90 protein-coding genes and 3 tRNA genes are annotated in these 88,250 nt (G+C 66.9%); 69 read left to right on the forward strand and 24 right to left on the reverse strand.

All coding sequences use genetic code 11. From position 1 onward, the window contains the following. The 5 genes from ABDV78_RS09690 to ABDV78_RS09710 all read left to right on the forward strand — a co-directional run. The coding region (locus tag ABDV78_RS09690) for an integrase core domain-containing protein (protein ID WP_343527195.1) at positions 1-257 on the forward strand (257 nt) is incomplete at its 5' end. Positions 258-331: 74 nt separating this feature from the next. Continuing rightward, the gene (gene argE, locus ABDV78_RS09695) at positions 332-1,501 is read left to right on the forward strand and encodes an acetylornithine deacetylase (protein ID WP_343527196.1); all 1,170 of its coding nucleotides are present in this window, start codon (positions 332-334) and stop codon (positions 1,499-1,501) included. 299 nt (positions 1,502-1,800) lie between these two features. Continuing rightward, the gene (locus ABDV78_RS09700) at positions 1,801-3,117 is read left to right on the forward strand and encodes a GGDEF domain-containing phosphodiesterase (RefSeq protein ID WP_343527198.1); all 1,317 of its coding nucleotides are present in this window, start codon (positions 1,801-1,803) and stop codon (positions 3,115-3,117) included. Continuing rightward, complete coding sequence (locus tag ABDV78_RS09705) at positions 3,104-5,533, forward strand: ATP-binding protein (RefSeq protein WP_343527199.1); 2,430 nt, start codon at positions 3,104-3,106, stop codon at positions 5,531-5,533. The genes ABDV78_RS09700 and ABDV78_RS09705 overlap by 14 nt, the downstream gene beginning before the upstream one ends. 81 nt (positions 5,534-5,614) lie before the next feature. Further along, positions 5,615-6,004 (forward strand): response regulator, encoded by a 390-nt coding sequence (locus ABDV78_RS09710; protein ID WP_343527200.1) that lies wholly within the window; start codon positions 5,615-5,617, stop codon positions 6,002-6,004. Here ABDV78_RS09710 and ABDV78_RS09715 read toward each other — a convergent pair whose 3' ends face one another. After that, positions 6,005-6,844, reverse strand: a complete 840-nt coding sequence (locus ABDV78_RS09715; RefSeq protein ID WP_343527201.1) for a class I SAM-dependent methyltransferase — start codon at positions 6,842-6,844, stop codon at positions 6,005-6,007. It lies immediately after the preceding gene. Positions 6,845-6,901: 57 nt separating this feature from the next. On the opposite strand from ABDV78_RS09715, the gene ABDV78_RS09720 reads away from it, so the two are divergent. The 11 genes from ABDV78_RS09720 to ABDV78_RS09770 all read left to right on the forward strand — a co-directional run bounded on the left by ABDV78_RS09720 (position 6,902) and on the right by ABDV78_RS09770 (position 16,330). Beyond that, complete coding sequence (locus tag ABDV78_RS09720) at positions 6,902-7,657, forward strand: ComF family protein (RefSeq protein WP_343527202.1); 756 nt, start codon at positions 6,902-6,904, stop codon at positions 7,655-7,657. A gap of 31 nt (positions 7,658-7,688) precedes the next feature. Further along, positions 7,689-7,946 (forward strand): glutaredoxin 3, encoded by a 258-nt coding sequence (gene grxC, locus ABDV78_RS09725; protein ID WP_343527203.1) that lies wholly within the window; start codon positions 7,689-7,691, stop codon positions 7,944-7,946. Next, positions 7,943-8,767: a carbon-nitrogen hydrolase family protein gene (locus ABDV78_RS09730; RefSeq protein ID WP_343527204.1), complete on the forward strand. Its 825-nt coding sequence runs from the start codon at positions 7,943-7,945 to the stop codon at positions 8,765-8,767. Before grxC ends, ABDV78_RS09730 begins: the two co-directional genes overlap by 4 nt. Further along, complete coding sequence (locus ABDV78_RS09735) at positions 8,764-9,195, forward strand: DUF1178 family protein (RefSeq protein ID WP_343527205.1); 432 nt, start codon at positions 8,764-8,766, stop codon at positions 9,193-9,195. Before ABDV78_RS09730 ends, ABDV78_RS09735 begins: the two co-directional genes overlap by 4 nt. Positions 9,196-9,261: 66 nt before the next feature. Then, positions 9,262-9,338, forward strand: a tRNA-Arg gene (locus tag ABDV78_RS09740). 452 nt (positions 9,339-9,790) lie between these two features. Continuing rightward, positions 9,791-10,390 carry a hypothetical protein gene (locus tag ABDV78_RS09745; protein ID WP_343527206.1) on the forward strand — a complete coding sequence of 200 codons (600 nt, stop codon included), beginning with the start codon at positions 9,791-9,793 and terminating at the stop codon, positions 10,388-10,390. 168 nt (positions 10,391-10,558) lie between these two features. Then, positions 10,559-10,825 (forward strand): hypothetical protein, encoded by a 267-nt coding sequence (locus ABDV78_RS09750; protein ID WP_343527207.1) that lies wholly within the window; start codon positions 10,559-10,561, stop codon positions 10,823-10,825. Between the two features lie 91 nt (positions 10,826-10,916). Beyond that, complete coding sequence (locus ABDV78_RS09755; protein WP_343527208.1) at positions 10,917-11,600, forward strand: hypothetical protein; 684 nt, start codon at positions 10,917-10,919, stop codon at positions 11,598-11,600. Positions 11,601-11,729: 129 nt separating this feature from the next. Then, complete coding sequence (locus ABDV78_RS09760) at positions 11,730-11,936, forward strand: winged helix-turn-helix transcriptional regulator (RefSeq protein WP_343527209.1); 207 nt, start codon at positions 11,730-11,732, stop codon at positions 11,934-11,936. Positions 11,937-12,055: 119 nt separating this feature from the next. Further along, positions 12,056-14,245: a TonB-dependent siderophore receptor gene (locus ABDV78_RS09765; protein WP_343527210.1), complete on the forward strand. Its 2,190-nt coding sequence runs from the start codon at positions 12,056-12,058 to the stop codon at positions 14,243-14,245. 189 nt (positions 14,246-14,434) lie between these two features. After that, a complete protein-coding gene (locus tag ABDV78_RS09770) occupies positions 14,435-16,330 on the forward strand; it encodes a prolyl oligopeptidase family serine peptidase (protein ID WP_343527211.1) in 1,896 nt (631 codons plus the stop codon). A 146-nt stretch (positions 16,331-16,476) separates the two neighbouring features. Here ABDV78_RS09770 and ABDV78_RS09775 read toward each other — a convergent pair whose 3' ends face one another. Beyond that, positions 16,477-16,740, reverse strand: a complete 264-nt coding sequence (locus ABDV78_RS09775) for a hypothetical protein (RefSeq protein ID WP_343527212.1) — start codon at positions 16,738-16,740, stop codon at positions 16,477-16,479. 114 nt (positions 16,741-16,854) lie between these two features. On the opposite strand from ABDV78_RS09775, the gene ABDV78_RS09780 reads away from it, so the two are divergent. The 5 genes from ABDV78_RS09780 to ABDV78_RS09800 all read left to right on the forward strand — a co-directional run bounded on the left by ABDV78_RS09780 (position 16,855) and on the right by ABDV78_RS09800 (position 21,445). Beyond that, positions 16,855-17,094 carry a hypothetical protein gene (locus ABDV78_RS09780; RefSeq protein WP_343527214.1) on the forward strand — a complete coding sequence of 80 codons (240 nt, stop codon included), beginning with the start codon at positions 16,855-16,857 and terminating at the stop codon, positions 17,092-17,094. A gap of 97 nt (positions 17,095-17,191) precedes the next feature. Continuing rightward, the gene (locus ABDV78_RS09785) at positions 17,192-18,028 is read left to right on the forward strand and encodes a CDP-alcohol phosphatidyltransferase family protein (protein WP_343527215.1); all 837 of its coding nucleotides are present in this window, start codon (positions 17,192-17,194) and stop codon (positions 18,026-18,028) included. Between the two features lie 25 nt (positions 18,029-18,053). Beyond that, entirely contained in the window at positions 18,054-19,145 is a 1,092-nt protein-coding gene (locus ABDV78_RS09790) for an inositol-3-phosphate synthase (protein WP_343527216.1), read from the forward strand. A gap of 1 nt (position 19,146) precedes the next feature. Further along, complete coding sequence (locus ABDV78_RS09795; RefSeq protein WP_343527217.1) at positions 19,147-19,863, forward strand: NTP transferase domain-containing protein; 717 nt, start codon at positions 19,147-19,149, stop codon at positions 19,861-19,863. Positions 19,864-19,954: 91 nt separating this feature from the next. Then, positions 19,955-21,445 (forward strand): HWE histidine kinase domain-containing protein, encoded by a 1,491-nt coding sequence (locus ABDV78_RS09800; protein ID WP_343527218.1) that lies wholly within the window; start codon positions 19,955-19,957, stop codon positions 21,443-21,445. Positions 21,446-21,448: 3 nt separating this feature from the next. On the opposite strand, the gene ABDV78_RS09805 is transcribed toward ABDV78_RS09800, so the two are convergent. After that, complete coding sequence (locus ABDV78_RS09805; RefSeq protein WP_343527219.1) at positions 21,449-23,005, reverse strand: family 43 glycosylhydrolase; 1,557 nt, start codon at positions 23,003-23,005, stop codon at positions 21,449-21,451. A 309-nt stretch (positions 23,006-23,314) separates the two neighbouring features. On the opposite strand from ABDV78_RS09805, the gene ABDV78_RS09810 reads away from it, so the two are divergent. The 24 genes from ABDV78_RS09810 to ABDV78_RS09925 all read left to right on the forward strand — a co-directional run bounded on the left by ABDV78_RS09810 (position 23,315) and on the right by ABDV78_RS09925 (position 47,144). Continuing rightward, positions 23,315-24,946: a hypothetical protein gene (locus ABDV78_RS09810; protein WP_343527220.1), complete on the forward strand. Its 1,632-nt coding sequence runs from the start codon at positions 23,315-23,317 to the stop codon at positions 24,944-24,946. Positions 24,947-25,056: 110 nt separating this feature from the next. Beyond that, positions 25,057-27,867, forward strand: coding sequence for a TonB-dependent receptor (locus ABDV78_RS09815; RefSeq protein WP_343527221.1), 2,811 nt, complete (start codon positions 25,057-25,059; stop codon positions 27,865-27,867). A gap of 150 nt (positions 27,868-28,017) precedes the next feature. Beyond that, a complete protein-coding gene (locus ABDV78_RS09820) occupies positions 28,018-28,860 on the forward strand; it encodes a type II secretion system protein N (RefSeq protein ID WP_343527222.1) in 843 nt (280 codons plus the stop codon). Beyond that, a complete protein-coding gene (gene gspD / locus ABDV78_RS09825; RefSeq protein WP_343527223.1) occupies positions 28,857-31,073 on the forward strand; it encodes a type II secretion system secretin GspD in 2,217 nt (738 codons plus the stop codon). The genes ABDV78_RS09820 and gspD overlap by 4 nt, the downstream gene beginning before the upstream one ends. A 43-nt stretch (positions 31,074-31,116) precedes the next feature. Further along, entirely contained in the window at positions 31,117-32,634 is a 1,518-nt protein-coding gene (gene gspE / locus ABDV78_RS09830) for a type II secretion system ATPase GspE (protein ID WP_343527281.1), read from the forward strand. 381 nt (positions 32,635-33,015) lie between these two features. Continuing rightward, positions 33,016-34,239 carry a type II secretion system inner membrane protein GspF gene (gene gspF, locus ABDV78_RS09835; RefSeq protein ID WP_343527224.1) on the forward strand — a complete coding sequence of 408 codons (1,224 nt, stop codon included), beginning with the start codon at positions 33,016-33,018 and terminating at the stop codon, positions 34,237-34,239. A 17-nt stretch (positions 34,240-34,256) separates the two neighbouring features. Further along, complete coding sequence (gene gspG / locus ABDV78_RS09840; RefSeq protein ID WP_343527225.1) at positions 34,257-34,712, forward strand: type II secretion system major pseudopilin GspG; 456 nt, start codon at positions 34,257-34,259, stop codon at positions 34,710-34,712. After that, the gene (locus tag ABDV78_RS09845) at positions 34,709-35,251 is read left to right on the forward strand and encodes a GspH/FimT family pseudopilin (protein ID WP_343527226.1); all 543 of its coding nucleotides are present in this window, start codon (positions 34,709-34,711) and stop codon (positions 35,249-35,251) included. Before gspG ends, ABDV78_RS09845 begins: the two co-directional genes overlap by 4 nt. Beyond that, on the forward strand, positions 35,244-35,678 hold the full coding sequence (gene gspI, locus ABDV78_RS09850; RefSeq protein ID WP_343527227.1) for a type II secretion system minor pseudopilin GspI: 435 nt from the start codon (positions 35,244-35,246) through the stop codon (positions 35,676-35,678). Before ABDV78_RS09845 ends, gspI begins: the two co-directional genes overlap by 8 nt. Next, positions 35,675-36,355: a type II secretion system minor pseudopilin GspJ gene (gene gspJ, locus ABDV78_RS09855; RefSeq protein ID WP_343527228.1), complete on the forward strand. Its 681-nt coding sequence runs from the start codon at positions 35,675-35,677 to the stop codon at positions 36,353-36,355. The genes gspI and gspJ overlap by 4 nt, the downstream gene beginning before the upstream one ends. Positions 36,356-36,359: 4 nt before the next feature. Next, entirely contained in the window at positions 36,360-37,337 is a 978-nt protein-coding gene (gspK, locus tag ABDV78_RS09860) for a type II secretion system minor pseudopilin GspK (RefSeq protein ID WP_343527229.1), read from the forward strand. Continuing rightward, a complete protein-coding gene (gene gspL / locus ABDV78_RS09865; RefSeq protein ID WP_343527231.1) occupies positions 37,337-38,419 on the forward strand; it encodes a type II secretion system protein GspL in 1,083 nt (360 codons plus the stop codon). Before gspK ends, gspL begins: the two co-directional genes overlap by 1 nt. Beyond that, positions 38,416-38,886, forward strand: coding sequence for a type II secretion system protein GspM (gene gspM, locus ABDV78_RS09870; protein WP_343527232.1), 471 nt, complete (start codon positions 38,416-38,418; stop codon positions 38,884-38,886). The genes gspL and gspM overlap by 4 nt, the downstream gene beginning before the upstream one ends. Next, a complete protein-coding gene (locus ABDV78_RS09875; protein ID WP_343527282.1) occupies positions 38,886-39,608 on the forward strand; it encodes a type II secretion system protein N in 723 nt (240 codons plus the stop codon). The genes gspM and ABDV78_RS09875 overlap by 1 nt, the downstream gene beginning before the upstream one ends. Positions 39,609-39,656: 48 nt before the next feature. After that, positions 39,657-39,733: transfer RNA gene (locus ABDV78_RS09880), tRNA-His, on the forward strand. 133 nt (positions 39,734-39,866) lie between these two features. Continuing rightward, positions 39,867-40,913 carry a Glu/Leu/Phe/Val dehydrogenase dimerization domain-containing protein gene (locus ABDV78_RS09885; protein WP_343527233.1) on the forward strand — a complete coding sequence of 349 codons (1,047 nt, stop codon included), beginning with the start codon at positions 39,867-39,869 and terminating at the stop codon, positions 40,911-40,913. A 225-nt stretch (positions 40,914-41,138) separates the two neighbouring features. Next, the gene (locus ABDV78_RS09890; protein ID WP_343527234.1) at positions 41,139-41,594 is read left to right on the forward strand and encodes an SUF system Fe-S cluster assembly regulator; all 456 of its coding nucleotides are present in this window, start codon (positions 41,139-41,141) and stop codon (positions 41,592-41,594) included. Beyond that, on the forward strand, positions 41,594-43,057 hold the full coding sequence (sufB, locus tag ABDV78_RS09895) for a Fe-S cluster assembly protein SufB (RefSeq protein WP_343527235.1): 1,464 nt from the start codon (positions 41,594-41,596) through the stop codon (positions 43,055-43,057). The genes ABDV78_RS09890 and sufB overlap by 1 nt, the downstream gene beginning before the upstream one ends. 64 nt (positions 43,058-43,121) lie before the next feature. Further along, positions 43,122-43,301 carry a hypothetical protein gene (locus tag ABDV78_RS09900; protein ID WP_343527236.1) on the forward strand — a complete coding sequence of 60 codons (180 nt, stop codon included), beginning with the start codon at positions 43,122-43,124 and terminating at the stop codon, positions 43,299-43,301. Continuing rightward, on the forward strand, positions 43,288-44,040 hold the full coding sequence (gene sufC, locus ABDV78_RS09905; protein WP_343527237.1) for a Fe-S cluster assembly ATPase SufC: 753 nt from the start codon (positions 43,288-43,290) through the stop codon (positions 44,038-44,040). The genes ABDV78_RS09900 and sufC overlap by 14 nt, the downstream gene beginning before the upstream one ends. Further along, a complete protein-coding gene (locus ABDV78_RS09910; RefSeq protein WP_343527238.1) occupies positions 44,037-45,116 on the forward strand; it encodes a SufD family Fe-S cluster assembly protein in 1,080 nt (359 codons plus the stop codon). Before sufC ends, ABDV78_RS09910 begins: the two co-directional genes overlap by 4 nt. Continuing rightward, the gene (locus ABDV78_RS09915) at positions 45,113-46,318 is read left to right on the forward strand and encodes a cysteine desulfurase (RefSeq protein ID WP_343527240.1); all 1,206 of its coding nucleotides are present in this window, start codon (positions 45,113-45,115) and stop codon (positions 46,316-46,318) included. Before ABDV78_RS09910 ends, ABDV78_RS09915 begins: the two co-directional genes overlap by 4 nt. Then, the gene (locus ABDV78_RS09920; RefSeq protein ID WP_343527241.1) at positions 46,315-46,788 is read left to right on the forward strand and encodes an SUF system Fe-S cluster assembly protein; all 474 of its coding nucleotides are present in this window, start codon (positions 46,315-46,317) and stop codon (positions 46,786-46,788) included. Before ABDV78_RS09915 ends, ABDV78_RS09920 begins: the two co-directional genes overlap by 4 nt. A 2-nt stretch (positions 46,789-46,790) precedes the next feature. After that, positions 46,791-47,144 (forward strand): iron-sulfur cluster assembly accessory protein, encoded by a 354-nt coding sequence (locus tag ABDV78_RS09925; protein WP_343527242.1) that lies wholly within the window; start codon positions 46,791-46,793, stop codon positions 47,142-47,144. 79 nt (positions 47,145-47,223) lie between these two features. Here ABDV78_RS09925 and ABDV78_RS09930 read toward each other — a convergent pair whose 3' ends face one another. The 3 genes from ABDV78_RS09930 to thpR form a co-directional block, all read right to left on the reverse strand. Then, on the reverse strand, positions 47,224-47,886 hold the full coding sequence (locus ABDV78_RS09930) for an HAD-IA family hydrolase (RefSeq protein WP_343527243.1): 663 nt from the start codon (positions 47,884-47,886) through the stop codon (positions 47,224-47,226). A gap of 55 nt (positions 47,887-47,941) precedes the next feature. Beyond that, on the reverse strand, positions 47,942-48,478 hold the full coding sequence (locus ABDV78_RS09935) for a superoxide dismutase family protein (RefSeq protein ID WP_343527244.1): 537 nt from the start codon (positions 48,476-48,478) through the stop codon (positions 47,942-47,944). 81 nt (positions 48,479-48,559) lie between these two features. Further along, positions 48,560-49,111, reverse strand: coding sequence for an RNA 2',3'-cyclic phosphodiesterase (gene thpR, locus ABDV78_RS09940; protein WP_343527245.1), 552 nt, complete (start codon positions 49,109-49,111; stop codon positions 48,560-48,562). Positions 49,112-49,233: 122 nt separating this feature from the next. Between thpR and ABDV78_RS09945 the strand changes: the two genes are divergently transcribed. The 4 genes from ABDV78_RS09945 (at position 49,234) to ABDV78_RS09960 (ending at position 51,998) form a co-directional block, all read left to right on the forward strand. Continuing rightward, positions 49,234-49,980: a Bax inhibitor-1/YccA family protein gene (locus tag ABDV78_RS09945; protein ID WP_343527246.1), complete on the forward strand. Its 747-nt coding sequence runs from the start codon at positions 49,234-49,236 to the stop codon at positions 49,978-49,980. A gap of 83 nt (positions 49,981-50,063) precedes the next feature. Then, positions 50,064-50,843, forward strand: a complete 780-nt coding sequence (locus ABDV78_RS09950) for a transglutaminase family protein (protein WP_343527247.1) — start codon at positions 50,064-50,066, stop codon at positions 50,841-50,843. Positions 50,844-50,906: 63 nt separating this feature from the next. Next, on the forward strand, positions 50,907-51,182 hold the full coding sequence (locus tag ABDV78_RS09955) for a hypothetical protein (RefSeq protein WP_343527248.1): 276 nt from the start codon (positions 50,907-50,909) through the stop codon (positions 51,180-51,182). Between the two features lie 258 nt (positions 51,183-51,440). Beyond that, the gene (locus ABDV78_RS09960; protein WP_343527249.1) at positions 51,441-51,998 is read left to right on the forward strand and encodes a hypothetical protein; all 558 of its coding nucleotides are present in this window, start codon (positions 51,441-51,443) and stop codon (positions 51,996-51,998) included. Positions 51,999-52,051: 53 nt separating this feature from the next. Here the strand turns inward: ABDV78_RS09960 and ABDV78_RS09965 are convergent, their stop codons facing one another. From ABDV78_RS09965 to ABDV78_RS09975, 3 genes are all read right to left on the reverse strand, one after another. Further along, positions 52,052-52,783 (reverse strand): extensin family protein, encoded by a 732-nt coding sequence (locus tag ABDV78_RS09965; protein WP_343527283.1) that lies wholly within the window; start codon positions 52,781-52,783, stop codon positions 52,052-52,054. Further along, a complete protein-coding gene (locus ABDV78_RS09970) occupies positions 52,783-53,556 on the reverse strand; it encodes an NUDIX hydrolase (protein ID WP_343527284.1) in 774 nt (257 codons plus the stop codon). Before ABDV78_RS09970 ends, ABDV78_RS09965 begins: the two co-directional genes overlap by 1 nt. Before the next feature lie 76 nt (positions 53,557-53,632). After that, a tRNA-Ala gene (locus ABDV78_RS09975) sits at positions 53,633-53,708 on the reverse strand. 258 nt (positions 53,709-53,966) lie between these two features. Between ABDV78_RS09975 and ABDV78_RS09980 the strand changes: the two genes are divergently transcribed. Next, a complete protein-coding gene (locus tag ABDV78_RS09980) occupies positions 53,967-55,157 on the forward strand; it encodes a DUF2171 domain-containing protein (RefSeq protein WP_343527250.1) in 1,191 nt (396 codons plus the stop codon). A gap of 96 nt (positions 55,158-55,253) precedes the next feature. Then, positions 55,254-56,240 carry an NADP-dependent oxidoreductase gene (locus ABDV78_RS09985; RefSeq protein WP_343527251.1) on the forward strand — a complete coding sequence of 329 codons (987 nt, stop codon included), beginning with the start codon at positions 55,254-55,256 and terminating at the stop codon, positions 56,238-56,240. A gap of 51 nt (positions 56,241-56,291) precedes the next feature. On the opposite strand, the gene ABDV78_RS09990 is transcribed toward ABDV78_RS09985, so the two are convergent. Beyond that, the gene (locus tag ABDV78_RS09990; RefSeq protein WP_343527252.1) at positions 56,292-57,194 is read right to left on the reverse strand and encodes a neutral zinc metallopeptidase; all 903 of its coding nucleotides are present in this window, start codon (positions 57,192-57,194) and stop codon (positions 56,292-56,294) included. Positions 57,195-57,330: 136 nt separating this feature from the next. Here ABDV78_RS09990 and ABDV78_RS09995 point away from each other — a divergent pair, with 136 nt between their 5' ends. Further along, a complete protein-coding gene (locus ABDV78_RS09995) occupies positions 57,331-58,116 on the forward strand; it encodes a 3-hydroxybutyrate dehydrogenase (protein ID WP_343527253.1) in 786 nt (261 codons plus the stop codon). Positions 58,117-58,151: 35 nt separating this feature from the next. Beyond that, positions 58,152-58,748 carry a DUF4893 domain-containing protein gene (locus tag ABDV78_RS10000; protein ID WP_343527254.1) on the forward strand — a complete coding sequence of 199 codons (597 nt, stop codon included), beginning with the start codon at positions 58,152-58,154 and terminating at the stop codon, positions 58,746-58,748. On the opposite strand, the gene ABDV78_RS10005 is transcribed toward ABDV78_RS10000, so the two are convergent. From ABDV78_RS10005 to aceA, 4 genes are all read right to left on the reverse strand, one after another. Continuing rightward, positions 58,700-59,341 carry a hypothetical protein gene (locus tag ABDV78_RS10005; protein WP_343527255.1) on the reverse strand — a complete coding sequence of 214 codons (642 nt, stop codon included), beginning with the start codon at positions 59,339-59,341 and terminating at the stop codon, positions 58,700-58,702. The genes ABDV78_RS10000 and ABDV78_RS10005 overlap by 49 nt on opposite strands. Positions 59,342-59,355: 14 nt before the next feature. Further along, complete coding sequence (locus ABDV78_RS10010; protein WP_343527256.1) at positions 59,356-60,315, reverse strand: cation diffusion facilitator family transporter; 960 nt, start codon at positions 60,313-60,315, stop codon at positions 59,356-59,358. A gap of 161 nt (positions 60,316-60,476) precedes the next feature. Further along, entirely contained in the window at positions 60,477-60,635 is a 159-nt protein-coding gene (locus ABDV78_RS10015) for a hypothetical protein (RefSeq protein WP_307103943.1), read from the reverse strand. A 28-nt stretch (positions 60,636-60,663) separates the two neighbouring features. Continuing rightward, a complete protein-coding gene (gene aceA, locus ABDV78_RS10020) occupies positions 60,664-61,944 on the reverse strand; it encodes an isocitrate lyase (protein WP_343527257.1) in 1,281 nt (426 codons plus the stop codon). Between the two features lie 191 nt (positions 61,945-62,135). On the opposite strand from aceA, the gene ABDV78_RS10025 reads away from it, so the two are divergent. Together ABDV78_RS10025 and ABDV78_RS10030 are read left to right on the forward strand one after the other, a co-directional pair. Then, entirely contained in the window at positions 62,136-63,530 is a 1,395-nt protein-coding gene (locus ABDV78_RS10025) for a short-chain fatty acyl-CoA regulator family protein (protein WP_343527258.1), read from the forward strand. A 103-nt stretch (positions 63,531-63,633) separates the two neighbouring features. After that, positions 63,634-65,634 (forward strand): EAL domain-containing protein, encoded by a 2,001-nt coding sequence (locus ABDV78_RS10030; protein ID WP_343527259.1) that lies wholly within the window; start codon positions 63,634-63,636, stop codon positions 65,632-65,634. A 16-nt stretch (positions 65,635-65,650) separates the two neighbouring features. On the opposite strand, the gene ABDV78_RS10035 is transcribed toward ABDV78_RS10030, so the two are convergent. From ABDV78_RS10035 to ABDV78_RS10045, 3 genes are all read right to left on the reverse strand, one after another. Next, entirely contained in the window at positions 65,651-66,055 is a 405-nt protein-coding gene (locus ABDV78_RS10035) for a response regulator (RefSeq protein WP_343527260.1), read from the reverse strand. A 68-nt stretch (positions 66,056-66,123) separates the two neighbouring features. Continuing rightward, positions 66,124-67,080, reverse strand: coding sequence for an aldo/keto reductase (locus ABDV78_RS10040; RefSeq protein WP_343527261.1), 957 nt, complete (start codon positions 67,078-67,080; stop codon positions 66,124-66,126). Between the two features lie 6 nt (positions 67,081-67,086). Beyond that, on the reverse strand, positions 67,087-67,284 hold the full coding sequence (locus ABDV78_RS10045) for a hypothetical protein (RefSeq protein ID WP_343527262.1): 198 nt from the start codon (positions 67,282-67,284) through the stop codon (positions 67,087-67,089). Positions 67,285-67,404: 120 nt separating this feature from the next. Here ABDV78_RS10045 and ABDV78_RS10050 point away from each other — a divergent pair, with 120 nt between their 5' ends. Then, positions 67,405-67,857, forward strand: a complete 453-nt coding sequence (locus ABDV78_RS10050) for a DUF4126 family protein (RefSeq protein WP_343527263.1) — start codon at positions 67,405-67,407, stop codon at positions 67,855-67,857. A 48-nt stretch (positions 67,858-67,905) separates the two neighbouring features. On the opposite strand, the gene ABDV78_RS10055 is transcribed toward ABDV78_RS10050, so the two are convergent. Beyond that, complete coding sequence (locus ABDV78_RS10055; protein WP_343527264.1) at positions 67,906-69,081, reverse strand: Gfo/Idh/MocA family oxidoreductase; 1,176 nt, start codon at positions 69,079-69,081, stop codon at positions 67,906-67,908. 121 nt (positions 69,082-69,202) lie between these two features. Between ABDV78_RS10055 and ABDV78_RS10060 the strand changes: the two genes are divergently transcribed. The 9 genes from ABDV78_RS10060 to ABDV78_RS10100 all read left to right on the forward strand — a co-directional run bounded on the left by ABDV78_RS10060 (position 69,203) and on the right by ABDV78_RS10100 (position 77,924). After that, the gene (locus ABDV78_RS10060) at positions 69,203-69,592 is read left to right on the forward strand and encodes a c-type cytochrome (RefSeq protein WP_343527265.1); all 390 of its coding nucleotides are present in this window, start codon (positions 69,203-69,205) and stop codon (positions 69,590-69,592) included. A gap of 20 nt (positions 69,593-69,612) precedes the next feature. Then, positions 69,613-70,653, forward strand: a complete 1,041-nt coding sequence (locus ABDV78_RS10065) for a sugar phosphate isomerase/epimerase (protein WP_343527285.1) — start codon at positions 69,613-69,615, stop codon at positions 70,651-70,653. Positions 70,654-70,722: 69 nt separating this feature from the next. Further along, complete coding sequence (locus tag ABDV78_RS10070) at positions 70,723-72,027, forward strand: MFS transporter (protein WP_343527266.1); 1,305 nt, start codon at positions 70,723-70,725, stop codon at positions 72,025-72,027. Further along, positions 72,024-72,944 (forward strand): TIM barrel protein, encoded by a 921-nt coding sequence (locus tag ABDV78_RS10075; protein WP_343527267.1) that lies wholly within the window; start codon positions 72,024-72,026, stop codon positions 72,942-72,944. Before ABDV78_RS10070 ends, ABDV78_RS10075 begins: the two co-directional genes overlap by 4 nt. 17 nt (positions 72,945-72,961) lie before the next feature. Continuing rightward, positions 72,962-73,771, forward strand: a complete 810-nt coding sequence (locus tag ABDV78_RS10080; RefSeq protein WP_343527286.1) for a DUF1080 domain-containing protein — start codon at positions 72,962-72,964, stop codon at positions 73,769-73,771. Beyond that, on the forward strand, positions 73,768-74,358 hold the full coding sequence (locus tag ABDV78_RS10085; protein WP_343527268.1) for a gluconate 2-dehydrogenase subunit 3 family protein: 591 nt from the start codon (positions 73,768-73,770) through the stop codon (positions 74,356-74,358). Before ABDV78_RS10080 ends, ABDV78_RS10085 begins: the two co-directional genes overlap by 4 nt. Beyond that, positions 74,355-75,188 carry a sugar phosphate isomerase/epimerase gene (locus ABDV78_RS10090; protein ID WP_343527270.1) on the forward strand — a complete coding sequence of 278 codons (834 nt, stop codon included), beginning with the start codon at positions 74,355-74,357 and terminating at the stop codon, positions 75,186-75,188. Before ABDV78_RS10085 ends, ABDV78_RS10090 begins: the two co-directional genes overlap by 4 nt. A 23-nt stretch (positions 75,189-75,211) precedes the next feature. Continuing rightward, a complete protein-coding gene (locus ABDV78_RS10095; RefSeq protein WP_343527271.1) occupies positions 75,212-76,894 on the forward strand; it encodes a GMC family oxidoreductase in 1,683 nt (560 codons plus the stop codon). Positions 76,895-76,901: 7 nt separating this feature from the next. Further along, positions 76,902-77,924: a LacI family DNA-binding transcriptional regulator gene (locus tag ABDV78_RS10100; RefSeq protein WP_343527272.1), complete on the forward strand. Its 1,023-nt coding sequence runs from the start codon at positions 76,902-76,904 to the stop codon at positions 77,922-77,924. A 19-nt stretch (positions 77,925-77,943) separates the two neighbouring features. Here ABDV78_RS10100 and ABDV78_RS10105 read toward each other — a convergent pair whose 3' ends face one another. Beyond that, positions 77,944-78,963 (reverse strand): class 1 fructose-bisphosphatase, encoded by a 1,020-nt coding sequence (locus tag ABDV78_RS10105; RefSeq protein ID WP_343527273.1) that lies wholly within the window; start codon positions 78,961-78,963, stop codon positions 77,944-77,946. Positions 78,964-79,157: 194 nt separating this feature from the next. On the opposite strand from ABDV78_RS10105, the gene epsC reads away from it, so the two are divergent. Further along, a complete protein-coding gene (gene epsC / locus ABDV78_RS10110) occupies positions 79,158-80,105 on the forward strand; it encodes a serine O-acetyltransferase EpsC (protein WP_343527287.1) in 948 nt (315 codons plus the stop codon). Continuing rightward, positions 80,102-80,842 (forward strand): gamma-glutamyl-gamma-aminobutyrate hydrolase family protein, encoded by a 741-nt coding sequence (locus tag ABDV78_RS10115; protein WP_343527274.1) that lies wholly within the window; start codon positions 80,102-80,104, stop codon positions 80,840-80,842. Before epsC ends, ABDV78_RS10115 begins: the two co-directional genes overlap by 4 nt. Before the next feature lie 16 nt (positions 80,843-80,858). Here the strand turns inward: ABDV78_RS10115 and ABDV78_RS10120 are convergent, their stop codons facing one another. Next, positions 80,859-83,405: a sulfite reductase flavoprotein subunit alpha gene (locus ABDV78_RS10120; RefSeq protein ID WP_343527275.1), complete on the reverse strand. Its 2,547-nt coding sequence runs from the start codon at positions 83,403-83,405 to the stop codon at positions 80,859-80,861. A gap of 173 nt (positions 83,406-83,578) precedes the next feature. On the opposite strand from ABDV78_RS10120, the gene ABDV78_RS10125 reads away from it, so the two are divergent. Further along, entirely contained in the window at positions 83,579-85,717 is a 2,139-nt protein-coding gene (locus ABDV78_RS10125) for a TonB-dependent receptor (protein WP_343527288.1), read from the forward strand. 350 nt (positions 85,718-86,067) lie between these two features. On the opposite strand, the gene ABDV78_RS10130 is transcribed toward ABDV78_RS10125, so the two are convergent. Beyond that, positions 86,068-86,196: a hypothetical protein gene (locus ABDV78_RS10130; protein ID WP_343527276.1), complete on the reverse strand. Its 129-nt coding sequence runs from the start codon at positions 86,194-86,196 to the stop codon at positions 86,068-86,070. A gap of 11 nt (positions 86,197-86,207) precedes the next feature. On the opposite strand from ABDV78_RS10130, the gene ABDV78_RS10135 reads away from it, so the two are divergent. Further along, entirely contained in the window at positions 86,208-86,462 is a 255-nt protein-coding gene (locus ABDV78_RS10135; protein WP_343527277.1) for a hypothetical protein, read from the forward strand. Between the two features lie 260 nt (positions 86,463-86,722). On the opposite strand, the gene ABDV78_RS10140 is transcribed toward ABDV78_RS10135, so the two are convergent. The 3 genes from ABDV78_RS10140 to ABDV78_RS10150 form a co-directional block, all read right to left on the reverse strand. After that, positions 86,723-87,178, reverse strand: coding sequence for a hypothetical protein (locus ABDV78_RS10140; RefSeq protein WP_343527278.1), 456 nt, complete (start codon positions 87,176-87,178; stop codon positions 86,723-86,725). Next, positions 87,175-87,600, reverse strand: a complete 426-nt coding sequence (locus ABDV78_RS10145; RefSeq protein ID WP_343527279.1) for a hypothetical protein — start codon at positions 87,598-87,600, stop codon at positions 87,175-87,177. Before ABDV78_RS10145 ends, ABDV78_RS10140 begins: the two co-directional genes overlap by 4 nt. Before the next feature lie 297 nt (positions 87,601-87,897). Further along, positions 87,898-88,250 (reverse strand): hypothetical protein (locus ABDV78_RS10150; RefSeq protein ID WP_343527280.1); only part of this gene is annotated, 353 nt, incomplete at its 5' end.

The following is an 88,250-nucleotide window of genomic DNA, read 5'->3' on the forward strand; positions in this document are numbered from 1 at the left end:
GGCACCCGTGGACGAACGGCCAAGTCGAACGGATGAACCGCACCATCAAAGACGCTACCGTCAAGCGCTACCACTACGAGAGCCATGATCAGCTCCGGCAGCATCTCGGCGACTTCGTCGCCGCATATAATTTCGGCCGCAGGCTCAAGACCCTCAAAGGACTCACACCCTACGAAGCCATCTGCAAGGCATGGCAAAATGACCCCTCTCGATTCACATCAAATCCGCACCATCAATCGTCGGGACCAAACATCTAGACGCTCGGCGCGAAACCCTGCCCGCCCGACGCGGCGGGGTTTCGCGAAACTGTCACATGGGGCAGGATGGCGGCATGACCCCGGACCGCCTTGCCGCCGAAGCGACCTCCATCCTGGCCGACCTGATCGCGATCGATACGACTTCGCGCGAGTCGAACCTGGCCTTCATCGCCTATGTCGAGCAGCATCTGGCGGGGATGGGCGTGGCCGGTCGCCGCGTCTTCAATGAGGACGGCACCAAGGCCAATCTCTATGCCTCGATCGGCCCGATGGAGCCGGGCGGCGTCGTCCTGTCCGGGCATAGTGACGTCGTGCCGGTCGATGGTCAGCCCTGGACCAGCGATCCGTGGCAATTGGTGCGGCGCGGCGATCGGCTGTTCGGGCGGGGCACCTGTGACATGAAGGGGTTTCTGGCGCTTTCGCTGGCGCTGGCCCCGCATGTCGCGAAGACCGGGGTGGCGCGGCCGCTGCACCTGGCCATATCCTATGACGAGGAGGTCGGCTGTCTCGGCGCGCCATCGATGATCGCGGAGATCGCGCGCGAACTCCCCGCACCCGCCGCGGTGATCGTCGGAGAGCCGACCGATATGGTGGTGGTCAGCGGGCATAAGGGGATCGCGACCTGGATCGTCACCGTCACGGGGCATGAGGCGCATTCCAGCCTGACCCATCTGGGCGTGTCGGCGAACATGGTCGCGGTGCGCCTGATGCAGCAACTGGCCGATCTGGCCGAGGCGCTGGCAGGCAAGGGAGATCCGCACGGTCCCTTCTGTCCGCACCATGCCACACTGACCATCGGCCAGATGGCGGGGGGAACGGCGGTCAATATCCTGGCGCGCGAATGCCGTTTCGCCTTCGACCTGCGGACGCTGCCGGGGCAGGAGCCGGAAGCGTTGCTGGCACCCTTCTTCGCCGCCTGCGCCGAGATGGATGCGGAGTTGCGAGCGCGATTTCCTGGAGCGGGGGTGCGGGTCGAGCGGCGCTCGCGCACGCCGTCCTTCGCACCCGAAGCGGATGGCGCGGCGGAGCGGCTTGCGCGCGGATGGGCGGGTGACAATGGCCCGGCCCGCGCGGTCCCCTATGCGGCGGAGGCGGGGCAGTTCCAGGGGGCGGGGTTCTCGACCGTCATCTGCGGTCCGGGATCGATCGCGCAGGCGCACCAGCCGGACGAATATATCGAGGTCGCGCAGATCGAGCGCGGTGCCGCCTTCATGCTGCGGCTGGCGGATTATTTGTTCCGTTGACGGATGAGAAACGGTGTCGTTGACGATGTTCAATCATGGAGCGATCGGGCGATCCCTCACCCAAATCGCTCCATGATCATAACATGGATCACCAGGGGCGAATCTTCTCGCCAAAGATCAGCGCAACAATGATTTTCAGCATGGGTATTCTCCCTCGAAAGCGCCTTTTCGACGCTGCGATATGGTTAATTCGACATTAACTATATCGCAATGGGATTCTCGTTTGGCAGCAAGCATCTGAATTACCCAGCTAAACGGGGTTAACGCCTTCTTCAGGCCTTTGTCATAGATTTGGTGCCGTGAGTAACGGCTCCTCTCGAATCGCGCCCGGTGAACGGGCATCTGGCCACGCTTCGTCTTCGGTCGCGGCCACCGAGACGTCGTGGCAGTTCCTGATCCTGGTCGGGATCGACAATTTCCAGGCGCTGCGACGCCGATTGGGACGCGACGACAGCGCCACGTTGATCGAGGCGATTGCTGCTCGCATCGCGCAATGCCTGCCCGATGCGGTGGCGCGGCCCAGCGGTCCTTCGCAGGTCGAGGTCATGATGCTGTCTTCGACGCCGGGGGCGCTCGGCGGCTGTCTGGCGACGTTGCGCGAGGTGCTGGCCCATCCCGTTGAACTGGCGGGGGAGGAACACAGGGTCGAACCGGCGTTCGGCGTCGCAACCGCGATGATGCCCCATGGCGACGATATCCGCCTGCTGGAGGAAGCCGAGCGCGCCCTTGCCGTCGCGCAGATCGAGGGGCGGACGATCGTGCGGGAACTGATGCCGCATAGCGATCGGCTCGACCGGATCACCCTGGCGCGTGACCTGGCCCAGGCCATCGATCAGGAGGCGCTGTTCGTTGAATATCAGCCCAAGGTCCATGTCCGGCGGCAAGCCATAACGGGGATCGAGGCACTGCTGCGCTGGCGCCATCCGCAGCATGGCCTGATCTCACCGGTCGAGTTCATCCCGGTGGCGGAGGAATCGCGGATCATCGGGCCGATGACTTTGTGGATCCTGCGCCGGGTGATCGCGGACCAGCGCCGCCTGATCGCCGCAGGGCATGACCTGCGCATCTTCATCAACATCTCGGGCATGCTGCTAGGCGACCAGGAGTTCGTCCGCGAAGCCTGTGCCATCGTGATCGACAGCGGGGCGCGGATCGGGTTCGAGATTACCGAGACATCGGTCATCCGCGATCCGGGCAGCGCGATCGCCAATCTCCAGGCGGTGGTCGACACGGGCATCGCGGTGGCAATCGACGATTATGGCGCGGGCCTGTCCTCGCTATCCTATCTGAAGCAACTGCCCGCCTGCGAACTGAAGATCGACAAGCTGTTCATCACTCAGTTGACCAGTTCGCACCGTGATCCCCTGATCGTGCGCTCGACCATCGATCTGGCGCATGCGCTGGAGATGGAGGTCGTGGCGGAGGGGGTCGAGACGCCGGCGACCCTGGCGTTGCTCAGCGTCATGGGCTGCGACATGGTGCAGGGCTATCTCATCAGCCGCCCGATCGGGCTTGAGGCGCTGATCCCGTTTCTGAACGAACAGGCGCATCAGGCGACGGTGGCGTTGTCGATGCCGACCCTGTTCACCGGCACGACGATCCGTGCGAGCGCTTAGGGGCGCGGTCGTCACGATCGCCGCGCTGGCGGTGGGCGCGGCATCACAGGCGCAGGGGCCGGCGGACCGGACGGTCCCGGCCCCCTTCGTCCAGGCGGTGGAGGCGGCCAAGGCGGACATGCTTCGCGATCCCGCCCGGGCCCTGCGGGAGGCCGACGCGGCGCGCGCCCAGGCGTCCGCTCTGCCGGACGATGATCGCCGGGCGCTCGCCCTCGCCACGGCCGACTGGCTGCGGGGGGAGAGCCTGGTCCGCCAGGGGCAGGGCGAACAGGCCTATCCCATGATCGACGGGGCCTTGCAGGCCGCCCGTCGGCTGGCACCGCAATCCGATCTTCTGGGCAATCTGTTGCTGTCCAAGGGCGGTCTGGACCAGGATCATGGCCATATCGCGGCGGCGTTGACAGGCTATCAGCTCGCGCACCGCGTGTTCCAGGATCTGAAGGACACGCGTGGACAGGCGCTCGCCCTGATCCAGATCGCGAGCCTGTACATCGACGCCAAGGATCTCGCCTCGGCCCTGCGCTATCTGGAGCAGGCGCGCACGGCCTATCGCGGCGACGACGCGCTGCGCCTGGCGATCCTCAACAATCGGGCGCTGACCCTAGCCGAAATGAAGCGGGTCGACGAGGCACTGGCCCAGCTTCGCGAGGCACGCGGCCTCGCGGAAAAGATGGGGAGCCCCGCGCTCCAGACGCTGGTCTGGCGGAATATCGCGCGGACGCAGTTGCAGGCGGGGCGGGTCGACGCGGGGCGGGCCGCCATCCTCCGCGCCCAGACGCTCGACCCGAATGCGAGCGACGACGACGTGCGCGCGCTGGACAGCATCGCTGCCCAGGCCGCGTTCCAGCGCGGGCGATCGGCCGAAGCGGGCCGCCTGATCGATCGCAGCTTTGCGGGCGTCGATGTCGGCAAAACCACGATCGCACAGCGCGACGCCCATAAGACCGCCTATCGGATCTATACGGCATTGGGACGTACTGCCGATGCCGTGCGCCACCTGGAGGCGCTCAAGCGGATCGATGATGAATCGACCCGGCTTGCGACCTCGACCAACCTCGCCCTGATGGGTGCGCGGTTCGACTTCGCCAATCAGGAATTGCGCATCGCGCGGATGAAGGCCGCCGACCTGCAACGCAACATCGTCTTCGAACGCGAGCAGTTGCGGACGGAGCGATTCATCCTGATCGGGTCGGTGGCGGCGATCGTCATCGTGCTGGCGCTGCTGGGCATATGGCTGGTCACGCTGGGGCGGAGCCGCAACCGCATTCGCGCCGCGCACAGCGATCTGGCGCTGACCAACGACCGGCTGGAAAAGGCACTGGCGGTCAAGACCGAATTCCTGGCCACGACCAGCCATGAGATCCGCACGCCGCTGAACGGGATATTGGGCATGGCGCAGGTCATGCTGGCCGATACCCGTCTGGCCGCCGACCAGCGCGAGCGGGTGGAGGTGATGCACGGCGCCGGATTGACCATGCGCGCGCTGGTCGACGATCTGCTGGACGTGGCCAAGATCGAACAGGGCCGCCTGACGCTGGAGCGCGCACCCTTCGCGCTGGCCGCGACGATCCGCGATGCCTCGCGCCTGTGGCAGGATCAGGCGGCGGCCAAGGGGATCAGCTTCACGCTGGACATCGACCCGTGCCCGGCGATGGTGATGGGCGATTCGGCCCGCATCCGGCAGATTGTTTTCAATCTCCTGTCCAATGCCCTGAAATTCACCGCATCGGGTGAGGTGACGCTGTCGATCGTCCGTCTGGATCACGGCATCAGGCTGGACGTGACCGACACCGGCATCGGCATCGCGCCGCACAAGCTGGAGGAAATCTTCGAGGCCTTCCGCCAAGCGGACGCCAGCACCACGCGCCAGTTTGGCGGCACGGGGTTGGGCCTTGCCATCTGTCGGCGGCTGGCGCGGGCCATGGGAGGCGACGTGACGGTGACGAGCGAGCCGGGGCGGGGGTCCTGTTTCCGGGTCACCCTGCCGCTCACCGAGATCGAGACGCCCGTGAAGGCGGAGCGCCCCCTGCTGCTGATCGTCGATGCGAATCCGATTCGCCGTGCGATGTGGAGCAACCTGGGCGCACCCCATGCGGAAATCGCCTTTGCCGCCGACGCCTCGGACGCGGCGGCGCGGCTGGCGCAGGGGGACGTGACGCGGGTGCTGGTCGATGACAGCGCGATCCGGGCGGAAGGTGTGTCGCAGGCCTTGTCCCTCATCCTGTCGGCAGGGGGCAGGGCCCTGCCCGTCGACCTGTTGTGGCCCGGGGCCGAACCACTGGGCGGGAACGATTTTCTTGGTGGGAAATTGATCCGTGTTATCGCAAAACCGATCTCGGGGGTTGAGGTGTTCAGGATGTTGTTCGACGCCTCGCCGCAAACCGGCTCCCTGCCGCTTGTAACGCAGGCGGCATGATCGCTAGGGCGTGATGATGATCGGGGCCATTCACGGATTCGGACGGAACAGGTTCGAACGCGACCGGCGAAAGGGACGGCGATGAACGTCCTTTTCATCGAGGATGATCGCATGAACCGCCGCGTGGTTCGTGACATGCTGGATGTCGCGGGGGCCACCATGGCCGAGGCCGAGAGTGCCGAGATCGGTCTGGAGATGATCGATCGCGAAACCTATCACATGATCCTGATCGACCTTCGCATGCCGGGCATGGACGGTATCACCGCGATCCGCCACATCCGGGCGCGGGACGATGCAAAGGCCCAGTTGCCGATCATCGTCGTCACCGCCGACAGCGGGGTGGACCTGCGCGAACGGTGCCTGGGCGCCGGAGCGGACGATGTGATCGTCAAGCCGGTCGCGATGGACCAGTTGTTCGAGGCGATCGGCCGCATTCTGGCCGGCGATCGCGGCGGTGCGATGATCGGCTGATCAGTCCGGTTTCGGTTTGAGGGCTTCGGCCAGTGATGCGGTCGCGCTGCCCCGCCTGGCGGGCACCGGTTGCGACGGGTCGGGGGCCCAGCCGGTCAGGAACACCAGATTGAACTGTTCGCTGGTCCGGCCATCGGTATCCGCCATCCCCGCAAAGGCGGCCGCCGCCGAGGCCAGGGCCGCTCGCGCGATCGGCCGCCGCTCGGCCAGTACATTGCTTGCCGCCATGCCGCGCAGATCGCCCAGCAGCCGCCCGAAATCGCGATAGCGCACGTCGAGCGTCTCGATATCGGCGACCGGCAGGGTGAAGCCCGCACGCATCAATAGATCACCCGCCGATCGGACATCGACCTGGGGGTGCAGCCGTGCGACCGGCCGCTCGGCCTCCGCGACGCGCAGGGCCGCGCGCAGCCGGGGCAGCGACCCTCCGCCGACGAACGACCCCAGGAACAGCCCGTCGGGACGCAGCACCCGCCGGATCAGGGTCAGCGCGCCGGGCAGGTCGTCAATCTGGTCCAGCACGCCCGCGCTGACCACCAGGTCGAAGCTGCGATCGGCAAAAGGCAGGCGATCCTCGTCCCCCTGCACGCCACCAGCGGTCCGGGCGAAGGCGAAGCCGGGGTCCATCCGCGCCACCCGCGCGCCGGGCGGTGCCGGAAAGCTGCCGTCGAAGCATCCCAGATCGAGTATGTCCCGAAAGGGGCGCGTGACCGCATCCAGCCGTTCGGCGAGGCCATCGAGCATGGCGGCGCGCAGGAAGTCGTGCGCGGCATAATCGGGCTGGACACGGTCGCGGTGCACGCGGCGGGCGGTGCGATCGAAGATGGTCGAGGAGGTCACGGGCGCGCTTGTGCGCGTTCGGGCGATGGGGAACAAGAGACCTATGGCGTGTCGCGCATGAACAGGGCGGGATTTGCGATCGGCCGGGCCCTGCGAAAGATGGTGGCGGCGGCCATTGGCTGGGCGTTGCCGCCGCGCTGCCCGGGATGTGGCGAGCCGGTGGAGGCCGATCATCGCTTCTGCGCGCCATGCTGGGGCGGCCTGCGCTTTCTGGACGGAGCGGGATGCGGCGCTTGCGGCACGCCGCTCGGCTTTGGAGCGGATTGGTGCGCGGCCTGTCTGGCCGATCCGCCCGCCCATGCCGGTGTCCATGCCGCCGTCGCCTATGGGCCGATCGCGCGCGAATTGCCGATCCGGTTGAAGCATGGCGGCCGGATCGGGGTGGCGGACACCATGGCGGGGCCGATGGCACGGCGTCTGCCGGAGGGCGCCCAGTTGCTCGTCCCCGTGCCGCTGCATCGCTGGCGGCTTTGGCGACGCGGGTTCAACCAGGCGGTGCTGATCGGCGAGGGGGTGTCGCGGCGAACTGGCGTTCCGATGGCGCGCGATGCGTTGATCCGGGTGAGGGCGACGCCGCTGCTGCGGGGATTGGCGCCGCGACAGCGCGGGGCCGCAGTGGCCGCCGCCTTCTGCGTCCGGGATGCGGATGCGGTGGCGGGCAAGAAGGTCGTGCTGGTCGATGATGTCTATACCACCGGGGCGACGGCCGCGGCCTGTGTCCGCGTCCTGCTTCGCGCGGGCGCGACCTCGGTCGCGATTCTGTGCTGGGCACGGGTTATCGATACGGACCACGCAAGGGGGCCGGACGATTGACAAGCGCCGTCGCACGACACACCTGATGCAGATGGCAAAGGTCGAAATCTACACCAAGGCGTTCTGTCCCTATTGCACCCGGGCCAAGGCGTTGCTCGCTTCCAAGGGCGTCGAGCCCGAGGAGTTCGACATCACCATGGGCGGCCCCAAGCGCGCCGAGATGATCGAACGGGCGGGTGGCCGGACCACTGTCCCCCAGATATTCATCGATGGGCAGCATATCGGCGGCTCGGACGATCTGGCCGCGCTCGACAAGCGCGGAGGGCTGGACCCGCTCCTGACCGCATGACCGAGATCGCTGTCCTGCAGATGACGGCGGGAATCGATCCCGCCGCCAATGCCGATGGTCTGGAGCGGGCGATCGCCGACGCGGCGGCGCATGGCGCGGCGATGCTGTTCACGCCGGAAATGTCGGGTCTGATCGACCGGGACCGCGCGCGGGCGGCCGCTCACTTGGTGCGGGAGGAGGAGGACGTGGTCCTCGCCCGTGTCCGCGCGGCGGCGGAACGGCATGGGCTCTGGGTCCATCTGGGGTCGCTGGCGGTCCGGCGCGAGGACGGGCGGCTCGCCAATCGGGGCTATGTCATCGACAATGGCGGGCGGATCGTGGCGCGTTACGACAAGATGCACCTGTTCGATGTCGACCTGCCCAGTGGCGAGAGCTGGCGCGAGTCGGCCTCCTACGCGCCCGGCGAGCAGGCGGTGGTGGTCGATACGCCGGTGGGGCGGCTGGGGCTGGCCATCTGCTACGACCTGCGCTTCCCGGCGCTGTTCGCGGCGCTGGCCGAGGCGGGGGCGACCCTGTTGTCGGTGCCCGCCGCCTTCACCCAGCCGACCGGCGCTGCGCACTGGCATGTTCTCCTTCGGGCCCGCGCGATCGAGGCGGGGGTGCATCTGGTCGCTGCCGCGCAGACCGGCGAGCATCAGGACGGTCGCGCCACCTATGGTCATTCGCTGGTCGTCTCGCCCTGGGGCGAGGTGGTGCTCGACATGGGCGAGGCGGCGGGACTGGCGTTCGCCGCGATCGACCCCGCGCAGGTGACGGCGGTGCGCGAGCGGCTGCCCGCCATTCGTCATCGCCGCGCGATCGGTCCGGTGGTCGTGGCATGATCGTGTTCGACCTGCGATGCGGGCAGGGCCATGTGTTCGAGGCATGGTTCGGCTCGTCGGGCGCTTATGCCGAACAGCGTGAACAGGGGCGGATCGAATGCCCGATGTGCGGCGATCGCGCGATCGACAAGGCGGTGATGGCGCCGCAGGTCGCCGCCAAGGGCAATACAAAGGCGGATGCGCCCACCCCCGCCGCGATCAAGGCTGCGCTCACACAACTGGCGAACCAGCAGGCCAAGATGCTGGAGAAATCGACCTGGGTCGGCACGGCCTTCGCCGATCGCGCGCGCGCGATGCATGAGGGCGAAGCGCCGGTGACCCAGATCCACGGCCAGGCCAGCCTTGCCGAGGCCAAGGCGCTGGTCGAGGAGGGCGTGCCCGTCGCCCCCCTGCCATTTCCCGTGGTGCCGCCCAAAGTGGTCAACTGAAGGCGGCGCTCCGGTCGAACACTCTGGACCCCGTCCCATGTCCCGAGTATCACCGCCCCCGCATGGGGCCCCGTAGCTCAGCAGGATAGAGCATCAGATTCCTAATCTGAGGGCCACTGGTTCGAATCCAGTCGGGGTCACCATGTGCAAAAACCAATGACGTGTCGCGTTCTTGCGAAGCCTGGCTGACACGAAAGTCTCACCGGAGATTTGCGTGAACTGAACGGCCCCCATCGGATGGTCCGGGTTGTCGGTTACGGTGCAAGGCGCATGCGACCAAAGGTGGGCCTGTTGCTCGTCGGCCTGGCTCAGCGACTCCCATGTTCTCCACGTCCCACCATGTGTTGCCTTCATTCATGCTCGATGGGGTATTCGGAGCCCGTTTGATCGATAGCGGCGCGTTGCCCCGGCTCGATGGATGGTCGCGGCGCGTTTGGCCAAAGATGTCGCCCCCCGCTATGGTCGTTATGGAGATGAGATGATGGTCCTGCCTCGCCGATCAACCAGGCCCGCCGCCGAGGGGACGCTATTGATGGCCGGGGGCGTCTGCCGGGCATCAGGGCGTCGCGGGAGAGGGCGGGTTCTTCCGGTCCGAATGCGCCACCTGTTTCGACCAGCGGCCGTGTTGCTTGCCATGGTGACGGGGCCGGCACTGCACGCGGAGGCGTTCGCGCAAAGCTATGCGGTGAGAAGCCAGGGGCCATGGACCTTGGCTCCCAGCAATGATGCGCCAGGGTGCTTCATGACCCGGGAATATGCCGGTGACGGCGGTACGACCCTGCTGTTCGGGCTCGACGCGGATGGTCAGAACCACCTGTCCGTGATGAACGATAACTGGTCGATCAAACCGAAGGACCGACTGACGCTCGACTTCCGGCTTTCGAGCCGTCGCTACGCCAAGCAAGCCGCCATTGGCATGGCGTCGAACGGGAAGCGGGGCTTCGTCACGCGCTTTGCGCCCAAATTCACGACCGACCTCGCTACGTCCAAATTTCTATACATCGACCGTGGTGACGTGCCGGTCGCCCGGCTGACGCTCGACGGCAGCGCGCCCGCCGTCGCCGAGTTGAAGCGCTGCATCGCCGCCGTTTCCGCCAGGCCCGTTGCCGGGGCAACCGCCGGACGGGGCGATGAAACCGTGCCGAAAGACCCTTTCTCGCGTGATCGAAACAGGCAGTCGCATAAACATCGCTAACCGCGTCCCAGTCATGTGGCGTTCAAGTGGCGCCATCGAAGAACCCTTGGACCGTGATCGGCTTGTAGGAATCTCGACCCGGTCTCTGGATCGTTCTGTTGATCAACCATGTGGGAGGACGCGTATATGTCACCAGCGATGAAAAAACTTTCGCCAGTAATTGGGATCATGATCGGTGCAGCAAGCCTGGGTGGCTGTGCGACCAAATCCTATGTGCGCGAGCAGATTGCGCCCGTGAGCGCACGGGTCGACACGCTGGAATCCCGCCTGCAGCAGACGGACGGCACGGCCCGACAGGCGCTTGCGGAGGCGCAGGCCGCGTCGGCGCAGACGCAGGGTAACGGGCAGCGGCTGGACCAGCTGAACGGCCGCGTCGACACCATCGATCAGCGACTACAGGCGCAGGAAAGCCGTCCGAAGCGCGCGCGCAACTAAAACGAACCGCCGGGGCCTCTGCCCGGTCATTGACCTTTGCCAGCGCCGCCGCAACGCGCGCGCTGGCCCTTTGTCCTGAGCGCCTTTGCAAATGATCTCACTTTTTCTGGCGCTCGCTGGAGACCCGGCGATCGGGGCGAAAGCGAAAATCGCGCCGCCCCCGCCACCGGCATTGTCGCACGTGGCTCCTTCTGCGGCGCCGGACACCATGGAGCTGTCATCGGGTGCCATCCGTGTTTCGGATTGGATAGCCGCTTCGGGAGACAATCATGGTCTTCCCTACGCCATTATCGACAAGGCGACCGCCTCCCTGATCCTGTTTGATGGTGCCGGAAAGGAGCGGGGCAGGACGCCAGTGCTGATCGGTATTGCCATCGGCGACGACGCCACGCCGGGCGTCGGCAGCAAGGACCTGTCGGAGATCGGCCCGGCGGAGAAGACGACGCCTGCGGGACGCTTCCTCGCCAAGTTCGGTCCGGCGGCGGGACGTCAGCGGATCCTCTGGGTCGACTATGCCACGTCCGTCGCGATCCACCCGATTCCAACGCCAGGCAAGAAGAGCGAACATCGTCGGGAGCGCATGCTGTCGCCGACGCCCGACGACAATCGCATCACCTTCGGCTGCATCAACGTGCCAACGAATTTCTACGCCAAGAGGGTCAAACCGCTGTTCACCCGGAAGGGCGGGTATGTCTACATAATGCCGGATACCAAAGCGCTGGAAACGGTATTTCCGCGGCTGATGGTCCAGGCCGTACTCGACAACAGGCGCTGACGAGCAGGGGATTCGACCTTGTCGCGCCGCGTACGTCGGCCGGATCGCCGACGACCCCGCTCACGCCCGCCGTGGCGGCGTCGCGCGCACTTGGTACTGCGGTGCAGCTTGCCGGGCATCTCGAATAAGATGCTGACGCAGACCGTGCGGGATATGGAGGCGAGCGGGCTGCTGGCCCGCCACGTGCAAAGCACGATGCGGCCGATGGTCGAGTATCGGCTGACCGATCTGGGACGCCGCTTGGTCGAGCCGGTCGAGCAGCTTTACGGCTCAGGCCGCGACAACGCCGATGCGCTGGATCAACTGGTTCCGCGCGCGCGTTTGAGGCGCGCCTAGCCGCTGTCGCGGTTCATCTCCCTGGAGCGATTGCGGAAAGTAGCCCGTCCTTTCCCGACCAAGCTTGATCTCCGTTGCAAACTGGCTATTGCGAGTCGGTATCATGTTTCGGAGGGCAAGTGGGTATTGAGACGTTGGGTTCGCTGCGGGGATGCCGCGCGATCATGGGGTTGCTGGTCGCGAGCACCGCCATGCCCTCGATGGCCATGGCCCAGGCGACGCCATCGCGCGGGACGGAAGCCGAGCGCGCGTCCGACGATCAGGCGAGCGAGCGCGGTGAGATCACCGTCATCGGTCGATACACGACCAATGACCGTCTCGATTCGGCCACGGGATTGGGCCTGACGATCCAGGAGACGCCGCAGTCGGTGACCGTCGTCACCTCGCAGCGGCTGGAAGACCAGCAGCTTCGAAGCCTGACCGATGTCGCCAACAATGCCGCCGGCGTTTCGGCCAAGGCGTTCGACAGCTCGCGCAATGTATTTGCCGCGCGGGGCTTCAATATCGAGAATTATCAGGTCGACGGCATGCCGTTGCAGTTCCAGGCAGCCTATAGTGCGGGCGAATCCGAACTCGACATGTCCATCTATGACCGGATCGAGATCGTGCGCGGTGCGACCGGCCTGCTGACCGGCGCGGGCAACCCCTCTGCCTCGATCAATCTGATCCGCAAACATGCGACCAGCGATCACCTGACCGGATCGTTCACGGCCTCGGCGGGACGATGGAACGACTATCTGCTCCAGGCCGATGTCAGCACCCCGGTCACGCGGGACGGCAGCGTCCGGGTGCGGGGCGTGGCCCGGTTCCAGGATTCCGATTCCTATGTCGATCTGCTCGGCAACCGGAAGCTCGTCCTGTACGGCGTGGTCGATGCCGATCTGACGCCGAGCACCCGGCTCAGCGCCGGGGCCAGCTATCAGGACAATAGCCCGCGCGCGACGTTGTGGGGCGGATTGCCGGCATGGTATGCGGACGGCAGCCGAACCGACTGGCGGCGGTCCAAGACGATCGGTGCGGACTGGACGCGCTGGGATTCGACCCAGCGAACCGCCTTCGTCAATCTGGAGCAGGATCTGGGGCGCGACTGGGTGCTTCGCCTTTATGGCAATTACAGCCGGAACACCGGCAATATGCGCTTGCTCTATCTCTTCGGACAGCCCGATCGCACGACGGGCCTGGGGCTGATCGGGATTCCCGCGCGTTATGACAGTCGGCTGGAGCAGTTCGACCTGACGGCGCGGCTGACCGGCACCTATGAGTTGTTCGGGCAGCGCCACGACCTGATCGCCGGGGCCAGCTATGCGCGGCAGACGCTCGACTTCTTCGGCTATAGTTCCAGCGCGGCGGCGGCGGTCGGCGATTTCAACAAGTGGGACGGTTCCTATCCCGAGCCGACATGGAGTGCCCGGACTCAAGTGGTGGACACCCGGACCAGACAATGGGGCTATTTCGCGGCCACCCGTCTTTCGCTGTCCGATCCGCTGAAGGTCATTGTCGGCGCGCGGCTCGCGTCGTGGGTGCGGGAGGGCGTATCCTATGGCAGCAATGCCGATTACGGGAACCGCAACGAGTTCATTCCCTATGCCGGTGTCCTTTATAACCTGACGCCGAACCACACCGTCTATGTCAGCTATACCGAGATCTTCCAGCCGCAGGATGCGCAGGATCGCAACGGCAACTTCCTGCCCGCGGTGAAGGGCGCGAATTACGAGGCGGGCCTGAAGAGCAGCTTCTTCGACGGCCGGTTGAAGACGGCCCTGTCGATCTTCCGCGTCGAGCAGGACAATCTTGCCCAGATCGATCCGGGTCATCTGATCCCCGGTACCATCAACCAGGCCTATCTCGCGGCGAAGGGGGCCCGCAGTACCGGGTTCGAGGCCGAAGCCAATGGCGAGATCATGCCCGGCTGGGCAGTCAGCGTGAACTATACCCAGTTCAAGGTGCGCGATCGCGACGACAAGCGCGTCAACAGCATGTACCCGGACCGGCTGCTGCGGCTGTTCACCACCTATGAGCTTCGCGATGGTCGCCTGAAGGGGCTGACGATCGGCGGCGGCGTCAATTGGGAAGGGACCAGCTATACCGATACCACCAACCCGGTGACCAAAGTGCCGGAACGGTTGCAGCTCGACAGCTATGCGCTCGTCAATCTGATGGTACGCTATCCCCTGACCGAGCGTTTCTCGGTGCAGGTCAATGCCGACAATATCTTCGACAAGACCTATTATTCGCAGATCGGCTTCTACAATCAGCTTGCCTATGGGCGGCCGGCCGATGTCCGGGCGACGTTGCGCTACGCCTTCTGACCGAAAGGGGCGGCCGCATGGGCCGCCCCCGCCCTGATCGGCGTGTCGCTCGCCGCCGGTATTTTCTCCCGGACCGCCGTCACGCCGCGCTTTGCGTGCGTCATCATCTGGCCTAAGCCTTGCCCCTGTCGACCGGCCATCCGCCGATCGATCCCGATGATGGCTGCCTTTCTTTTTCAGGGATGTCCGATGCGTCTTCCTCTCGCCCTTCTTCTGGCTTCGGCGATCGCGTTTCCGGCGCAGGCGGCCGTCCATCGTTATGTCGGCCTGACGCTCGCGCCATCGGGAGGCGAGGTCGCGGCCATCGAACTGGGCGGCGGCGAGCGTCCGGGCATCGTGGTCCGCTCGGCGCGCGATGGCCGAGTGGTGCGCCGGATCGATCCCTGCAAGACTTGCAGCTATTCGGGGCTGACCTTCTCGCCGCAGGGGGATGGCCTGGCCTTTCTGGCGCGCGACCAGGGCATCGTGACGCTGATGATCGCGCGTGGCGATGACGTCCGCCCGGTCGCGACGGTCGAGGGGCTTGCCTCGACGCCGCGTTTCTCGCCCGATGGCAAGCGCGTGGCGATGCTGATCACGCTGGGCGCGACCAAGGATGTCGGCGCGACCCAGGCGGGCGCGCGGCAGGTCGGCGAGATCGGCGTCGCCAATGACGAACAGCGTCTGGCTGTCGTGCCCGTCGGGGACGCCGTCACGACCAGGGTCACGCCGCTGTCGCCGCAGGGGCGCTATATCTACGAATATGACTGGACGCCCGATGGTTCGGGGCTGGTTGTGACATCGGCGCTGGGCAATGGCGATGCCAATTGGTGGGTCGCGACGATCGACCGGGTGGATGCCACCACCGGCGCCGTCACCGGCATCGCCAAGCCCTTGACCCAGATCAACATGCCCCGCGTGTCGCCCGACGGAAAGACGGTCGCCTATATCGGCGGCCTGATGAGCGATTTCGGATCGATCGGCGGCGACGTCTGGACGGTGCCGCTGGACGGAGGCGCGCCGACAAACCAGACCCGTGGGCAACCCATCACCTTCACCTCGCTGGCCTGGACGAAGGGCGGGCTGCGCGCCGCGACGCTCCAGAACGACCAGATGGGGGCGGTCGCCATCGAACCGGGCCGCGCGCCGCGTCCGCTGTTCGCGAAACCAGTGGGGCTGTCCGCCGGAGATGGCCGGATCGCGTGGAGCGCCAAGGGTGATATCGCCGCCAGCGTCGTCGAGGACTTCACCCATGCGCCCGCCGTCTATGCGGGCAGCCCGACCGCGTTGCGGCCGATCACCCATGACAATGACGCCGTACAGCCCGCCGTGCAGGCGCGCAGCGTCACCTGGACCAACGAGGGCTTCACGGTCCAGGGATGGCTGCTGTCGCCGCTGAACGCCCGGCCCGACGCGAAGGCGCCGATGATCGTGCAGGTCCATGGCGGCCCCTCGGCGGCCAGCACGCCGCGCTTCATCGAAAAGGGCTTGGCCAGCGCGTTCGAGGATGCGGGCTATTATCGGTTCCTGCCCAACCCGCGCGGTTCCTATGGCCAGGGCGAGGCATTCACCGCGGCCAACAAGCGCGACTTCGGGGGCGGCGATCTGCGCGATATCCTGGCCGGGATCGATGCGGTCGAGAAGCTGGCCCCGGTCGACGAGGCGCGGCTGGGCCTGACCGGCTGTTCCTATGGCGGCTTCATGGCGATGTGGGCCAATACCCAGACCAACCGCTTCAAGGCGATCGTGGCGGGTGCGGGCCTGTCCGACTGGGTCAGCTATTACGGCACCAACGGCATCAACACCTGGATGATCCCGTTCTTCGGCAAGTCGGTCTATGATGATTACAAGGCCTATGAGGATGTCTCGGCGGTCTATCATGTGAAGACCGCGCGGACCCCGACCTTCATCTATGTCGGCGAACGCGATATCGAGGTGCCGCCCACCCAGTCGGTCGAATGGTGGAACGCGCTGAAGAGCCAGGACGTGCCGACCAGCCTCGTCATCTATCCCGATGCCGGGCATTGCGTGCCGACCCAGGCGGCCGATGTGATGAAGCGGCAACTGGCATGGTTCGGAAAATATCTGGTCCAGCCCGATCGGTGATCGACGTCCCTCCCCGATAGGGGGAGGGCGGGGGGTGAACAGGCGGAGACCGCCCCTCGGACATGATCCCTTCGCCCGCCGGCGGTGTCACGCGATCGGCGCGGTCTTCGGCCCTGAAGTCGCGCGCCAATCGCGGGTGGGGCGCTTCACTCCTCTTCGATTTCGCGGTCGATGGTGTCCATGAAATCGCGCGCGGCCTCCCTGTCGGCTTCATCCTCGAACGCGGAATCGAGGTCCGGGGCGACGCCGAGCATATAGGCCAGGCACCAGAGCGCGAAGCGGCGACCGCCGTCGCGTTCCAGCCCGAACTGGACCCGCAGCCGGTCGATACCGGCCCCAAGCTGATCGGGGGAGAGGTCGGCAATCTCCTCGGTGCCGAAGAAGCGGATGAGCAATTGGTCGAAATCCATGATCGTCCATAACCGAGGCGCGGCCCACGCCCAAGCATCATCCAGGTCGAGAAGGCGGGGAACCCATGGTTGCGCGGCCTTGCGACCGGCCTCGAAAGGCGTCAGGCTGGCGCGATGGCCGCTTTTGACGACTGCTTCGATCCCGAATTGGGTGCCGCCTGCAACCGCCTGGCCGCATGGGTCGAGGCCTTGCCGGAAGGCGCGATCATCGATTCTCCATCCGTACTGAGCGAGGACGACCTGGCACTGATCCTGCGCCGCCTCTACGCGACGCGACATTCCCCGGACGGAGGCGCGCATCCGGCGGCGGCGAGTCCCGGTCGGGCGTCGGTGCCGGTGACCGCCCGGGGCTGATCCGGCCGCCCCGCGACTCGGCGGCGGGCCGCGCTTTTTCACAAGAATTTGCAAACCGCTTGCAGGACGTTCGTTTCGCGCTGTATGTGACATTTGCATGACACGTCCACCGCCGGATCGGTCGCGGGACCGTCGGATCGAAGATCCGACCAATCTGTGGATCGTTCACCCTGCAGCTGCTGCGCTGCTGCCGTGGTTCGTTGCGCATGGCATATCCGCCAATATGGTGTCCGTCGCCGGGCTGCTGCTCGGTGGGTCGGCGGCGCTCGCCTACGCACAATGGCAGAGCTGGCCATTCGCGGTGCTGGGCCTGTTGCTGTCGATCGCCTGGCTGGTCGCCGACGGGCTCGACGGGATGGTCGCGCGTGCCACCGGCACCGCCAGCGCGCTGGGCCGCGCCCTGGACGGGCTGTGCGATCACGGCGTGTTCGCCCTGATCTATGTCGTACTGGCCCTGTCATTGGGCACGGGCGAGGGCTGGGCGCTGGCCATCGCCGCGGGCGTCGCCCATGCCGTCCAGTCGAACCTCTATGAAAGCGAGCGGGCGCGTTTCCATCGTCGGTGCAAGGGGATCGCGGCCGTCGCGCCGTCGCCCCCCAGCGGCAATCCGCTCGTCCGGCTCTATGATCGGGTCGGCGGAACACTCGAGCGTTTCGCGGGGCGTTTCGACGCCGCGCTCGGGCGCCGGCGCGATCCGGGGGCACTCGGCATGGCCTATGGCGCGGCGGCGACACCGCCGATGCGGCTGCTCAGCCTGCTCAGCGCCAATGTCCGGGTCTATGTGATCTTCCTGGCCTGTCTGGCGGGGAATCCGCGCATCTTCTGGTGGATCGAACTGGGTCCGCTCAGCCTCATCCTCCTCATCGGTCTGGTCTGGCATCGCAAGGTCGAGCGCCGTCTGATCGATACGCCCATTCTGGCAACCCATCGATGATCGATTTCAAGGACAAGAATACGCAATGACGAGCATTAACATCGCCGTGGTCGGTATCGGCAATTGCGCAAGCTCGCTGGTTCAGGGCCTGTCGCACTATCGGGATGGCGCCAATGACACCATCGGCCTGATGCACTGGGACCTGGGCGGCTATCGCCCCAGCGATATCCGGGTCGTCGCGGCATGGGACGTCGACACGCGCAAGGTCGGCAAGGACGTGGCCGAGGCGATCTTCGCCAAGCCCAACTGCACCGCGATCTTCTGCGAGACGATTCCGCCCACCGGCGCGGTCGTGCGCATGGGCAAGGTCCTGGACGGCGTGGCCGAACACATGGCCGAATATCAGGACGACCGGACCTTCCTGCTTGCCGATGCGTCCGAGCCGACCAAGGAAGAGGTCGTGGCCGCGCTGCGCGAGACCAAGGCGGACGTGCTGATGAACTATCTGCCCGTCGGGAGCCAGAAGGCGAGCGAATTCTACGCCGAATGCGCGATCGAGGCGGGCGTGGCCTTCGTCAACAACATCCCCGTCTTCATCGCCAGCGATCCCGAATGGGCGGCGCGGTTCGAGAAGGCGGGCGTGCCGATCATCGGCGACGACATCAAGGCGCAGCTCGGTGCGACCATCGTCCACCGCGTCCTGACCGACCTGTTCGCCAAGCGCGGCGTGAAGCTGGAGCGGACCTATCAGCTCAACACCGGCGGCAATACCGACTTCCTCAACATGTCGAACCACCGTCGCCTGGCGTCCAAGAAGATTTCCAAGACCGAGGCCGTGCAGTCCGTCGCCGCCGAGCGGCTGGAGGACGAGAATGTCCATATCGGCCCGTCCGACTATGTGCCGTGGCAGAATGACAACAAGGTCTGCTTCCTGCGCATGGAAGGCTCGATGTTCGGCGGCGTGCCGATGAACCTGGAGCTGCGCCTGTCGGTCGAGGACAGCCCGAACAGCGCGGGCGTCGCCATCGACATGATCCGCTGCGCCAAGCTGGCCAAGGATCGTGGGCTCGCGGGGCCGATCGATGCGGCCTCCGCCTATTTCTGCAAGCATCCGCGCATCCAGATGACCGACGACCTGGCGGCGCAGGCGGTCGAAGACTTCATCACGCTCCAGTAAGATGATCGACACCGCGATCCTGCTCGCGGCGGGCGAGGGCAGTCGCCTTCGCCCGGCTGCGCCGTTCAAGCCGCTGTGCCCGGTCGGCGGCCGCCCGCTGATCGACCATGCGATCCATGGCCTCGCTGCGGCGGGGCTGCGGCGCGCGGTCGTCGTGCTGGGTTATGGCGCGGAGGCGATCGAGGCGCATCTGGAGGCGTCGGGCTGGCCGATCGCGGTGGAGACGGTGCGAACCGGCGATTATCGCCGACCCAATGGCGTCTCGCTTCTCGCCGCCGAGGCGCGGGTCGCCGGGGGGCATGCGCTGCTGGCGATGTGCGATCATCTGGTCGACCCCGAACTCTACCGCCGCACGGCGCGCGCCGGGACGGGGGGCGGTGCCCGACTGGCGATCGATCGCCGGCTGGACAGCGACTGGGTCGACCTGGACGACGTGACCTGCGTGCGGACCGGGGGCGAACGGATCGTCGCCATCGGCAAGGGGCTGGCGGACTATGATTGCTTCGACACAGGGGTATTCGCGATCGGCGCGCCTCTGTTCGCGGCGCTCCACACGCTCGACAACCCCTCGCTGACCGAGGGGATGCGGGTTCTCGCCGGGCGGGGCCTGGCCCTGACCGTCGACGCCAGTGACATTGACTGGATCGATGTCGATGACCGCGCGGCGCTGGAAAAGGCGGAGACCTGGGTGGGCGTGCCGCAGCCGGAACGGGTCTGACCTGATTTGGGCATGAGCCGGATCGTCACGGCGGTCCCATTTGGCTAAGTATCAAGGCAGGACTGTGCGACCAGCCAGGTGACGACGACCGATGCCCAGACGGCGATTGCAGGATAGCCACGACCTGCTTCAGGCGACGATGGACGCCTCGACCGACATGATCCAGGTGTTCGAGGCGATCCGGGACGAGGATGGCCGGATCGTCGATTTCCGCTGGGTGCTGAACAACTACAGCTCGGAAAGCCGCTATGGCGAGGTTCGCGGCGAAAGCCTGCTCCAGCGCAATCCGGGCGTGATCGAGGAGGGGATTTTCGGCGCCTTTTGCCGGGTGGCCGAAACCGGCGTGTCCGAACAGGCCGAGCATCATTATGTGCATGAGCAGTTCGATGGCTGGTACTATCAGACGGTCGTCAGGCTGGGCGACGGTGTGGCGACGACGACGCGCGACATCACCGGGTGGAAGGCGTCGCAGGCCGAGATCGCGCGGCTTCGCGAGGAGGTCGTCCAGGTCAAGCTGGCCGAGACCGAAAGCCAGTTGGCCGCGATCTTCGCCACCGCTCCGGTGGGCCTTTCCGTCATCAGCGAGGAGGGGCGTTTCATGCGGGTCAATGAAGAGCTTTGCCGCATTCTGGATCGCCCGGGCGCGGCGTTGCTGGCATCCGGCGTCGCCGACGTGACCCATCCGGCGCATCTCCGCCCCAGCCTGGAAGCCCTTGAACGCGCCGCCGCGACGGGACTGCCGAGCAGTCTCGACAAGCGGTATATCCGTTCCGACGGCTCGCATGTCTGGGCGAGCAGCACGATCTCCGTCCTGCCCGATGTCCGGGGGCAGGCGAGGCGCTTTCTCGTCGTCACCTCCGACCTGACCGAGCGTCGCAAGGCCGATGAGACGCTGCGCCGGAGTGAGACATTGCAGCGGGTGCTGATCGCCGAATTGCAGCACCGCACCAGCAACCTGATGGGCGTGGTGCGTTCGATCGCCGACAACAGCGTGCGGGCGAGCACGGATCTGACGGAATTCCGCTCGCATTTCGGCGACCGGCTGGCGGCCTTGTCGCGCGTGCAGGCGATGCTGTCGCGGTTGAACGAATATGACCGCGTGGCCTTTGACGATCTGATCCGCACCGAACTGGCGGCAATGGACGGCGGCGTCGATCGAGTCACGCTGGAGGGGCCGGCGGGCGTGCGCCTGCGCTCGTCGACACTGCATACGCTGGCCATGGCTCTGCACGAGCTGGCGACCAACGCCGTCAAATATGGCGCGCTCGGCCAGCCCGACGGACGCCTGGCGATCCGCTGGTCGCTCGAGCCGGGCGGTGAGGGGGGCAAGCCATGGCTGCATATCGACTGGCGGGAGAGCGGGGTCGACATGCGATCGGTGGAGGAAGGACCGGGCGGCAAGGGGCAGGGGCGCGAACTGATCGAGCGGGCGCTCCCCTATCAACTTGGGGCGAGGACCAGCTATATGCTGGGCGCGGAAGGGGTGCATTGCACGATCGCCATCCCGCTGTCGGCCAGCATGGTCGAGACGGGCATGGCTATGGCCCCCCGATCCGATACCGGTCCGGGCGGGGATCCATGATCGTCAACGCTCGCAGGGTTCCGCCGTCCGTCCGGTTGGGGCGATACGTGGCGCGGTAGGGGCCAGCGCTTCCCATTCCTGCACGCCGATCCCGGCATTCTTCCCCCCGGCGGACGACGCCGCGAACACCGCGCGGATGCATCGTGTGGCCACCGTGTCGAAGCGCACCGCCTGAAAGGCATCCGCGCCGGTGCCATAGCCGCTCGCGTTCGGCACGGGTTTCCAGCCATGGTCCCAATATTCGACCCGCCAGGACCGGGGCGGTGCGACGCCGATGCCGCTGCCCGGCGGCTGGTCGGCGAAGAAGCGGATGCGCGCACCGTTCAGGCGGACCGGGGTCGGCCAGCGATATTCGATCCATGCGCTCGCCGGGGTGCGATCCCCCGACCAGGAGCCCCACATGTCGGGCGGCAGCGGCGAATGGCGGACGATGCCGTCGTTCAGCGCCTTGATCCAATATTGCACCGGCACCGGCATGTTGGAGGCGGACGCGGTCGCCGTGCCCGCGATGTTGCGGGTGGGGGCGGGGGCTGCCATGGCTGCGCGACTGGGCCTGACCGGTCGGATCGCGGGCGGCGTCGCGCTGTCGTCCCATTCCATCCGGTCGATCGCGACCGATCGGCGGAAATGGCCGCCCCCCGCCGCATCGGCGGTGTGATAGGCCAGATACCATTGCCCCTTGAACGCGATCGCTCCGGCATGGGACGTCGTCGAGGATACGGGCTTCAACACCACGCCCCGATAGGTCCAGGGGCCGAGCGGCGAGGGGGCGGTGCCATAGGCCTGGCATGCGTGATAGAGCGCGGGCGTGCAGGGGCTGTCCGGTCCGGCATTGTTCCCGGCATAAAGCAGATAATAGGTGCCCTTGCGCTTGAAGAGCCAGGGTGCCTCGAAAAAGCCGGTCAGGCCCTGGATCACATGCTCCTCGCCGATCGGCGTCACCATGTCGGGCGCCAGTTCCAGCCCGCGCAGCCGCCCAAATGTGCCCCAATAGATATAGACGCGCCCATCATCGTCGATCAGGACGGTGGGATCGATATTCTGGATGTCGTTGGCCTGCGGCGTGCGCTGGGAAATGATCGGGCCGGAGGGGTGTGCGTCCTTCCACGGCCCCTCCGGCTTTTCGGCGACCGCGACGCCGATCGCGAACCGGTCCTTGGCGGGACTGTCGCGCTCCAGAACAGGAGCGTAAAGATAGAAGCGGCCATCGCGCCCTTTCACGATCTGACCGGCATAGGCGCGTCCGGACTCGGCCCAGGCGAAGACGGTTTCGGGGCGGGCGATCGCCGGGACGTGCCGCCAGCGCCCCGTGGCGGGGGCATGGGTCGACAGCAACTGCCACTCGTTCATGATGAAGTCGTTCACGCCCTCCGCCGCCTCGTCGCGCCCGGCCAGGATGTAGAGCGTGTCGCCGTCGACCAGCGGGGCGGGGTCGGTCGAGTAATATTGGCCGTCCGCCAGGATCGGGTTTCCCTTCACAACGATCGTGCGGGCGGATGGCGTCGATTGGGAAATCGCCGGGCACGCGATGACGATGGAGGACAGAACGAGATATTTCATCGGGTCCGCGCTCCCTGACCGTCGCTTTCCCGGTGACTATTTCGGTATACGATCTTCGTCAACGCTGCCCGGCTTGGTGCTTCGCATGGGATTTTCCGCCGGTAAGGCGGGTTGTCGATGACGCTCTCGCGACCGCGCTGTCATGAAAGTGACGCGCAAATGTCATCGAAGTTTCTTCCAGAATGCATCTTGGTGTCATCAGCCACGCCTAACGCCCGACTTGGGATCGATGGGGGGACTTGTCTCGGATCGATCGGCGGGCGGCCTGTCGCCCGATACGGCAACGATAATATCGGGAGTTTTTCGGCGATGGCGAGCTTCAAGCGCTTCGGCCTCATTCTCATGACGACCTCGGCCTGTGCGGCGCTTTCCGCGTGTGGCGGGGCGGACAGCGTGGCGTCGCCCGGTGCGGGCAGCGTGGTGATCGTGCAACCCACTCCGTCGCCGAGCCCCACGGCGACCGCGACGCCGATCGGTCCGATCACGGCGGCACAGTTCGCCGCGGTCACCACCGTCAACGGCGTGTCGATCACCGCCGACGAGCAGCTTGCGATCGTCAATGCCGGGTCGAACAACAACGTCAACGGCACCGGCGCGGCGATGAACGGGATCTATCCGGCCAGCAGCACCTCGCTGACCACCGCCGCCGATCCGTCGATCATCAACGGCTTCTTCACCTCGACCAACTATGTCGGTGCGCTCAACGGTCCGTCGGACACCGCCTTCCAGGGCTGGACCTGCAATTCGACCTCTGCCGAGTTCGGCGGTTCGGGTGCGCGGTGCACGGCGGTCCCGTCGATCGGCACCTATGCCGCCGCAACCTCGGTCTGCCCGAGCGGGACGATCGATGACGGCACCAACAGCTCGTCCACCCCGACGCTGCGCTTCTGCCGCCTGCCGCAGGCCATCACCACCGATCTGTCGCTGCCCAAGATCGCGGGTGTCGTCTATCGCCTGCGCGGCCAGACGGAGGTCGGCACCGATCTGGGTTCGACCGGCGGTACTGGTGTCACGCTGACCATCGCGGCGGGCGCCGTCATCGCGGCGGACTCGACCGAGGCGACCAACGACCTGCTGCTCGTCAATCGTGGCTCGAAGATTTCGGCCATCGGCACCCGTGACGCACCGATCATCTTCACCTCGCAGCAGAATCTGGTCAGCAACGGCGTGTCCGACGCCAGCCAGGGCCAGTGGGGGGGCATCATCCTGCTCGGCCGCGCACCGACGGCCGTCTGCGCCACCGGCACCGGCCCGAACACCGCGGCCGGTTCGTCGACCACCTGCCAGCTCGCGATCGAGGGCGTGACGGGGCGCTTCTATGGCGGTGCCAACCAGACCGACTCGTCGGGCCAGATGTCCTATGTCCAGATCCGCTATTCGGGCATCGCCATTTCCGACGGCAACGAGCTTCAGGGCCTGACCCTGGGCGGCACCGGATCGGGCACCATTCTGGATCATATCCAGAGCCACAACTCGGCGGACGACGGCATCGAGATTTTCGGCGGCACGTCGAACCTGAAATACATCGCGATCACCGGCGCGGACGATGACGGCTTTGACATCGACAATGGCTATCGCGGCTTCATGCAGTTCATGATCGCGGCGCAGCGGACCATCGGCGCGACGGCGGACAGCTTCTCGACCGAGATCGACTCGAACAATGCCGAGGACCTGCTGCCGCGTACCTTTGGCCGCTATGCCAATTTCACCTTCATCCAGACCGCGAACGCGCCCGCCGCGATCCGCCTGCGCGGTGGTGCCGACATGACCTTCATCAACGGCATCGTGAAGTCGACCCAGTCGGGCGTTGCCTGCGTCAACCTGGTCGCGGGTGCCGGCAGCGGTTCGGATCGCACCACGATCCGCGGTGCCAATGCCGATCTGCAGGACCAGGGCCCGCCGGTCTTCACCTCGGTCTATTTCAGCTGCAACGGCCGCTAAGGCCCCGCTGACCATGCGCCCACGGCTTGACCGGGCGCTCTCGGCAAGCCGGGGTGGCGGATCATCGCCGCCCCGGCTTTCCTCCATATATCTGATTGGATGACCCGGCCATGCAGCGACGCCTCGCTTATGCCTCCCTCCTTCTGCTGACCTCCCAGCTCGTCGCGCCCGCCCTGCTCGCGCAGACGGTGGGCGCGCCCGCCCCGACCAGCACCGCCGCGACCAGCACCACCGCGACGGGCCCGGATGGGCAGGACCGGCCGTCGGCCGACGAGCCCGTCGAAATCTCGGCCCCCGGTGTCGATGCCTCCGCCGGCAACGAGATCGTCGTCGTCGGCCGCAACATTCCCAACACGATCCGCGCCACGCCGCAGATCGTCTCGGTCCTGTCCGCCGCCGATATCGCGCGGACGGGCGAGGGCGATATCGCGGGCGCGCTGACCCGCGTCACCGGCCTGTCGGTGGTGGGCGGCGGCTTCGTCTACGTCCGGGGTCTGGGCGACCGCTATTCCTCGTCGCTGCTCAACGGTTCGCCGCTGCCCAGCCCCGAGCCGCTGCGCCGTTCGGTCCCGCTCGACATCTTCCCGACCACCATCGTCGGCTCGGCGCTGGTCCAGAAGACCTATTCGGTCAATTATCCCGGCGAGTTCGGCGGTGGCGTCATCAACCTGACGACCAAGGCGATCCCGGCCAAGAACTTCATCTCGGGCGGCTTCACCGTCGCGGCCGACGATGTGACGACCAGCGAGCTGGGCTATACCTATGCGGGGGGCGATGCCGACTGGCTGGGCTTCGACGACGGAACGCGCGGGGTGCCGCAATTCGTCCGCGACATCCAGGCCGGGCGCGGATCGGGTCTGGTCCCGGCGGCACAGGTGGCGGCGCTCTCCAACGCCTCGACCACGCTGCTGCAACGCAACAACCACCTGCCCGCCAATCTCTCGGGCGAAATCTCGGCCGGTTCGGTGTTCGATATCGGCAGCGACCGCCTGGGCGTGATCTCCTCGCTCAGCCTCTCCAACAGTTTCCGCACCCGCTCGGCGATCCAGCAGGATTCGGTGTCGCCCGACGGCACGATCCGCAACGATTACCGCACGCTGCTGACCGACAACCGCATCGTCGCCAATGCGCTGGTCGGGCTGGGTTATGAATTCGGCGGCAATACGGTGCGCTGGACCAACGTCTACATCCACGACACGCTGAAGCAGGGTCGCGGCTCGGCGGCCGAAGTTTATAACAACGCCAGCGGTCTGCGCTTCCAGCAGAATACCAACTGGTTCGAGCGGCAATTGATCGAAAGCCAGTTGGTCGGCGAGTTCAAGCTGACCGACGCGCTGAAATTCGACGCGCGCGGTGCCTTCGCCAATTCCAAGCGCAACGCGCCCTATGAACGGCAGTTCGACTATCTCTGCTCCACCCGCACGACCAACGGCTATCCGATCAGCTATGACGGCGGCAATGGCGCGGGCGGCTTCCAGTGCAACGGCGCTTATCAGGTGACGCAGCGCTTCACGCCGTTCGCCTCGATCATCTTCTCGGAACTGAACGAGAATCTGTGGACCGGACAGGCCGACCTTTCCTACCGGATCGACAGCGATCGTCCGATCACGCTGAGCACCGGCTATTTCTACCAGGGCACGGACCGGTATTCGAGCCGTATCCAGTTGAATTACCAGACCAGCGACGGCGCGGGCACGGCGCCGGGCTTCCCGTATAATCTCTATCGCCCGGACTATCTGCTGAGCCCCGACGTCATCAACAATGCCTGCCCCCTGCGCGGGCAGGGGGCGTGTACGCTTCAGTTGCAATTCTCGACCCAGGCGGGGGCCTATGCCTATGACGCCAGGCTGGACGTCCATGCCGGTTACGCCCAGGCCGAGGCCGAGGTGGCCGATGGCCTGCGCGCGGTCGCGGGCATTCGCTACGAGACCGCGGTCGAGACGGTGACGCCGGTGCAGAGCGCCACGACGCGGCTGAAGAATGACTATTTCCTGCCCGCCGGCACGCTGACCTGGAATTTCGCCGCCGACATGCAGCTCCGGGCGAGCGGGGCCAAGACCATCTCGCGGCCGCAGTTCCGCGAACTCGCGCCGCAGCAGTTCCGGGATCCCGATTCGGACCGCCTGTTCTTCGGCAATCCGAACCTGCGCGACAGCGAGTTGTGGAATCTGGAAGCGCGCTACGAATGGTATTACGCGCGCGACCAGCGCTTCACGCTGGCGGGCTTCTACAAGCGGATCAAGAATCCGATCGAGCAGGTGGGTTTCTACACCGGCGCGGACGACCGATTGCAGACGGGCTTCACCTATCTGCCCTCGGCGACCCTATATGGTGCCGAAGTCGAGTTGCAGAAATATGTGCCGCTGGCCGGGCTTGGCGGGGACTTCTTCGCCACGCGCCGCCTGGTCGCGATCGCGAACTACACCTACACCAAGTCCAAGATCAACGCGGACGGCTCCTGCGTGCCCAACCCCGCTTCGGCGGCGGGTTCGCCGGGGCTGGCGGGGTGTGCCTCTGGCTTCGGTCCGGCGCGGTTGCTGTTCCGCGATGGCGCGTCGCTGACCGGGCAGTCGGACCATCTGGTCAACCTGCAACTCGGCATCGAGGATAGCGCCGCGCTGTCGCAGGTCACGCTGCTGTTCAACTATGCCAGCAACCGCGTGACCAATCGCGGACCGTCCAACCTGTCGGGCACCGGCTTTCAGCCCGATATCATCGAGGTGCCGGGCATCCGCCTCGACCTCGTCGCGCGTCAGGGTTTCGAGCTGGCGGGGGGTAAATTCGAGTTGAAGGCGGAAGCGCGCAACCTGACCCGCACGCGGTATAATGAGCGGCAGGATTTCGGGAGTGGCCGGTTCGTCTATCTGAACCGTTACAATCTGGGTCGGGTCTTCTCGCTGGGGATCAGCACGACCTTCTGATCGCGCATTCGGGCGGCGGCGTCATGCCGAAAAAACCGTCCGAAAACCGCCATGGGAGGAAACCCTCACGGCAAAGCTGTTTCGGGGCTTTGAAGCGGTCCTGTAACATGCCATGCCTAGTGGCCGAAAAAGCGGATGGGGTCAGGGTTCATGCGGTTGAGGCTCGACACGCGCGGGCGCCGGTGGTTACGGCGTCTGCCGGTCGTGAATGTCTATTCGGTGGCCGAACTCGTACTGATGGCGGTGCTCGCCGTTCAGGGGGCGCGGCTGCTCTGGGTGATCGTCACGCCGGTCTCTCCGCTGGGCGCGTGGCGGCCGCTTGCGCCCGTCATTGCCGGATCGCCGGGCGCGATCCTCGACGGCTTCGATCCCTTTTTCCGGTTGCAGGGGGGGCAGGCCGCTCCGTCGGCGGTCACGACGCTGCAACTGACCCTGTTCGGCACCCGGATCGATGAGGCGACGGGGCGTGGCTCAGCCATCGTGGCGGGACCGGACGGCGTGCAACGATCGGTCTCGGTCGGCGAGGAGATCCAGCCCGGCGTCACGCTGAAATCGGTGGCGTTCGACCACATCACCCTCGACCGCGGCGGCGCGAGCGAGGATCTGTATCTCGACCAGTCGGATGCGCCACCCGCGACGGCGGCGATGCCGTCGGCGGGCGCGGCGTCGACGCCGCTGTCGGGACCGGTCCCGCCTCAGGGCGGCGTCGCCCTCGCCCAGGTCCGCAGCGAAATCGGCTTTATCCCCCGGCTCGACAGCGGGCGCATTTCCGGGCTGGTCGTCCGGCCGATAGGGGCGGGTACGGCGTTCCGCGCGGCAGGGCTGCGCGAGGGCGATATCATCACCGCGCTCGGCGGACGGCCGGTGACGGGGCCGGGCGACCTGGACCGTCTGGCGGTCGATTTCGCCCAGGGCGGTTCTCTTTCCATCACGGTCGAGCGGGGCGATCAGACGCTGCCGCTTTCCCTCCAGATTGCGGCGCAACGGCCATGAAGAAGCTCATCCTCGGTTCGGTTCTGGCCATCGCACTGGCGGCGGGCGCGCACGCCCAGACCACGCTCAACGTTCGTGACGCCGATATCCGCGCCTTTATCGCCGACGCAGCCAAGGTCACGGGCCGGACCTTCATCATCGACAGCCGGGTCAACGGCAAGGTGACGGTGGTCACCGACCGGCCCCTGTCGCGGTCGGAATATTTCGAGATATTCCTGTCGACCTTGCGCTCCAACGGACTGGTCGCGGTGCCGACCTCGGGCGGGGCCTTTCGGGTGCAGCCGATCGACAATGCCGCGTCGCAGCCCAGCCGGATCGGATCGGCGGGGGCGAACCGCAATTCCTATGTGACCGAGATCATCCGTCTGCGCGCGATCGACGCCAACAGCGCGCTGGAAACGGTCCGCCCGCTGGTCAGCGCGCAAGGATCGGTGACCGCCAATCGTGCGGGCAACAGCCTGGTCGTGGTCGATTTCGCCGACAATATCCGCCGCATCCGCGAGGTGGTTCGCCGGATCGACGCCGACAATGCCTCGACCCGCGTCATCGCGCTCAGGAATGCGGGCGCGCGCGAGATCGCGACCGCGCTCCAGACGCTGGCGGGCAATGGCGGGCAGGGGGGCGCCCCCGCGCAAGGGTCGACCGGCGTGTCGGTGGTCGCGATCGACAGCTCCAACTCGATCGCCCTGCGCGGCGATCCGTCGAGCGTGGCGCGCTTCGCGCAGATCGCGATCGATCTGGACAACAAGGCCAAGAGCGGCACCGAGATCCGCGTCGTCTTCCTCGAAAATGCCGATGCCGAACAGCTCTTGCCGGTGCTCCAGCAACTGGTCGGCCAGACGCCCGATCCGGTGCAGGAAACCACCTTGTCGCGCGGCAGCTTTACCCAGACGAACAATCAGTCGGGTTCACCCGCGGGCGCCTCGATCGCGCAGCGCATCCAGCCGGTCGCCCAGCCCCAGGCGGCGAGCGCGCCGGGCGCCGGCGGCCAGACCGGCCAGCAGCCCGCGATCAGTACGCAAGGAGGGCGAACGGCGGCGGTCGTCACCCGCTTCGTGGGGGCGAACGCCATCGTGATCGCAGGGCCCGCCGATATCCAGCGCCAGATCGGCGAGGTGATCCGCCAGCTCGACGTGCGCCGCGAACAGGTGCTGATCGAGGCGATCGTCGCCGAGGTTTCCGACCAGACCGCGCGACGGTTGGGCGCACAGTTCCTGCTGGGCAGCCTGTCGGGTGGGGCGTTCGCCGCGTCGACCTATGGCAATACCGCGCCCAATATCCTCCAGATCGCAGGGGCAGTGGGCGCGCAGACGCTGGGCGGGACCAAGACCGTCGTCATCGCGCCCGATGGCACGCGGACCGAAACCAATGTGCCCAACCAGGCCTATAACCAGCTTACCCAGTCGGCGGTCCAGTCGATCCTGGGCACCACCGGCGGCTTTGCCGGCTGGGGCGGGCAGATCGGCGACACGGTATTCGGCGCGATCATCAATGCGGTGAAGAGCGACACCACGTCGAACCTGCTCCAGGTTCCGCACATCATCACGCTGGACAACCAGCAGGCGCACAGCCTGGTGGGGCAGGAAATCCCGGTCACGACCGGACAGGCGCTGTCGAACAATTTCGACAATGCCTTCCGCACCGTGCAGCGCCAGAATGTCGGCATCCAGCTCGACGTGAAGCCGCAGGTCAATGCGGGCGGCTCGCTCAAACTCTATGTGCGGCTGGAGGTCAGCTCGATCGCCGGGCCGGTGTCGAGCAACAATAGCGAGCTGATCCTCAACAAGCGCGCGTTCGAGAATGTCTTCACGCCCGATGACGGCCAGATCACGGTGATCGGCGGTCTGCTCGACGACAATGAGCGGCGGACGATCGAGAAGATTCCACTGCTCGGCGACATTCCGGGCCTGGGCGCGCTGTTCCGCTCCAAGGCGCGGAGCCGGTCGAAGACGAACCTGATGGTCTTCATCCGCCCGACCATCCTGCGCACGCCCGAGGACAGCCGCCGCGTCACCGAGCAGCGCTATGGCTATCTCCGTCAGCTTCAGGGCTATGCGCAGCCCGGCGTCGAGCCGTCGATCGACGAACTGGTCCGCGATTACATGAACGCCGCACCGCCGATCCCGCACGCGCCCATGCCCGGCAATATCGAGGACCCGCGCATCGCGGTCCCGGTCGCCAAGCCGCTCGAACCGATCAAGCGTCGTGACTGACGATATCGATCCGGTGATGACGGGGGACATGGTGCCCCTGCCGATGGGGGCATCCCCATCCCCGGCGGAGGACGTGCCCGAGACACTGGAACTGGTCGCCCCGCTGACCATCCCTTACGCCTATGCGCGAAAGTTCGGCACGGTCGTCCATTCCGCCGATCCGCTGACCATCGCGCTTCGCGAGGGGGCCGATCCGCGCGCGCTGATCGAGCTGCGCCGCCATATCGGCCGCCCGTTCGCCATCACGCGGGTCGAGGCAGCCGCCTTCGATAGGCTGCTGTCCGACGCCTATGCGATGGACGGCCAGGCGACCGCGATCGCGGCGGTGGGCATGGGCGACGAGCTGGACATGCTGGCGGACGGCATTCCGACCGCCGAGGATTTGCTCGACACCGCCGACGATGCGCCCGCGATCCGGCTGATCAACGGCATCATCGCCGATGCCGCGCGCAACGGCGTGTCGGACATCCATATCGAGCCCTATGAGACCGGCCTCGTCGTGCGGATGCGGATCGACGGCGTGCTGCGCGAGACGCTCAGGATGCCGCCGCATGTCGCGCCGGTGGTGGTCAGCCGCATCAAGGTCATGGCCCGCCTCGACATCGCCGAGCGGCGCGTGCCGCAGGATGGGCGCATGGCGCTGACGCTGGGCGGCAAGCTGCTCGACGTGCGCGTCTCGACCCTGCCCAGCCGGGCGGGGGAACGCGTGGTGCTGCGTATCCTCGACAAGGAGAATGCCGGGATCGACCTCGATGCGCTGGGGATGAAGCCGGCGATGTACGCGCTGCTGCGCGAGGCGTTGAGCGAACCCAATGGCATCATCCTGGTCACCGGGCCGACCGGCTCGGGCAAGACGACCAGCCTCTACGCCGCGCTGCGCCTGCTCAACGATGGCAGCCGCAATATCCTGACCGTCGAGGATCCGGTCGAATATGCGGTCGAGGGGGTGGGCCAGACCCAGGTCAACGCCAAGGTCGGGCTGACCTTCGCGGCGGGATTGCGCGCAATCCTGCGCCAGGACCCGGACGTGGTGATGGTCGGCGAAATCCGCGACCGCGAGACTGCCGAGATCGCGGTGCAGGCGTCGCTGACCGGCCATCTGGTGCTGTCGACGGTCCACACCAATGACGCGGTGGGCGCGATCACCCGGATGCGCGACATGAAGGTCGAGCCGTTCCTGCTCGCCTCCACGCTGCGCGCCGTCATCGCGCAGCGGCTGGTGCGGCGGCTGTGTTCGGCGTGCAGGCGGCCGGTCAAGGCCAAGCATACGGTCGCGCCGCTGCTCGGCATCGAGAACAAGGCGATCGTGTACGAGGCGGTCGGCTGTCCGCAGTGCAACGGCACCGGCTATAAGGGGCGGACCGGGGTGTATGAGGCGGTGCGGGTCGACGACACGATCCGGCGGCTGGTCAATGAAGGTGGCGATGAACAGGCGATCGCGGCGCACGCCTTTGCCAGGCAATCGACGTTGGCGACGGCCGCGCGCGCGTTGGTGCTGGACGGCGTGACGACGGCGGAGGAAGCCATCCGCGTATCCCGCCGCGACTCCGACGCGGGGTGAGGGGCGTGTCTGTCTTGCCATCAGCATGTTCCACCCCGGCAAAGGCCTGGGTTCAGTCGCTGTGCGATACGAAGTCGGGTTCACGCGAAGCCGCGAAGCCGCGAAGAGAAGAGTGGTTCGCGCAGAGGCGCGGAGGACGCAGAGGTATCTGGCGCGCGGCAGCGCATCGCTTTTTCAACCGGCCGAAATATGAGGGCCGCTGGCGCGGCGAGAACAACCTCTCTGCGCCCTCCGCGCCTCTGCGCGAACAAATCCTTCTTCGCGGCTTCGCGGCTTCGCGTGAGATAAAGTTTCGATACCGGACCTCGCTTCTCGACCATCGCCGCAACTGGACCCCGGCCTGCGCCGGGGTGGTGCGACGCGATTGGGTAAAGGGCTGACATGGCCGGGTTCGACTATGTCGCCATCGATACCAAGGGCGCGGAGAAGCGGGGCTTCATCCCTGCCGAGACCAGTGACGCTGCTCGCGCCGCTCTGGAGAAGCAGCGACTTTACGTCGTCTCGGTCAAGCCGGGCAGCGGCGATACCGCCGAACGCCGCCCGCTCTTCGGGCTGAAGCTCGGCCGCGCACGTATGTCCGTCAAGCAGCTGACCCTGTTCACCCGTCAGCTCGCCACGCTCAACCGCGTCTCGCCGCTGGAGGAATCGCTTCGCACCATCACCCGCCAGACCGAGCAGGAACGGGTGCGCGCGATCGTCGCGACCGTGCATCAGGGCGTCACTGAAGGCCGCCGCCTCGCCGATGCGATGGCGCGTGAGCCCAAGAGTTTCCCGCCGCTCTACCGCGCGATGGTCGCGGCGGGGGAGAGTTCGGGGACCTTGCCGACCATCCTCGAACGGCTGGCGGCCCTGCTGGAGCGGCAGGCGGAGATACGTGGCAAGCTGATCACCGCGCTCGCCTATCCGACGATCCTGGCGGTGGTGGCGATGGGCGTCGTCACCGCGCTGATGATGTTCGTCGTGCCGCAGGTGGTCGAGCAGTTCGATACGGTGGGCCAGGAGCTTCCCTTCCTGACGCGCATGGTGATCGGCGTGTCGGACCTGCTGGTCGGCTGGTGGTGGTTGATGCTGGGCGTCGTGGTGGTCGCGGGCGTCGGCGTCTGGCGCGCATTGAAGGTGCCGTCGATCCGGCTGTCCTTCGACACCTGGTTGCTGAAGCTGCCGCTGCTGGGCCGGTTGCTCCGCGACCTTCACGCCGCGCGGATGGCGCGGACGCTGGGGACGATGGTGGCGAGCCGGCTGCCGCTGCTCGAAGGGCTGACGCTGACCGCCGGGACGATCCACAACCGCCGCCTGCGCGTCGCCTCCGACGCGATCGTCGATGCGATCCGGGGCGGCAGCAGCCTGTCGGCGGCGATGCGGCGTGCGGGGGTGTTCCCGCCTTTGCTAACCTATCTGGCGGCCAGCGGCGAGGCGGCGGGGCGTCTGGACGAGATGCTGGAGCGCGCCGCCGATTATCTGGAGCGCGAGTTCGATCGTTTCACCGCGACCGCGCTGTCGCTGCTCGAACCCGCGATCATCGTCGTGATGGGCGGCGTGGTCGCGACGATCGTGCTATCCATCCTGTTGCCGATCCTCCAGCTCAACACGCTGGCGGGACAATGAGCCGAGAGGACAAGTTCATGCGTAATCCCACCCGACGGCCGATCCGCCGCAAGCGCCGCGAGGACGGTTTCACCCTTGTGGAACTGATGGTCGTCATCGTCATCATCGGCCTGCTGGCGACGATCGTCGCGCTGAACGTGCTGCCCTCGGGCGACACGGCCAAGATCCAGAAGGCCAAGGCGGACATCGCGAACATCGAAACCGGGCTGGAGATGTACAAGCTCCAGAACCTGACCTTCCCGACGACGGCGCAGGGGCTTCCGGCGCTGGTGTCGATGCCCGCCGGTCTGGCCGATCCGTCACGCTATCAGAAGGGCGGATATCTGAAGAAGCTGCCCGACGATCCCTGGGGCCGCCCCTATCTCTATGCTTCGCCGGGTCAGCATGGCGAGGCGGATGTCTGGACCTACGGCGCCGACGGCAAGGAAGGTGGCGAAGGGGTCAACGCCGATATCGGCAATTGGGATAAGTGAGCCTTCGCGCCCGTCTGGATGCCGGGAACGGCGGCGGGCGGACGCTGTCCGGCTGGCCTGGGGCGTGGTCTTCGAGCGTGCGCAGGCGGAACGGCGCGGGGCAGGCGGGCTTCACCCTGGTCGAATTGATGATCGTCATCACCGTCATCGGCCTTGCGTCGGCGATCGCGGTCCTGTCGCTGCCCGACCGGCGCGGCCGCGTCACCGACGAGGCGCTGCGCTTCGCCGCGCGTGTTCGCGCCGCGCATGACGTGGCGGTGGTCGAGGCCGCACCGGTCAGCATCTGGGTGACCCGCGGCGGCTATGGCTTCGACCGCCGGGCGGACGGGGTGTGGAGCCCGATGACCGCCAAGCCCCTGCGCGTCGCCCAATGGGAGGACGGCACCCAGGCGCAGATCCCCGATGCGAGCGGGCGGGTGCGGATCACCTTCGATGTGACCGGGCTGGCGGATCGTCCGGTCGAACTGCGCCTGACCCGTGAGCGGGCGAGCAGCATCATCCGTATCGGCGCGGACGGGACGGTGCGGGTCGATGGGTGACAGGCCGCTAGGTCCCGCCCGTGCCGGGGCGGCGTGGCGCCGGCGCGAGGCCGGGTTCACCCTGATCGAGATCATGGTCGCGCTCGCGGTCTTCAGCCTGGCCGCGATGGCGCTCGTCCGGCTGGAGAGCGCGACGATCCGGGGCGCCGCGATCCTGGACGAGACGGTGGTCGCCCAGATGGTCGCGCGCAATGTCGCCATCGCCGCCGTCACCGATCCCCAGGCTCCGGCGCTGGGCCGCACGACGGCCGAGGAAGTCAATGGCGGGCGAATCTGGAAATGGACCCGGATCGTCAGCGGTACGGGCGATGTGCGGGTGGTGCGGATCGACGTCGCGGTGGCGAATGCGGCGGGCAGCATCGTCGGGCGGATGACGATGGTCCGGCCGCCAATGGCCGTGGCTCCGGCCGGGGTCTCGGTATCGTGACCGGCAATTCGATCCACCCGGGCGCAGGCCGGGGTGGCGTTCCTTCGAACGGCTTCACCCTTGTCGAGGTCATGGTGGCGCTGCTCATCTTCTCGATGCTCGCCGCCGCCGCCGTGGCGATCCTCTCGCTCAGCGTGCGGGCGCAGGCCGTGACGGGCCAGAAGCTGGACGCGACGGCGGCGGTCAGCCGGACGACCGCGATCCTGTCCGCCGATCTGGCGCAGGCGGTCGACCGGCCTACGCGGGACGAAGCGGGCGTCCAGACCCCCGCGATGGTGGCAGGCCCCGATGCGATGCGGCTGGTCCGCGCGGGCTGGAGCAATCCCGACGCCGCGCAGCGTCCGTCGCTTCAGAAGGTCGCCTATCGCCTGAATGGCGACGTGCTGGAGCGGGTTGCCTGGCCGCTGCTCGACGGCGCGGCGGCGATGGAGCCCGCCGCGCTGATGGACCATGTCCGCGAGTTGCACCTTCGATATCGTTTCGCGGGGGCCTGGCTCGACCAGTGGCAGGGACAGCCCGGCGTCGCGCTGCCCCAGGCGGCGGAAGTGACGATCGTGCGCGACGACGGCATGATCTTTCGCCAGCTTTTCCTCGTCGGCACCGGCTATGCCGGGGCTCCGCAAGCCGGAGTGACGCCCAACCCCACGCCGACGCCGACACCGATCCCCAATGGCTAGGCGGGTGGCTCGACCCGGCGAACGCGGCGCGGCGTTGCTGACCGTGCTGATCCTCGTCGCGGTGATCGCGGTGCTGGCCGCGACCGCGCTGGAAAAGCTGCGTCTGTCGACCCGGCTGGGCGGCAATGCGGTGGCGATCGAGCAGGCGCGGGGTTACGCCTATGCGGCCGAAGCGCTGGCGATCATCCGTATCGGCGATCTGCTCCAACGCGCGCAGGGCAAGGTCTCGCTGCTCGGTGGGTGGAGCGACCGGCCCTTTGCCCTGCCCCTCGGCGATGTCGCGGGCGGCGCGACGGCGGTGGCGCGCGTGACCGATGGCGGCAACTGCTTCAACCTGAACGGCCTGGCCCAGACCGTGCCGGGGCAGCCGGGGGTCCTGATCGGCAATGCGGTGGAGACGGCGCATTTCGCCAAGCTGATGCGGCTCATCGGCATTCCCGGACAAGTGGCCGAACAGGTGGCGACCGCGACCTCCGACTGGATCGACGGCGACCAGAACCCGCAAGGCAATGGCGGGGAGGATGCGCTCTATCTGGCCCGCGATCCGCCCTATCGGACCGCCGGCACGATGATGGCGGATGTCAGCGAGATGCGGATGGTGAACGGGGTCACACCCGAACTCTATGCCAGCCTGCGCCCCTGGATCTGCGCGCTGCCCGAGGCGCAGCCGAGCATGGTCAACATCAACACGCTGGCCCCCGAACAGGCACCCCTGGTCGCGATGGCGCAGGTCGATACGATTTCACCTGCCGCCATTGCCCAGGCCCTTTTGCGCCGCCCGCCGCAAGGCTATGCGGATGTGGGCGCCTTTTGGGCACAGGCGTCGGGTGCGGCGGGCGCAGGCGGTGTCACGACGAATACCCGCTGGTTCAACCTGCGCATCGATGTGACCCAGGGCAGCGTGACGGTGCACGAACGCGCACTGGTCGATGCGCGACGCCAGCCGCCGCAACTGGTGGCGCGGATATGGGGGGAAGAGTGATGAGTGCGACCAACCTCCTGTTCCTGCCGCCGGGTGAGGGCGGTGACTATCGCTGGATGCGGATCGAGGATGCGCGGGTCGCGGCGGCGGGCGAGGGGCTGCCGCAGGGGGACGGCGCGGTGATCGCGGTCGCGCCCGCCGATGCGGTGTCGCTGCACTGGGCCGAGATTCCCGCCCGTTCGACCGCGCAGGCCGCCGCCGCCGCGCGTCTGCTCGCCGCAGAGGTCAGCGCCGCGCCGATGGACGAACTTCACGTCGCGGTCGGCGACGAGGAAGCGGGCGGGCGGCCCATCGGCATCGTCAATCGCGGCGCGATGGCCGGATGGCTGGCGCGGCTGGGCGCGGCGGGAGTCGACCCGGTCGCCATCGTGCCAGCGCCGCTGCTGCTGCCGCGTCCCGAGCAGGGCTATGTTCGCGGTGATCTGGCCGGGCAGGGCGTGGTGCGGGGGCGCGCGTCGGGCTTTGCCGACGAACCGGGCCTGACCGAGATCGTCATTGCCGAGGAGCCGCTTGCGGAGCTGGACGCCGACGGGATCGAGGCGGCGCTGGGAACGGCGGTGGCGGCCCCGACGCTCGACCTGCGGCAGGGCCCCTTTGCGCGGCGGCGCGGCTTGGCGATCGACTGGCGGCTGGTGCGACGGCTGGGCTGGCTGGGGCTGGCGATCGTCGCGGTGACGATCTCGATCGATCTGGTACGCTGGACCAAATACAGCTTCGCCGCCGACGCGACCGAGGCGCGGATCGAGCAGGTCGCGCGTACCGCCCTGCCGCGCGGCGAAACGCTGGTCGATGCCGACCGGCAACTGACCGAGCGATTGTCTGCGGTGCGCGGGCCGGGACAGGGGTTCAGCCGGACCGCGGCGGCGGTCTTCGCGGCGGTGCGTGGCGTCCCCGGCACCGAGCTGACCGCGCTTGATTTTCAGCCGAGCGGCGACATTCGGCTGGGCGTGGCGGTGGACCGCGAGGCGCTGGCCACCGATCTGAAGCGTGCGATCGAGGCGGAGGGCTTCACCGTCCAGCCGAGCACCTTCGTCGCGGCCAATGGCCGGATCACGGGAGAATTCACGGTGCGCGCACGATGAAGGCGCTGAAACTCTGGTTCGACGGACGCTCGACCCGCGAAAAGCGGCTGTTGCTGGTCATGGTGGGCCTGCTGGCCGTCACGATCGTCTGGGGCGGCATTTTACGGCCGCTGGGCGACGGCCTGTCGAGCGCGCGCGAACGCCATGCCGATGCGGTGATCCGGCTGGGCGAGGCACAGGCGATGGCCGACGAACTACGCCAGCGGCGGCGTCGACCGACGCTGGCGGGGTCGCTGGCCGATACGGTGCGGCTGTCGGCGGAGCAGGCGGGTTTCGCCCTGTCCGCGCTGACCGAGGACGGTCCCGGTCGCGTGCGCGCGCAGATCGCCTCGGCCCGGCCCGGTGCGCTGACGCCCTGGCTCGCTCGGTTGGAGCGGGGCGGCGTGCTGGTCGAGCAGGCGACGCTGACCGACAATGGCGACCGGACCGTGGGCGTGGCGTTGCTGCTGCGGGCGCGGGCGTCGTGATGCGGGTGCGGCTCGCCACCCGTCCGCCGGTGCTGTTCGCTGCCATGCTGGCCGTGGCGTTGGTCGTGTTCTTCCCGATGCGCCTTGTGCTGGGTGCGACCGGGCTGGGCGATGAGGGACTGAGCGCCCGGCGGGTCGGCGGCACCATCTGGGGCGGCAGCCTGATCGAGGCGCGATTCGGCGATGTGCCGCTGGGCGATCTGCGCGTTTCGCTGTCCCCCCTGGCGCTGCTCGTCGGAAAGGCGCGCCTCGCCTTCGAGGGGGCGGGCGTCGATGGTCGCCCGATCGCGGGCGCGGCGACGATCGGGCGCCATGCGATGGGCATCGACGGCGTCACCGCGACCCTGCCTGCCGCGACCCTGTTCGCGCCGCTCCCCGTGACCACCCTGGCGCTGGAGGATGTGACGGTCCGCTTCCGTGACGGCGTATGCGAGGCGGCGGCGGGGCGGGTCCGCGCGACCGTGGCGGGCGAGGCGGGTGGTTTGCCCCTGCCGCCGACGATGATGGGCGATGCCCGGTGCGAGGCGGGGGCGCTGCTGCTGCCGATGACGGGGCAGGGGGGCACCGAGGCGGTGAATTTGCGCATTCGCCCCGATGGCCGCTACACCGCCGATCTGGTTCTGACGCCGGGCGATCCGGCCGCCGCGGCGAAGCTGGAGCAACTGGGATTCGTGGCCGGTTCGGGCGGCGGGTATCGACTTTCGGCAGAAGGTCGCTTTTGACCGCTTGACGAAACCGGGTGATCCCGTTTAGGGGCGCAAGCCTTCGCGGCGACCGTAGTTCAATTGGTTAGAGCGCCGGCTTGTGATGCCGGAAGTTGCGGGTTCAAGTCCCGTCGGTCGCCCCATTATTTCCCGGCCATTTTGCTGGCCACGGCGCCGGCCCCCTTCAGAGCCGTGTCCCCCAATATCCTCGCCGATCTGGGTGGCCGGGTTCGAAGACTCGGTCCGGTTCCGCATTTGTCGGACCGAAGGACGAGCATGACGAGCTGGGGTTTTCCTGATTTCGACGCGCATGAGGGCGTGCATCTGTTCACCGATCCCGCATCGGGTTTGCAGGCCGTCATCGCGGTGCATTCCACCCATCTGGGCCCGGCGGCCGGTGGCGCGCGCTTCTGGAACTATGCCACCCCGGCACTCGCCATCACCGACGCGCTGCGCCTGTCGCGCGGCATGAGCTACAAGAACGCCATGGCCGGCCTGGCGCTGGGCGGCGGCAAGGGCGTGGTGCTGGCGGCCAAGCAGGGTGACGTCATCACCACGGCGCAGCTCGAAGCCTTTGGTCGCGCGGTCGAGTCGCTGGGCGGTCGTTATGTCACCGCCGAGGATGTCGGCATGTCCGAAGAGCGCATGAAGGTCATCGCGACCCAGACCCGCTATGTCTCCGGCCTGCCGGTCGCGAGCGGCGCGGCGGGCGGCGATCCCGGCCCGTACACCGCGCACGGCGTCTATCTGGGCGTCAAGGCGGCGGCGAAGCGTGGGCTGGGTGCCACCGACATGAAGGGCGTGCGGGTCGCTATCCAGGGCGTCGGCTCGGTAGGCGGCGGTCTGGCCAAGCTGCTGGCGAAGGACGGCGCGATCCTGACCATCGCCGATGTCAACCAGCCGCGTGCCGAAGCGATGGCGGCGGAACTGGGCGCTAGCGTCGCCTCGGCCGACGAGATCCTGTTCGCCGATGTCGATCTGGTCAGCCCCAACGCGCTGGGCGCGGTGCTGACCGCCGATTCGATCCAGCGGCTGAAGGCCAAGGTCGTCGCGGGCGGCGCGAACAATCAGCTCGCGACCCGCGAGGACGGCGCGCGCGTGGCGGAAGCGGGCATCCTCTATGCCCCCGATTACGTCATCAACGCGGGTGGTATCATCAATGTCGGCCTGGAATATCTGGGCCAGGGCGATGAGGCCGAGGTGATGGCGCGCATCGCCAAGATCCCCGAGCGGCTGGAGCAGGTCTGGCAGCGTTCGTCCGAAACCGGCCATCCGGCCTCGGACGTGGCGGACGAAATCGCGCAGGGCCTGATCGGCCGCTGACCATTATTCCTCTCCTGCAAGGGGAGGTGGCAGTCCGCAGGACTGACGGAGGGGTGTCTCGATAAGCGATGACACCCCTCCACCACCGCTTCGCGGCGGTCCCCCTCCCCTCGCAGGGGAGGAAGTCGATCACACCCATCGAGATTCCCGCGCCGAAACCCGGTTGACGAACCGGCTTCCTACGCCCATTTGCCAATCGGACCAAATCCATCCGATTGGGAGATCATGCGCCTTTCCAGCCTAGCCGATTATGCGGTCGTGATGATGTCCGCCGCCGCGCGCGAAGGTGCCGGTGGGCGGAGCAATGCGACCTTGCTGGCCGGGCAGACGGGCGTGCCGCTGCCCACCGCGCAGAAGCTGGTCAGCCGTCTGGCGTCCGCGGGCCTGATCGAGAGCACGCGCGGCACCGGCGGGGGCATCCGCCTCGCCCGCGACGCCGATGCGATCAGCCTGGCCGACATCATCGAGGCGGTGGACGGGCCGATCGCGCTGACCGCCTGTGTCGACGGTGCCGCGCATGACTGTGGCCTTGAAATGCAATGTCGCGTTCGTCCGCATTGGCATGTCGTCAATCAGGCGGTACGCGCCGCCTTTTCCGGGGTGACGCTTGCGACGCTCGCCGCCGATCCTGTTGAATCGCAAGTGATGGGCGTGTCGCCACGTCCGGGGGTATTCGCCTGATGGCCACGAAGAATGCAGAGGCGCTCGCCGCCGCCAACAAGAAATATGAGTGGGGCTTCGCCACCGAGATCGAGCAGGACTTCGCGCCCAAGGGGCTGAGCGAGGATACGGTCCGCTATATCTCGGCGAAGAAGGGCGAGCCCGAATGGATGCTCGACTGGCGGCTGAAGGCATTTCGCCTGTGGCAGACGCTCGAGACGCCGGACTGGGCCAAGCTGAACATCCCGCCGATCGACTATCAGGACGCCTATTACTACGCCGAGCCTAAGACGAAGAAGACGATCGCGTCGCTGGACGAACTCGATCCCGAAATCCGGCGGACCTATGAGAAGCTGGGCATTCCGATCGCCGAGCAGGAAGTGCTGGCGGGCGTCGAGGGCGCGCGCAAGGTCGCGGTGGATGCGGTGTTCGACTCGGTGTCGGTCGCGACGACCTTCCGCAAGGAACTGGAAGCGGCGGGCGTGATCTTCCGCTCGATCTCCGAGGCGGTCCGCGAATATCCCGAGCTGGTGAAGAAGTGGCTCGGCAAGGTCGTGCCACAGCGGGACAATTATTTCGCGACGCTCAACTCGGCGGTCTTTTCGGACGGGACGTTCGTCTACATTCCCGAGGGCGTCCGGTGCCCGATGGAGCTGTCCACCTATTTCCGCATCAACGCGGAGAATACCGGCCAGTTCGAGCGCACGCTGATCGTCGCGGACAAGGGGGCCTATGTCTCCTATCTCGAAGGCTGCACCGCACCGATGCGCGACGAGAACCAGTTGCACGCTGCCGTCGTCGAACTGGTCGCGCTGGACGATGCCGAGATCAAATATTCGACCGTCCAGAACTGGTATCCGGGCGACGAGAATGGCGTCGGCGGCATCTACAATTTCGTCACCAAGCGCGCGCTGTGCCAGGGCAAGAACAGCAAGGTGTCGTGGACGCAGGTCGAAACCGGCTCGGCGGTGACGTGGAAATATCCGAGCTGCGTGCTGGCGGGCGATGGCTCGGTGGGTGAGTTCTACTCGGTCGCCGTCACCAACAATCGCCAGCAGGCCGATACCGGCACCAAGATGATCCATCTCGGCAAGAACACCCGTTCGACCATCGTGTCGAAGGGGATTTCGGCCGGGCGCTCGGACAACACCTATCGCGGCCTCGTTCGCGTGGCGGCGACCGCCGAGAATGTCCGCAACTTCACCCAGTGCGACAGCCTGTTGCTGGGCGACCAGTGCGGCGCGCATACCGTGCCCTATATCGAGGTGAAGAACCCCAGCGCGCAAATCGAGCATGAGGCGACGACCAGCAAGATCAGCGAGGACCAGCTCTTCTACGCGATGAGCCGTGGCTTGGACCAGGAAGCGGCCGTCGCGCTGATCGTCAACGGCTTCGCGCGCGAGGTGTTGCAGCAACTCCCGATGGAGTTCGCGGTCGAGGCGCAGAAGTTGTTGGGGATTTCGCTGGAGGGTTCGGTTGGATAGCCCATTCTTCTTTGAAGGAACGAAATATCGGTCGCGGGGCAATGAGGCATCTCATTTCCATTGGATGGAACGGATTGCCTGCATACGCAGTGTGAAAGGCGTCGGGCGCCGTGTCTTTATGGACATTGACCGATCCACCGTCACGGCGACCGATCTTGAAGAATTAAATGCCATTTATCACCGTTACGGCGGCGATCTTACCCAACTTACAGCGCTTTCAGAGGGCGGTCATGCTCAAGATTGAAAACCTCCACGCCGAGATTGACGGCAAGCCGATCCTCAAGGGCCTGACGCTCGAGGTGAAAGCGGGCGAAGTCCATGCGATCATGGGCCCCAACGGCGCGGGCAAGTCGACGCTCGGCTATGTGCTGGGTGGGCGTCCGGGTTACGAAGTGACCGAGGGTTCGGTGACGTTCGACGGCGTCGACCTGCTCGAACTGGAGCCGAACGAGCGTGCCGCCGCCGGGCTGTTCCTGGGCTTCCAGTACCCGGTCGAAATCCCCGGCGTGTCGAACGTTCAGTTCCTGCGCGAGAGCCTGAACGCCCAGCGTGCCCAGCGTGAGGAAGCGCCGCTGTCGGGCGGCGAATTCCTGAAGCTGGCCCGCGCGCAGGCCGATGGGCTGGGGCTGAACCAGGACATGCTGAAGCGTCCGGTCAATGTCGGCTTCTCGGGCGGCGAGAAGAAGCGCAACGAGATGGTCCAGATGGGCATCCTGAACCCCAAGTTCGCGATCCTGGACGAAACCGACTCCGGCCTCGACATCGACGCGCTGCGCATCGTCGGCGACGGCATCAACCGGATCATGCGCGCGCCCGACAAGGCGGTGCTGCTGATCACCCACTATCAGCGGCTGCTCGACTATGTGCAGCCCGACCGGGTCCATGTGCTGGCCGATGGCCGCATCGTGCGCTCGGGCGGCCCCGAACTCGCGCTTGAACTGGAGCGTGAGGGCTATGCGGGCGTCGAGGGAGCGGCGGCGTGACGACCACGCTGGAACTCCCCTCGACCCGCGAGGAGGCCTGGCGCTGGGCCGATATCGACGCGCTTCGCCGCGCGGCGGAGAGCGAACGGGCGGTGCCGGTCGCCGGGGCGGACCGCTTCCTCGATCTGTCGGGTGCGCGGTTGTTGTTCGTTGACGGCGTGCTGGATGAAAGCGCCAGCACTCTCGGCCCGGTTAACCTGACCCAGATTGACGCCAGTGACCATCCGCTCGGGCGCCAAGCGCTGGGGCGTGGCTGGTCGCTGCGGCTGGATCGCGATGCGGTCGCCGATCCGGTTCAGATCGTCCATGTCGCCAGCGGCGCGGTCAATCATCTGCCCGCCGAGATCGTGCTGGCCGAGGATGCGGCGGCGCAGGTCTATGAGACCTATGTCGGTCGCGGCTGGAGCAACCGGCTGACGCGGGTGAAGCTGGCGGCGTCGGCGCGGCTGATGCGCGCGGTACGGTTGTTGCAGGACGATGGTTTCGTCTCGCTGCGCGAGGAAGCCGAACTGGGCGAGGGCGCGAGCCTGACCGCGACCTTCCTGGCGGCTGGCAATATGGGCACGCGGATCGACGGCGGCATCACCCAGACCGGCGACGGCGCCTATGCCGAGTTCGGCGGTGCGCTGCTGACCAAGGGTGAATTGAAGCAGGAATGCGCGGTGGCCTTGCGCCACGCCGCGCTGAACGGCCAGAGCCACCAGCTATGGCGTGCGGTCGCCGCCGATCGTAGCCAGGCGAGCCTCGCCGCGCGGGTCGAGGTGGCGCGTCACGCGCAGAAGACCGATGGCGAGCAGTCCTTGCGCGGCCTGCTGCTCCAGCGGACGGCGACGGTCAATCTGAAGCCCGAGCTGGAAATCTTCGCCGACGATGTGAAGTGTGCGCACGGCGCGACGGTCGGCGAACTCGATGCGCGTGCGCTGTTCTACATGCAGAGCCGGGGTATCCCGCGCCCACGCGCGCAGGCGCTGCTGACCCGCGCCTTCGTCGCCGATGCGATCGACCGGATCGGCAACGAGGTGGTGCGCGAGGCCTTTGCGGCGGATGCCGATGCCTGGCTGGAGGCGGCGCTTTGACGAGCGCCGCGCCTCTCGACCGGGTGGCGGACTTTCCGGCGATCCCGGACGGCTGGGCTTATCTCGACACCGCCGCGACCGCGCAGAAGCCGCAGGCCGTCATCGACGCGATCACCCGCGCCTATGACACCAGCTATGCCACCGTGCATCGCGGCGTCTATCAGCGCTCGGCCGACATGACGCTGGCCTATGAAGCGGCGCGCGAGGCGACGGCGCGGTTCATCGGGGCGGGCTCGCCCAGTGAGATCGTCTTCACGCGCGGCGCGACCGAGGGGATCAATCTCGTCGCTGAGTGCTGGGCGGCGACCAACCTCAAGGCGGGCGACCGTATCCTGTTGTCGATGCTGGAGCATCACTCCAACATCGTGCCGTGGCAGATGGTCGCCGAGCGGCTGGGCGTCGCGATCGACGTGCTGCCGCTGACCCATGACCACCGCATCGACCTGGATGCGATGGAGCGCATGCTGACGCCTGCGCACAAGCTGGTGTCGCTGGGCCATGTGTCGAACGTGCTGGGCTCGGTGCTGGATGGCCGCCGTGCTGCCGATCTGGCGCATGGCGTCGGTGCGAAGATCCTGCTCGACGGGTGCCAGGCGGTGCCGCGCATCGCGGTCGACGTCGCCGCGCTCGATTGCGATTTCTACGTTTTCTCGGGCCACAAGCTCTACGGCCCGACCGGCATCGGCGTGCTGTGGGCGCCCCCCGAATTGCTGGAGGCCATGCCCCCCTATCAGGGCGGCGGGTCGATGATCGATCGCGTCACGTTCGAGAAGACCACCTATGCCCCGCCGCCCGGCCGGTTCGAGGCGGGGACGCCGCATATCGTCGGCGCGCTGGGGCTCCATGCCGCGATCGACTATGTGACCAGCATCGGCCTGGACGCGATCCATGCGCATGAGGCGGCCTTGGTCGCGCAGGCGCGCGAGGGGCTGTCGGCGATCAATTCGGTGCGGCTGCTGGGGCCGGAGGACTCCGCCGGAATCGTCAGTTTCGCGGTCGAGGGGGTTCATCCCCACGACATCGGCACCATATTGGACGAGAGCCGGGTGGCGATCCGCGCAGGGCATCACTGCGCCCAGCCGCTGATGGAGGCGCTCGGCCTGCCCGCCACCGCACGGGCGAGTTTCGGCGTGTATAACGGATCGGATGACGTTGCGGCGCTGGTGGATGGCGTCCGGCGGGTCACGAGGATTTTCGGATGAGCGACTATAAGATCGAGGAAGTGGATAGCGTCGCACAGCCGCCCAAGGCGCGGGTGCAGGACGTGGTCGAGGCACCGGCGGCCGAAGCCGCGACGGAGCGGCAGCGCGATTATCTGTCGGGCTTCCTCTCGCAAAAGCCGAACGTCGACGATCCGACCCAGCCGGGCGGCGCGCTGTATGACGGGATCATCGACGCGCTGAAGGACATTTACGACCCGGAAATCCCGGTCAACATCTATGACCTGGGGCTGATCTACGGCGTCGAGGTGACCGAGGGCGGCCATGCGATCGTGACGATGACGCTGACCACCCCGCACTGCCCGGTCGCCGAGTCGATGCCGGGCGAGGTGGAATTGCGCGTCTCGGCGGTGCCTGGGATCGCGACGGCCGATGTCAACCTGATCTGGGATCCGCCCTGGGACCCGCAGAAGATGTCGGACGAAGCCAAGCTCGAACTGGGGATGCTCTGACCATGGCGACCACGCTCCGCCCGCGCCCTGCCGCGCTGCACCTGACGCCGTCCGCCGAGGCACGGATCGCCGACCTGATGGCGCGCGCGCCGGAGGGCGCGATCGGGGTCAAGCTGTCGACGCCGCGCCGGGGCTGTTCGGGGCTGGCCTATTCGGTCGATTATGTAAGCGAGGCCAAGGCGTTCGACGAAAAGATCGATACGCCCGGCGGCACCCTGTTCGTTGATGGCGGGTCGATCCTGTATCTGATCGGGTCGACCATGGACTGGGTGGAGGATGACTTCACCGCCGGCTTCGTGTTCCAGAATCCGAACGCCAAGGGCGCGTGCGGGTGCGGGGAAAGCTTCACGGTTTGACGTCAGCGGGGATCGCGGGCGTTCGGGCCGAACGGGGCAGGGGACTATCCGCTTTCCTCTGCTCCCGCCTCGCCGTTCGTCAGATGCGGTGCTCCAGCTTCAGGCTCGCGCCATCCCACTCGACCGCCAGGTCGCGATAGTCCGCGACCGTGGCATGCGGCGTATCCATGACATCGCGGTGTGTCTGGGTGATCACCACCACCGTCATCCCCGCGGCCTCGGCCGCCGCGATTCCCGCCGGGGCATCCTCGAACGCCAGGCAATTTTCTGGTGCGATGCCCAGCCGCTGCGCACCGAGCAGGAAGCCGTCCGGCGCGGGCTTGCTCCGCTCCGTATCCTCCGCCGTCACGAACACGCCGGGCAGCGGCAGTCCCGCCGCCCTTAGCCGCACTTCCGCGAGCCGTCTCGGCGCGGAGGTGACGATCGCCCAGCGATCCGTCGGCAGCGCGCCCAGAAAGGCCGCCGCGCCGTCGATCGGATCGATATCATCCAGATCCAGCATCTCCGCCTCGGTCAGCGCATGTGCTTCCGCGACCGGATCGACGCCGGGAAGGTTCAGCCGCCGGATCGTCTCGACCGACTGCACGCCGTGGATGGTCGGCAGGAACGCTTCGACATCCAGCCCATGCCGCTCCGCCCAGGCGGCCCAGGCGCGCTCGGCCGAGGCGATCGAAGTCAGGATCGTCCCGTCCATGTCGAACAGGAAGCCGCCAAAGGCGCGGCTCGGCAGGGCTTTGGTCATCGGCACTCCGGGATGAGGGATCCCCGCCGCGCGATCGGCGGCGGGGGAAGGCGGGTCAGTTGGCCTGGAAGACGCCGCACGCGATGCGGCCGCCGCTATTGCCGCTCGGATCGGTCTTCAGGTCGTCCGCGCCCGCATGGATCACGATCGCTGAGCCGTCCGTATCGAGCAGCCCCGCCAGGGTCGCGCCCGGCAGAACGATGCCCAGCGTACCCCGACCGTCATTGCCGACCGTCATGTTGGGCATGTCGCCCTCATGCGGGCCTTGCGGGTTCATGCTGCCATGCTGGCGCTGGGTGGGGTTCCAATGGCCGCCCGCCGTCGTGAAATCGGGCGCGTCGCAGCGGCCGACCGTGTGGATATGGACGCCGTGCATGCCCGCGGGCACGTTCATCGCATCCAGTGTGATGCGCAGGCCGCCCGCCACTTCGGTCGCGGTGGCGCGGCCCGCGTCGACTCCGGTTCCGGTGTGCAGGGTCGCGGTCGCACTGGCACCGCCCGGCGTCGGGGCGCCCGTCTCCATTCTGTTCTGTTCACAGGCGAGCAGCCCGAGCGACAGCGTACCGATGGTCAGCAGCGTGAGGTATTTCATGTCGGAAAGCTCCCTGATCGAACGAGATGATGATCGCGTGCCGGTTTCTACCGGTCGATATGTCCTGTCGATGGGTGTGCCCTATCGATCGGTGTTCAGGGGCCAACGCATCACGGGTTCATAGGATGCGCCACCATGCCCCAGATGGCTTTGGTAGAGAAGCAGATGCTCCATCATGAAGGGCTCGCTGGCAAGCCCCGCATGGACGGCGCGCCAGGCGTCGATCTCGGCCATGTTCCCGGCGCTGCGGGACAGGCGCGCCAGCGTGATATGCGGCCGATAGGCGCGGCGTTCGGGCGGCAGCCCGGCGCGGACGCAGGCCTGGTCGACCTTGCGGTGGAGATGCGCCAGCGTGTCATGGGGCGTCACATCGGCCCAGAGCGTGTCGATCCGCCCGCGCGTGTCGAACGCGCCGACGCCCGCGATCTGGACGGCGGGGGCGGGGGCATGGACCTGGGCCAGCGCGGCGGCGACATCCTCGGCCTGTGGTCGGTCGACCTCGCCGATGAAGCGCAGGGTTAGATGCAGTTGCTCGTCATCCTGCCAGCGGGCGAGGGGGATGCCGTCCATGGCATCGGTCAGCAGGTCGCGAATGGCGGGGGGCGGGCGGAGGGCGACGAATAAACGGAGCATGACAAAATGTTTCTATCGCACGGAGGCGGGAAACGGGAACGGCTTTGGCTTGAAAAGCGTCGGCAGGAGAGCGATATTTCGGTCAACCGGCATGTGGCCGGCCAAAGGAGCAATAGTTCACCATGGCAAACTGGTCTGATCCACGGCCGAGCGCCGCGCCGTTCGGTACCACAGCCACCACGGGCTCGACCGCCTATGATGCGGGTCTGCGTTCGTACATGCTGTCCGTCTATAACTATATGACGTCGGGCGTGCTGCTGACGGGTATCGTCGCGCTGCTCTTCGCATGGGGCGGGCGCGACAGCATGGCCGCGCAGGTCTTCCTGAACGGCGGGCCGCTCAAATATGTCATCATGTTCGCGCCTTTGGGCTTCGTGTTCGCGCTGAGCATGGGCGTCAACCGCATGAAGACCTCGACAATGCAGATGCTCTTCTGGGCATTCGCGGTCGTCATGGGTCTGTCGCTGTCGACCATCTTCCTGGTCTATAGCGGTGCGTCGATCGCTGGCGCGTTCTTCGCGACGGCGGCGGGCTTTGCGGCGCTCAGCCTCTATGGCTACACCACCAAGCGCGACCTGTCGGCCTTCGGCACCTTCCTGATCGTTGGTCTGGTCGGCCTGATCGTCGCCAGCCTGATCAACGTCTTCCTCCAGTCGGGCACGATGGCGCTGGTCATCAGCTTCGTCGGCGTGCTGCTGTTCGCGGGCCTGACCGCCTATGACACGCAGCGGACCAAGGAGATGTATTATCAGGTTCGCGGCACGGGCATGCAGGACCGGGTGGTCATCATGTCGGCGCTGAGCCTGTATCTCGACTTCATCAACATGTTCCTGTTCATCCTGCGTCTGTTCGGCTCCAGCCGCGACTGACGCCCGGAAACGGGTCCAGGCATTACCCAAGGGGTCCGGCGGATCGTCCGCCGGGCCCTTTTTTCTGGTGAAGGGATGACGGCATGCGCCTGTCGATCGAAGTGTCGCTCGACTATACCATGGCCCAACCGGCCGATGTCCTGCTGCAGATCGAGGCGGCGGATATGGCCGATCAGCGTCTGGAGCATCAGTCGCTGACCATCTGGTCCGATCATCGGGTGGCGGCCGTGCCGGGCGAGGACGGCATCGGGCAGCGTTGCTGGGTCCGCGCCGACCACGCACTGATCGCGCGTTACGAGGCGGTGGTTGTGGTCGATCGGCCGGCCCTGATGCTTGAACCGTTGCCCGCGACGCCCGCCCGTGCGCTGGACGGGTCGCTGATCCCCTATCTGCTGCCCAGCCGCTATTGCCAGTCGGACAGGTTGGAAGGCTTTGTGCGACAACGGTTCGCTGGACTTTCGGGCGGTGCGATGGCGACCGCGCTGACCGACTGGGTGGCGACCCGACTGACCTATCGCAGCGGCGCGTCGCAGGGCGATACGACCGCGCTCGACACCTTTGCCAGCCGGATGGGCGTGTGCCGCGACTATGCGCATCTGCTGGTCGCGCTGGCGCGTGCGGCCGAAATTCCGGCGCGTTGCGTCTCCGCCTATGCACCCGGCGTCGATCCGCCCGATTTCCATGCGGTGGCCGAGTTGTGGCTGGACGGCACATGGCATCTGGTCGACGCCACCGGCATGGCGCGCGCGGACGAAATCGTGCGGGTCGGCGTGGGGCGCGACGCGACCGACATCGCCTTCATGACCGTGTTCGGCGATGCACAGCTTTGCGATCAGAAGGTTAGCGTTCGCCGTCTGGACTGAACGGGGCAGGAACGCTGTGCGTCATGGCTCGTTGATCCTGTTCACTGCAGATGGGGAAGTGCCATGAACGACAGCATCGACGATCGCGCGCTGGACAGCGTTTCGGTCGCACCCGGCGGCGACAAGGCCGAACAGGGCAATCGCCCGCGCCCGCCCGAGCAGGATGCGGGACAAGACCCGGACATTCGGGAGGAACTGGCCCGTAACCCGGATGATGTCGACGCACAGCTCGACGAGAGCCTCGACGAATCGATGGATGCCAGCGACCCGCCTTCCAACACCCAGCCGGGACGTGACGGCCCGGCCGAATCCTCGGGCTATCGCGAGGAGGATCGCTGATCCCCGGCGTCCGGCGAACCGGCCGGACGGAGCAGGGCGGTGCGGCGCGCGACATGACCGCGCGCCGTTGCCGCCAAACTTCTGGAAAATAACATTCGCCTACATTTTTGAGACGGTTGCTTACGTCATGAACGGTTCGTCGCAATCCATGTTGCGGTGCGGCGGATTTCATGATCGTCTGTCGATCGACCTGTTCAGCATTGTGTTAACCAAAAGAGCGCATGATGATCGGGCAATTTCGATGGGCGGGGTTAGCATATGGGATCTAGGAACAGACCGGCCGAAGGCGCGATGACACTGGCCGAAATGAAGGAGTTCGCAGGGTTCGCCGCTTCGACGCAGCGTTATATCCGCCGCTCCCTCGATATCGGGCTGGACCGCGAGGACGCGATGGCGCGTTGGTCGCGTGACGTGGTCGAGGCGGCGAGCATCCGGGCGCAAGCGCGTCTCTATCGCAACCTCGCCGAGATCCGGCACCATATCCCGGTCGACAGCGGCCTGGAATCGCTGGAGCCGTTCATGACCCCCTTCGTGATGATCGCGGCCTTCGACCTGGGGCAGGGGCGGTTGACCAGCTTTTCCGCCTTCCGCTTCCTGTATGAACGGCTGGTCGGGGCCGAGGTGCGGCCCTGGTTGCCATCGGTCTTCTGCGCCGCGGCGGCACTGCCGCATCTCCATCCAGAGCTGCGTCGCCAGTTGCTGCAGTCGATCAGCGAGGCGGCGGCGACCGCTTCCGGCTGGTCCAGCCGCCAGCCGGCCTTCTTCCCGCACTGGGTCGAAAAGGTCGACACCAACGGCACGTCGCTCGCCAACTGACTGCTGGCGGTGGCGGATCACGGTCCGTCACCGTCGGGCCGTCACCGTCGGGCCTATCGACAGGCACGCCAGCCCATCGGGCCGCGATAGGCCTGGTCCAGGTGGAAATGGTCGGCATGGGCGGCATTGTAATCGGGCGACAGGGTCGTCGCGAACAATCCGCAGGCATCGTCGCGCACGCGGTGCAGGAAGCGCCCGACCGCACCGTCATCGTCCCAGTCGCGCACCACGATGATCCGCCGCCCGTCGCCCAGGCGGAAGCCGGCGATATCGACCGCATTGGCGCTGGCATGTTCGGACCAGTCGCTGGAACTCCGCCCGCTGATCCGACGGCAATTATAGCTGCCCAGATGGGCGATCGCGACGACCTCCGTGCCCAGCAGTTCGCGCGCGGCGGGCTGGACGCTGTTCCATTCCCATAGCGCCAGCGAGGCTGCGACCGGACAGGACATGCCCAGCGAGGCGGGGCGGTAAGCCAGGCCCCGTGCTCCACCGGGCAGGAATCGCACCACATCGTCATAACCGCATTGCGGCCCGTCCCGCCGGTCGGGAAGCCGGTTGTAGCGGATGCCCGCCCGGTCGAGCAGGGCGAGGCAGGCGCCGCGATCCTGCGTCAATGCGGTCAGCTTGCGCCCCGTGAACATCCCCACCGGCTGCCCCAGGTCGAGCGGCGTCCAGGGCACGTCCTGCGGTCGCTGTCGCGCCAGGCTCCAGAGCAGCAGCGCCGCCATGGCCAGTCCGGCGAGTACGACCAGCGCAGTCGTCCATCGCCGGAGCGCGCGCATCACCCGCGCTCCACCTTGGTCACGGGTTCGGATGTAATCGGAAAGCCCAGATCGTCGGGGATACAGATCGATGGCACGCCGTCACGCTCCGCCAAAAAGGGAATGATCCGCCGCACCGGCCATGCGCGGGCATCGGCGGCGGCAGAGGCGAAATCCCGGTAGAGCGCCAAACGTTCCAACGTGCGGCGGGTGGGGAAGATGATCCGCATTGCCCCCGCGTCGGCGCGGGCGAGCGCTTCGGCGGCGGAGAGCCATTCGGCCCGCACCGTCTCGCCGCCGTCGATACACGGAGCCGACGCCCCCCGATCGATCGCCGCGAGATAGAAGCGCGCGTCGAACCGTCGCACCGGAGCATGTTCCGGGCACCAGCGGGCAAAAGGCGTCAGCGCGTCGAGGTCGAGATGCCGACCCGTCTCCGCGAGCAGCGCGGCGAACGGTCGGCCCTGCCGCAATCCGTCGCGGAGGAAGGTGAGCGCGCCCCGATCGGGGGCGGGGAAGAGGCCCACGGCCAATCCCACTTCCTCGATCGTCTCGCGAATGGCGGCGATGCGGGCGGCGCTTTCCTCCGCGTCGGGATCGATGGGGGCGACCAGCGCCCGATCCTGCGGATCGACGCGTCCGCCGGGAAACACCATCGCGCCGCCGAGAAAGGCCAGCGCGGCCCCGCGTTCGATCATCAGGATTTCGGGCGGATCGCCGGCGCCCGGGCCCTCGCGCAACAGGATCAGGGTCGCGGCGGGGATGGGGGCGGGAAGCGCGGCGTCGGTGGTCATCATGTCCCTCAACGATCGGCGCGGGCCAATGATGCTGGCGGCGGATTGATCAGTGATGGGAGGGAATTTTTCGGGGTGGTGGAGCTGAGGGGAATCGAACCCCTGACCTCTGCAGTGCGATTGCAGCGCTCTCCCATCTGAGCTACAGCCCCGCCCCGTGCCCGACTAACGTCGGGAGCGACGCCATTAGCCGGTGATCGGGGGCGACGCAACACCGCTTTGGCCGGATCGCGCAAAATTTTTCCCCGCCGCTCGGCTCCAACTTGACCCCGCGCCTCGCTCGTTCCGTCGCGCGCAGTGCCGCGGCAACGGAACAATGTCTTGATTCGTCTCATTGAAACGCTCGGAAGGCACGACCCGCCGGACGAGCGGCGTCGGCCCCCGCAGGACCGAATTTCAGGAGGTTTAGAATGGCTTACGAACGCTATTCCCGCGGTGCCAATCGTGGCGATCGCGACTTCGACTATGGCCGGGACTACGGCTCGGGGCGGGACTATACCTATTCCAGCGCACGCGATTACGAAGCGGCGGGCGCGTTCGATGATGACAGGAATGACCGCAATGACGGCCGCCGCGGCTATGGCGCGCGCGACTATGGCCATCAGGGTTATGGCCGTCAGGGCTATGGCCAGAATGACGGCTATCGCGGTGGACGCCAGCATTTCGACGGCCGCGATAATGAGGGCCGTTACGGCGAGGGTCGCTCGGGCGAATATGGCGCCTATCGCGGCAATGAGCGCGACACCTATCGTTCGGGGGACCGGGGCGATGGGCGCGAGGGCTATCGTGGCGGCTCGTCCTACGGCGATTCGGCGCGAGGCTATGGATATACCGGCGACCGCTATGGACGGGATGATCGCCAGAATCGTGGTGACTATGGCCGTCCGCAATCGGGCCGCGACTATGGCCGCCAGCCTCAGGGTTATGACTATGAGGATCGCGGCTTCTTCGCTCGCGCGGGCGATGAGGTCCGCTCCTGGTTCGGCGACGAGGAGGCGGAGCGCCGTCGTGAGGCGGATGCCCGCTACGACGAACGCTATTATGCCGCGCAGGACGAGGATTATAATAGCTGGCGCTCCGGCCAGATCGCTGCGCTTGACCGCGATTATGACGAATATCGCAACGAGAATCGCACCAAGTTCCATAATGAATTCAACACCTGGCGCACCGAGCGCCAGGGCCAGCGCGGGCTGTTGTCCAAGGTGACCGAACATCAGGAGGTGCTGGGTTCCGACGGCGAGCATGTCGGCACCGTCGACAAGGTGCGCGGCGATCGCATCCTGCTGACCAAGAATGACAAGGATGCGGGCGGCCAGCACCACTCGATCCCGTCGCGCTGGCTGAAGTCGGTCGAGGACAAGGTCACGCTGACCAAGACCGCCGAAGAGGCCAAGGCCCAGTGGCGCGAAGAGGAAAACGCCCGTGCGATGTTCGGCGATCGGACCAGCGACGCCGGTTCGAACCGCTATGGCCAGACCACGCAATATGGCCAGTCCGGCAATTACGACCGGACCGGGACCACGGGTCAGGGCACGACCGGAACCAGCGCCAGCAGCGCCACGAACGGGACGGCAACGACCGACACGAACCGCAATTACTAACAAGAAAAGTCACCAGTCGGTGACGTTCTTCGGGGGCTCGGGTGGAATTCACCCGGGCCCCTGCCCATTTGCGGGGACGAACGGAAAAAGGAAATTATGATGAAAGCCTGGACACTTGCCGCGCGACCCGAGGGGTTGCCGCAGAGCGAGCATTTCGCGCTGGTGGAACAGCCGCTGCCCGAACTCGACGAGGGGCAGGTGCGGGTGGTCAATCGCTGGCTGTCGGTCGATCCCTATATGCGCGGGCGGATGAACGACGTAAAAAGCTATGTCCCGCCGTTTCAGCTCGGCGAACCGATGCAGGGCGGGGCGATCGGCGAAGTGGTCGAGAGCCGGGCGGACGCGATCCCCGTCGGCACGCTGGTCAGCCACATGGCGGGCTGGCGCGACGAGGCGGTGCTGCCGGCACAGCATGTCCAGCCGCTGCCCGAGCTTGGCGTCGATCCCCAGGCGTTTCTGGGCCAGTTCGGCATGCCGGGAATGACCGCCTATTATGGCCTGCTACAGATCGCCGAGGCGAAGGCGGGCGATACCGTGTTCGTCTCCGCGGCGGCCGGGGCGGTCGGATCGACGGTGGTGCAGATCGCCAAGGCGAAGGGCATGACGGTCATCGGGTCCGCGGGCGGCGCGGAGAAATGCGCCTGGGTTCGAGAACTCGGGGCGGACGCGGTGATCGACTACAAGGCCGGACGCTCGGTGGTCGAGGCGCTGGGCGAGGTCGCGCCGGAGGGGATCGACGTCTATTTCGACAATGTCGGTGGGGATCATCTGGACGCGGCGCTGGCCCATGCGCGGCTGCACGCGCGGTTCGCCATTTGCGGGATGATCGACGTCTATAACGACGCCAAGCCGACCAGCCTGAAATATCTCGCCCGGCTGATCGGCAATCGCGTGCGGATCCAGGGCTTCATCATCGCCGACTTCAAGGACCATTCGGGCTTTTACCGCGACATGGCGACGATGCTGCGCGAGGGGACGCTGAAGCGCGAGGAGACGGTGTTCGAGGGACTCGAGCGGACGCCGGAGGCTTTCCTGGCGCTGTTCTCCGGTGGCAACAAGGGCAAGATGCTGGTCAGGCTGTAAGCGGGTGGATCAGGCCCCGGTCCTGTGGCCGGGGCCTTTGCCGGTCGGGCGTCAGATCGCGCCCGAGAAGGTATTGCACTGGGCGGGGTCGCCCGTTTCCATGCCCCGGCGCAGCCAGCGCATCCGTTGTTCGGAGGTGCCATGGGTGAAGCTGTCGGGCACCACCCGCCCGGTCGCCTCGCGCTGGAGCGTGTCGTCGCCGATCGCACGGGCGGCGGTCATGCCTTCCTCGACATCGCCCGGTTCCAGCCGGTCGCGGTTCTTCGCCGCCCAGACGCCCGCATAGCAATCCGCCTGCAATTCCAGCCGCACCGACAGGGCGTTGCCCTCGGCCTCGCCCGCCGTCTGCTGCGCGCGACGAACCTGATCCGAGGTGCCGAGCAGCGTCTGGATATGGTGGCCGAACTCATGCGCGACGACATAGTAGCGGGCGAAATCCCCCTTCGCCTTGAAGCGGTTTTCGAGTTCGTTGAAGAAGCTGGTGTCGAGATAGATGTTGCGGTCGGTCGGGCAATAGAAGGGCCCCATCGCCGATTGCGCCGCGCCGCAACCCGACTGCGCCGCCCGACTGAAGAAGCGGATGCCCGGCGGATCGAAACGCTGGCCGGACTCGGCGAAGATGCGTTCCCAGGTGTTCTGCGCATTGCTGAACGCGCGGCAGGTTTCCCGGCGCTCGGGCGAGGCCTCGCAGACCTGTCGCACGCTTGCGCCCGATGACGATCCGGCCGAGCGGGTCACGGGCGCATTGCTGCCCCCGCCGTTCAACAGCCCCATGGGGTTGGCGCCCAGCACCGCCAGGATGATGAGGACGACGATGATCCCGCCGCAGCCGAAGCGGCTGCCGATCAGCGGAAGCAGGCCGAACAGCAATCCGCCGCCGCCGCCACCACCAAAGCCTCCCGACCCCTGCGCCTCGCCGACATTGATGTCGTCGTCATAATCGTCGAGCCGCATGATGCCATTCCCCTTCGTTCCTGTCCCTGTATCGGACTCTATAACCGGCTTGTCATGCGTTGAACCCCCGGAACCGACGGCGGTTGCACCGGGGGGCGTCCGGCCGCATGGTGCGGACGGACCAAGGGAGGATTGCATGTTCCTGAAGGGCAAGACGGCGGTGATTTCGGGCTCCACCTCGGGCATCGGCCTCGCTTATGCCAGGGCGCTGGCGGCCGAGGGCGCGGCGGTGGTGCTGAACGGCTTCGGCGATCGCCAGGAGATCGAGGCGAACCGCGTCGCGCTGGAGGAGCTGAGCGGCGCGGCGGCGCTCTACGACGCGGCCGACATGACCCGGCCGGATCAGATCGAGGCGATGATCGCGCGCGCGGTCCAGGAAACCGGATCGTGCGATATCGTCATCAACAATGCCGGTATCCAGCATGTCGCGCCGATCACCGAATTTCCCGTCGAGAAATGGGATGCGATCATCGCGATCAACCTGTCCTCGGCCTGGCACCTGATGCGTGCGGCCATCCCGCATATGCGCGCCAAGGGCTGGGGCCGGATCATCACCACCGCCTCCGCCCACAGCCTGGTCGCCAGCCCCAACAAATCGGCCTATGTCGCGGCGAAGCACGGCGTCGTCGGCATCACCAAGACGGTGGCGCTGGAGGTGGCGACCGATGGTATCACCGCCAATTGCATCTCGCCCGGCTATGTCTGGACGCCTTTGGTCGAGAACCAGATCCCCGACACGATGAAGGCGCGTGGTCTCACCCGCGAGCAGGTGATCGAGGACGTGCTGCTGAAGGCGCAACCGACCAAGGAGTTCGTGACCGTCGAGCAGGTCGCGGCCCTGGCGCTGTTCCTCTGCCGGGACGAGGCGAAGGCGATCACCGGCGCGAATCTGTCGGTCGATGGTGGGTGGACGGCGCAGTGAGAGGAGCGGCCAGCGGGAGGGCGAGGCGTCGCGTCGTGGCGGCCATCGGGCTGGCGGTCGCGTTGACGGCGCCCGCCGTCGCGCAGCGGCTGGCGGACGCCAATGACTGGCGCCGCGCGGCGACGGAGGATGATCGCGTCCGTCTGCGCGGCTGGCGTACCGCCTGGGTCAAGGGGATCGCGCAGGCACGCAGCGGCGGCGCGGCGGCGGATGTCGCGGCGCTGGGCCCGCTGGCCGATCCCGATCATTCGATCGCGGGACCGACCCTTCCCGATGGTGATTATCGGTGCCGGACGATCAAGCTGGGGTCGCAGGGGCGCGCCGTGCTCACCTATGTCGCCTATCCCTTTTTCCGGTGCCGCGTATCGGAAGGCGGCGTTCGGCTGGTCAAGCTGGACGGGTCGCAGCGGCTGGCCGGGCGGCTCTATCCCGATACCGACGCGCGCAGCATCTTCCTGGGCACGTTGATCCTGGGCGACGAGGAGCGGTCCTATGCCTATGGCCGTGACCGGGCGCGCGACATGGCGGGGGTGCTGGAACGGGTCGACGCCAGGAGGTGGCGGATCGCCTTTCCCTATCCCGCTTATGAATCGGTGGTCGACATACTCGAACTGGTGCCCGCCACCGGCTGAGTAACGGGTGGCATCGGTGCGGTCGTCGTCTTGGCCGTCAGGGGCGGAAGCGAGGCCAGATACGCCTTGCCATGCTGTCCGATGACGGTCACCCGCCCCGGATTGGCCTGCGCCACGGCCTTCAGGAAGGAGCGGGGCTTCTTCATCAATAGCGGTTGTTCTAGCCCGACCAGCCCGATCCGTCGGGCCGCCTCCTGCACGAAATGCACGCAATTGCGGTTGTTGAGATTGTACCGCGCGTCGCCCGTCTTCTCGTCCCAGGCGGCGACCAGCGCCAGGATGTCGGCATATTGCGCATCGGTCATCACATAGGAAAACTGCGCGTCGCTGGTCGCGATGTAGAAGGGCTTGGAGATGTCCAGCCGCCCTTTGACCGTTCCCATCAGCAATGCGGGTGAGATCGACTTGGCGGTGAAGCCGTAATTGGCGTCGACCGGCGGACCGCCCGCATCGGGCACGCCGCGAAGCGAGAAGAAGCTATGGGGAAAGCTGTTCCCCAGTTCATGGCTCCAGAAGGTGATGGTCACGGCCGCCTGCGCAGGCAGCGCAAATCCCAGCCAGACGATGACGCCGATCGCAGGTCGCATGAACATGGTCAGGAGTGCCCCTATGATGGAGGACGCGGCACCGTCGAGGCCGCATTTTCGCGCTTTTCCGGTCGGATATAAATGGATGACAGATGCGGCACCGCGCGGCGCAGTTCGTCCTCCAGCGCTTCGATCATCGTCTCCGCCGCGCCCATCGGCACGCTGTCGACAAAATCCGCGCTGATCGCGGCGAAGATGCTGTCGGGTGCGGTGTGGATGGTGCGGACATGGTTGACATGGGCGATCCATGGCTGTGCCGCGACGATCGATCGGATCGTCTCGACCACCTTCGGATCGGCCCGTTCGCCAATCAGCAGGCCCTTGGCCTCGCGCGCCAGCAAGATGGCGACCAGCCCCAGTACCAACCCGATCAGTATAGAGGCGACGCCATCGATCCGGGGATCATTCGTGGCATGCGACAGCCAGACGCCGAGCCCGGCGATGACGAGACCGGCCAGCGCCGCCGAATCCTCGAACAGGACGATGAAACCGGCCGGATCCTTGGATTCGTGGATCGCCTGCCACCAGCCGCCATCGCCCTTGACGCGGGCGAACTCGCGCATCGCGATCGTCCAGGATGCGCCTTCCAGCGCAAAGGCGACGGCGAGCACGATGTAATTGACCGTCGGATCGCGCAGCGGTTCGGGATCGATGATGTGCAGCCAGCCTTCGTAGATCGAGATGCCCGCCCCCAGCGCGAAGATCAGGATCGCGACGACGAACGCCCAGAAATAGAGTTCGCGTCCATAGCCGAAGGGGTGGACCGCATCCGGTCCGCGCCGCGCGCGCTTCTGTCCATGGAGCAGCAGGATCTGGTTGCCGCTGTCGACGACCGAGTGCACTCCCTCGGTCAGCATCGATGACGATCCGGTGATCCCGGCGGCGACGAACTTGGCGACCGCAATCCCCAGATTGGCGGCAAGCGCGCCATACAGGACGATGTTCTCGCGAATGCGCGCGGTCAGGCCGGTGTCGGGCATGCGCGATTAAGCGTGTGATGGGGCGGCTTGTTCCCCATGTACGACAGACCCCGCCGACAGCCAGCCGGCGGGGTCGCTTCCTTCCCCAAGGAAGAGGGGGCGGGGGTGGTGCCCCCGTTATTGCCCCGTTCGGCCTGGACAGGCCAAGCGGCGGCCCTCGATCAGGACGCGATCCGGCCCAATCGGTGGTAGAGATGCGCGAACTTGATCGAGCGGGGATCGTCGGCGACGCGCTTGACGTGTTCGGCGACGGCTTCCTTCATCAGGGCGAAGTCCTCGGTGGAGAAGACGGCGCGGCTGCGTTGGGGTTCGGTCGGCATGGCAGGGTCTCCTTTCGTGATGCGGTGATCAGGCGGCCTTCTCGAACTGGGCGGCCTCGGTGGATTCGGCGAGCGCGGTGGTCGAACTGTCGCCGCCCGCCACGGTTTGCGCGATCAGGTCGAAATAGCCCGTGCCCACCTCGCGCTGATGGCGGGTCGCGGTATAGCCGTGCGGCTCGGCGGCGAACTCGGCCTGTTGCAGTTCCGAATAGGCCGCCATGCCGCGGTCGCGATAGCCGCGCGCCAGCTCGAACATCCCGTAATTGAGCTGGTGGAACCCGGCGAGCGTGACGAACTGGAACTTGTATCCCATCGCGCCGATCTCGCGCTGGAACCGGGCGATGTCGTCGCGATCCAGATTCTTCTCCCAATTGAAGCTGGGCGAGCAATTATAGGCGAGCATCTTGTCGGGATGTTCGCGCTTGATCGCCTCGGCGAAGCGGCGGGCATCTGCCAGGTTGGGCTTCGACGTCTCCCACCACAACAGGTCGGCATGGGCCGCGAAGGACAGGCCGCGCTTGATGCAGTGGTCGACGCCCGTTCCGGGCCTGAGGCGGAAAAAGCCTTCCGCCGTCCGCTCGCCGGTCAGGAACTCGGCATCGCGCTCGTCCACGTCGGAGGTGATCAGCCGCGCGCTTTCCGCGTCGGTCCGCGCGCAGATGACGGTCGGAACCCCCGCCACGTCCGCCGCGAGCCGCGCCGCATCCAGATTGCGGATATGCGCCGCCGTCGGGATCAGCACCTTGCCACCCAGATGGCCGCATTTCTTCTCGGACGCCAACTGGTCCTCGAAGTGCACGCCCGCGGCGCCCGCCGCGATATAGGCCTTCATGATCTCGTGGCAGTTGAGCGGGCCGCCGAACCCGGCCTCCGCATCGGCGATGATGGGGGCGAACCAGTCGCGGGTCACGGCCCCCTCGGCATGTTCGATCTGGTCGGCGCGGGCCAGCGTCGCGTTGATCCGCCGCGCCAGGTCCGGCCCGGCATTGGCGGGGTAGAGCGACTGGTCGGGATACATCTGCCCCGCCGTGTTGGCGTCCGCCGCGACCTGCCAGCCCGACAGATAAATGGCCTTCAGCCCGGCGCGGACCATCTGCATCGCCTGGTTGCCCGACAGCGCGCCCAGCGCATGGACATAATCCTCGCTCTTCAGCAGCTCCCACAGCTTCAGCGCGCCGCGCCGGGCCAGCGTATGCTCGACCGCGATCGATCCGCGCAGCCGTGCGACATCGGCCGGTCCATAGGGGCGGGTGATCCCGTCGAACCGCCCGGCCGGGGCCGGTATGAGGTCGGTGAAGCTGTATGCCATCGCATGATCCTTTACAAAATCGCCTTGTATGGATGACAGGATGCGCAGTTTTCCCTCGTCTCGACAGGGTTACAGGCCGTTTGCCGCGTCGTCAGGTACGCTTCGAACCAGCTTGCCTATGAAAAATTGTAAAGAATTGACAAATTTGACTGGAAGGCTCAGCGTCCCCGGCGACAAGCAAGGAGAGGACGGTGAGCGGAGCCAAGCTGATCGCGGGCCACGCCATTCGCCGGTTGCGCCGGCAACAGGGCCTGTCGCAGGCGGCCATGGCCGAGATGCTCGACATCTCGCCCAGCTATCTCAACCTGATCGAGCGCAACCAGCGCCCGGTTTCGGCCGCGCTGCTGGTCCGGCTGGTCGAGACGTTCGACTTCGATCCACGCGCCCTGACCGCCGATGCACCGGGCGGCGGCGCGGCGGCGATGCGACGGCGGTTGGCCGATCCGATGTTCGCCGATCTGGAGATCGACCGCACCGAACTGGAGGAATGGCTCGCCGCCGCGCCGGGCGGGGCGGAGGCTTTCGCGCGCGCCTTCGACCGCTGGGCCGGGCAGGGCGGGGGAGCGTCCGACATCCCCGCCAGCGTCGACCCGACCGCGCTCGTGCGGCGGGAGATCGAGCGGTGGCGCAACCATTTCCCCGATCTGGACGCGATGGCGGAGACGCTGGCGGATGAACTGCGCCTGGGGGCGGGCGATCTGTACGGGGCGCTGGCCGAGCGGCTGCGCGTGCGCCACGCGCTGTCGATCCGCATCCTGCCGGTCGACATCCTGCCCGATATGCTCGTCCGACTCGACCTGCATGCCCGTCAGCTCCAGCTCTCCGAAATGCTGGAGACGCCCGCGCGCGGCTTTGCGCTGGGGGTGCATATGGCACCGCTGGAGGCGCGGGGCGAGATCGAGGCGCTGGTGCGCGGCGCGGCCTTTGGCGATCGCACGGCGGAGCGGCTGTTCCGTCGCCATCTGGCGCATTATTTCGCCGCCGCTCTGGTCATGCCCTATGCCCGCTTCCTGCGCGCGTGCGAGGCGACGGGTTACGATCTCGACCTGTTGCGGCGGCGCTTCGGCGTGTCGCATGAACAACTGGCGCATCGGCTGACCAGTCTGGGCCGGGTCGGGGCACGCGGGCTGCCTTTCTTCCTCCTGCGGATCGACCGGGCGGGGCAGGTGTCCAAACGTTATGCCGGGGCGGCCAACGCCGCGCTGGTCGAGGCGGAGGGGCGGTGTCCGCTCTGGGGTATCTTCTCTGCCTTCGATCGACCCGGCACGACGCTCGTGCAGAGCGTCGAGATGCCGGACGGGGCCCGTTTCCTGACCATGGCGACGGCGGTCGAGCGTGCGGGCCGTTCGACCGCAGGCGTGACGGGCCGGTTCGCGGTCGTCCTGGGGCTGGAGGCGGGTCCGGCGGCGCAGACGGCGGCGGCGCGCGGGCGCGATCCGGCACAGCAGGCGACGCCCATCGGCCCGGGATGCCGGCGCTGCTTGCGTGCCGACTGTCCGCAGCGTTCCTTGCCGCCTGCCGGTCGCGCACTGCTGGTGACCGAGCGCGAACGGCGGCTGACCCCGCTGGTCTTCGGTGGCGACTGATGATCTTCGGGCTTCACCCTTTCTAAGGACTCAACATATATCATAGGACGTCATGCACAGGTTTCGGCGTCGTATCAGATCGTTGGAGTTCCGCTTTGCGGCCATGTTGTCGATCGTGCTGCTCGTGTTCCTGGGTTTGAGCGGCGTCGGCCTGTTGCTGGACAAGACCTTGTTGGGGATGGTCGAATCGACGCGGCGGATCACCACGGCGCTTGCCTGGCATGACGAACGCAGCGCGGACTTGAGCGCCCTGCGGATCGCGATCGGCGACCAGACACGCCGCGTCGAAAAGGGAGGCATCGTCCCGGAAAGCCGCTGGCAAGCGCTGGAACATGAGAGCGCGAGCCGTCTGGCCGACTCGGGGCCACATGAGGGCGCGCTGCCCACCGATGTGCAGCACGCGATGGTGGACATGCGACGCGAGGAACAGCGGTTCGCCGAGGCGGCGGCGATCCTGATGCGCGGCGCACGCCGGAACGATGGCGCGATCAAGCGCGACATGCCGCGGTTCGTGGCGGCGCTGCACGATCTGGAACAGCAACGCTTTCAGGTGCACCAGCAACTGGTGAAGCAACTGAACTGGCGGTCCCGGCTCGTCGAGGCGCTGGCGCGGCGTGCGCTGGTGCAGATGGCGGTCGCGGTCGCGATCTTCGTGATGCTCGTCACCCTGTTGTTCGTCTGGCTGCGAATGCGGATCATGCGTCCGCTGATGACCATCGTCACGGCGGTCCGCGCGATGAATGCGGGGGAGGCTCCGACGCCGCTGCCCCTGATCGGGCGGCGTGACGAACTGGGCGAACTGGCGGTTGCGCTCGACGCGCTGGGACACGCCGCCGAGGAGCGCGAGCGCATCCAGCGACAGGTCGAATATCTGGCACATCATGACTCGCTGACCGGCCTCGCCAACCGCCTCGTCTTTGCCGACGCCCTGTCCATGGCGCTGCGGGCGGGGCATCGCATCGCGCTGCTCGCCATCGACCTGGACGGGTTCAAGGGTGTCAACGACACGTTGGGTCATGCGACCGGCGATATGCTGCTGAAACGGGCCGGCGCCTTGCTGGTCCAGGCGGCCGGCGAGCAGGATGTCGTGGCGCGGATCGGCGGCGACGAGTTCGCCATCATCCACCATCTTCCTCCCGGCGAAAGCGATGCAGGAGCGCTGGTCGATCGGCTCTTCGCCATCGTCGCGGCCGATCCGGGCAGCCCGGCGATCCGCTTTAGCGTCGGCATCGCCCTGTCGCCGCGGCACGGGCTGGAGGGGGATGAGCTTCAAGCCTGCGCCGACATCGCCCTGTATCGCGCCAAGGCCGATGGTCGGCATCGGGCGCGCCATTACGATGCGGCGATGGACGAGGAGCGCCGCCAGCGTCACTGGCTGGCGCACGAATTGTGCGACTCGGCGCTGCGCGGCGAACTGCGCCTCGCCTTTCAGCCGATCGCCGACTGCAAGACCCGGCGGATCATCGGGCAGGAGGCGCTGGCCCGCTGGACCCATCCCGTCCTGGGACCGATCAAGCCCGATGTGTTCATCGCGATCGCCGAGGAAAACGGCCTGATCCTCGAGATCGGGGAGCATCTGTTGATCGAGGCACTGATGATCGCGCGCTGCTGGCCACCCGATTGGATGCTGGCGATCAACCTGTCGCCGGTGCAACTGCGCGACCCGGGGCTGGCGACCGATATGCTCAAGCTCATCCGCGCGCACGGCATGGACCCCCGGCGGATCGAGGTCGAGGTGACCGAGGGCGTGCTGATCGAGCAGCGGGAGACCGCCACCGCCAACCTCCTTCGTCTGCGCGAAGCGGGGGTGCGGATCGTGATGGATGATTTCGGCACCGGCTATTCCTCGCTCAGCAGCCTTCAGCAATTCCCGTTCGACAAGATCAAAATCGACCGCAGCTTCGTGAGCGCGATGGATGAGAAGGGACCGGCCCTGTCGATCGTCCGCGCCTCCATCGGGCTCGGCCGCAGTCTGAACATCCCGATCGTGGCCGAAGGCGTCGAGACCGAAGCACAGCATGCCACGCTGCTCGAACTGGGGTGCGATCAGGTCCAGGGCTATCTGATCGGCCGTCCGACCCTCCAACAGGCGCGGGCGGCATAGCGGCCGGACTGGTCCGCTATGACAGTGCGAGGCCCTTGACCGCGTAACGCGGTGGGGTGCTCATATCCTCGCGGATCACCCGGATAATGTCATGGCCGCAATAGGGCTTGGTGACGAAGCGTACCCCCTGGGGCAGGGTGGTCGGATCGAATCCGCGTTCCCCGGTCGTGACGAGAATGGTCACATGGGGATGGAGGTCGCGGACCCGTTCCGCCAGCGCCGCGCCGTCCAGCGACCCCGGCATCGCGACATCGGTGAAGACCGCACGGATCTTGGGATAGCGGTCAAGGGCCACCAGGGCCTCGTCGGCGCTGGCGGCCTGGATGACGGTATAACCCGCATCCTCGAACGCGAACTGAACGTGGAGCAGCAGCAGCGGCTGGTCCTCGACCACCAGGATGGTCGGCAAAACAGAATCCATATGATCTCTATGCATTCGCTATTCGTGTATCGTCACAGAAAAGGATGAGCACGCGACGCTTTGATGCGTCAGGCGCCACTGGTATCCAGCCGATCGAGCTGGTCCTTCGAGAGCACCAGCCGCATCGCGGGCATCAGTTCGGCCAATTGTTCGGGCCGCGTCGCGCTGGCGATCGGGGCGGTGACGCCCGGTTGCGCCATCAGCCAGGCGAGCGCCACCTGTGCCGGGGTGGCCCCGGTCTGTCCTGCAACCTCGTCCAGGGCGGCGAGCACATCGGCGCCCTTGCCATCGAGCAACTCGCCCATCCGCGCGCCCCGCACGCTTTGCGACAGGTCGGCATGGGTCCGATATTTGCCGGTCAGGAAGCCCGAGGCCAGCCCGTAATAGGGAACGACGCCGATATTCTCGGTGACGCAATAATCCTGCAATTCGCCCTCGAACTTGTGGCGGCTGACCAGATTATATTCGGGTTGCAGGACATGGAAGCGGGGCAGGCCCGCCGCACGTGCCGCCTCATTGGCCGATTTCAGGCGGGCGGCGTGGAAATTGGACGCGCCGATCACCCGGACCTTGCCCGCCTCCACCAATCGGCCAAAAGCCTCCATCACCGCCTCCTGCGGCTGATCCTCGTCATCCTGATGCGCGAAGTACAGGTCGATCCGGTCGGTGCCCAGACGTCGCAGCGACGCCTCCGCCGCCGCGGCGATCCGGGCGGGGGCCAGCTTTTCGCCGCCTTCGCCCGGCAGCATCCCCACCTTGGTCGCGATCAGCACCCGGTCGCGCTTGCCGCTCGCCTTCAGCCACTCGCCGATCATCGTCTCGGACTCGCCGCCCCGATGACCCTCGACCCAGGCCGAATAGACGTCCGCCGTGTCGATCATCGTGCCGCCCTGGTCGACAAAGGCGTCGAGGACCGCGAAGCTCGCTGCCCGGTCGGCCGTCCAGCCGAAGACGTTGCCGCCCAGCACCAGCGGCGCGATCATCAGGTCGGTCGATCCCAGGCGGCGCAGCGGCGTGTCGGTCATGGCGAATCAGCTTCCATTATCAGTGGATGTCGGCTCCTCAACGTCCGAAGGCGCTATCGCGTTCAGATCGAAAGCATTGGCGTCAAGTGCGGCCGCGGCATCGTTGAGCTGGCGGTTCTCGTCGTCGCTCAGCCCGGTCGGCTGATCGCTGGAGGAACAGGCGGCGAGCGACAGCAACGCGGCGGTCATCAGGATGCGGATCATGTTCGCCATCATGGCGCAAGTCGGCCGACATGGGGAGAGGGGGCGTTCCAAGGCGTGGGAACCCCCTCGCGTTCGATACGCTGTGCCGGGATCGGACAGCACCTTGTGAAGGATTTTTCCATGCTCGCATCGTTCAAAATGGGTCTGGTCGGCGGACAGCGCGCGATGACGCCGCTCGCCGCGGTGTCGATCGCGGCGGCGCGGGGCGAGGTTTCGCCGGGCAAGGGCGTGCTGCGCTGGCTGGCCAACCCGTTCGTCGCGGCGGGGACGCTGGCGCTCGCCATCGGCGAGATGATGGGTGACAAGCAGAAGACCGCGCCCGACCGGATCGTGCCCATCGGACTGGCGGCGCGCTTTACCACCTCGGCCATTGCCGGCGCGGCGCTGGCCAGCCCGAAGCGGCGCTGGCTTGGCGCGGCGATCGGCGGGGTGACGGCGGTGGTCGCCTCCTATCCCGGGTGGCGGACGCGCATGGCCGCGCTGGGCCGCTATGGCCAGACCAAGACGGGCTTTGCCGAGGACGTCGCGGTTCTGGCGAGTGCAGCGGCGATCGTGCGGGGGCGGACGCAATAGTCCGTCCCCTACGATCGACTCGCCCGTGCCGTCGGGACAAGCGGCGGGTCAGCGCTCCTCGGGCGGCACGAGGGGCGTCCATTTGCGGTCCGACCGGGCATTGGTGAGCACCGCCTCGACAAAGGCCATGGTGCGCAGGCCGGGCGTCAGGCCGGGGAACCAGTCGGTGTCACCGGGCGCGCCGCCCGATGCCGGTCCCGTCTCGGCCAACGTCTTCGCCACCGCGCGGTAGAGATTGGCGAAGGCCTCGATATAGCCCTCGGGATGGCCCGCAGGGGTGCGCTGGCGGCCTTGCGTGGTGGCGGCCAGACCCGGACCGCCCGTGCGGATGATCTCGGCCGGGCGATCGAGCCAGCGCAGGGTCAGCGTATTGGGCTCCATCTGCGACCATTCCAGACCGCCCTTCTCGCCGTGGATGCGCAGTCGCAGGCCGTTTTCCTCGCCCGCAGCCACCTGGGTCGCACGCAGCGTACCGCGCGCGCCGTTGTCGAAGCGAAGCAGCACATTCGCATCGTCGTCGAGCATCCGCCCCTCGACATGGGTGGTGACGTCTGCCGACAGCGCCTCGACCGTCAGGCCGGAGACATGCTCGGCCAGTTGAAAGGCATGGGTGCCGATATCGCCCAGCGCGCCGCCCAGCCCGGCGCGGGCCGGGTCGGTGCGCCACTCGGCCTGTTTGTTGCCTTCGCGGTCGAGCGGGCTGCTCAGCCAGCCCTGGACATATTCGACATGGATCAGCCGGATCTTGCCGAAATCCCCGCGCGCGACACGGGCGCGTGCCTCCTCGACCATCGGATAGCCGCTATAGGTAAAGGCGAGCGCATAGAGCTGGCCCGACGCCCGCGCGGCCTTGGCGATGGCATGGGCCTCGGTCAGGTTCATCGCCATCGGCTTTTCGCTGAAGACCGGAAAGCCCGCGTCGAGCGCGGCGATCGCCATCGGCGCATGAAGGTGATTGGGGGTGACGATCGCCAGCGCATCGATTCGCTCGTCCGCCGGGCGCGCCTGCTCGTCGGCGAGCAGATCGGCGAGGTTGTCGTGAACCCGATCGGGGGTGAGGCCGAGCTGCTCGCCCGTGCGTCGGTTGCGGTCGGGATCGCTGCTGAACGCGCCCGCAACCAGTTCCCAATCGCCGTCGAGCGCCGCCGCCATGCGGTGGATCGCGCCGATGAACGCTCCTTCGCCGCCGCCCGCCATCGCCAGTCGCAACCTGCGCTTCGTCATGATCCTCTCCCGCCCGGTGCCGTTTGAGAAGGCACCATATCTTGCTTGCATGTGGAAGGTTTACCGTTAAACTTTTTGTTGGGCCAGTGATTCTGGACATAAAATCGATAGGAGAGACAGGATGAGGCAGCTTTGCTGGCTGGCCGCATTGCCGGGCGCGGTGGGAATCCTGATGGCCGCTTATGCGCCATCGACCGCGCAATCCGCTCCCGCTGCGGGGGCGCAAGCCTTTGCCGCGTGCCGTGCGTGTCACACGCTGAATAAGGGTGGGCGCAATGGGGTCGGCCCCAATCTCAACGGGGTGTTTGGTCGACCGGCGGGCGCAGTGCCCGGCTTCAACTATTCCTCCGCGATGAAGACCTCGGGGCTGACATGGAACGACAAGACCCTGAATGAATTCATCGCCGCGCCGATGAAGAAGGTTCCCGGCACGCGGATGCCGATCGGAGTCGCCGATCCCGCCAAGCGCGCCGCGCTGATCGCCTATCTCAAGGCCGAGACCGCCAAATGAGCGGCGAAACCGCCCCGATGATGCGCGGCCCGGGCATTTTCCTGGCGCAGTTCATGGGCGATGCCGCCCCCTTCGACACGCTGGACTCGGCGGCGCGCTGGATGGCTGCGGCGGGCTATGAGGGCGTGCAGATTCCGACATGGGACGCCCGCTGCATCGACCTGCGCCAGGCCGCCGAGAGCCAGGATTATTGCGACGACCTTGCCGGGCGCTGTGCCGAGGCGGGTGTCGCGATCACCGAGCTATCGACCCATTTGCAGGGGCAGCTCGTCGCGGTCCACCCGGCCTATGACGCCGCGTTCGATGTCTTCGCGCCGGAAGCGGTGCGGGGCAAGCCCGCCGAGCGGCAGGCCTGGGCGGTCGAGCAACTGCATTTGGCCGCCAAGGCCAGTCGGCGGCTGGGGTTGAAGGCGCATGCGACCTTTTCCGGCGCGTTGCTCTGGCCCTTCGTCTATCCTTGGCCGCAGCGCCCCGCCGGGCTGGTCGCGGAAGGCTTCGCCGAACTGGGCAAGCGCTGGCGGCCGATCCTGGATGCGTTCGAGGAGGAGGGGATCGATCTCTGCTACGAACTCCATCCCGGCGAGGATCTGCATGATGGCGTGACCTTCGAGCGGTTTCTGGACGCGGTCGGCGGTCACGCCCGTGCCAACATCCTGTACGATCCCAGTCATTTCGTCTTGCAGGCGCTGGATTATCTCCAGTTCATCGACATCTACCACGACCGAATCCGCATGTTCCACGTCAAGGATGCCGAGTTCAATCCGACCGGGCGTGCGGGCATCTATGGTGGCTATGGCGACTGGATCGATCGGCCCGGGCGGTTCCGTTCACTGGGCGACGGACAGGTCGATTTCGGCGGGATTTTTTCGAAGCTGGCGCAATATGGCTATGCCGGTTGGGCGGTGCTGGAATGGGAATGCTGCCTCAAGCACCCGGACGATGGCGCGCGCGAAGGGGCTCCCTTCATCGCCGCGCACATGATCCGACGGGCCGAGCGGGCATTTGATGACTTCGCTGGCGGCGGTGACCCCGATGCCAATCGGCGCTGGCTGGGAATTTAACGATTGCAAGGGCTTGACCATCCACCAGAGACGGTAAAGTCTGACATAAAATATAAACGGGAGAGGGGCATGGAAGCGATACCGGACAATCGGTCGCGTCTGTTCTGGCTGAGCGTGCTGGCGCTGTTCACGGCCGCCGCGAGTGCGGCCTTGCGCGCGGCGGTGGCGAGCAGCCTGAAGGCGCAGTGGATCGATCCTATCGCGCCGGTCGAGGCGGGGGAGTTGATCGGGTCGGCCCTGGGTTCGGCCTTTCTGGGCTTTGCTGCGACCCTGTTCGTGGCGAGCGCCTTGCTCGACCGGATCGGCGCGCGGCAGATGCTGATCGGTTGCGGGCTTTGCTTCCTGGTCGGCACGGCGGCGATCATCGGGGCGGGACAGGTCGCCACCGGGATGGCGGTCTATCATGTCGTTTGGGGCGGCATGTTGCTCAGCGGCATCGGCTGGGGGCTGGCGGAGGCGTCGATCAACCCGCTGACCGCGCGACTTTACCCGGAAGAGACGACGCACCGGCTGAACGTGCTCCATGCCTGGTATCCGGGCGGGCTGATCGTCGGTGGCCTCGCCGGCGTGTTGCTGGCGAACCTGCTGTCCTGGCAGGCGATCATGGCGCTGGTGCTCGTGCCTGCGCTGGGCGTGCTGGTGATGGCGGCGACCACCCGCTTCCCGCCGGTGCCGCGCGCGGTGCGGGACGTCGGGTTCGGCGGAATGATCGCGGAGGTGTTCAAACGCCCCAGCTTCTTCGTCTGGTTCGGCGCAATGTTCCTGACCGCCGCGTCGGAACTCGCACCCGGCCAGTGGCTGGACGTGGCGCTCAGCAGCCGGGTGGGGATGCGCGGTATCCTGTTGCTCGTCTATGTCAGCGCGTTGATGTTCGTGTTCCGCCACTTTGCCGGGCGGATCGCGGGGCGGCTGTCCAATCCGGGGCTGCTCTGGGTGTCGAGCCTGATGGCGGGGATCGGCCTGTTCCTGTTGTCGCGCGCGCAGTCGCCGGTGGCGGCGATCCTGGCCTCGACCGTGTGGGGGCTGGGCGTGTGCGCGATGTGGCCGACCATGCTTGCCTCGGTCGCCGAGCGCTATCCGCGCGGCGGCGCCTGGGCGCTGGGGCTGGTCGGGTCGGCGGGGGCGCTGGCGAGCTTTTTCGTCCTGCCGCGTCTCGGCGCGATGTTCGACGCCGCCAAGGTCGAACTGGCCGGTGGACCGGAGGCGTTCAAGCGGCTGACGGGCGTGGCCCTGCAACAGGTCGAGGACGCGGCGGCGTCGCAGTCCTTTGCCCGGCTGGCGCTGGTGCCGGTGATATTGCTGTTCGTCTTCGGTGGCATCTGGCTGGCCGAGCGCCGCCGCCCGTGCCGTCCCGTTTTGGAGAGTGTCGCATGAGCTGGTCGCGTCGCACCATCCTTGGCGGTCTTGCGGCTGCCGCGCCCGTGGCGGCGCTGGCCGCGCAAAAGGCGTCCAAGTCCTCCAATGCCGCCCGTTTCACCCTGGGCTTCGCACCGCATCTGGGCAGCTTCGCCAGCCGGGGCGACAGTTCGGTCGAGCAGATCGCCTGTGCCGCCGACCAGGGTTTCTGGGCATGGGAGGATAATGAATATCGCCTCCGTCCAGTTGCCGAGCAGGAGGCGATCGCCAAGGCGCTGCGCGATCGGAAGATGACGATGGGCGTCTTCGTCGCGTCGATGCCCAGATGGTCCGAGTCCCGGCCCTTGCTGGGTGGTGACGACGATGCCGAGCGACAGGCCTTCCTCGCCGATGTGACGAGCGCGATCGATGTCGCCAAGCGGGTCGGCGCGACGCGGATGACGGTCGTCACCGGCTTCATGGACAAGAAGCTGCATCCCGCGATCCAGATGGGGCGGATCATCGACGTGATGCGCCGGGCGGGCGATATCGTCGCGCCGCACGGAATGGCGCTGGTCATGGAGCCGCTCAACACCCGGACCAACCATCCCGGCGTCTTCATGCAGTCGATCGCGGAGGGCTATGCGGTCGCGCGCGGGGCCAACAGTCCGGGCGTGAAAGTGCTTGCCGACCTGTATCACGAGCAGATCCAGTCGGGGAATCTGATCCCCACGCTGAAGCTCTGCTGGGACGAGATCGGCTATATCCAGTTCGGCGACAATCCGGGCCGCAACGAGCCGGGCAGCGGCGAGATCAACTATGCCAATATCTGCCGTTTCCTGAAAGCACAGGGCTATGCCGGGGTGATCGGCATGGAACATGGCAATTCGGTCAAGGGCCGCGCCGGCGAAGAAAAGTTGATCGCCGCATACCGCGCGATCGATCCGACAGCATGAGGAGGGGAGCGATGCGGATGCTATCGTTGATCGCGCTGGTCGCCGCGAGCGGCGCGATGGCGCAGGACAAGCCGGGGCTCGGCTTTCGTGACACGCCGATGCTGCCCGGCGGAAAGTGGCATGTCCATGATCCCGACCGCCCGGCGCCCAGGGTGGTGACGCCCGCCGCGCAACCCGGCGGCCCACCGTCCGACGCGGTGGTGCTGTTCGACGGTCGCTCGATGGATGCCTGGACGCCGAGCGGCAGGCCATGGATGCTCAAGGATGGCGCGATGACCGTGCCGCCGCGCGACGGCAAGGCGGAGAGCGTGCTGGTGTCGAAGCAGAGCTTCGGCGACGTCCAGCTTCACCTGGAGTTCCGCTCACCCAATCCGCCGCAGAAAAGCTCGCAGGACCGTGGCAATAGCGGCATCTGGTTCATGCAGCGCTATGAAGTGCAGATCCTCGATGGTTATGAGAACCCGACCTATGCCGATGGCCAGGTCGGCGCGGTCTATGCCTGGAAGCCGCCGCTGGTGAATGCGGCGCGGAAGCCCGGCGAGTGGCAGAGCTATGACATCATCTTCGAGCGGCCGCGCTTCGGCAGCGACGGCAAGCTGCTGCGCCCCGCCTATGTGACCGCGCTGCTGAACGGTGTGGTCGTCCAGAATCATCAGGCGATGCTGGGCACCACCATCTGGCGGCAGGTGGAGAAGTACCAGGCGCATGGCGATGCCGCGCCGATCCAGCTTCAGGATCACGACTCGCCCGTCTCGTTCCGCAACATCTGGGTCCGCCCGCTGCCGCCCGAGGCGATCGCGCAGGACCTGCCGGAGGATGCCCGATGATCGCCACCCCCCATATCGACCGCAGGCACGCGCTGGCGGGGATAACCGCCATGTTCGGCTCCACGTTGTTCGCGCCCATCGCCCGTGCGGCGGGGGCGGTTGAGCAGATGCGGGGGAGCATTCCCGTCATCTCCGACGGGCCGCCCAGCGTCGCGGTGTTCACCCCGACCCAGCGCGCGACGATGACCGCGCTGGCCGATCGCGTGATCCCGACCACCGACACGCCCGGCGCGATCGCGGCCGGGGTGCCCGATTTCATCGAGAAGATGCTGGCCGACTGGTCGCTGCCCGCCGACCGGGTGCCGATCATCGCCGGACTGAACGCGATCGAGGCGCGCAGCCAGAGCGTCAACCATCTGCCCGCCGCCAAGGCGACGCCCGCGCAGCAGGACACGTTGCTGACCGAGGCGATGGAGGGCGTGCTGCCCGAGGGGCGGGCGTTCTTCGAGCCGTTCCGGCAACTCGTCATCACCGGCTATTACACGTCGGAAATCGGCATCACCCAGGAGCGCGAATATCTGCCCGTGCCCGGCGAGTATAACGGCGCTTTCCCCTATTCTCAGGTCAACAAGGTGTATTCGGCATGATCGATCGTCGTTCGCTGATGGGGGCGGGACTTGGCCTTGGCGCGGCGGCGCTGTTGCCAGGCGAAGCGCAGGCCGCACAACTCGGGGCCATCGGGTTGCAGCTCTACACCATTCGCGAGCTGTTCTCGGCCGATCCGGTCAAGACGCTCGAGGCGGTGGCCAGGATCGGCTATCGCGAGATCGAATATGGCGGTGGCGGCTATGACGCGATGGACCATGCCATGCTCCGCCGCACGCAGGATCGACTGGGGCTGAAGGCGCCATCGGTCCATATCGGCTATGACGCGCTGCTCGGTGATTTCGACAAGTGCGTGACGATGGCCAAGACGCTTGGCGCGGATACGGTCGTCCTGCCGTACATGACCGACGAGCATCGGAACGAAGCGGGCTGGAACGCGGCGCTGCCCAATTTCAACCGCTTTGCCGAGAAGTTGAAGAAGGCCGGGCTGGGCTTTGCCTATCACAACCATGATTTCGAGTTCACCACCAAGCCTGGTGGCATCAGTCTGTACGAGCGGCTGCTCAAGGGTACCGACCCGGCGCTCGTGAAGCTGGAGATCGATCTCTACTGGGCGATCCATGCGGGCGAGGATGCCGAGCCGCTGATCCGGCGGCTGGCCGGGCGCATCTATGCCTATCATGTCAAGGATGCGCGGGCCGATGGCAGCATGACGGCGGTAGGGGCGGGCAAGATCGACTTCGCCTCGATCTTCAAGCTCAACAGGCTGGTGGGCGTGAAGCATTTCTATGTCGAGAACGACCAGGCGCCCGCGCCCTATCTGCCCGACATCACGACCAGCTACCGCACGCTGCGCGGCTTGCGATTCTAAAAAACGATAAAGGGAGGATGGCCATGGCGGCGACGAACCGTTTCGATGCGATCGTGATCGGGTCGGGGATCAGCGGCGGGTTCGCCGCCAAGGAACTGACCGAAAAAGGCCTGCGCGTGCTGATGCTGGACCGGGGCGTCATGGTCGAGCATGGCGAGGGCTATCCCTATGACGGCAAGCCGCCGTTCGAGGTGCCCGCGCGCAACATCATGCCCAAGCCGCTGGTCGAGAGCGATTATTTCATCGGCACACACGGCTATGTCGCGCCCAGCAACCGCAAATTCTACAATGACGACCGGCTGAATCCCTATGCCTATGACGAGGGGAGCAAATTCTACTGGATCCGCCCCGGCGCGGTTGGCGGCAAGTCGCTGATCTGGGGGCGCTGGTCGTTCCGCTGGAGCCCCGATGATTTCGAGGCGAACAAGCGTGAGGGCGTCGCCGCCGACTGGCCGATCCGCTATGAGGATGTCGCGCCCTGGTATTCCTATGTCGAGAAATATATCGGCGTTTCGGGCTCGCGCGAGAATCTGCCCTATCTGCCAGATAGCGAGTTCCAGCCGCCCATGCCGATGAACGTCGCCGAAAAGTGGCTGAAGGAACGGCTGGAGGGCCAGTTTCCGGGCCGCAAGCTGATCCACACCCGCCTGTCCAACATGACCGAGGACAAGCCCGACCAGAACCGCACCAAATGCCAGTTCCGCAACCAGTGCGGCAATGGCTGTTCCTTCGGGGCCTATTTCTCGACCCAGGCGGTGACGCTGCCCGCGGCCCGCGCCACCGGGCGGCTGACGCTCCAGTCGGATGCGGTGGTGACGGGGATCGACTATGATCCGGCGAAGAAGAAGGTCACCGGCGTCCGCTATATCGATGCGAAGACGGGGCAGGCGCAGACGGTCAGTGCGAATCTGGTCTTTGTCTGCGCTTCTGCCATGGCTTCGGTGCAGATCCTGATGAACTCGCGCGCGGCTGGCTCGGAGCGGAGCCATTTCGACAGCAGCGGGACGCTCGGCCGCTATGTCATGGATCACATCTTCCGTGTCGGCGTGTCGGGCGAGATTCCGGGCATGGAGGACCTGATCGAATATGGCCGCCGTCCGGGCGGGGTCTATGTGCCGCGCTTCCGCAACCTGAAGGGCGATGAGGGGCTGGGGTTCAGCCGCGGCTATGGCTATCAGGGCTCGGCCTATCGCAATGCCGCCAAGCCGGTTGGCTTCGGGGCGGAGATGAAGCATGGCATGCGCCGTTATGGTCCGTGGCAATTCAGCATGGGCGCGTTCGGCGAGTGCCTGCCCTATGAGGATAACCGCGTGTCGCTGCACCCCAGCAAGGTCGATCGTTTCGGTGTGCCGCTGATGAAATTCGACGTCACCTTCCGCGACAATGAGTTGAAGATGATGGCCGATGCCCGGCGCGAGGGCGAGGCAATGCTGCGCGCGGCGGGCCTGAAGAACGTGACCAGTGGCGAGCAGGAACATGTGCCCGGCGACGCGATCCACGAAATGGGCGGCGCGCGCATGGGCGCGGACCCGCGCGCGTCGGTCCTCAACAAATGGAGCCAGGCGCATGACGCCTCCAACCTCTATGTCACCGATGGCGCGCAGATGGCATCGGTGTCCTGCGTGAACCCCTCGCTGACCTTCATGGCGTTGACCGCGCGTGCGGCCGACCATGCGGTCAAGGGGCTGAAGGCGGGGGCGGTCTAAGCCCCGCATGGCGAGCAAGCGCCCCGAGGGCGTCACCATTCGCGCGGTCGGTGCGCGCGCCGGGGTGTCGGCGATGACGGTTTCCAACGTCATCAACGGCGTGGGGCGGGTCAGCCCCGCGACGCGCGCGACCGTGCTCGCCGCGATCGAGGCGCTGGGCTATGTCCCCAATGTCGCCGCACGGCGGCTCGCCAAGGCGCGGGTGACGACGCTGGGACTGCTCTACAGCGACAAGGGCACGCCGTTCATCGACTTGGTGCTGCTCGGTGCGCTCCGGGCGACCAATGCGCGCGGGTTGCAGTTCATCGCCCAGGCGGAGGACGCGCTGACCCGCGCAGCGGCCGAAGCGGCGGTGCGCGCGCTGGTGCAGGGCGGGGCGGCGGGCGTGTTGCTCGTCCCGCCCTTTGCCGAACTGCTCAGCGGTTCGGGGCTGTTCGCCGAACTGGGCGTCGCGGCGGCGGCGATTGCGACCGGCCAGGCGATGCCCGACATTTCGACCGTCAGGATCGACAATCGCGCGGCGATGGCCGCGATGACCCGCGCGGTGGTGGCGCGGGGGCATAGCCGGATCGGTTTTCTTGCGGGGCCGCGACATTTCTCGGTTGCCGACGAACGGCTGGCCGGGTTTCGCGACGGGCTGGGGGCAAGCGGGCTGGCCGATGATCCGGGGCTGGTCGTGCGGGGCGGCTTCGACCCGGAAAGCGGGGCGGCGGCGGGGCGGGCACTTCTAACCCTGGCGGAGCGGCCCAGTGCGATCCTGTGCAGCAGCGACGACATGGCCGCCGGGTTGATCGGCGAGGCGCATCGCATGGGTCTGCGCCTGCCCGCTGATCTGGCGGTGACGGGGTTCGACGACACCGCGATCGCGGCGCGGGTCTGGCCGCCCTTGACCGTCATCCGCCAGCCGGTGGGGGATATGGCGTTCCAGGCGGTGGAACAGGTGCTGGCCTCGCTCCGCTCGCGCGCCGTGGAGGACCGGGTGGTCGCCTATGAACTGGTCTCGCGGGAGTCGGTGGCGGTTCGGATATAGCGCGGCCCCGGCGAAACCCTCACCCCGTTCGGCCATATTCCGCGACCAGCGCCACTTCCTCGGCGTCGCCCAGCACCACCCCGACCCGTTGGTGCAGTCCGATCGGCGCCACATCCATGATCGCACCCGCGCCGTCGATCGACGCGCCGCCCGCCTGTTCGATCAGGAAGCTCATCGGATTGGCCTCGTACAACAGGCGCAGCTTGGCCTTGCCGTCCTTGCGATGGTCCGCCGGGTAGAGGAACACGCCGCCGCGCTTCAGGATGCGGTGGATGTCGGCCACCATCGATGCGGTCCAGCGCATATTGTAATCGGCCCCGCACGGCCCCTCGGCGCCCAGGATCCGCTCCTCGATATAGCGCGCGATGCCGGGCGACCATTGGCGGCGGCGGGCCATGTTGATCGCGAATTCGCGGGCGCCGGCGGGGATGCGCATCGGCCCGTCGGTCAGCCGCCACGACCCCAGTTCACGGTCGAGGGTGAACTCGTACACGCCATCGCCGACGGTCAGGACCAGCAAGGTCTGCGGGCCATAGATGGCATAGCCCGCCGCAACCTGCGCCCGGCCGGGTTGCAGGAAGTCCGCCTCGGTCACCTCGCGTCCCGCGCAATCCTCCGGCGCGCGCAGCACCGAGAAGATGGTGCCGACCGACAGGTCGACATCGACATTGCTCGACCCGTCGATGGGATCGAACAGCAGCAGATATTCGCCCTTGGGATAGCGGTTGGGGATGCGGTGGATCGTCTCCATCTCCTCCGACGCCATCGCCGCCAGATGCCCGCCCCATTCATTGGCGTCGAGCAACAGGTCGTTGGCGATCACGTCCAGCTTCTTCTGGACCTCGCCCTGGACATTCTCGCTGCCCAGCGATCCCAGCACATCGCCCAGCGCGCCCTTGGAGATCGCCTGGTTCACCGCCTTGCACGCGCGCGCGACCGTTTCGATCAGCAGGCGAAGCTCGGGCGGGCAGGTTGCGGGGCATCGGCGCTGCTGCTCGATCAGGAAACGCGTCAACGTCGTCTGGCGCGGGCTTGTCATCGTCGTTTCGCTCCCAAGGGTGGCGGCGCGGACCATGCCTCGGCCCCCGACCCCGCGCAACCGCCCGTTAAGGGAAGAGAGCGCTTTATAGGGGCGTAGCATTTCTGTTATATCCCATGTGTGCGATGGGATATGGTGAGGGTCGGAGGATCATGATGTCGACCAGAACGCTGACCGCACCGGACCGGGCCGCCATGGCGGCCGCCCATGAGCCTGCCACCGGGATCGACGGCATCGTCGGGGCCTTGCGTACGGCCCGCGACGACTGGCGGCGGCGGCAGGATGCGGGCCGCGATGTCGAGCGCTTTCCCTCGCGCGCCGGGGTCGAGGATGTCGTCGCGTTGGTCGCCGCCGCGCTGTACCCGCGTCGCCTGGGCCATTTCCGTGGCGCCGGGGTCGAGGAGGATCGATTCGTCGCGGCCAAGCTGCTCGCCGGGCTGACCGCGCTGGAGCGCGAGATGGGTGCGGAACTGGCCTATTGGCAGAAGGATGCGGACGCGGCTTTCCCGCCCGAACAGGCCGCGCTGATCGCCCGGTTGTTCGGAGCGACGCTCCCGCGCGTCCGCGAATTGATCGATAGCGATGTCGAGGCGGCCTTTCTGGCCGACCCCGCCGCGCGCAGCGTGGATGAGATCCTGCTCTGCTATCCCGGTGCCGTTGCGAGCCTGCATCACCGCATCGCGCATGAGCTGAACGAGCTGGGCGCGCCGATCGTCGCGCGGATGATCTCCGAACTCGCCAATGAGCGGACCGGGATCGACATCCATCCGGGGGCCACGATCGGGCGGCATTTCTTCATCGACCATGGCACCGGCGTCGTCATCGGCGAGACCGCGATCATCGGCGAGCGGGTGCGGCTGTACCAGCATGTGACGCTGGGCGCGCGATCGGCACTGGGCACCGCGCCGCGTTCGCCGCGCGACCGGTTCGCCCGGCATCCGGTCGTCGAGGATGATGTGATCGTCTATGCTGGCGCGACCGTGCTGGGTCGGGTCACGATCGGCGCGCGCTCGGTGATCGGGGGCAATGTCTGGCTGCTGACCGATGTCGCGCCCGACAGTGTGCTCGTGCAGCCGGAAGCGCGGGCCTTGCAGCGCGCGGAGGGGCGGGCGCTGCGTCAGGAACTGGAGGGCACGGCATGAACCGGACGCGCAAACCGATCATCGGCCTGATGTGCGGCAACGAGGTTGCGGGCCGCCCGATCCAGGCCGTCGCGACCCGCTTCATCGAGCCCGTGGTCCGGCTCTGCGGCGCGAGCGTGATGATCGTCCCGGCCGTGCGCGATGCGGTGGATCCGGTCGTGATCGCCGACATGCTCGACGGGCTGCTCCTGACCGGCGGCCGATCGCATGTCGAGCCGGCGCAATATGAGGCGAACGATCGCCTGGCCGGCCATCTGTGCGACCCGGAACGCGACAGCGTCGCCCTGGCGCTCGCCGGACGGATGATCGAGCGGAGCAAGCCCGTCTATGGCATCTGCCGGGGGATGCAGGAAATCAATGTGCTGTTCGGCGGCACGCTGACCTGCCTCGGCGGGTCGCCGCGCCATCATCGCGGAAGCTGGGACGAGGATTACGAGTCGCTGTTCGGCCATCATCACTCGGTCGACCTGACGCCCGGCGGCGTTCTGGCGCAGCGTGGCGACTATCGGCGACTGGAGGTCAATTCGGTGCACCAGCAGGGCGTCGACCGGCTGGGCTATGGCCTGGTGGTCGAGGCGCGCGACAGTGAGGACGGGCTGATCGAGGCGTTTCGTGCGCCCGGCAGCGGGGCGGACGTGCTGGCGGTGCAATGGCATCCCGAATGGGACGGCGCACAATGCCATGTCGCGCGCGGCTTCTTCACCCGGCTGGGCGAGGCCGTGCGCGGCCACGCCTGACGGTCGGTTAGGAACCTCAGTAGATGTCGCGGGCGTAGCGGCCTGTCGCGGCCAGTTCCTCCAACAGGGCATCGCCCAGAATGTCGGTGAGCCTGTGGTGGACGTCGCCCGCCATGCCTTTCAGGCTGCCGCAGACATAGATGACGCCGCCCGCCGCCACGCATGCCCGGACCGTCTCCGCCGAGGCGGCAACGGCGTCCTGGACATAGCGTGGACCGGCGCCCAGCCGGGACCAGGTGGTGACGTTGCCGGTCAGCACGCCCGACTCGACAAGGGCCCGTCGTTCGGCGGCGTGATAATCATCATGGTCGGGATGGCGTTCGCCCCAGAACAGCCAGGCCGGACCGCCGCCGCTTGCCGCGCGCTGGCGCAGATGGCCCATCAGTCCGGCGAGCCCGGTGCCGTTGCCGATCAGCATGATCGGCGTCGCGGGGTCGGTCGGCGAGTGGAAGGCGGGATTGGCATGGACGCGCGCCTGCACCACGCCGCCGATCGGCGCACCTTCGCACAGCCAGCCCGAGCCCAAGCCCGGCAAGCCGTCTTCGGCGGTGCAGAGCCGGACGATCAATTCGGCCCGGCCGGAGGAGGATAGCGAGGCGATCGAATATTCCCGGTGCGCCAGCGGACGGAGCGTGTCGGGATCGAAGCCGGGGCCCGCCTCGGGTGGCAGGATGCTGGTCATCAACCGCGCGTGAAGCTCGGGCGTGTCGGGCAGGCCCGTCATCGCGAGGAAGGCGGTGACCCGGCGGGCATCCTGTTGCGGCAGGATTTCCAATATGTCGCCCGCCGCCCATTCGGTCGCGCGGTCCCCGGGCGCGAGCGCGACATGCCAGGTCGGGCCGCCGCTGCTGCCCGGATTGAGCAGGCGGCGCTCGACCAGCCGCCATTCGGCCATCGGCGCCGGCGCCCAGTCGGGCTGGTCGGTGCGCGCGCCGAGGCTCGCCAGTTGCTGCTGCCACAGACGCTGGGCATCGGCATCCTCGCCGTCCAGTTCGATCGCGTCGAACAGCCGCTCGGCGCCGCCCGCATGGAGCCAGCGGTCGATCTGATGCCCGAAGGCGCAGAAATCGGCATATTCGCGGTCGCCCAGCGCCAGCACGGCATAGCGAAGATGCGACAGGTCGCCCGGCGCCCTGGCCATGGTCCGGGCAAAGCCCCGCGCCGCGTCGGGCGGCTCCCCCTCGCCATAGGTGCTGGCGACGACGAACAGGTGTTGCAACCCCGCCAGGCGCGCCGGATCCAGCGCGGTGACGGGGACGGCGGCGGCGTCGGGCAGCGCCTGCGCGGTCAGCCGGGCGATCCGCTCGGCCGAGCCGGTCTGGCTGGCATAGGCGACCAGCGTGGTCGCGGCCCCGGATGGCGCGACGGGGGCTTCGGTCAGCACCGCCCCCAGCGCCTTCTTGCGGCGTCGCCGCGCGAAATAGAGGAGGAAGCCGGTGATGGTGAACAGCGGCATCGTCAGGCTGGTGAGCGACATCACGATCCGGCCCACCAGACCGAAATAGGCGCCCCGGTGAATCTCATAGACGCTGGTGACGATGTCATCGCCCCAGTGACGCAGGGTATAGGGGGTCTGGGACGTGACGCGTCCGGTTCGCCCCTCGACGGTCAGTTCATCCGACACACGGTCATGGCGTCCGCCGGGCAGCTTGGCGCGGAACTGGACATTGCCGTCGCGAACGGACGCGGTGATCTGTTCATAGGCGTGGCCGCCGGTCGCCTGCGCGAAACTGGCCCATGCACGGGCCAGGTCCGGCTGGGCATCGTCGTCGGAGCCGTTGTGGCCACCGCGCTCGCGACCGTGCCCGGTGCCGCGCGCGCCACCATGCTTGCCGCCGCCGCCGGGGCCGCCGCGCCGTTCCTGGGCCACCTGCTCGGTGCTCAGCAGATGGCGGACGCCGTCGCGATACCAGCCATAGGACCACCACAGGCCCGTCCCCGCGCTGATGAGATAGAAGATCAGCACCCAGCCGCCGATGACCGCGTGCAGCGCCCGGTAGAGGTTGCGGCCGGTCTTGCGCAGGTCGAGCACCAGCCAGTTGCGCCAGTCGAGCGCGCGGCGTGGCCAGCGCAGATACAGGCCGGACAGCGCGAAGAAGATCAGCGACAGCGCGGCGAAGCCGGTGATCTGCCGCCCAATCCCGTTGCCATTGCCCGGCAGGGCCAGCCAGCGGTGCAGATTCTCGACCGTCTCGAAGAATCCGCTGCCCCTGGGCTCGCCCAGCAAGGCGCCGGTCGCGGGATCGATATAGCTGCGTTCCCGCTTCTTCTGGTCGCCGATCGTATAGCCGACCATCGCCGCCCGGGTCGGATCGCGATCGATGACCAATCGCTGGATACGGATGTCGGGCACCTCGGCCTGGAGCCGTGCGATCAGCGCGGGCGGGGCGAGCGGCGCGGCCTTGCCCGGCGCGATGGTGACGATACCGGGATTGGTCGCGGCCAGGATCTCCGGCTCGAAACTCAGCAGGGCGCCGGTGACGCCCATGACGGCCAACACCAGGCCAGCGGTGATGCCCAGGAACCAGTGGATCTGAAACAATATCGTTCGCGTCGAGATCACGGTTGATCCAGGCTTGTTATTGAGAATGAGTAGCGTTAGGGCGCGTCGCCATCAAGGTCAATGGTTTCGAGGAAGTAATGATGCAAAGGGTGGGGGCATTGGCACGAAAAGGCGTGCGTCGGGCCTGTCTGGGCGGCACCGCTCTGGCGGCGTTCCTGATCGCATCGCCAGTCATGGCGCAGGTGCGCGCCGATGCGGCACAGGGCGACGCGGAGGAGGCCGAAAAGGCCGAGGTCGTGGTCACCGCCGCGCGCACCGTCCTGCCGCCCAATGCCTTGCCGCTGACCATCGACATTATCGACAAGGAAGCGCTGGACCGACAGGTCGCGATTTCGGGCAGCGTGACCGATGCGGTCGCGGTCCTGACGCCCAGCTTCTCGCCGACGCGCGGCAAGCTGTCGGGCGCGGGGGAGACGTTGCGCGGTCGTTCGCCGCTCTATGCGATCAATGGCATTCCGCAGACGACGCCGTTGCGCGATGGCAGCCGCGATGGTTTCACCATCGACGGCTTCTTCGTCGACCGGGTCGAACTGATCTACGGCTCCAACGCGCTGCAAGGTGTCGGCGGGACGGGCGGGATCATCAACCAGGTGACGGTCGGCCCGCCCCGGACAGAGGGCTGGTCGGGCCGCGCGCTGGTGCAGGGCACGACCGCCGACGGGTTCAAGGGCGACGGGCTGGGCGGCAAGGTCGCCGGCCTCGTCCAGTACAAGGCGGGCATTTTCGACGCGACGGTCGGGGCCTCCTATGAGCGGCGCGGCGTCTTCTATGATGGCCAGGACCGGCGGATCGGCATCAACCTGACCCAGGGCGAGACGCAGGATTCGCACGCGCTCGACCTGTTCGCACGACTGGGGGCGCAGATACGCGAGACCGGGCGGCTGGACCTGATCGCCAACCGCTACACGCTGGACGGGGAAGGGCGGTTCGTGCCGCTGGCGGGCAACCGGCTGACGGGCGTGCCGACCAGCGCGGTGCGCGGCAATCCGCCCGGAAAGCCCGCCGCCAACCGGGCCGAGGCGCTGTCGCTATCCTATACGGACAGCGATGTGGCGGGCGGCAATCTGGTTGCGCAGCTTTTTGTCAACCGAACCTATGACACGTTCGGCGGTGAGCCGACCGCGATCGCGACGTTCCAGGACCCGGCGATCGCGCCGCTCGGCACGCTGCTCGACCAGTCGGAGAACCGTTCCCGCAAGCTGGGTGCGCGTGCCAGCTATGAACGCGCAGTGCCAGGGTTCGAGGCGCTGGTGGCGACGATCGGCTTCGACGCGCTGTGGGACAAGTCGGAGCAGCGGCTGATCATCACCAACCGCGTCTGGGTGCCGCCCGCCGATTTCCGCAGCCTGGCGCCCTTCGCCCAGGCCAATCTGAAGCTGTTCGACGGCATCGTCCGTCTGGCGGGCGGCGTCCGGTGGGAGAATGTGAAGGTCCGCATCAACGATTACCACACGCTCGCCTCCAACACCTATGACGGCAAGAACCCGGCCACCTATGGCGGCGTCAGCGTCAAGGGCGGCGAACCCGGCTTCGACCAGTTGCTGTACAATGGCGGCGTGATCCTGGAGCCGTGGAAGGGCATCCGCGCCTATGCCAGCTATGCGCAGGGCTTCACCATGGCCGATATCGGCCGTATCACCCGCGCGGTCTCCACGCCCGGCACCGACCTCAGCAGTTTCCGCGCGATCGATCCCGTCATCTCGAACAATCGCGAGATCGGTGTCGAGGTGAAGCGCGGACCGCTGGACGCCAGCGCCACCTATTTCTGGTCATCCAGCGACAAGGGGCAGGTGCTGCTGGCGCTCGGCAACGGCATCTTCGAAGTGCAGCGCCAGCGGGTCGAGATCCAGGGGCTGGAAGTGAATCTGGGCATGAAGATGCCGATCGAGGGGCTGCACCTGTCGACCGGCTACGCCCATCTGATCGGCCGTTATGACAGCGACACGCGCAACCCGGACGGCAAGGTGGACACCGATCTGGACGGCACCAACATCTCGCCCGACCGGATGAACGTGGCGGCCGACTATACCTCCGGGCCGATCTCCGCGCGGGTGCAGACCCAGCTTTATCTGGCGCGCAATTTCCACGGCAAGGCGAACCCCGACCCGCGCAACAATTTCGGCGGCTATACGGTCACCGACGCCTATCTGCGCTATCAGACGCGGATCGGCGGCTTCTATGTCAGCGCGCAGAACATCTTCGACCGCTTCTATATCGACTATAACAGCGACACCCGGCTGCCCAACGACAATCTGGCCTTCTTCGCCGGGCGAGGGCGCACCTTCACTCTGGGATGGGACCAGCGCTTCTGACCGGAGACGGGCGGCGTCGGGGCGACACCCCGGCGCGGCTCAGGAGGTGTTCCGGGGCCCGTCATCCTCGGCGATGGACGCAAACAGATGACGCAACATGGCGGTCATCGCATCGCTCCCCCGCTCGGTGAGGTTGCGGTCAGCCGGCTGACCGCAACCTGCTGGGATCTATAGAAATTGTCGATGCGGATCGTCTGGCCGTCCGCCAGGCTGAGGATCAGGTGAGCACCCCCATCAACGTATCGTTTGGCGAAGAGGGCGGGCTAACGGCAGCACGGGATATGTGGCCGGCGGCCTGAACGAGCCGTTTTCGGCTGTTCCTTGCCGTGAAACGTCCACACCGGGCGCAGCTATCCCATGGCGGCACGGCGTTCGTGGAAGATCAGGCGGTCGATATTGTAGGCCAGGTTGGCGAGGCCGGCCTTCACCTCGGCGCGGGCGATGCCAATGATGCGGATAAACAGCCCTATCTGATCCAAAGACGTGCTCGATGCGGGCACGCACGACGGAGCGTTTCCCGTTGGCCCCGGCAGTGCGCGGCGACATCGGCTTGCCGCTGGGTTCCTTGCGGTGGATGCGACTGACCCGTCCCAACGATCTCAGCCATGCTTCGTTGGCGCGGCTGCGATACGCCGTGTCCGCCCAGACGTCGGAGGCGGTATTGTCGCGGGTGACCGCGTCGCGCAGCATCCGCCCGTTGAAACGCGCGCCATTGGTGACCTTGACCTTGCGGATGAAACCGTAGCGCTGACAGATCGCGATGCTGCTCTTGTCGCCGAAGCTGGGGATGGCGATCCCCGGCCGGCCACCGGGCAGCACGCCGGCTTCAGCTTCTAGCGGGTATCGGTATCCTTCTGCGCCGTCTTTGCCGGTTCGTCTGGCCACATTTCCATCGCGGTCCTCCCCGCCTTGATCGCTTGCCCTTAGGCTGCCGTGTTGCGCTGTTTGGGGGCAGCCACCAGCGTGGCGTCGACAATCTGTCCGCCCATCGGCAAGTAGCCCCGCTCACGCAAGCACCCACACCGCCGCAAAGCCGCCATCCGCCATGGTCGCGCTCGATCCGCCGCCGAAAAAGGTCAGCGGGGTCGCCGTCCCGCCGCCGCCGGACTGAGTGAACGTCACCGCCCAGTCGATGACATTGGCATTGCCGGGAGTCCGCTCCCGCGCGACCGCGCTGCTGGCGCTGGAGCCCGTCGACAGGGCGAAATTGGCGAAGATGACCCACCCGCCATCGGGGAGCGGGGAAAGCCAGTGGTCGACCGTCTCATTGAGCTGCGACGAGGACGGCGCGAAGAAGCCGCCCGCGACCGAAAAGCGCCAGGGCGATGGGCCAAAGACGAAGCGCTGTGACGCACCTCCCGCGAATGCGACCGGCGTCGGTGCGCCGACGACCTGGGCGGTCGCGACACCGGACAGCAGGGCGAGCGCGGCGAGGCCGATGCGGATCAGACGGGCGATCATTGCGGCACCCGCGACAGCGCGACATTGCAGCCCGCCGTCCCCGACAGCGAAACGTCGACGATCGCACCGCCGCCGAAAGACACGACGGTCCCGCCGCCGCTGTCCGCCGCCGTCTTGCTGACCATGCCAATCATCGTGACCCCGTCCGGCCCACGGTATCGGAGCGTGACCGTCCCATATGTCATGCACCCCTGGGTCAGGACATAAGCCCCGCCGAACAGCGTCGCGGGACTGGCGGGCGTGTTGCTGGAGGCGAGCTGGAAGGCCTCGCGGCGCGGCTCGACCGATACGGTCCCGCCGACCGGAAGCGGCGTGGCAGGCGTGACCGCCGTCGCGGGGTTACCGGGCGTGCCATAAGACAGCGCGTTTTGCGGCACGAACGCGCCCGGCGCGCCGATGGGTTTGGATTGGGCGGATGCCATGACCGGCATCGATGCCAGCACAAGGCCAAGCATGACCCTGCGATGGCTAAATTTTAGAGACATACGGACCCCCAGATTGAAGCCGGGACCGTGCGGCGCATTTCCCCGCTTGTCGGGATGCGCTGGCGCACCTAGAGCGCCGAGCGTGAAGCGGGAATCAAGGGGGATTCCACTTTATCAGGAAATGTGATTCCTCCTGATCTGGAGGTGGATCATGGGTCGAGCGTATTCAGGCGATCTACGGGACCGGATAGTAGGGCATGTATCAGCGGGTCATTCCTGCCGGGCAGCGGCTCGTCACTTCGGGGTCAGCCCGAGTTGCGCGATCAAGCTGATGCAGCATGTGGCGAAGACGGGATCGGCGACGCCGCGCCGCCAGGGCCGTCCGTCCGGGGCGGGCAAGCTGACACCGTACCTCTGGGTGTTGATCCGCTGGGTTGAGGCCACACCCGACATCACGATGCCCGAGCTTGCCAGGCGCCTGGCGACTGAGACGAAGGTGGTGGCGCACCCGGCGTCGTTGTCGCGGGTGCTGGTGGCGGCGGGCTTTCGATATAAAAAAAGCCCTGATGGCATCGGAATGCGGACGCGATGACGTCTGCGCGGCGCGACGGCGCTGGCGCGTGTATCGCCAGCCACGGCTGCGCGAG

It is taken from the genome of Sphingomonas sp., from assembly GCF_039594485.1.
Classification (GTDB): Bacteria; Pseudomonadota; Alphaproteobacteria; order Sphingomonadales; family Sphingomonadaceae; genus Sphingomonas.

What these genes read in the sequence shown, in the direction of transcription:
- argE (WP_343527196.1), top strand. Translation starts at nt 332, where the DNA reads ATGACCCCGGACCGCCTTGCCGCCGAAGCGACCTCCATCCTGGCCGAC.
- ABDV78_RS09710 (WP_343527200.1), top strand. Translation starts at nt 5,615, where the DNA reads ATGAACGTCCTTTTCATCGAGGATGATCGCATGAACCGCCGCGTGGTT.
- ABDV78_RS09720 (WP_343527202.1), top strand. Translation starts at nt 6,902, where the DNA reads ATGAACAGGGCGGGATTTGCGATCGGCCGGGCCCTGCGAAAGATGGTG.
- grxC (WP_343527203.1), top strand. Translation starts at nt 7,689, where the DNA reads ATGGCAAAGGTCGAAATCTACACCAAGGCGTTCTGTCCCTATTGCACC.
- ABDV78_RS09730 (WP_343527204.1), top strand. Translation starts at nt 7,943, where the DNA reads ATGACCGAGATCGCTGTCCTGCAGATGACGGCGGGAATCGATCCCGCC.
- ABDV78_RS09735 (WP_343527205.1), top strand. Translation starts at nt 8,764, where the DNA reads ATGATCGTGTTCGACCTGCGATGCGGGCAGGGCCATGTGTTCGAGGCA.
- ABDV78_RS09745 (WP_343527206.1), top strand. Translation starts at nt 9,791, where the DNA reads ATGCGCCACCTGTTTCGACCAGCGGCCGTGTTGCTTGCCATGGTGACG.
- ABDV78_RS09750 (WP_343527207.1), top strand. Translation starts at nt 10,559, where the DNA reads ATGATCGGTGCAGCAAGCCTGGGTGGCTGTGCGACCAAATCCTATGTG.
- ABDV78_RS09755 (WP_343527208.1), top strand. Translation starts at nt 10,917, where the DNA reads ATGATCTCACTTTTTCTGGCGCTCGCTGGAGACCCGGCGATCGGGGCG.
- ABDV78_RS09760 (WP_343527209.1), top strand. Translation starts at nt 11,730, where the DNA reads ATGCTGACGCAGACCGTGCGGGATATGGAGGCGAGCGGGCTGCTGGCC.
- ABDV78_RS09770 (WP_343527211.1), top strand. Translation starts at nt 14,435, where the DNA reads ATGCGTCTTCCTCTCGCCCTTCTTCTGGCTTCGGCGATCGCGTTTCCG.
- ABDV78_RS09775 (WP_343527212.1), bottom strand. Translation starts at nt 16,740, where the DNA reads ATGGATTTCGACCAATTGCTCATCCGCTTCTTCGGCACCGAGGAGATT.
- ABDV78_RS09780 (WP_343527214.1), top strand. Translation starts at nt 16,855, where the DNA reads ATGGCCGCTTTTGACGACTGCTTCGATCCCGAATTGGGTGCCGCCTGC.
- ABDV78_RS09785 (WP_343527215.1), top strand. Translation starts at nt 17,192, where the DNA reads ATGACACGTCCACCGCCGGATCGGTCGCGGGACCGTCGGATCGAAGAT.
- ABDV78_RS09790 (WP_343527216.1), top strand. Translation starts at nt 18,054, where the DNA reads ATGACGAGCATTAACATCGCCGTGGTCGGTATCGGCAATTGCGCAAGC.
- ABDV78_RS09795 (WP_343527217.1), top strand. Translation starts at nt 19,147, where the DNA reads ATGATCGACACCGCGATCCTGCTCGCGGCGGGCGAGGGCAGTCGCCTT.
- ABDV78_RS09800 (WP_343527218.1), top strand. Translation starts at nt 19,955, where the DNA reads ATGCCCAGACGGCGATTGCAGGATAGCCACGACCTGCTTCAGGCGACG.
- ABDV78_RS09805 (WP_343527219.1), bottom strand. Translation starts at nt 23,005, where the DNA reads ATGAAATATCTCGTTCTGTCCTCCATCGTCATCGCGTGCCCGGCGATT.
- ABDV78_RS09810 (WP_343527220.1), top strand. Translation starts at nt 23,315, where the DNA reads ATGGCGAGCTTCAAGCGCTTCGGCCTCATTCTCATGACGACCTCGGCC.
- ABDV78_RS09815 (WP_343527221.1), top strand. Translation starts at nt 25,057, where the DNA reads ATGCAGCGACGCCTCGCTTATGCCTCCCTCCTTCTGCTGACCTCCCAG.
- ABDV78_RS09820 (WP_343527222.1), top strand. Translation starts at nt 28,018, where the DNA reads ATGCGGTTGAGGCTCGACACGCGCGGGCGCCGGTGGTTACGGCGTCTG.
- gspD (WP_343527223.1), top strand. Translation starts at nt 28,857, where the DNA reads ATGAAGAAGCTCATCCTCGGTTCGGTTCTGGCCATCGCACTGGCGGCG.
- gspE (WP_343527281.1), top strand. Translation starts at nt 31,117, where the DNA reads ATGGGGGCATCCCCATCCCCGGCGGAGGACGTGCCCGAGACACTGGAA.
- gspF (WP_343527224.1), top strand. Translation starts at nt 33,016, where the DNA reads ATGGCCGGGTTCGACTATGTCGCCATCGATACCAAGGGCGCGGAGAAG.
- gspG (WP_343527225.1), top strand. Translation starts at nt 34,257, where the DNA reads ATGCGTAATCCCACCCGACGGCCGATCCGCCGCAAGCGCCGCGAGGAC.
- gspI (WP_343527227.1), top strand. Translation starts at nt 35,244, where the DNA reads ATGGGTGACAGGCCGCTAGGTCCCGCCCGTGCCGGGGCGGCGTGGCGC.
- gspL (WP_343527231.1), top strand. Translation starts at nt 37,337, where the DNA reads ATGAGTGCGACCAACCTCCTGTTCCTGCCGCCGGGTGAGGGCGGTGAC.
- gspM (WP_343527232.1), top strand. Translation starts at nt 38,416, where the DNA reads ATGAAGGCGCTGAAACTCTGGTTCGACGGACGCTCGACCCGCGAAAAG.
- ABDV78_RS09875 (WP_343527282.1), top strand. Translation starts at nt 38,886, where the DNA reads ATGCGGGTGCGGCTCGCCACCCGTCCGCCGGTGCTGTTCGCTGCCATG.
- ABDV78_RS09885 (WP_343527233.1), top strand. Translation starts at nt 39,867, where the DNA reads ATGACGAGCTGGGGTTTTCCTGATTTCGACGCGCATGAGGGCGTGCAT.
- ABDV78_RS09890 (WP_343527234.1), top strand. Translation starts at nt 41,139, where the DNA reads ATGCGCCTTTCCAGCCTAGCCGATTATGCGGTCGTGATGATGTCCGCC.
- sufB (WP_343527235.1), top strand. Translation starts at nt 41,594, where the DNA reads ATGGCCACGAAGAATGCAGAGGCGCTCGCCGCCGCCAACAAGAAATAT.
- ABDV78_RS09900 (WP_343527236.1), top strand. Translation starts at nt 43,122, where the DNA reads ATGGAACGGATTGCCTGCATACGCAGTGTGAAAGGCGTCGGGCGCCGT.
- sufC (WP_343527237.1), top strand. Translation starts at nt 43,288, where the DNA reads ATGCTCAAGATTGAAAACCTCCACGCCGAGATTGACGGCAAGCCGATC.
- ABDV78_RS09920 (WP_343527241.1), top strand. Translation starts at nt 46,315, where the DNA reads ATGAGCGACTATAAGATCGAGGAAGTGGATAGCGTCGCACAGCCGCCC.
- ABDV78_RS09925 (WP_343527242.1), top strand. Translation starts at nt 46,791, where the DNA reads ATGGCGACCACGCTCCGCCCGCGCCCTGCCGCGCTGCACCTGACGCCG.
- ABDV78_RS09930 (WP_343527243.1), bottom strand. Translation starts at nt 47,886, where the DNA reads ATGACCAAAGCCCTGCCGAGCCGCGCCTTTGGCGGCTTCCTGTTCGAC.
- ABDV78_RS09935 (WP_343527244.1), bottom strand. Translation starts at nt 48,478, where the DNA reads ATGAAATACCTCACGCTGCTGACCATCGGTACGCTGTCGCTCGGGCTG.
- thpR (WP_343527245.1), bottom strand. Translation starts at nt 49,111, where the DNA reads ATGCTCCGTTTATTCGTCGCCCTCCGCCCGCCCCCCGCCATTCGCGAC.
- ABDV78_RS09945 (WP_343527246.1), top strand. Translation starts at nt 49,234, where the DNA reads ATGGCAAACTGGTCTGATCCACGGCCGAGCGCCGCGCCGTTCGGTACC.
- ABDV78_RS09950 (WP_343527247.1), top strand. Translation starts at nt 50,064, where the DNA reads ATGCGCCTGTCGATCGAAGTGTCGCTCGACTATACCATGGCCCAACCG.
- ABDV78_RS09955 (WP_343527248.1), top strand. Translation starts at nt 50,907, where the DNA reads ATGAACGACAGCATCGACGATCGCGCGCTGGACAGCGTTTCGGTCGCA.
- ABDV78_RS09960 (WP_343527249.1), top strand. Translation starts at nt 51,441, where the DNA reads ATGGGATCTAGGAACAGACCGGCCGAAGGCGCGATGACACTGGCCGAA.
- ABDV78_RS09965 (WP_343527283.1), bottom strand. Translation starts at nt 52,783, where the DNA reads ATGCGCGCGCTCCGGCGATGGACGACTGCGCTGGTCGTACTCGCCGGA.
- ABDV78_RS09970 (WP_343527284.1), bottom strand. Translation starts at nt 53,556, where the DNA reads ATGACCACCGACGCCGCGCTTCCCGCCCCCATCCCCGCCGCGACCCTG.
- ABDV78_RS09980 (WP_343527250.1), top strand. Translation starts at nt 53,967, where the DNA reads ATGGCTTACGAACGCTATTCCCGCGGTGCCAATCGTGGCGATCGCGAC.
- ABDV78_RS09985 (WP_343527251.1), top strand. Translation starts at nt 55,254, where the DNA reads ATGATGAAAGCCTGGACACTTGCCGCGCGACCCGAGGGGTTGCCGCAG.
- ABDV78_RS09990 (WP_343527252.1), bottom strand. Translation starts at nt 57,194, where the DNA reads ATGCGGCTCGACGATTATGACGACGACATCAATGTCGGCGAGGCGCAG.
- ABDV78_RS09995 (WP_343527253.1), top strand. Translation starts at nt 57,331, where the DNA reads ATGTTCCTGAAGGGCAAGACGGCGGTGATTTCGGGCTCCACCTCGGGC.
- ABDV78_RS10005 (WP_343527255.1), bottom strand. Translation starts at nt 59,341, where the DNA reads ATGTTCATGCGACCTGCGATCGGCGTCATCGTCTGGCTGGGATTTGCG.
- ABDV78_RS10010 (WP_343527256.1), bottom strand. Translation starts at nt 60,315, where the DNA reads ATGCCCGACACCGGCCTGACCGCGCGCATTCGCGAGAACATCGTCCTG.
- ABDV78_RS10015 (WP_307103943.1), bottom strand. Translation starts at nt 60,635, where the DNA reads ATGCCGACCGAACCCCAACGCAGCCGCGCCGTCTTCTCCACCGAGGAC.
- aceA (WP_343527257.1), bottom strand. Translation starts at nt 61,944, where the DNA reads ATGGCATACAGCTTCACCGACCTCATACCGGCCCCGGCCGGGCGGTTC.
- ABDV78_RS10030 (WP_343527259.1), top strand. Translation starts at nt 63,634, where the DNA reads ATGTTGTCGATCGTGCTGCTCGTGTTCCTGGGTTTGAGCGGCGTCGGC.
- ABDV78_RS10035 (WP_343527260.1), bottom strand. Translation starts at nt 66,055, where the DNA reads ATGGATTCTGTTTTGCCGACCATCCTGGTGGTCGAGGACCAGCCGCTG.
- ABDV78_RS10040 (WP_343527261.1), bottom strand. Translation starts at nt 67,080, where the DNA reads ATGACCGACACGCCGCTGCGCCGCCTGGGATCGACCGACCTGATGATC.
- ABDV78_RS10045 (WP_343527262.1), bottom strand. Translation starts at nt 67,284, where the DNA reads ATGATCCGCATCCTGATGACCGCCGCGTTGCTGTCGCTCGCCGCCTGT.
- ABDV78_RS10050 (WP_343527263.1), top strand. Translation starts at nt 67,405, where the DNA reads ATGCTCGCATCGTTCAAAATGGGTCTGGTCGGCGGACAGCGCGCGATG.
- ABDV78_RS10055 (WP_343527264.1), bottom strand. Translation starts at nt 69,081, where the DNA reads ATGACGAAGCGCAGGTTGCGACTGGCGATGGCGGGCGGCGGCGAAGGA.
- ABDV78_RS10060 (WP_343527265.1), top strand. Translation starts at nt 69,203, where the DNA reads ATGAGGCAGCTTTGCTGGCTGGCCGCATTGCCGGGCGCGGTGGGAATC.
- ABDV78_RS10065 (WP_343527285.1), top strand. Translation starts at nt 69,613, where the DNA reads ATGCGCGGCCCGGGCATTTTCCTGGCGCAGTTCATGGGCGATGCCGCC.
- ABDV78_RS10070 (WP_343527266.1), top strand. Translation starts at nt 70,723, where the DNA reads ATGGAAGCGATACCGGACAATCGGTCGCGTCTGTTCTGGCTGAGCGTG.
- ABDV78_RS10075 (WP_343527267.1), top strand. Translation starts at nt 72,024, where the DNA reads ATGAGCTGGTCGCGTCGCACCATCCTTGGCGGTCTTGCGGCTGCCGCG.
- ABDV78_RS10080 (WP_343527286.1), top strand. Translation starts at nt 72,962, where the DNA reads ATGCTATCGTTGATCGCGCTGGTCGCCGCGAGCGGCGCGATGGCGCAG.
- ABDV78_RS10085 (WP_343527268.1), top strand. Translation starts at nt 73,768, where the DNA reads ATGATCGCCACCCCCCATATCGACCGCAGGCACGCGCTGGCGGGGATA.
- ABDV78_RS10090 (WP_343527270.1), top strand. Translation starts at nt 74,355, where the DNA reads ATGATCGATCGTCGTTCGCTGATGGGGGCGGGACTTGGCCTTGGCGCG.
- ABDV78_RS10095 (WP_343527271.1), top strand. Translation starts at nt 75,212, where the DNA reads ATGGCGGCGACGAACCGTTTCGATGCGATCGTGATCGGGTCGGGGATC.
- ABDV78_RS10100 (WP_343527272.1), top strand. Translation starts at nt 76,902, where the DNA reads ATGGCGAGCAAGCGCCCCGAGGGCGTCACCATTCGCGCGGTCGGTGCG.
- ABDV78_RS10105 (WP_343527273.1), bottom strand. Translation starts at nt 78,963, where the DNA reads ATGACAAGCCCGCGCCAGACGACGTTGACGCGTTTCCTGATCGAGCAG.
- epsC (WP_343527287.1), top strand. Translation starts at nt 79,158, where the DNA reads ATGGCGGCCGCCCATGAGCCTGCCACCGGGATCGACGGCATCGTCGGG.
- ABDV78_RS10115 (WP_343527274.1), top strand. Translation starts at nt 80,102, where the DNA reads ATGAACCGGACGCGCAAACCGATCATCGGCCTGATGTGCGGCAACGAG.
- ABDV78_RS10125 (WP_343527288.1), top strand. Translation starts at nt 83,579, where the DNA reads ATGGCGCAGGTGCGCGCCGATGCGGCACAGGGCGACGCGGAGGAGGCC.
- ABDV78_RS10135 (WP_343527277.1), top strand. Translation starts at nt 86,208, where the DNA reads ATGCGGGCACGCACGACGGAGCGTTTCCCGTTGGCCCCGGCAGTGCGC.
- ABDV78_RS10140 (WP_343527278.1), bottom strand. Translation starts at nt 87,178, where the DNA reads ATGATCGCCCGTCTGATCCGCATCGGCCTCGCCGCGCTCGCCCTGCTG.
- ABDV78_RS10145 (WP_343527279.1), bottom strand. Translation starts at nt 87,600, where the DNA reads ATGGCATCCGCCCAATCCAAACCCATCGGCGCGCCGGGCGCGTTCGTG.